Origin of the sequence: Candidatus Rhodoblastus alkanivorans (assembly GCF_022760755.1) — a bacterium.
Classification (GTDB): domain Bacteria; phylum Pseudomonadota; class Alphaproteobacteria; order Rhizobiales; family Beijerinckiaceae; genus Rhodoblastus; species Rhodoblastus alkanivorans.
The window spans coordinates 2921936-3035918 of record NZ_JAIVFP010000001.1 but is presented as its reverse complement, the minus strand read 5'-3'; the positions used below and the strand labels follow the sequence as shown (position 1 = coordinate 3035918).

General features: G+C 64.1%; 106 protein-coding genes (2 of these 106 cut by a window edge). 56 read left to right on the top strand and 50 right to left on the bottom strand.

Annotated features, from left to right (window positions below; translation table 11 throughout):
* The 3 genes from K2U94_RS14000 to K2U94_RS13985 form a co-directional block, all read left to right on the top strand.
* A protein-coding gene (locus K2U94_RS14000) for a DUF1491 family protein (RefSeq protein ID WP_243067793.1) crosses the window boundary here: on the top strand, positions 1–155 show its 3' end. It extends 181 nt beyond the left edge of the window; only the last 155 of its 336 coding nucleotides appear in the window; its start codon lies beyond the left edge, outside the window; its stop codon occupies positions 153–155.
* Positions 156–451: 296 nt separating this feature from the next.
* Positions 452–874: a nucleoside-diphosphate kinase gene (ndk, locus tag K2U94_RS13990; protein WP_243067792.1), complete on the top strand. Its 423-nt coding sequence runs from the start codon at positions 452–454 to the stop codon at positions 872–874.
* Between the two features lie 363 nt (positions 875–1237).
* Positions 1238–1561 (top strand): septal ring lytic transglycosylase RlpA family protein, encoded by a 324-nt coding sequence (locus K2U94_RS13985; RefSeq protein WP_425332553.1) that lies wholly within the window; start codon positions 1238–1240, stop codon positions 1559–1561.
* Between the two features lie 59 nt (positions 1562–1620).
* Here the strand turns inward: K2U94_RS13985 and K2U94_RS13980 are convergent, their stop codons facing one another.
* From K2U94_RS13980 to purM, 3 genes are all read right to left on the bottom strand, one after another.
* Positions 1621–2325 carry a glutathione S-transferase family protein gene (locus K2U94_RS13980; RefSeq protein ID WP_243067791.1) on the bottom strand — a complete coding sequence of 235 codons (705 nt, stop codon included), beginning with the start codon at positions 2323–2325 and terminating at the stop codon, positions 1621–1623.
* Positions 2326–2550: 225 nt separating this feature from the next.
* Positions 2551–3204 (bottom strand): phosphoribosylglycinamide formyltransferase, encoded by a 654-nt coding sequence (gene purN / locus K2U94_RS13975; protein ID WP_336606165.1) that lies wholly within the window; start codon positions 3202–3204, stop codon positions 2551–2553.
* On the bottom strand, positions 3201–4289 hold the full coding sequence (gene purM, locus K2U94_RS13970) for a phosphoribosylformylglycinamidine cyclo-ligase (protein WP_243067790.1): 1089 nt from the start codon (positions 4287–4289) through the stop codon (positions 3201–3203). The genes purN and purM overlap by 4 nt, the downstream gene beginning before the upstream one ends.
* 138 nt (positions 4290–4427) lie before the next feature.
* Here purM and K2U94_RS13965 point away from each other — a divergent pair, with 138 nt between their 5' ends.
* The 5 genes from K2U94_RS13965 (at position 4428) to ppx (ending at position 10560) form a co-directional block, all read left to right on the top strand.
* Positions 4428–4976, top strand: coding sequence for a CDP-alcohol phosphatidyltransferase family protein (locus K2U94_RS13965; RefSeq protein ID WP_243067789.1), 549 nt, complete (start codon positions 4428–4430; stop codon positions 4974–4976).
* A gap of 19 nt (positions 4977–4995) precedes the next feature.
* Positions 4996–6102 (top strand): AI-2E family transporter, encoded by a 1107-nt coding sequence (locus K2U94_RS13960; protein WP_243067788.1) that lies wholly within the window; start codon positions 4996–4998, stop codon positions 6100–6102.
* The gene (locus tag K2U94_RS13955) at positions 6099–6785 is read left to right on the top strand and encodes a P-loop NTPase family protein (protein ID WP_243067787.1); all 687 of its coding nucleotides are present in this window, start codon (positions 6099–6101) and stop codon (positions 6783–6785) included. The genes K2U94_RS13960 and K2U94_RS13955 overlap by 4 nt, the downstream gene beginning before the upstream one ends.
* An 84-nt stretch (positions 6786–6869) precedes the next feature.
* Entirely contained in the window at positions 6870–9065 is a 2196-nt protein-coding gene (locus K2U94_RS13950) for an RNA degradosome polyphosphate kinase (RefSeq protein WP_425332552.1), read from the top strand.
* Entirely contained in the window at positions 9058–10560 is a 1503-nt protein-coding gene (ppx, locus tag K2U94_RS13945; RefSeq protein ID WP_243067786.1) for an exopolyphosphatase, read from the top strand. Before K2U94_RS13950 ends, ppx begins: the two co-directional genes overlap by 8 nt.
* A gap of 4 nt (positions 10561–10564) precedes the next feature.
* On the opposite strand, the gene K2U94_RS13940 is transcribed toward ppx, so the two are convergent.
* On the bottom strand, positions 10565–11434 hold the full coding sequence (locus K2U94_RS13940) for an aldose 1-epimerase family protein (RefSeq protein WP_243067785.1): 870 nt from the start codon (positions 11432–11434) through the stop codon (positions 10565–10567).
* Positions 11435–11617: 183 nt separating this feature from the next.
* Between K2U94_RS13940 and K2U94_RS13935 the strand changes: the two genes are divergently transcribed.
* Positions 11618–13009: a GntP family permease gene (locus K2U94_RS13935; RefSeq protein WP_243067784.1), complete on the top strand. Its 1392-nt coding sequence runs from the start codon at positions 11618–11620 to the stop codon at positions 13007–13009.
* A gap of 25 nt (positions 13010–13034) precedes the next feature.
* On the opposite strand, the gene K2U94_RS13930 is transcribed toward K2U94_RS13935, so the two are convergent.
* The 6 genes from K2U94_RS13930 to pxpB form a co-directional block, all read right to left on the bottom strand.
* Positions 13035–14381, bottom strand: coding sequence for a DUF2252 domain-containing protein (locus K2U94_RS13930; RefSeq protein ID WP_243067783.1), 1347 nt, complete (start codon positions 14379–14381; stop codon positions 13035–13037).
* Between the two features lie 131 nt (positions 14382–14512).
* Complete coding sequence (locus tag K2U94_RS13925; RefSeq protein ID WP_243067782.1) at positions 14513–15283, bottom strand: 5-oxoprolinase subunit PxpA; 771 nt, start codon at positions 15281–15283, stop codon at positions 14513–14515.
* A 22-nt stretch (positions 15284–15305) separates the two neighbouring features.
* Positions 15306–15644, bottom strand: coding sequence for a HepT-like ribonuclease domain-containing protein (locus tag K2U94_RS13920; RefSeq protein WP_243067781.1), 339 nt, complete (start codon positions 15642–15644; stop codon positions 15306–15308).
* Entirely contained in the window at positions 15634–15936 is a 303-nt protein-coding gene (locus K2U94_RS13915; RefSeq protein WP_243067780.1) for a nucleotidyltransferase family protein, read from the bottom strand. The genes K2U94_RS13920 and K2U94_RS13915 overlap by 11 nt, the downstream gene beginning before the upstream one ends.
* A gap of 191 nt (positions 15937–16127) precedes the next feature.
* A complete protein-coding gene (locus K2U94_RS13910; protein WP_243067779.1) occupies positions 16128–17135 on the bottom strand; it encodes a 5-oxoprolinase subunit C family protein in 1008 nt (335 codons plus the stop codon).
* Positions 17132–17881 carry a 5-oxoprolinase subunit PxpB gene (pxpB, locus tag K2U94_RS13905; RefSeq protein WP_243067778.1) on the bottom strand — a complete coding sequence of 250 codons (750 nt, stop codon included), beginning with the start codon at positions 17879–17881 and terminating at the stop codon, positions 17132–17134. Before pxpB ends, K2U94_RS13910 begins: the two co-directional genes overlap by 4 nt.
* A gap of 126 nt (positions 17882–18007) precedes the next feature.
* On the opposite strand from pxpB, the gene K2U94_RS13900 reads away from it, so the two are divergent.
* From K2U94_RS13900 to K2U94_RS13885, 5 genes are all read left to right on the top strand, one after another.
* The gene (locus tag K2U94_RS13900) at positions 18008–18508 is read left to right on the top strand and encodes an SRPBCC family protein (protein WP_243067777.1); all 501 of its coding nucleotides are present in this window, start codon (positions 18008–18010) and stop codon (positions 18506–18508) included.
* A 23-nt stretch (positions 18509–18531) separates the two neighbouring features.
* Complete coding sequence (locus tag K2U94_RS13895) at positions 18532–20016, top strand: sensor histidine kinase (protein ID WP_243067776.1); 1485 nt, start codon at positions 18532–18534, stop codon at positions 20014–20016.
* A complete protein-coding gene (locus K2U94_RS13890; RefSeq protein ID WP_243067775.1) occupies positions 20013–20717 on the top strand; it encodes a response regulator transcription factor in 705 nt (234 codons plus the stop codon). Before K2U94_RS13895 ends, K2U94_RS13890 begins: the two co-directional genes overlap by 4 nt.
* A gap of 119 nt (positions 20718–20836) precedes the next feature.
* Positions 20837–20914, top strand: a complete 78-nt coding sequence (gene pqqA, locus K2U94_RS20810) for a pyrroloquinoline quinone precursor peptide PqqA (protein ID WP_369334833.1) — start codon at positions 20837–20839, stop codon at positions 20912–20914.
* Positions 20915–21040: 126 nt separating this feature from the next.
* Positions 21041–21610 carry a tetratricopeptide repeat protein gene (locus K2U94_RS13885; RefSeq protein WP_243067774.1) on the top strand — a complete coding sequence of 190 codons (570 nt, stop codon included), beginning with the start codon at positions 21041–21043 and terminating at the stop codon, positions 21608–21610.
* 19 nt (positions 21611–21629) lie between these two features.
* Here the strand turns inward: K2U94_RS13885 and K2U94_RS13880 are convergent, their stop codons facing one another.
* Genes K2U94_RS13880 through K2U94_RS13870 form a run of 3 tightly spaced genes read right to left on the bottom strand, consistent with a single transcriptional unit; the run spans position 21630 to position 24917 of the window.
* Positions 21630–23150 carry a malonate--CoA ligase gene (locus tag K2U94_RS13880; RefSeq protein ID WP_243067773.1) on the bottom strand — a complete coding sequence of 507 codons (1521 nt, stop codon included), beginning with the start codon at positions 23148–23150 and terminating at the stop codon, positions 21630–21632.
* 14 nt (positions 23151–23164) lie between these two features.
* Complete coding sequence (locus K2U94_RS13875) at positions 23165–23683, bottom strand: CinA family protein (protein ID WP_243067772.1); 519 nt, start codon at positions 23681–23683, stop codon at positions 23165–23167.
* 16 nt (positions 23684–23699) lie between these two features.
* Positions 23700–24917: a bifunctional 2-C-methyl-D-erythritol 4-phosphate cytidylyltransferase/2-C-methyl-D-erythritol 2,4-cyclodiphosphate synthase gene (locus tag K2U94_RS13870; RefSeq protein WP_243067771.1), complete on the bottom strand. Its 1218-nt coding sequence runs from the start codon at positions 24915–24917 to the stop codon at positions 23700–23702.
* Positions 24918–25048: 131 nt separating this feature from the next.
* On the opposite strand from K2U94_RS13870, the gene dusB reads away from it, so the two are divergent.
* The 3 genes from dusB to ntrC all read left to right on the top strand — a co-directional run bounded on the left by dusB (position 25049) and on the right by ntrC (position 28865).
* On the top strand, positions 25049–26143 hold the full coding sequence (gene dusB, locus K2U94_RS13865; protein ID WP_272884867.1) for a tRNA dihydrouridine synthase DusB: 1095 nt from the start codon (positions 25049–25051) through the stop codon (positions 26141–26143).
* A gap of 68 nt (positions 26144–26211) precedes the next feature.
* Positions 26212–27297 carry a two-component system sensor histidine kinase NtrB gene (locus K2U94_RS13860; RefSeq protein ID WP_243068880.1) on the top strand — a complete coding sequence of 362 codons (1086 nt, stop codon included), beginning with the start codon at positions 26212–26214 and terminating at the stop codon, positions 27295–27297.
* A 74-nt stretch (positions 27298–27371) separates the two neighbouring features.
* A complete protein-coding gene (gene ntrC, locus K2U94_RS13855) occupies positions 27372–28865 on the top strand; it encodes a nitrogen regulation protein NR(I) (protein WP_243067770.1) in 1494 nt (497 codons plus the stop codon).
* A 47-nt stretch (positions 28866–28912) separates the two neighbouring features.
* Here ntrC and K2U94_RS13850 read toward each other — a convergent pair whose 3' ends face one another.
* On the bottom strand, positions 28913–29164 hold the full coding sequence (locus K2U94_RS13850; RefSeq protein ID WP_243067769.1) for a hypothetical protein: 252 nt from the start codon (positions 29162–29164) through the stop codon (positions 28913–28915).
* A 243-nt stretch (positions 29165–29407) separates the two neighbouring features.
* Between K2U94_RS13850 and K2U94_RS13845 the strand changes: the two genes are divergently transcribed.
* The 3 genes from K2U94_RS13845 to K2U94_RS13835 are packed head-to-tail and all read left to right on the top strand — an operon-like array spanning position 29408 to position 31927.
* Positions 29408–30283, top strand: coding sequence for a metal ABC transporter solute-binding protein, Zn/Mn family (locus K2U94_RS13845; protein ID WP_243067768.1), 876 nt, complete (start codon positions 29408–29410; stop codon positions 30281–30283).
* Positions 30280–31119, top strand: a complete 840-nt coding sequence (locus K2U94_RS13840) for a metal ABC transporter ATP-binding protein (protein ID WP_243067767.1) — start codon at positions 30280–30282, stop codon at positions 31117–31119. The genes K2U94_RS13845 and K2U94_RS13840 overlap by 4 nt, the downstream gene beginning before the upstream one ends.
* Complete coding sequence (locus K2U94_RS13835) at positions 31049–31927, top strand: metal ABC transporter permease (protein WP_243067766.1); 879 nt, start codon at positions 31049–31051, stop codon at positions 31925–31927. Before K2U94_RS13840 ends, K2U94_RS13835 begins: the two co-directional genes overlap by 71 nt.
* A gap of 4 nt (positions 31928–31931) precedes the next feature.
* Here the strand turns inward: K2U94_RS13835 and K2U94_RS13830 are convergent, their stop codons facing one another.
* A complete protein-coding gene (locus K2U94_RS13830) occupies positions 31932–33377 on the bottom strand; it encodes a short-chain fatty acid transporter (protein ID WP_243067765.1) in 1446 nt (481 codons plus the stop codon).
* Positions 33378–33614: 237 nt separating this feature from the next.
* Between K2U94_RS13830 and coaD the strand changes: the two genes are divergently transcribed.
* The 4 genes from coaD to K2U94_RS13810 all read left to right on the top strand — a co-directional run bounded on the left by coaD (position 33615) and on the right by K2U94_RS13810 (position 35997).
* Entirely contained in the window at positions 33615–34112 is a 498-nt protein-coding gene (gene coaD, locus K2U94_RS13825) for a pantetheine-phosphate adenylyltransferase (protein WP_243067764.1), read from the top strand.
* A gap of 9 nt (positions 34113–34121) precedes the next feature.
* The gene (locus tag K2U94_RS13820) at positions 34122–34721 is read left to right on the top strand and encodes a peptidylprolyl isomerase (protein ID WP_243067763.1); all 600 of its coding nucleotides are present in this window, start codon (positions 34122–34124) and stop codon (positions 34719–34721) included.
* A gap of 142 nt (positions 34722–34863) precedes the next feature.
* Entirely contained in the window at positions 34864–35319 is a 456-nt protein-coding gene (locus tag K2U94_RS13815; protein WP_243067762.1) for a peptidylprolyl isomerase, read from the top strand.
* 195 nt (positions 35320–35514) lie between these two features.
* Positions 35515–35997, top strand: coding sequence for a hypothetical protein (locus K2U94_RS13810; RefSeq protein WP_243067761.1), 483 nt, complete (start codon positions 35515–35517; stop codon positions 35995–35997).
* 40 nt (positions 35998–36037) lie between these two features.
* On the opposite strand, the gene K2U94_RS13805 is transcribed toward K2U94_RS13810, so the two are convergent.
* Positions 36038–37792 carry a B12-binding domain-containing radical SAM protein gene (locus tag K2U94_RS13805; protein WP_243067760.1) on the bottom strand — a complete coding sequence of 585 codons (1755 nt, stop codon included), beginning with the start codon at positions 37790–37792 and terminating at the stop codon, positions 36038–36040.
* Between the two features lie 198 nt (positions 37793–37990).
* Here K2U94_RS13805 and K2U94_RS13800 point away from each other — a divergent pair, with 198 nt between their 5' ends.
* The 5 genes from K2U94_RS13800 to K2U94_RS13780 all read left to right on the top strand — a co-directional run bounded on the left by K2U94_RS13800 (position 37991) and on the right by K2U94_RS13780 (position 45730).
* Positions 37991–38674 carry a protein-L-isoaspartate O-methyltransferase family protein gene (locus K2U94_RS13800; protein WP_243067759.1) on the top strand — a complete coding sequence of 228 codons (684 nt, stop codon included), beginning with the start codon at positions 37991–37993 and terminating at the stop codon, positions 38672–38674.
* A 235-nt stretch (positions 38675–38909) separates the two neighbouring features.
* Positions 38910–40292, top strand: a complete 1383-nt coding sequence (locus K2U94_RS13795) for a TolC family outer membrane protein (protein WP_243067758.1) — start codon at positions 38910–38912, stop codon at positions 40290–40292.
* A 282-nt stretch (positions 40293–40574) separates the two neighbouring features.
* Positions 40575–41609 carry a PopZ family protein gene (locus tag K2U94_RS20560; protein WP_272884865.1) on the top strand — a complete coding sequence of 345 codons (1035 nt, stop codon included), beginning with the start codon at positions 40575–40577 and terminating at the stop codon, positions 41607–41609.
* A gap of 188 nt (positions 41610–41797) precedes the next feature.
* On the top strand, positions 41798–44572 hold the full coding sequence (locus K2U94_RS13785; protein WP_243067757.1) for a valine--tRNA ligase: 2775 nt from the start codon (positions 41798–41800) through the stop codon (positions 44570–44572).
* A gap of 336 nt (positions 44573–44908) precedes the next feature.
* Positions 44909–45730, top strand: a complete 822-nt coding sequence (locus tag K2U94_RS13780; protein ID WP_243068878.1) for a tetratricopeptide repeat protein — start codon at positions 44909–44911, stop codon at positions 45728–45730.
* 81 nt (positions 45731–45811) lie between these two features.
* Here the strand turns inward: K2U94_RS13780 and K2U94_RS13775 are convergent, their stop codons facing one another.
* Complete coding sequence (locus K2U94_RS13775; RefSeq protein WP_243067756.1) at positions 45812–46693, bottom strand: MipA/OmpV family protein; 882 nt, start codon at positions 46691–46693, stop codon at positions 45812–45814.
* Between the two features lie 138 nt (positions 46694–46831).
* On the opposite strand from K2U94_RS13775, the gene yidD reads away from it, so the two are divergent.
* A complete protein-coding gene (gene yidD, locus K2U94_RS13770) occupies positions 46832–47185 on the top strand; it encodes a membrane protein insertion efficiency factor YidD (RefSeq protein ID WP_243067755.1) in 354 nt (117 codons plus the stop codon).
* 9 nt (positions 47186–47194) lie between these two features.
* Here yidD and K2U94_RS13765 read toward each other — a convergent pair whose 3' ends face one another.
* Positions 47195–48313 carry a two-component system sensor histidine kinase NtrB gene (locus tag K2U94_RS13765; protein WP_243067754.1) on the bottom strand — a complete coding sequence of 373 codons (1119 nt, stop codon included), beginning with the start codon at positions 48311–48313 and terminating at the stop codon, positions 47195–47197.
* Between K2U94_RS13765 and K2U94_RS13760 the strand changes: the two genes are divergently transcribed.
* A complete protein-coding gene (locus K2U94_RS13760; RefSeq protein WP_243067753.1) occupies positions 48263–48601 on the top strand; it encodes a hypothetical protein in 339 nt (112 codons plus the stop codon). The genes K2U94_RS13765 and K2U94_RS13760 overlap by 51 nt on opposite strands.
* 295 nt (positions 48602–48896) lie before the next feature.
* On the opposite strand, the gene K2U94_RS13755 is transcribed toward K2U94_RS13760, so the two are convergent.
* Positions 48897–50432 carry a two-component system sensor histidine kinase NtrB gene (locus K2U94_RS13755; protein WP_243067752.1) on the bottom strand — a complete coding sequence of 512 codons (1536 nt, stop codon included), beginning with the start codon at positions 50430–50432 and terminating at the stop codon, positions 48897–48899.
* A 192-nt stretch (positions 50433–50624) separates the two neighbouring features.
* Positions 50625–51494 carry a hypothetical protein gene (locus tag K2U94_RS13750; RefSeq protein ID WP_243067751.1) on the bottom strand — a complete coding sequence of 290 codons (870 nt, stop codon included), beginning with the start codon at positions 51492–51494 and terminating at the stop codon, positions 50625–50627.
* 347 nt (positions 51495–51841) lie between these two features.
* Between K2U94_RS13750 and thrS the strand changes: the two genes are divergently transcribed.
* Positions 51842–53776, top strand: coding sequence for a threonine--tRNA ligase (thrS, locus tag K2U94_RS13745; RefSeq protein WP_243067750.1), 1935 nt, complete (start codon positions 51842–51844; stop codon positions 53774–53776).
* A 152-nt stretch (positions 53777–53928) separates the two neighbouring features.
* Here the strand turns inward: thrS and K2U94_RS13740 are convergent, their stop codons facing one another.
* Positions 53929–54207: a hypothetical protein gene (locus tag K2U94_RS13740; RefSeq protein WP_243067749.1), complete on the bottom strand. Its 279-nt coding sequence runs from the start codon at positions 54205–54207 to the stop codon at positions 53929–53931.
* A gap of 365 nt (positions 54208–54572) precedes the next feature.
* Between K2U94_RS13740 and K2U94_RS13735 the strand changes: the two genes are divergently transcribed.
* The 3 genes from K2U94_RS13735 (at position 54573) to K2U94_RS13725 (ending at position 57152) form a co-directional block, all read left to right on the top strand.
* Entirely contained in the window at positions 54573–55133 is a 561-nt protein-coding gene (locus tag K2U94_RS13735) for a nucleoside 2-deoxyribosyltransferase (protein ID WP_243067748.1), read from the top strand.
* 97 nt (positions 55134–55230) lie between these two features.
* Positions 55231–56274: an aldo/keto reductase gene (locus K2U94_RS13730; RefSeq protein WP_243067747.1), complete on the top strand. Its 1044-nt coding sequence runs from the start codon at positions 55231–55233 to the stop codon at positions 56272–56274.
* 50 nt (positions 56275–56324) lie between these two features.
* Complete coding sequence (locus tag K2U94_RS13725) at positions 56325–57152, top strand: alpha/beta hydrolase (protein ID WP_243067746.1); 828 nt, start codon at positions 56325–56327, stop codon at positions 57150–57152.
* A 25-nt stretch (positions 57153–57177) separates the two neighbouring features.
* Here K2U94_RS13725 and K2U94_RS13720 read toward each other — a convergent pair whose 3' ends face one another.
* Positions 57178–57501: a c-type cytochrome gene (locus tag K2U94_RS13720; RefSeq protein WP_243067745.1), complete on the bottom strand. Its 324-nt coding sequence runs from the start codon at positions 57499–57501 to the stop codon at positions 57178–57180.
* Between the two features lie 273 nt (positions 57502–57774).
* A complete protein-coding gene (locus K2U94_RS13715) occupies positions 57775–58716 on the bottom strand; it encodes a hypothetical protein (protein WP_243067744.1) in 942 nt (313 codons plus the stop codon).
* A 137-nt stretch (positions 58717–58853) separates the two neighbouring features.
* Here K2U94_RS13715 and K2U94_RS13710 point away from each other — a divergent pair, with 137 nt between their 5' ends.
* The gene (locus K2U94_RS13710) at positions 58854–59420 is read left to right on the top strand and encodes a nitroreductase family protein (protein WP_243067743.1); all 567 of its coding nucleotides are present in this window, start codon (positions 58854–58856) and stop codon (positions 59418–59420) included.
* On the opposite strand, the gene K2U94_RS13705 is transcribed toward K2U94_RS13710, so the two are convergent.
* A complete protein-coding gene (locus tag K2U94_RS13705; RefSeq protein ID WP_243067742.1) occupies positions 59407–60114 on the bottom strand; it encodes an aldolase/citrate lyase family protein in 708 nt (235 codons plus the stop codon). The two genes, K2U94_RS13710 and K2U94_RS13705, sit on opposite strands and share 14 nt — an antisense overlap.
* Before the next feature lie 124 nt (positions 60115–60238).
* Between K2U94_RS13705 and K2U94_RS13700 the strand changes: the two genes are divergently transcribed.
* Entirely contained in the window at positions 60239–61546 is a 1308-nt protein-coding gene (locus K2U94_RS13700) for a DUF2336 domain-containing protein (protein ID WP_243067741.1), read from the top strand.
* Here the strand turns inward: K2U94_RS13700 and K2U94_RS13695 are convergent.
* Together K2U94_RS13695 and K2U94_RS13690 are read right to left on the bottom strand one after the other, a co-directional pair.
* The gene (locus tag K2U94_RS13695; RefSeq protein ID WP_243067740.1) at positions 61543–62136 is read right to left on the bottom strand and encodes an NUDIX domain-containing protein; all 594 of its coding nucleotides are present in this window, start codon (positions 62134–62136) and stop codon (positions 61543–61545) included. The genes K2U94_RS13700 and K2U94_RS13695 overlap by 4 nt on opposite strands.
* An 18-nt stretch (positions 62137–62154) precedes the next feature.
* Positions 62155–62946, bottom strand: coding sequence for an NAD kinase (locus tag K2U94_RS13690; protein ID WP_243067739.1), 792 nt, complete (start codon positions 62944–62946; stop codon positions 62155–62157).
* A gap of 257 nt (positions 62947–63203) precedes the next feature.
* Here K2U94_RS13690 and K2U94_RS13685 point away from each other — a divergent pair, with 257 nt between their 5' ends.
* From K2U94_RS13685 to K2U94_RS13675, 3 genes are read left to right on the top strand one after another with little or no spacing between them, the layout of a single operon-like run.
* Positions 63204–63986, top strand: a complete 783-nt coding sequence (locus K2U94_RS13685; protein WP_243067738.1) for a Crp/Fnr family transcriptional regulator — start codon at positions 63204–63206, stop codon at positions 63984–63986.
* An 11-nt stretch (positions 63987–63997) separates the two neighbouring features.
* Positions 63998–64708, top strand: coding sequence for an AzlC family ABC transporter permease (locus K2U94_RS13680; protein WP_243068877.1), 711 nt, complete (start codon positions 63998–64000; stop codon positions 64706–64708).
* Positions 64705–65058, top strand: a complete 354-nt coding sequence (locus K2U94_RS13675; RefSeq protein WP_243067737.1) for an AzlD domain-containing protein — start codon at positions 64705–64707, stop codon at positions 65056–65058. The genes K2U94_RS13680 and K2U94_RS13675 overlap by 4 nt, the downstream gene beginning before the upstream one ends.
* A 3-nt stretch (positions 65059–65061) precedes the next feature.
* Here the strand turns inward: K2U94_RS13675 and K2U94_RS13670 are convergent, their stop codons facing one another.
* Positions 65062–65496, bottom strand: a complete 435-nt coding sequence (locus K2U94_RS13670) for an HIT family protein (protein ID WP_243067736.1) — start codon at positions 65494–65496, stop codon at positions 65062–65064.
* 68 nt (positions 65497–65564) lie between these two features.
* Positions 65565–66743 carry a GNAT family N-acetyltransferase gene (locus K2U94_RS13665; RefSeq protein WP_243067735.1) on the bottom strand — a complete coding sequence of 393 codons (1179 nt, stop codon included), beginning with the start codon at positions 66741–66743 and terminating at the stop codon, positions 65565–65567.
* Positions 66744–67619: 876 nt separating this feature from the next.
* Between K2U94_RS13665 and K2U94_RS13660 the strand changes: the two genes are divergently transcribed.
* The 3 genes from K2U94_RS13660 to K2U94_RS13650 are packed head-to-tail and all read left to right on the top strand — an operon-like array spanning position 67620 to position 71348.
* The gene (locus K2U94_RS13660; RefSeq protein ID WP_243067734.1) at positions 67620–70196 is read left to right on the top strand and encodes a glycosyltransferase; all 2577 of its coding nucleotides are present in this window, start codon (positions 67620–67622) and stop codon (positions 70194–70196) included.
* Positions 70197–70205: 9 nt separating this feature from the next.
* The gene (locus K2U94_RS13655) at positions 70206–70991 is read left to right on the top strand and encodes a glycosyltransferase family A protein (RefSeq protein WP_243067733.1); all 786 of its coding nucleotides are present in this window, start codon (positions 70206–70208) and stop codon (positions 70989–70991) included.
* 18 nt (positions 70992–71009) lie between these two features.
* Positions 71010–71348, top strand: a complete 339-nt coding sequence (locus K2U94_RS13650; RefSeq protein ID WP_272884864.1) for a LysR substrate-binding domain-containing protein — start codon at positions 71010–71012, stop codon at positions 71346–71348.
* Positions 71349–71416: 68 nt separating this feature from the next.
* Here the strand turns inward: K2U94_RS13650 and K2U94_RS13645 are convergent, their stop codons facing one another.
* From K2U94_RS13645 to K2U94_RS13630, 4 genes are all read right to left on the bottom strand, one after another.
* Positions 71417–73045 (bottom strand): NAD-dependent malic enzyme, encoded by a 1629-nt coding sequence (locus K2U94_RS13645; RefSeq protein ID WP_243067732.1) that lies wholly within the window; start codon positions 73043–73045, stop codon positions 71417–71419.
* 50 nt (positions 73046–73095) lie between these two features.
* Positions 73096–74499, bottom strand: coding sequence for a class II fumarate hydratase (gene fumC, locus K2U94_RS13640; protein ID WP_243067731.1), 1404 nt, complete (start codon positions 74497–74499; stop codon positions 73096–73098).
* A gap of 541 nt (positions 74500–75040) precedes the next feature.
* Entirely contained in the window at positions 75041–76117 is a 1077-nt protein-coding gene (locus K2U94_RS13635; RefSeq protein ID WP_243067730.1) for an aromatic ring-hydroxylating oxygenase subunit alpha, read from the bottom strand.
* A gap of 100 nt (positions 76118–76217) precedes the next feature.
* The gene (locus tag K2U94_RS13630) at positions 76218–77198 is read right to left on the bottom strand and encodes a PDR/VanB family oxidoreductase (protein WP_243067729.1); all 981 of its coding nucleotides are present in this window, start codon (positions 77196–77198) and stop codon (positions 76218–76220) included.
* Between the two features lie 289 nt (positions 77199–77487).
* Between K2U94_RS13630 and K2U94_RS13625 the strand changes: the two genes are divergently transcribed.
* Entirely contained in the window at positions 77488–79179 is a 1692-nt protein-coding gene (locus K2U94_RS13625; RefSeq protein ID WP_243067728.1) for a sigma-54-dependent Fis family transcriptional regulator, read from the top strand.
* Positions 79180–79213: 34 nt separating this feature from the next.
* Here the strand turns inward: K2U94_RS13625 and K2U94_RS13620 are convergent, their stop codons facing one another.
* Both K2U94_RS13620 and K2U94_RS13615 read right to left on the bottom strand, forming a co-directional pair.
* Entirely contained in the window at positions 79214–80581 is a 1368-nt protein-coding gene (locus K2U94_RS13620) for a PleD family two-component system response regulator (protein WP_243067727.1), read from the bottom strand.
* Positions 80582–80619: 38 nt separating this feature from the next.
* Complete coding sequence (locus K2U94_RS13615; RefSeq protein ID WP_243067726.1) at positions 80620–80991, bottom strand: response regulator; 372 nt, start codon at positions 80989–80991, stop codon at positions 80620–80622.
* 129 nt (positions 80992–81120) lie between these two features.
* Here K2U94_RS13615 and K2U94_RS13610 point away from each other — a divergent pair, with 129 nt between their 5' ends.
* Together K2U94_RS13610 and K2U94_RS13605 are read left to right on the top strand one after the other, a co-directional pair.
* Positions 81121–81429, top strand: a complete 309-nt coding sequence (locus K2U94_RS13610) for a DUF3572 domain-containing protein (protein ID WP_243067725.1) — start codon at positions 81121–81123, stop codon at positions 81427–81429.
* Between the two features lie 88 nt (positions 81430–81517).
* A complete protein-coding gene (locus K2U94_RS13605) occupies positions 81518–81838 on the top strand; it encodes a 2Fe-2S iron-sulfur cluster-binding protein (protein ID WP_243067724.1) in 321 nt (106 codons plus the stop codon).
* An 83-nt stretch (positions 81839–81921) separates the two neighbouring features.
* Here the strand turns inward: K2U94_RS13605 and K2U94_RS13600 are convergent, their stop codons facing one another.
* The 3 genes from K2U94_RS13600 to K2U94_RS13590 all read right to left on the bottom strand — a co-directional run bounded on the left by K2U94_RS13600 (position 81922) and on the right by K2U94_RS13590 (position 85212).
* Positions 81922–82971 carry a YcjF family protein gene (locus K2U94_RS13600; protein ID WP_243067723.1) on the bottom strand — a complete coding sequence of 350 codons (1050 nt, stop codon included), beginning with the start codon at positions 82969–82971 and terminating at the stop codon, positions 81922–81924.
* Positions 82968–84455, bottom strand: coding sequence for a YcjX family GTP-binding protein (locus K2U94_RS13595; RefSeq protein ID WP_425332525.1), 1488 nt, complete (start codon positions 84453–84455; stop codon positions 82968–82970). Before K2U94_RS13595 ends, K2U94_RS13600 begins: the two co-directional genes overlap by 4 nt.
* Positions 84456–84714: 259 nt before the next feature.
* A complete protein-coding gene (locus tag K2U94_RS13590; protein ID WP_243067722.1) occupies positions 84715–85212 on the bottom strand; it encodes a SixA phosphatase family protein in 498 nt (165 codons plus the stop codon).
* 149 nt (positions 85213–85361) lie between these two features.
* Between K2U94_RS13590 and K2U94_RS13585 the strand changes: the two genes are divergently transcribed.
* On the top strand, positions 85362–86576 hold the full coding sequence (locus tag K2U94_RS13585) for a tetratricopeptide repeat protein (protein ID WP_243067721.1): 1215 nt from the start codon (positions 85362–85364) through the stop codon (positions 86574–86576).
* 13 nt (positions 86577–86589) lie between these two features.
* Here the strand turns inward: K2U94_RS13585 and K2U94_RS13580 are convergent, their stop codons facing one another.
* Together K2U94_RS13580 and K2U94_RS13575 are read right to left on the bottom strand one after the other, a co-directional pair.
* The gene (locus K2U94_RS13580; protein ID WP_243067720.1) at positions 86590–87765 is read right to left on the bottom strand and encodes a vWA domain-containing protein; all 1176 of its coding nucleotides are present in this window, start codon (positions 87763–87765) and stop codon (positions 86590–86592) included.
* A gap of 176 nt (positions 87766–87941) precedes the next feature.
* Positions 87942–88889, bottom strand: a complete 948-nt coding sequence (locus tag K2U94_RS13575) for a transporter (protein ID WP_243067719.1) — start codon at positions 88887–88889, stop codon at positions 87942–87944.
* Positions 88890–89313: 424 nt separating this feature from the next.
* Between K2U94_RS13575 and K2U94_RS13570 the strand changes: the two genes are divergently transcribed.
* Positions 89314–90165, top strand: coding sequence for an AAA family ATPase (locus K2U94_RS13570; RefSeq protein ID WP_243067718.1), 852 nt, complete (start codon positions 89314–89316; stop codon positions 90163–90165).
* Positions 90166–90183: 18 nt separating this feature from the next.
* On the opposite strand, the gene alaS is transcribed toward K2U94_RS13570, so the two are convergent.
* From alaS to K2U94_RS13555, 3 genes are all read right to left on the bottom strand, one after another.
* Positions 90184–92838 carry an alanine--tRNA ligase gene (alaS, locus tag K2U94_RS13565; protein ID WP_243067717.1) on the bottom strand — a complete coding sequence of 885 codons (2655 nt, stop codon included), beginning with the start codon at positions 92836–92838 and terminating at the stop codon, positions 90184–90186.
* Positions 92839–92996: 158 nt separating this feature from the next.
* Positions 92997–94073, bottom strand: coding sequence for a recombinase RecA (recA, locus tag K2U94_RS13560; protein ID WP_243067716.1), 1077 nt, complete (start codon positions 94071–94073; stop codon positions 92997–92999).
* Positions 94074–94404: 331 nt separating this feature from the next.
* Positions 94405–96888 (bottom strand): glycosyltransferase, encoded by a 2484-nt coding sequence (locus K2U94_RS13555; protein WP_243067715.1) that lies wholly within the window; start codon positions 96886–96888, stop codon positions 94405–94407.
* Positions 96889–97282: 394 nt separating this feature from the next.
* On the opposite strand from K2U94_RS13555, the gene K2U94_RS13550 reads away from it, so the two are divergent.
* Positions 97283–98158, top strand: a complete 876-nt coding sequence (locus K2U94_RS13550; RefSeq protein WP_243067714.1) for a dienelactone hydrolase family protein — start codon at positions 97283–97285, stop codon at positions 98156–98158.
* Positions 98159–98162: 4 nt separating this feature from the next.
* On the opposite strand, the gene K2U94_RS13545 is transcribed toward K2U94_RS13550, so the two are convergent.
* The 3 genes from K2U94_RS13545 to ahpC form a co-directional block, all read right to left on the bottom strand.
* On the bottom strand, positions 98163–98981 hold the full coding sequence (locus K2U94_RS13545) for a dimethylarginine dimethylaminohydrolase family protein (protein ID WP_243067713.1): 819 nt from the start codon (positions 98979–98981) through the stop codon (positions 98163–98165).
* A gap of 206 nt (positions 98982–99187) precedes the next feature.
* Positions 99188–100768: an alkyl hydroperoxide reductase subunit F gene (ahpF, locus tag K2U94_RS13540; protein ID WP_243067712.1), complete on the bottom strand. Its 1581-nt coding sequence runs from the start codon at positions 100766–100768 to the stop codon at positions 99188–99190.
* Between the two features lie 128 nt (positions 100769–100896).
* Positions 100897–101460 carry an alkyl hydroperoxide reductase subunit C gene (gene ahpC / locus K2U94_RS13535; RefSeq protein WP_243067711.1) on the bottom strand — a complete coding sequence of 188 codons (564 nt, stop codon included), beginning with the start codon at positions 101458–101460 and terminating at the stop codon, positions 100897–100899.
* Between the two features lie 126 nt (positions 101461–101586).
* Between ahpC and K2U94_RS13530 the strand changes: the two genes are divergently transcribed.
* From K2U94_RS13530 to K2U94_RS13520, 3 genes are all read left to right on the top strand, one after another.
* Positions 101587–102582 carry a hydrogen peroxide-inducible genes activator gene (locus K2U94_RS13530; RefSeq protein WP_243067710.1) on the top strand — a complete coding sequence of 332 codons (996 nt, stop codon included), beginning with the start codon at positions 101587–101589 and terminating at the stop codon, positions 102580–102582.
* A 277-nt stretch (positions 102583–102859) separates the two neighbouring features.
* Positions 102860–104266, top strand: coding sequence for a selenium-binding family protein (locus K2U94_RS13525; RefSeq protein ID WP_243067709.1), 1407 nt, complete (start codon positions 102860–102862; stop codon positions 104264–104266).
* Between the two features lie 4 nt (positions 104267–104270).
* Positions 104271–104930 carry a hypothetical protein gene (locus K2U94_RS13520; protein ID WP_243067708.1) on the top strand — a complete coding sequence of 220 codons (660 nt, stop codon included), beginning with the start codon at positions 104271–104273 and terminating at the stop codon, positions 104928–104930.
* Between the two features lie 120 nt (positions 104931–105050).
* Here the strand turns inward: K2U94_RS13520 and cckA are convergent, their stop codons facing one another.
* Positions 105051–107561, bottom strand: coding sequence for a cell cycle histidine kinase CckA (cckA, locus tag K2U94_RS13515; protein ID WP_243067707.1), 2511 nt, complete (start codon positions 107559–107561; stop codon positions 105051–105053).
* Between the two features lie 275 nt (positions 107562–107836).
* Between cckA and K2U94_RS20555 the strand changes: the two genes are divergently transcribed.
* Complete coding sequence (locus K2U94_RS20555) at positions 107837–108967, top strand: hypothetical protein (protein ID WP_272884862.1); 1131 nt, start codon at positions 107837–107839, stop codon at positions 108965–108967.
* Between the two features lie 101 nt (positions 108968–109068).
* On the opposite strand, the gene dksA is transcribed toward K2U94_RS20555, so the two are convergent.
* Complete coding sequence (dksA, locus tag K2U94_RS13505; protein ID WP_243067706.1) at positions 109069–109488, bottom strand: RNA polymerase-binding protein DksA; 420 nt, start codon at positions 109486–109488, stop codon at positions 109069–109071.
* A 142-nt stretch (positions 109489–109630) separates the two neighbouring features.
* Positions 109631–109927 (bottom strand): hypothetical protein, encoded by a 297-nt coding sequence (locus K2U94_RS13500; protein WP_243067705.1) that lies wholly within the window; start codon positions 109925–109927, stop codon positions 109631–109633.
* A gap of 204 nt (positions 109928–110131) precedes the next feature.
* Here K2U94_RS13500 and K2U94_RS13495 point away from each other — a divergent pair, with 204 nt between their 5' ends.
* Positions 110132–110599 (top strand): hypothetical protein, encoded by a 468-nt coding sequence (locus K2U94_RS13495; protein ID WP_243067704.1) that lies wholly within the window; start codon positions 110132–110134, stop codon positions 110597–110599.
* A 110-nt stretch (positions 110600–110709) separates the two neighbouring features.
* Here K2U94_RS13495 and K2U94_RS13490 read toward each other — a convergent pair whose 3' ends face one another.
* A complete protein-coding gene (locus tag K2U94_RS13490; protein WP_243067703.1) occupies positions 110710–111924 on the bottom strand; it encodes an NADP-dependent isocitrate dehydrogenase in 1215 nt (404 codons plus the stop codon).
* A 170-nt stretch (positions 111925–112094) separates the two neighbouring features.
* Positions 112095–113222 carry a sensor histidine kinase gene (locus K2U94_RS13485; protein WP_243067702.1) on the bottom strand — a complete coding sequence of 376 codons (1128 nt, stop codon included), beginning with the start codon at positions 113220–113222 and terminating at the stop codon, positions 112095–112097.
* 206 nt (positions 113223–113428) lie between these two features.
* On the opposite strand from K2U94_RS13485, the gene K2U94_RS13480 reads away from it, so the two are divergent.
* Both K2U94_RS13480 and K2U94_RS13475 read left to right on the top strand, forming a co-directional pair.
* Positions 113429–113878, top strand: coding sequence for a response regulator (locus K2U94_RS13480; RefSeq protein ID WP_243067701.1), 450 nt, complete (start codon positions 113429–113431; stop codon positions 113876–113878).
* A 57-nt stretch (positions 113879–113935) separates the two neighbouring features.
* Positions 113936–113983, top strand: the 5' end (the start) of a protein-coding gene (locus K2U94_RS13475) for an RNA methyltransferase (RefSeq protein WP_243067700.1). 801 nt of this gene lie beyond the right edge of the window; the window shows 48 of its 849 coding nt (coding positions 1–48); the start codon lies at positions 113936–113938; its stop codon lies beyond the right edge, outside the window.

Sequence of the window (113983 nt, the reverse complement as noted above, 5' to 3'; positions counted from 1 at the left end):
ACGTCGCCCGACTTTTCGCGCGCGCCCATGGCGAGGAATGGATCGAAAGCGCAGCGATAGAGGCGCGCCTCGCCAAGGAAATGACCTTCGATCCCGACCTGTGGATCGTCGAGGTCGAAGACCGCGCCGGCCGCAATTTCCTCGACCTCGCCTAGAGCTTCTTCCTCGGACCGTAGTCGGACGGCGCGTCGAACCAACGCCTGTCTGGCTTCAACGCGTGGATGGCGCCGCTGGTCGCGCGCCGATCATCGACCCGCGGCTTGCGGCGCGTGTCCGTCGGCAGTGTGGTTCGATATCGGCCTTTCCTTTCGGGAGCCGGGAACCCTAACCCGCTGCTCGCGCAAATGCTTTCTTGGGCCGGGCGCCAAGGAGGAGGAAGCGCCACGCCCTTGCTCCGGTCAGGCGCCGCGTCTATAAGCGCGGCGCCTCTTCATGAAACGGAATTCCCACAATGGCGATCGAACGCACTTTCTCCATCCTCAAGCCCGACGTGACCCGCCGCAACCTCACCGGCGCGATCAATGCGAAGATCGAGGCCGCCGGCCTGCGCATCGTCGCCCAGAAGCGCGTGCACATGACCCGCGGCCAGGCTGAGACCTTTTACGCCGTGCACAAGGAGCGGCCGTTCTTCGGCGAGCTGGTCGAGCAGATGTCGGCGGCGCCGGTCGTGGTTCAGGTTCTGGAAGGCGAGGACGCCATCAAGCGCTACCGCGAGGTGATGGGCGCGACCAACCCGGAGAAGGCTGAGCCCGGCACGATCCGCAAGGAATTCGCGCTGAACATGGGCGAAAATTCGGTTCATGGCTCCGACGCGCCGGAGACCGCGGCGCAGGAAATCGCGCAATGGTTTGCGGGCAACGAAATCGTCGGCTGATAGCGGCTGCAAGATTTCATTTCTGTGACGCCGGGCTGACGCCCGGCGTTTTTGTTTGCGTCGACTTCACATTCCCGTGATCACTAGAAATGCAAAACGCGAACGTTGCTTTAGGGGAAAGCCCTGACTCTCTCAAACTGCATGCGTATAGTGATAAAACATGCCAGCAAATAAAAAATTATATCGCCATAAAGCGATAACAAATGTAAAATTAGGTATAAATATAGTAATACAAATTAGCAAAATAAATGAATATTACGCAAAATATTGGCGATTTTGTTTTGTCATTTTTATGCCAGATTTGGCGGAGATGCCTGTCTCATCGTTAACAATACGGAGGTGTGGGCATTGAAGAAATTAGCTATTGTGTGTGCGTGTCTCAGCGTTTCATTCCTTTCTCTCCCTGTTCAAGCGCAATCCTGGTCCGGTAAGGCCTCCTACTATTCCGGCAGCGGACGGACCGCCAGCGGCGGCCATGTCGGGGCCATGACGGCGGCTCACAAGTGGCTGCCCTTTGGCTCCAAGGTGCGCGTCACCAATCTTTCCAATGGCCGGTCGGCCGTAGTGACGATCAACGATCGCGGCCCCTTCGTGCGCGGCCGGATCATCGACGTCTCCAAGGGCGCGGCGGGCGTTCTGGGCATGCGCCATGCAGGCGTCGCCCGCGTTCGCGTTTCGACGCTCTGATCCCTTTCGAACGGGAAAACCAAGGGAATGCGAGGGCCGCCCGCCGGGGCGGCCCTTTTTCACATCTTGGCGGGGAAATAATTTTCCGCGATCCGCCGCCCATAGGCGACGAGATTGGGCGCCTTTTCCATCTCGTCGCGCGCCGTGCTCTTGAAAAGCGGAGAAAGCCCGGTCATCGCGAAGGCGCCGAGGGTCGCGTCGGCGCCGTGCGGTCGATCGCCGAAAAGATAAGGCTTGTCGCCGAGCAGCGCCGCGCAGGCGCCGACGCCGCGCCGCGCGAGTTCGCGCCGTTCTTCGGCATTATGGCGAAACAGGCCCTGGGAATGCGCCGCCTTGCGGATCTTGCCGCGCACCATGTTGCGCAGAAATGGCCGCAGCAGCGCCGGCGCCGTATCGAAGAAATGCGCCGGCCCCTTGGCGAAATTTTCGTCGTCGAGCCAGCGGTCGATCAGAACCAGCCAATAGAGATGGTCTTCGCAGAGTTTTTCCAGCGCCCAGCCCGTCGCCTTCTGCTCCGGGATTAGGCCGGAATCGTAATCGAAGCCGTATTTCTTCTCGATGTGGAAGCGGATGAAAGTGGAATCCGCGATTTTTTCGCCGTCGTCCTCGATATAGGGCAATTTGCCCTTGGGGGCGTTGAACGGGGCGTCCGGTTTCGCCGCATAGTCGAGGCCGGCCATTTGCAGAAGAATCATCGCCTTCATCACGAAGGGGCTGCCGTCGGGAAGGCCCATCGAAGGTCCGAACGCATGGAGCGTGATCATGAACGCCTCCTCTCGCGCCTCAGCTTGAGGCCTGCGATTTCAGGCGTCAATTCATAGAAGTTTTTTGGCGCTCGCTCTGGCGTTGAACGCCGGTCGCTCCGGCATTCGCCGACCGCTCCCGGTACGCGCCAACCGCTCGCTGGTGTTTGGGCGCTCGCTCTGGCGTACGCCAATTGCTCGCTTGCGTTTGGGCGCTCGCTCTGGCGTACGCCAACTGCTCGCTTGTTATTGCGGCCAGAGCAGGGCGTCCGGGGCAGGCGGCTCGCCCTCGACCAGGACCCGCGCGCCCTCGACCCGCGCGGCGCCGCTGGCGACGAGTTTCAGCGCCAGCGGATAGATGCGATGTTCCTGAGCCAGCACGCGCGCGGCAAGCGCCTCGGGCGTGTCGTCGCGCAGCACCGGCACGGCGGCCTGCACGATGATCGGGCCGGCGTCCATTTCCGGCGCGACGAAATGGACGGTGGCGCCGTGGATCTTCACGCCCTCGGCAAGCGCACGCTCATGGGTGTGCAGGCCGCGATAGGACGGCAGCAGGGCGGGGTGGATGTTGAGCATGCGGTCGCGCCATTGGCTGACGAACCAGGGCGTCAGAATGCGCATGAAACCGGCGAGGCAGATGAGTTCGGCGCCATGGCCGATCAGCGTCTCATGCATCGCGCGCTCAAAACTCTCCCGGTCGGGAAACGACTTGTGGGCGACGACGGCGGTCGTGATTCCTTCCGCCCTCGCGAAATCGAGGCCAGCGACGTCGGGTACATTGGACAGGACGACCCCGATTTCGGCAGGGAAATCGGGCGCGCGCGCCGCCTCGACCAGCGCACGCATATTCGAGCCGCGCCCCGAGATCAGAACGCCGACGCGCTTGCGGTTTTTCGTCACAGCGCGAGCTTTCCGTCGAAGGCGACGCGCTCGCCCATGCCAGCGATCCCTTGGGCGGCGATGACATGGCCGAGCCGCGCCGGGGCTTCGCCCGATTCGTGCAAAGCTTCCTCGACTTCCGCCGCGCGCGAAAATTCGGCGACGACGATCATGCCGATCCCGCAGTTGAACGTCCGCAGCATTTCGCGCTCGACCACCCCGCCTTCCGCCGCAAGCCATTTGAACACCGGCAGGACCGGAATCGCGTCGAGATGGACCTGGGCGCCAAGGCCGGCGGGAAGCACGCGCGGAATATTCTCCGGAAAGCCGCCGCCGGTGATATGGGCAAAGGCCTTGATCGCCTGGGTCTTCCGCAGGGCCGTGAGCAGGGGCTTCACATAGATGCGGGTCGGTTCGAGCAGGGCCTCGGCGAGGCTTTTGCCCGGCGCGAAGGGCGCAGGATCGGTCCATTTGAGCTGCGTGCGCTCGACGATCTTGCGCACCAGCGAAAAGCCGTTGGAATGGACGCCGGAGGACGGCAGGCCGAACAGCACGTCACCGGCGGAAATATCGCGGCGCGGCAAAAGGTCACCGCGCTCGGCGGCGCCGACGGCGAAGCCGGCGAGGTCGTAATCGCCGCCCTGATAGACGCCGGGCATTTCGGCGGTCTCGCCGCCGATCAGCGCGGCGCCGGCCTCCAGGCAGCCGGCCGCTATGCCCTTGACGATTTCGGAGCCGGTTTCCGGATTCAGCTTGCCGGTAGCGAAATAGTCGAGGAAGAACAGGGGCTCGGCGCCCTGCACAACGAGATCGTTGACGCACATGGCGACGAGGTCGATCCCGACCGTGCCGTGGATGCCGGTTTCGACGGCGATCTTGACCTTGGTGCCGACGCCGTCATTGGCAGCGACCAGGATCGGATCGGAAAAGCCTGCGGCCTTGAGGTCGAACAGGCCGCCGAAGCCGCCGATCTCGGCGTCGGCTCCCCGCCGCCTCGTGGCGCGCACCAAAGGCTTGATCAGATCGACCATGCGCGCGCCCGCGTCTATGTCCACGCCGGCCTGCGAATAAGTGAGTCCCGCGGTCTTTTCGCCGGGCTTCTTCATGCCAAGTCTCTCTTTCACGTGGTTGCTCTAGCCGCTCGCGTCCGCGCTGGCAAGGCTCGCGGCCGCCGCGGCGCTTGCCGGCCCTTTCGCACGGACTCTATAATCGTCAAACGGGCGCGTGCGAGCGAATCGACCATCATGAACAGAACATGGTTCGCCTTCCTGCCAAATCTCATCAGTCTGGGGCGGCTGATTCTTGTCCCGGTCAGCGTCGACATGATCGCGTCGCGGCGCTGGACCGAGGCCCTGATCATTTTCGTCGTCGCCGGCGCGTCGGACGCCGTTGACGGTTGGGTGGCGCGGCGTTTCGACTTGCGCTCGGAACTCGGCGCCTATCTCGACGCCATCGCCGACAAGGCCCTGCTGATCTGCGATTACGTGGCGCTGGCGATCGTCGGGCAACTGCCGATGGCGCTCGCCCTGCTGGTGGTCTCGCGCGACGTCATGATCATCGGCGCGGTCATCCTGGCGTGGCTTTTGGACAGGCCCATGAAAATCAAGCCCTTGTGGATATCCAAGGCCAATACTTTCGGCCAGATCGGCCTGGTCGCCGCGGTTCTCGCCGCGCTCGCCTTCAACTGGCCGCTCGGCCTGTGGGCGACGGCCGGACAATGGGCCGTCGCGGCATTGACCTTGGCCTCGCTCGCGGCCTATTTCAGGCGATGGGTAACGCATATGAGCGCCTGAGCGGCGAGGGAACGCGGCCATGCGGATGGAGTGGCAGATCGCTTTCTGGCTGGCAGTGCTGCTGCTGTTCGGCTTCGCCTGCTATATGTTCGCCAATGTGCTTGCGCCCTTCATCGCGTCGCTCGCGCTCGGCTATGTGCTCGACCCGGTGGTGTCGCGCCTGCAAAGGCTGGGGCTGAACCGCCTCGCCGCGACCCTCGTTATCCTCGCCATTTTCCTGGTGGTGGTGGTGGTGATGATGTTCGCGTTCGGCCCGATTCTCGGCCGGCAGCTCATCGGCTTCGCGGAATCCCTGCCCGAATACGCCAACAAGCTGCAGAGTCTGATCGTGGGCGAGACCACCCACCTGCTGCATAGTTACGGCGGCGACTGGCTCAAGAAGCTCGGCATCGACGCGCCCGCCACCGCCGACGAAATTCAGAAGTCGCTGGGCGGCTTCCTCTCGCAGGGCACGCAATATCTCGGTAATTTCCTGCGCTCGCTATGGTCGGGCGGTCAGGCTTTGGTCGGGCTCCTCGCCTTGGCTGTGGTCACCCCGGTCGTGACCTTCTATCTCCTTCTGTCCTGGCCGGAGATGGTCTCGACCATCCGCAGCCTGATCCCGCCGCGCTACCGCGCCACCGTCTTCGCAATTTCCGTCGAGATCGACCGGGCGCTTTCCGGATTCCTGCGTGGGCAGTCGCTGGTCTGCCTGTTCCTCGGCGCCTGGTACGGCGTGGGCTTGAGCCTGATCGGGCTGAATTTCGGGTTCTTCATCGGCATTTCGGCGGGATTCTTGAGCTTCATCCCCTATGTCGGCTCGACCATCGCCCTGGTTTTTTCGGTGATCGTCGCCGTCGTTCAGGGCTGGCCGCATCTCGGCCTGCTGGGTCTGGCGCTTCTGGTGGTGGGATCCGGCCAGTTTCTTGAGGGCAACGTGCTTTCGCCGAAACTGGTCGGCGAGTCCGTTGGCCTTCACCCCGTCTGGCTCATTTTCGCTTTGTTCGCCTTCGCCAATCTGATGGGCTTCGCCGGCATGATCATCGCCGTGCCGCTCGCCGCCGCCATGGGCGTGCTGATCCGCTTCGTCATCAAGCGCTACAAGCAGAGCTCCTTGTTCAGCGGCGTGGGCCTCGACGCCGCATGATCCGGCAATTGCCGCTCGATCTGCCGCATCGGCCGAATTACGCCGACGAGGATTTTTTGGCCGCGCCGTCGAACGCAAAGGCGTTGGCGCTGCTGCGGTTGTGGCCGGACTGGCCGCATCGCCTGCTGCTGCTGACCGGGCCGCAGGGCTCGGGAAAAAGCCATCTCGGCGCGATCTGGGCGCGGCGCGCGGGCGCGACCATTCTTCCGGCGCAAAAGCTCGATCTGGCCGCGCTGCCCGGTCTCGCCGGGGCGCCGGCGCTGCTCGTCGAGGACGCCGACGAGCCGCCGCTGCGCGAGACCGAATTGTTCCATCTGATCAATCTGGCGATGGAGCACGGGACCTTTCTGCTCCTCACCGCGCGCAAGGCGCCCGACGCCTGGGAGCTGCGCACGAAAGACCTGCTGTCGCGCCTGCGCCGCGCGCCCATGGTCGCGCTTGAGCAGCCGGACGAGGATTTTTTGCGCGCGATTTTGGTCAAATTGTTCCATGATCGCCAGATCAAGGTCGAGGCCAATCTCATCGATTTTCTCGTCCCGCGTCTGGAGCGGTCTTTCGCTGCGGCACAGGCGATTGTCGCGGCGCTCGACGCGGAAGGCCTCGCGCGCGGGCGGCCGGTCACCCGCGCCCTGGCGGCCGAACTTCTGGCCGCCGCGCCGGTCGCGGATGATGAAGACCATTGACGGATCGCGCCGTCCCGGCAAAATCTGTCACACAACGATCGCAGATCTGGCCGAAACAGGCGACGAGGAAACATGACCGAGGCGATGGAAATGCTGGAAGCCGGGGCGCCGCCGGCAGGCGATAATCTGCTGACGGGGGAGGCTCTGCGCGCGTCGCCCAAAAGATTCATCAATCGCGAACTGTCCTGGCTGGAGTTCAACCGCCGGGTCCTGTTGGAGGCCGCCAACGCCGCCCATCCGCTGCTGGAGCGCGTGCGCTTCGTCTCGATCTCCGCCAATAATCTCGACGAATTCTTCATGGTCCGCGTCGCCGGCATTCGCGGGCAGTTGCGCAGCGGCGTCGAGGCGCCGTCGGACGATGGCCTGATTCCCGCCGAGCAATTGCCGCTCATCAACGCCCGAGTTTCGGAGCTTGCCGATATCCAGGTCAGGCTATGGCGCCAGTTGGAGGAGGATCTGAAGGCGGAAAATGTCTCCTTCGTCGATCCCGCCACGCTCAGCAAGAGCGAGAGGCTCTGGCTCGACGATCATTTCTTCCTGCATATCTTTCCGATTCTGACGCCGCTCGCGGTCGATCCGGCCCATCCCTTCCCCTTCATCCCCAATCTCGGCCTGACGCTGGCCTTCGATCTCGTCCACGGCCCGACCGGGTCGCGGATGAAGGCGCTGGTCCGCATGCCGAGCAAGATCGACCGCTTCATCCGCCTGCCCGATTCGCCCGGCGCGGGCGTGCGGCTGGTATTGCTCGAAGCGGCGATCTTCACCCATGTCCAGAAATTGTTCCCCGGCTATCAGGTGAAGGCGCAGGGCCTCTTCCGGGTGATCCGCGACAGCGATCTCGAAGTCGAGGAAGAGGCCGAAGATCTGGTGCGCCTGTTCGAAACGGCGCTGAAGCGGCGCCGGCGCGGCTCGGTGATCCGGCTCGAAACCGATTCGCACATGCCGCCCGGTCTGCGCGCCTTCGTCGCCGAGGAACTCGACGTCCAGGCGGAAGAAATCATCGCGCTCGACGGCATGCTGGCGATGAAGGACCTGTCCGAGGTCGTCGGCCTGCCACGCCCGGATCTCAAATTCACCTCCTACGCCGCGCGCTTCCCCGAGCGGGTGCGCGACAATGGCGGCGATTGTTTTCTGGCCATCAAGCAGAAGGACCTCGTCGTCCACCACCCTTACGAATCTTTCGACGTGGTGGTTCAGTTCCTGATGCAGGCGGCGCGCGACCCCAATGTCGTCGCCATCAAGCAGACGCTTTACCGCACATCGTCCGACAGCCCCATCGTGCGCGCCCTGGTCGAGGCGGCCGAAGCGGGCAAATCGGTGACGGCGCTGGTGGAGCTGAAGGCGCGCTTCGACGAGGAGGCCAATATCCGCTGGGCGCGCGACCTTGAGCGCGCCGGCGCGCAGGTCGTGTTCGGCTTCATCGAGCTGAAAACCCATGCCAAATTGTCGATGGTCGTGCGCCGCGAGGGGGGCTCGCTCGTCACCTATTGCCATATCGGGACCGGCAATTACCACCCGATCACCGCCAAGATCTATACTGACATTTCGCTGTTCACCGCCGAGCCCGCGATCGGCCGCGACGTGTCGCGCATCTTCAATTTCATCACCGGCTACGCCGAGCCGGCGGGGCTGGAGCGGATGGCGGTCTCTCCCATCTCGCTCAAAAAAAAGCTGCTCGACCATGTCGCGCAGGAAATCGCCCACGCCCAGGCGGGCCGTCCCGCCGCGATCTGGGCCAAATGCAACGCCTTGGTCGATCCCGAAATCATCGACGCCTTTTACCAGGCGAGCCAGGCCGGGGTGGCGATCGAACTCGTCGTGCGCGGCATATGCTGCCTGCGCCCGGGCGTGCCGGGCCTTTCCGAAGACATCCGCGTGAAATCGGTGATCGGCCGTTTCCTGGAACATTCCCGCATCTACGCCTTCGGCGACGGCCACGGCCTGCCGCATCCCAAGGCGGCGGTCTATATTTCCTCGGCCGACCTCATGCAGCGCAATCTCGACCGGCGCGTCGAGGTTTTGATGCCGGTGACCAATCCGACGACCCACGAACAGGTGCTTGAGCAGATTCTGGTCGCCAATCTGATCGACAACCAGCAATCCTATCGCATCCTTTCCGACGGTTCGAGCGTGCGCATCGAATGTGGCCCGAACGAGGAGCCGTTCAACGTGCACAAATATTTCATGACCAATCCCTCGCTGTCCGGGCGCGGCAAATCCCTCAGCGAATCAAGCCCCAAGAGCCTGCTGAAGCGGGCCGGACGGAACAAGAATGATTAAGGGACAGGGCAGGCTGCCGGGCGCGCGCCCGACGGCGATCGTGGACATCGGCTCCAATTCCGTCCGCCTCGTCGCCTATGAGGGGCTGTCGCGCGCGCCGACGCCGCTGTTCAACGAGAAATCCATGTGCGGCCTCGGCCACGGCGTCGCGACGACCGGCGAACTCGATGCGGAAGGGATAGCCCGCGCGCTCGCGGCCCTGCGCCGCTTTCGCAAGCTCTGCGAATTCATGCAGATCGAGGATGTCCGCCCGGTGGCGACGGCGGCCGCCCGCGACGCGCGCAACGGGCCGCAGTTTCTCGCCGCGGCGGGCGAAGCGATCGGTTGCCCGATCGAACTCATCTCAGGAAATCGCGAAGCCGAACTGTCCGGCCTCGGCGTGATCTCGACCACCAACGACGCGGACGGCGTGGTCGGCGACCTCGGCGGCGGATCTTTGGAGCTGATCGACGTCCGCGACGGGCGCGCCGGCCAAGGCGTCTCGCTCAAGCTCGGCTCGCTGGCGCTGATGGACGCCTCCGGCCGCTCGCCGAAGAACGCCATGCGCATCGCCAAGCAGGCGCTGGCCGATGCGGCGCCCCTCGACCATTTGCGTGGACGCACCTTCTATGTCGTCGGCGGCACCTGGCGTTCGCTCGCCAGGCTGCACATGGCCCAGCGCAATTATCCGCTCGACATCATGCACGGCTATGTCATCCCGGCGCGCGACGCCGCCGATTTCGCCTCGCTGGTCGAGCGCGTGGACACCGACGCCCTCGTCGCGGTCGGGGCGATCTCGCAGCAGCGCCGCCCGGCGCTCGCCTATGGCGCGGTGGTGCTGGAAGAGATCATCAAGCGCGGCAAGCCGAGCCGGGTGGTGGTGTCGATCGGCGGCTTGCGCGAGGGCCTGCTTTACGACCAGCTCGACGAGGACCTGAGGGCGCGCGATCCGCTCCTGGAGAGCGCGCGCCAGCACAATCTGCTGCGCTCGCGCTCGCCGCGCCACGGCGAGGACCTGATCCACTGGAGCGACGCCTTCATGGCGTCCAGCCATATTGACGAGAGGGCGGAAGAAAAGCGTCTGCGCCACGCCGCCTGCCTGTTCGGCGACCTCGGCTGGCGCACCTCGCCGGATTATCGCGCCGATTTCGCGTTGAATTTTCTCGCCAATGCGCCTCTCGTCGGCGTCGATCACGCCGGCCGCGTCTATCTGGGCATGGCGGTGGCCTATCGCCATCTCGGCATAGACAAAGAGGTCAATGCGCAAATCCGCAGTCTCGCCACCCCGCGCCTGATGGACCGCGCCCGCATCCTCGGCGTCGTCCAGCGGGTCGCCTATATCGTTTCGGCCTCCGCTCCGGGCGTGCTGCCGCGCACAAGGCTTTTGTGCGGCAAGGGCAAGGTCGTGCTGACCCTGCCGCGCGATCTCGCCGATCTCGCCGGCGAACGCCTGAACGGGCGCATGAAACAGCTCGGCAAGCTGGTAGGCCGCACGCCTTCGATCGTCATCGAATAGAGCGTCACGCGCCGACGTCGATCTCCATCGCGAAGACGCGGCGGGCGCCGGGCGCCAGCGAAACGACGCCGGGGCGCCCAGCGAATTCGCCGTCGAATCCGACCGGCGCGGCAAAGCCCTGCCAGGGTTCGATGCACAGGAAGGGCGCGCCCGGCTTGGTCCACAGACCAAGATGCGGCATGTCCGGGAAGGCGACCGCGAGCGAGGGGCCGCCGGGGGCGCGATAGACCACGCGCCGGCTGGCGAGACGGTCGAAGACAAGCGCCCCGCGCGCGAACAGGTCCGGCTTCAGTCTCAACCGCTTCCCGGCGACCGGATTGGGAACCGCCTCCGGCGCGAGCAGACCGTCATCGAGCAGGCGGATCGGCGCGGTTTCGTCGTGCTCGAAAACCAGTTCATGCGCGCCTTCGCCGCCGGGCAGCGGCCAGCGGAAGGCGGGGTGGAAGCCGAAGGAATAGGGCAGGGGCGCGTCGCCGGTATTGGACACGGTCGCGGCGATGCCAAGCGTCGGGCCGCGCAGTTCAAAAGCGACGTCGAGGCGGAAGCGATAAGGAAAGGCGGCGCGGGTCTCCTCATCGTCTTCGAGCCGCAGCACGCAGGTCGTGGGCGTCGCCAGGACGATCCCGAAACGGCGGCGCCGGGCGAAGCCGTGCTGGGGCAGAGGATAATTCCGGCCGCCGACCTTGATGCGATCCGCCGCCGCGCGGCCGACCATGGGAAAGAGCAAAGGCGCGCGGCCTGACCAGAATTGCGGGTCGCCGTTCCAGAGAAAATCGTGTCCGGCGGCGTCGCGCAGACGGATCAATTCGGCGCCTTGCGCGGCGATTTCGATTTCGAGCCGGTCATTGGCGAGGGCGATCGAATCAGGCGTCAAGGCTTTCTCCTCCAGCAAGTCCAGGGCAGCGACGTTTCGCCGTCACGGGAAACCCCGGCGGAAAAAAATTCGACGGGAACCGCGCTTGCCGGATCGCGGAAGCCGAAAATTCGGCTACCAATTGTTCTGCCAGCACGCCGGCGCGGCCGGCTCCTCGTCGCCTCAAACCGGTACGAACCAGCCATGAGTTTTCTCATCGCCCTCGGCGCCCTGTTCTTCCTGATGTTTGTCGCCTATCGCGGTTTTTCCGTGATCCTTTTCGCACCCGTCGCTGCGATGGGCGCCGTCCTGCTCACCGACCCCTCCGCCGTTCCCGCCGCTTTCAGCGGCGTTTTCATGGAAAAGATGGTGGGTTTCGTCAAAGATTATTTCCCGGTCTTCCTGCTCGGCGCGGTGTTCGGCAAGATGATCGAGATTTCCGGCTTTTCGAAATCCATCGTTTCGGCGGTCATCGGCATGCTCGGCGAGCGCCAGGCGATGCTGTCGATCGTCCTCGTCGGCGCCATCCTGACCTATGGCGGCGTGTCGCTTTTCGTCGTCGTCTTCGCGGTCTATCCCTTCGCCGCGGAAATGTTCCGCCAGAGCCATATTCCCAAACGGCTCATTCCGGGGACGATCGCGCTCGGAGCCTTCTCCTTCACCATGGATTCGCTGCCGGGTACGCCGCAGATCCAGAACATCATCCCGACCACCTATTTCAAGACGACCGCCTTCGCAGCGCCGGTCCTGGGCGTCATCGGCGCCATTTTCATCCTGATCGTCGGCATGACCTATCTCGAATGGCAGCGCAAACGGGCCGTCGCGGCGGGCGAGGGCTATGGCGAGGGCCATAGCAACGAGCCGCCGCCCTTCGAGCATGAATCGCTTGCGCCGGCGTGGCTTGCGATCCTGCCGCTCGTTCTGGTGTTCGGCCTCAACAAGCTGTTCACGACTTTGATCAAGACGGGCTATGGCGCGAGCTACGACCTGAAGCTCCCGGCCATGGCGACGCCCGTCCATGTTTCGGTGGACAAGCTGGCGGCGGTCTGGGCCGTCGAAGGCGCGCTGCTCGCCGGCGTCATCGCGGTTCTCGTTCTCGCCTGGCGCCCGGTGACCGCTCGTTTCTCCGAAGGCGGCAAGGCCGCGGTGGCCGGCGCGCTGCTGGCCTCGATCAATACGGCCTCCGAATATGGTTTCGGCGCCGTCATCGCCACCCTGCCGGGCTTTCTCGTGATTCGCGACGCTTTGGGGGGCATTCCCAATCCCCTGGTTCGCGAGGCCGTCACCGTCACTTCGCTTGCGGGCGTTACCGGCTCGGCCTCGGGCGGCATGTCGATCGCGCTGGCGGCGATGTCGGACGAGTTCATCGCGGCGGCCAAGGCCCACGACATTCCGATGGCGGTGCTGCACCGCGTCGCCTCCATGGCCTCGGGCGGCATGGACACACTGCCGCATAATGGCGCGGTGATCACCCTGCTGATGGTTTGCGGCCTGACTCACGAACAGTCCTACAAGGACATTTTCGCCGTGACCCTCATCAAGACCATGGCGGTTTTCGTCGTCATCGCCGTCTATTACCTGACGGGCTGGGTGTGACGCCGCGAAGGCGCCGTCGCCGGCCTCACGGCGACGGCGGGTGCGTGCGCGCCCAGGCCTCGTAATCGATCACGGTCTGCCGCTCATAGGCGAGGGCGAAGTCGGCGATGGCTTCGTCGAATGCCTCGCTGTCGCCCATATAGCCCGCCATCAGCGCCGGATCGCCGGAGCGGGCGTGGGCGCGAGCCAGCGTGCGGCCGCAGAGCCGGGCGTAATCCGCCAGACCCTCGGCCTCCGCGATTTCGCTCATGCCGCCGAGGTGGCGGTTCTTGAGCAGGCGGACGTAATAGTGCCGGCCGGAGGCTTTGTTCTCCGTCCATCCAAGGAAAATGTCGCTTGCGGCCTGCATCATGCGTTGGCCCTCGACCACCCTCTGGCCCTGGTTGCCGCCATAGGCGAGGCGGTCGTCGAGCGCTTCGAGAACCGAAGGATGGGCCTCCTTCATCTGCAGGAACATCGGCTCGTCGTCGCCGCTCATGTAAAGGCCGACATAGCAATAAGTGCCGACCGAGCCGACGCCGACCGCCTTGAACACGAAGTCGCGCAGGCCATAGCGGTCGAGGAGCGTTCGCACCGCCGGCGTCAGCCGGTCGCGATAGGCGGCCAGATCGACTTTTGGATCAAACCCTTTCGCCGCGTCCGAGTCCGCGGCGAAATGGAAGATGCGCGGCGCCTTGTCGTGGATCACGGGAGCGCCGGATTCGGCGAGGGTCGGAAAATTGTCGTCGCGGTCGAGGCCCTGGCCGCGCGCCCGGGCGATCAGGGTGGCGATCTTGCGGCGCAAAGCGGCGTTGCGGAATTTCCGCGCTTCGCGTTCGAGATCGATTTGGCTGTGCCAGATTTCGAGCGGCGACAAATGGGAGAGGCTCGCCATGCGTTTGCGATAGGCGCGCGCGGCGGCGCCAGCCAGCGCGTGGCGATCCTCCTTCGCCAGCCCCTTGTCGGCCGCCGCGACAGCTACGCTGGCGGCGAGCCTTTTCACGTCCACGGTGAAATCGACGCCGGCGAGGGTCTCGTCGAAATCATTGATGTCGAAGAGGATATTATCCTCAGGCGTGGCGAAGGCGCCGAAATTCATCAGATGGCAATCGCCGCAGGCCTGCGCCTTGGCGCCGACCATCGGCTGCCATTGCAGGTCCTGGGCCATCACCGCCGCCGCGCCGCGCAGGAAGGCAAAGGCGCTTTCGGCCATGAGCTGCGCGCGCAACGGGATCAGCGCCGGCAGGCGGGAGGCGTTCTGCGCCTCAATGATCGCGTTGGAATCGCGGTCCATCGGCCCCACCAATTTGCCATGGGCGCTGCGCGGCGTGAGCTTACGCAGGCTCTCGCCCTTGGCGTGGCGTTCCGCGCGCGCGGGGAGGGAAGGCGTCATCAGGCGCTCCTGTCGGGACTCGCTTCTCGGGCGAGATTTCGCGCGAGCATAATCTTCGCGCACGACGTTGCAAGGCGCTCTCGCCACCAAGAGAGCACGTCGCAGGGATTGAACGCGAACATGTCGCCCTGTCAGGCGAACAGGGTCGGAATCGGCGCTAGAACATATTGTTCCTTCAAGAAATTTTTCAAAGTGTCGGCGATCTCAACCGCGCCGGGCCCGTCGCCGTGAACGCAGATGCTGTGGATCGGTGTCGGCAGGATTTTGCCGCCGCGCGCGACGAGCCCCTTGGCGTCGAGCATGGCGGCGACATGGGCGCGGCAGGCGGCGGCGTCATGCAGCGCCGCGCCCGGCTCGGAGCGCGGGGTCAAGGCGCCGTCGTCCTCATAAGTCCGGTCGGCGAAAATTTCGATCGCCACCCTCAAACCCGCCGCCGCGCCAGCCTCGGCGAGGCGCGAACAAGCCGGGGCGAGAAGGATGAGATTTCGGTCATAGGCCTCGATCGCGCGCGCGATCGTCTCGGCGAGCGCCAGGTCGCGGCTGGAATCGTTGCTGAGCGCGCCATGCGGCTTGACATGGGTGACGCGCGCGCCCTCGGCCTTCGCAAAACCGTCGAGCGCGCCGATCTGGTAGAGGACGAGGGCCTCGACTTCCTCCGCCGAGCAGCGCATCGAGCGCCGCCCGAAACCCAGCAGATCGGGATAGGACGGATGGGCGCCGATGCTGACGCCCGCATCGAGCGCGGCGCGCACCGTGCGCCGCATGGTGACCGGATCGCCGGCATGAAAGCCGCAGGCGAGGCTCGCCGATTGCACGATGCGCAACAGGCTGGCGTCATCGCCCATGCGCCAGGCGCCAAGACTTTCGCCGAGATCGGCGTTGAGGTTGATTTTGTCGGTCATGGCGGGACGGGCCCTTTCAACGTCATTCGTCGAGCGAAATGGATCGCAGCGAAGACAGAAGCGCAGGGATTTCGTCGGCTACGGTCTTCCACAAAATATCGTGGTCAATGTCGAAATAGGCGTGGATCAGCCGGTTTCTCATCGCGACCATCGCTGCCCAGGGGATCGAGGGCAAAGCCGCTCGGGTCTCGACGCCGAGTTTGGCCGCCGCCTCGCCGATGATTTCGACCGCCCTGACCAGCGCGAACCGCAATATCTCGTCCGCGTCGAGGTCGCCGCGCCGTCGGCCGGCGAGGAAACGCTGGACGGCTTCGGCGGCTTCGATCATGTGGCGGATACGGATGGCGTCGTCACGCCGCATATTGGGTTTCCGCCGTGTGGACGACCTCCTCTCGGAAGTGGCGGCTCAGGTCTTCCGCCGTTCGTAGGTCAACCTTTCGCCCGTCCAGGAGGGACGATAGTTCGAGTTCGATCGCCGCCAGGGCGAGCAGGCCGGGTTTCGCCCCGGGCTCGAACTCCACCAGCAGGTCCACATCGCTCTCGGGGCGCGCCGCGCCGCGTTGCATAGAGCCAAACAGCGAGAGGCGCCGGATTCGATGGCGCCGGCAGAGCGACGCCAAGGCGTCGGCGTCGGGGAAAAGAGGCTGCTGCATTTGATCCTCCTTACGAAAGTTTGCCGGCCGGGGGAAGGTCGCTCCTTGCTTCGCGCTTGAAGGCGGGCTCTCTGTGACGGACGGATTATAGGACGATTCACGATCCCGCGCTCGGAGCCAAACAGGTCGCACGATGCGCGGCGCATGGCGACCAAAACCCCGGCTGTTGGGACCGGCGACTGAGAGGCCCGTCAATCTCCGGACGTCGCGCCGCTGATGAGGTTTTCGGTCCATAATTTTCGGTCGTCGCATTCGCCCGCCGGCGCCATCCCGACGCGCCATTGCGCGAACCGCTCGCGCCCTTCCCGGCGCGCGGCGGCGGCTTCGGCGTGATCGACGGGCGCGAAGCGCATGACATCGCCGGGCGCGAGATGGGCGAGGCGGGGCAGGTCGGCGGTGATCGCGCAGCCGATCTTGGCGTAGCCGCCGGAGGTCTGGCAATCGGCGCGCAGCACGATCGGCTGGCCGTCGCCGGGGACCTGGATCGCGCCGGGCGTGGCGCCGTCCGAGACGATATTGGCGCCGAGCCGGCTGTGGGCGAGGCGCGGGCCGGAAAGGCGCAGGCCCATGCGGTCGCTGTCGGCGCCGACGCGCCATGGCGCCGCCGAAAACAGCGCCAGCGTTTCGGGTGGGAAATGGTCGGCCTGAGGGCCGGGAATGAAGCGGATCGGGCCGGTTTCGTGAACGAGCGGCGGGGCGGAAACATCGCCGCCCTCCGCCGCGCCGCAGGGAAGAACGTCCCCGGCCGCGAGCGCGCGGCCGTCGATCCCGCCGAAACCCGCGCGGGAAAAAGTCGAACGGGCGCCCAGAATTTCGGGCAGGTCGAGACCGCCGGAAAAGCCGAGATAGGCCGGGCCGCGCCCGAGTTTCAGCGTCAGCGCGTCGCCCTCGCGCAACACCAGGCCGCGCCATGAGGCAACATTTTCGCGCCTGCCGTCGGCGCGCAGGATCGCGCCCGCAAAATCGCCGGCAAGGCCGATCCGCGCCGCGCCCTCAACCACGCGAAGCTCGGGCGCGGCGAGCAGGATTTCGAGTCCCGCGGCGTCATCCGGCGCGCCGGCCAGCGCATTGGCGGCGGCAAGAAATCTGGCGTCGAGCGCGCCGGAAACCGCCACGCCGAGCGCGCGATAACCTTTGCGGCCAAAGTCCTGAACCGTGACGCCGGCGCCGGGGCGTTCAACGACGACTCGGGCCTTCATGGCGCGGCGCGCAATTCGTCGGCGCGCAAATTTTCCGCACGCCAGCGGCTGTCCAATGCATCAAATTCGGCGCGGGAAACGGCGCGCCAGCGCACGCGGTCGCCCGGCGCCAGCAAGGCGGGACGCGCCGCGTTGCTCACGTCGAACAGGAGCGCGGGCGTGCGCCCGATCAGGCGCCAGCCGCCGGGACTGGCGAAAGGATAAGCGGCGCACATGGAATCGGCGATGGCGAGCGCGCCGGCGGGAACTTTTGGGCGCGGCGTTTGGAGGCGTGGGGCGGAAAGCTGCTCCGGCAGCACGCCGAGATAGGCGAAGCCGGGCTGGAAGCCGAGCATATAGACTTCCAATGCGAGCCCGCCAAAGGCGTCGAGCCAGCCCTGCGCCGTCAACCCCTTGAGCCGCGCGATTTCTTCGAGATCGGGCGCGAAATCGCCTTCCGCGCAAAATGGAATCTCGAACAAGGCGCCGGCCGGCGCGGCAGAGGCGGGCGCCCGCGCCAGCGCGGCGAGCCGCTCCGCCAGCTCCGCGAAAAGGATCGTGTCCGGATCGTACCACACGGTCGCGGAAGCAAAGGCGGGCGCCCATTCCTCGACGCCCTCAATGCGCGCGGCGGCGAGCGCGGCGCAGAACGCGCGCGCCCTTGCATGGACGTCCGGCGCAATGGTCGCGCCAAAAACCACGCTCGCGGCGGCGTCGCCGAGCGCGCGGATGCGGGGCGCGGGCAGGGCGACGGGGTTGTTAGACAAAATTCTTACATCCTCCCCGTTCTTTTTTGCCGTAATTTGTGGCCCATTGGCAAATGGACGCGCAGACCAATGGCGTCGAAGGCTCGCCTTCGCGAAAAGCGCGCCAATCCCCAAGGGAGGAAACAAATGATACGTCTTACGATCGCCGCGGCTGTTCTGGCGCTGGGCGGGCTTGCCGCGCAGGCGGCGCCAATAGTGAAAGTGTCCGAATCGGTGAAGGTCGCGGCCGCGCCGGCCCAGGTCTGGGAAAAGATTGGCCATTTCAGCAACCTGACCTGGCACCCGGCGATCAAGAGCAGCGAGGCGTCGGAAGCCGACAAGCCGGGTTCGCAGCGCCGGCTCGATCTCGGCGGCCCGATCCTGTGGGAGCAACTCGTCGTCTACCGGCCCGCCGCGCACAGCTATACCTACAAGATCCTCGACAATGGAACCAACCAGAAGGTTCTTCCGGTCATGCATTATATTTCGAGCATTGTGGTCAAGCCGGATGGCAAGGGCAGCGAGGTCGTCTGGTCTTCGACCTTCACGCCCGCGCCCGGAACCACGGCGGACGCGGCGCATAAGGCGATCGCCGGCGTCTATCGGGCCGGCCTCGACGCCCTCGCCAAGGATTTCGCCAAGAACTGAGCGGAACAAGAACTGAGCGGAAATTGAAGTCACGCAGCGCGCCATTTCTCACGCGTTCGCCAGGCTCTTGGGCGGCGACCGCGCGGCAGGCCTTGCTTTATGCCCTGCCGCTCGTTTTCGTCGCCCTCATCGCCGCGCAATGGCTCGACGCGGATTATCGCGCCTTGCGCGAGAACGCGCGTCGCCGGGCGCAGGGGGTCGCCGGGACCATGGGGGCGGCGGCGGCCGCGGAGGTCGGCGAACTGGCCGCTTTTGCCCGGGTCAATATCGGCCGCGCGGCGGCGGAGGGACTTGACCCGCCCAATGCGCTCTGGCGGGTGATTTCCGGCTATGATCAGCAATTGCTGGTGCTGATCCGCGAGGGCGACCAAACCGTTTTTCCGCCCGACGACCCGCTCGCCACACCCAAGATGTGGGGGGAAAAAGTGCGCGCCCTGACCGGGGTCGCGAGCCTGTTGCGCGAAGGTGATTTCGTCAACGGCTGGTTCCCCGACGCCTCCGGCGAATATTATTTTGAATGCCTGCGCGCCGGCCAGAACGACGCGCGCAAGGAAACCTGTCTCGCGCTCAATGGCCGTTTCATCTTTGCCGATCTGACCGCTGTGCTCGAAACGCGCGCAAAGGCTTTTCCCGGCTGGGCCTTCCGCCTGCGCGACCCGTTCGGCCGGGTGATCTGGCAAAAGGGCGGCGCGCCGGAAGGCTATGAGAGCTTCCTGCAGAGCGGGGCGCTGCACGGCTGGGCGGTGGACGTCGCGGGGACGCCCGCGCCGCGCCACAGCGCGCTCGGGCGGCTTGCGCTCGCCTTGCCGCTGGCGCTGGTGTGGCTGCTGCTGGTCTATCAGGCGCGCAAGGCGGAACGGGAACGGCTCGCGGAAAGCGCGGCCCGCGCCGAACTCGCCACGCGGCTGTCGCACGACCTGCGCACGCCGCTCGCCAATCTCAAGCTCTACGCCGAACTCATCGCCCGCAGGGCAGGGGGCGCCGCCGGGCTCGACCGCTATTGCGCCGTGCTGACCGAGGAGATCGACCGGCTCGACGCGCTCGCCGGGGAAACCATTTTCGGCGATCAAGGCGCGGCGCCGGCGCCGCGCCTCGCCGCCGCCGACCCCTGCGCCCTGGCGCGTCGCGTCGTCGCCCGTTACGAGAAGCTGCTCGCGGCCTCGAACTGCGCCTGCGAGGCCCATTGCGAGGCGGCCGGGCGGCTGCGCTTCGACGCCAGCGCCTTCGAGCGCATCCTCATCAATCTGCTCGACAACGCCCGCAAATATGCGCCGGGGAAGATCGACGTCTCGATCTCCTGGCGCGACGGTCTGCTCGCGCTCGAAGTGCGCGATTTTGGCGCCGCCCCGCCGCCGGGCGCCGAAGTCAAGCCCTCGCACGGCCTGGGCCTGTCGATCGTCCAGGATCTGGCCCGCGTCAATGGCGGAAGCTTCTCGCTGAGCGGCGCCAATCCGGGCTTGCGGGCGTGCGCTACGATCAGGGCCCTTCCCGAGGGAGAGGCGGCATGAAGATTCTCATCGCCGAGGACGATGCAAATCTGCGCGCCGGGCTGGTCGATCTGCTCGCTCTCGAAGGAATCGACTGCATCGTGGCCGAGGACGGCGAGGCCGCCTGGCGCGCCTTCGTCGAGGAAGCTCCGGCGCTTTGCCTGTTCGACGTGATGATGCCGCGCCTCGACGGCCTCGACCTTTGCCGGCGCATCCGCGCGCGCGATTCCCGCACGCCGATCTTGCTGCTGTCGGCGCGCGGCGCCGAGATCGACCGGGTGATCGGGCTGGAGATCGGCGCCGATGATTATATCGCCAAGCCTTTTTCGGCCCGCGAGCTGGTGGCGCGGATCAAGGCCGGGCTGCGCCGGACCAAAGCCGCCCCGGCCGCAGAGGTCGCGCCCGAAAAAGAGCCGCCGCGCCTGCGCATGGGCGACATCGAAATCGACCCGGAAGCCTTGCGCGCCTGGCGCGACGGGCAGAGCATCGACCTCGCGCCGCGCGAACTCGCAATCCTGCGGGCCCTGCTGGCGCGCGCGGGCAAGGCGGTTTCGCGCGACGAATTGTTCGACCTCGCCTGGGGTCGCGACTATATGCCCAACAGCCGCGCCCTCGACCAATATGTCTCCAGCCTGCGCCGCAAAATCGAGCGCGATCCGGCCCATCCGCAGATCATCAAGACGGTTCATGGCGTGGGCTATCGCTATGACGAGGACGCCTGACAAAATTCTTACAAATTTCTCGCCGGGTTCTGACGCATCTTGCCGGAGGCGCGGCTATAAGAAATCATGCGTCGTGGACGCTTTGAGTTCACAAGCAAGATCGTTCAAGGGAGAAAGCTATGACCTGGACTGCTCCGGAAGTTTGCGAAGTCTGCTGCGGCATGGAAGTCACTTCCTATATGTCCGCCGAAATCTGACAATTTCCCGGCGCGGCGCATCCTCTCCGCCGCGCCGTACCTCCGGCTCCTCCGATCTGGTCGCATCCGTTTTCGCGGGCGCGGCCTCTTTGCGTTTAGTTGCATGTTTGCATTCTGGAGGCGCTGATGAAATTCGCTTTCACTTTTCTCGCCCTGTGTCTTGCCGGCGCGCCGGCGGTTGCGGCTGAAGCGGCGGCGAAGTCCCCCGCGCCGGACGAGCAGACGGGCGAACTGAATCCGCAAAACATGTCGGTGCAATATTGGGCCGCGAAGGCGACGGACGACGATTACGACCCGCATATGTGCATGTATGGCGTCTTCCTCGACAAGACCGGGCAGCATGAGGAAGCGCGCCGCATTTTCAAGCATTGCGCCGAACATGGCAATCTCAACGCCATGCCCTGGATGTCCTACATGGAGGAAAACGGCTTCGACCGGCCGTCAGACCCGGTCAAGGCGGCGGAGTGGGATAAAAAACTCGCGGACGCCGGCTCCTCGCTCGGCCAGTTCAATTATGGCCTCGACCTTTTGCGCGGCCATGGCGTGATGCGGGACCGCGCCGCTGGCAAGGCCTTGATCGACAAGGCGGCGGAGGGCGGCGACACCACCGCGCGCGAATTGGCGCAGCACGATTACGACCCGGATTTGGTGACGCCGACCGCCGATCTCGCCCATTACCGCCAGCCGCAGTTTTGAACGCGGCGCGGCGCCGCCGTCACCCGCCGTAGGTCGTGCGCAAAACGTTCTTCTGCACCTTGCCCATCGTGTTGCGCGGAAGGTCGTCGACGAAGAAGATCTTCTTCGGCCATTTGAATTTGGCGAGCCGGCTTTGCAGCGCGTCGTGAATGGCGGCTTCGTCGATGGGGGCGGCTTTGGCGCGCACCACCACGGCCGCGACCGCCTCGCCGAAATCGTGGTCTGGCAGGCCTATGACAGCGCTCTCGACGACGCCGGGCAGGGAGTCGATCTCGGTCTCGATCTCCTTCGGATAGACGTTCAGACCGCCGGTGATGATCAGATCCTTGCCGCGGCCGACGATCCGCACATAGCCCCTGTCGTCGATCGTCCCCAGGTCGCCGGTGATGAAAAAGCCGTCGGGCCGGAATTCGCTCGCGGTCTTTTCAGGCATCAGCCAATAGCCCTTGAAGACATTGGGCCCCTTCACCTCGATCACGCCGATTTCGCCGGAGGGCAAGGCCGCGCCGGTTTGGGGATCGGCCACGCGCAACGACACGCCGGGCAGGGGGAAGCCGACCGTGCCGGCGATGCGTTCGCCGTCATAGGGATTGGAGGTGTTCATATTGGTTTCGGTCATGCCATAGCGTTCGAGAATGGCGTGGCCGGCGCGGTTCGAGAAGGCGCGGTGGGTTTCAGCGAGCAAGGGCGCCGAGCCGGAAATGAACAGCCGCATATGGGAGCAGGCTTCGCGAGTCAGGCCCGGCTCGTCGAGCAGGCGGGTATAAAAGGTCGGCACGCCCATCAGCACCGTCCCGCGCAGACGGTCGGGTCTTTCGCTCATGGCTTCGAGAATCTGCGGCGCGGAGAATTTGGGCAGGAAAATCATCGAGCCGCCGCACAACAGAATATTGTTGGTCGCCACGAACAGGCCGTGGGTGTGGTAGACAGGCAGGGCATGGATGAGCACGTCGTCGGGCGTGAAACGCCAATAATCCACCAGGGTCAAAGCGTTGGAGGCGAGATTGTCATGGGACAGCATCGCGCCCTTCGAGCGGCCAGTGGTGCCCGAGGTGTAGAGGATCGCGGCGAGGTCGTCGTCGCCGCGCGCGGCATTGGCGAAGTCGGGCGGGCTGATGGCGGCGAGATCGTAAAGCTCGCCCGCCTGTCCCTGGCCGTGCGTCACGATACGGACTTCCGCTTCGCCCGCGGCGTCGCGCAGCGAATCCGCGCGTTCGATGTCGCAGACGATCAGTTTGGGTTTGGCGTCCGAGAGGAAATAGCCGACCTCATGCGGCGTATAGGCGGTGTTGAGCGGCAGAAAAACCGCGCCGGCGCGCAAACAGGCGAGATAGATGAAGAGGAAGGCGGGCGATTTCTCCATCTGCATCGCCACCCGGTCGCCGGGTTCGACGCCGAGCGAAACCAGGGCGTTGGCGTAGCGCGCGCTCGCCGAGAGCATCTGGCGATAGGTAATCGATTCGCCGTCCAGCGACTGGATGAAGATTTTTTCCGGGTCGGGAACGCGCGAGGCGATCAGATCGAGCAGATGGTTGGACAAAATCGCCTCCGGACTCAGGCGTAGAGTTGCGGCGCGGCGGCTTCGAGCAGCATCCGCAGACCAGTCAGCGCCGCCTGGCGGCGGATTTCTTCCCGCGCGAGAGCTTTTCCATGCGGCCCGACAAAATGCTTTTCCGCCAGCAGGGTCGGGCGATCGACGCGGGCGAGGCCGAAATGGACGAGGCCGACCGGCTTTTGCGCCGAGCCGCCGTCCGGGCCGGCGATTCCGGTCACCGACAGCGCCATTTGGGCGCGCGAATGTTCCAGCGCGCCGAGCGCCATGGCTTCGGCGACCTGCGGCGACACCGCGCCATGTGCGGCGATGAGGTCGGCCGGAACGCCGAGTATATCCTGCTTGGCCTCGTTGCTATAGGTGACGAAGCCGCGCTCGAATACGTCCGAAGCGCCGGGAATTTCCGTCAGCGCGGCGGCGATCAGCCCGCCGGTGCAGGATTCCGCGGTTGCGATTTTGAGCTTGCGCGTGAAACAGGCGTCAAGCACCCGCCGCGCCGTGACCAGGATTTCGTCGCGCATGTCGCCTCTCCGAGTTTTACGGCAGCCTCACCGTCGCCATGGCCATCGCCGCAATGCCTTCCTGCCGTCCGGTAAAGCCGAGCCGTTCCGAAGTCGTCGCCTTCACCGCCACCCGGTCGAGCGGCAGATCCATGATTTCGCCGATCCGGGCGCGGATGGCGTCGCGGTGGGGGCCGACCTTGGGACGTTCGCAGATCAAGGTGGCGTCGATATGGGCGATGCGGCCGCCCCGGGCGGCGACGCGCTCGACGGCGTGGCGGAGGAACTGGTCGGACGAGGCGCCGCGCCATTGCGGATCGCTCGGCGGGAAATGGGCGCCGATGTCGCCGTCCGCTATGGCGCCGAGGACGGCGTCGGTGATGGCGTGGAGCAGCACATCGGCGTCGGAATGGCCGACGAGCCCGCGATCGTGCGGCACTTTCACGCCGCCGAGCCAGACATGATCGCCGTTGCCGAAGGCATGGACGTCAAAACCCTGGCCGGTGCGAATATCGGCGAGCTCGTTGAACAATTTGGCCTCCGCGCGCAAAAAATCCTCCGGGGTGGTGAGCTTGACGTTTTCCGCCTCGCCGGGAAAGACGAAGACGCAATGGCCGGCCCATTCGGCCACCGCGGCGTCGTCGGTCATTTCGCGGCAGCCGTCGGCGCGAACCGCACGATGGGCGGCGAGAATGAGAACGAAACGAAAGGCCTGCGGCGTCTGCACCCCGCGCAAGGTCGCGCGCGCGGGCGTAGCGACGATGCGCAAATCCTCCGCGACCTGCTTGATCGTATCGACCACGGCGACGCCCGGAACGCCGGCGCCCTTGTCACGGGCCGCCTCGAGCGCGCGCGCGATCAGCCCGGGGCTGACGAAAGGCCGCGCGGCGTCGTGGATCAGCACGGCGGCGTCGTCGCCGACGCCGAACGCCGCCAGCGCCTCCAGCCCGTTGCATACGCTGTCCTGCCGCGTCGCGCCGCCGAAAGCCGGGGGAAAAAGCCGTGCGCGCACATCGTCCGGCAGCGGCGCGATCGCGGCTTCATAGAGGTCCCGATCGTCGGCATGGATGACAACCAGCGCCTTCGCGCCCGCCGCGCCGTCGAGCAGGGCTCGCAGGGTGCGGGTCAGAACCTGGCGACCGGCGAGCTCGCGATATTGCTTCGGGCCGCCGGCGCCGGCGCGCGCGCCGCGCCCCGCCGCGACCACCAGGAAAAAAGCCCCGCCCGCCTTTTTTGCTCCGTGATCCTCGGCCATTTCCCCGCTCGCTCTTCTTCGGGACATGTCGCCCGAATCTTTGTCCGGGTCAAACTTTCCGTTCAAACCTTCCGCGCGAACGATCCGCGCTTTCAGATTGCGGAGGGAAAAATTTTGTCTAAAATCAAGGCATGAACGATTTTGCTCAACAAGTGGGCGATGGCGCGGGCGCCGCCTCCTTGTTTCACGCGCCTGCTTCGGTCGCCCCTTTGCGCGTCGGCGGTCTGACGATCGACGCGCCGGCTTTTCTCGCGCCCATGGCGGGCGTGACCGACCTCGCCATGCGCCGTCTCGCCCGGCGTTTCGGCGCGGGCCTCGCCTTTTCCGAAATGGTCGCGAGCGATGATTTCGCCCAGGCCGCCGGCGGCAAGGCGGGAAAGTTTGGACGCGAGAGCGTGGTCCGCGCAATGGGGGAGGGCGTGTCGCCCCATGCCGTGCAGATCGCCGGCCGCGAGCCTGAGAGCCTCGCGGAAGCAGCCCGGCTGGTTGCGGACGCCGGGGCCGATCTCATCGACATCAATATGGGCTGTCCGGCCAAGCGGGTGGTCGGCGGCGCGGCCGGCTCGGCCTTGATGCGCGACCTCGACCTCGCGGCGCGGCTGATCGCGGCCGTGACCGGCGCGGTGAAGGTTCCGGTGAGCGTCAAGATGCGTTTGGGCTGGGATGAGGCCTCGCTCAACGCGCCGGAACTCGCCCGCCGCGCCGAGGCCGAGGGCGCCGCCATGGTGATCGTCCACGGCCGCACCCGGAACCAGTTCTATCGCGGCGCGGCGGATTGGGCGGCGATCGGCCCCGTCTGCGAAGCGGTCGAGATACCGGTCGTCGCCAATGGCGATTGCCGTTCGCCGCGGGACGCGTGGGAAATGCTGGCGCAATCGGGCGCAAAAGCCGTGATGATCGGCCGCGCCGCGCTGGGGCGCCCTTGGATTGTCGGCGATATTGCCTATTTACTACGCAATGGCCGAGCGAGGCCGGCGCTGTCGCCACAGGCGCGGCGTGACGCGGCGCGCGAGCATGTCGCGACTTTGATGGACTTGCTCGGATCGCGCCAGGGCTTGCGCCACGCCCGCAAACATCTTGCGGCTTATGCGGATGTGGCGGCGGAAGAGGGCGGCGGGCTGGATGCGGCGGCGCGCCGGCGTCTGGTCGAAACCGAGGACGCGCGGGAGGTCTTTGATCTGCTCTGTCGTCTTTATGAACGAGCGCCCGATCTGGAGGCGGCATGACAAGTAGACTTGCCCAGAAAACAAGCGATGATCGCAACGAGGCGCCTGAAGATTTGGCAGGCGTGGGCATGGCCGATTGCCCGTCGGCGCAATTGCTCAACGCCTTGCCGCACCCGCTGCTCTCGGTGGCCGGCGACGGCTCGATCCGCGACGCCAATCCCGCGGCGGAGCTGTTTTTCGACATATCGCGCAACAACTTGCGCAAGATCAAATTCCCGGACCTGCTGCCGTTCGGCTCGCCGCTGATCTCGGCGATCGACATGGTCCGCCAGCGCCGCGCGCCGATCAATGAATACCGGGTCGATCTCGGCACGCCCAAGATCGGCGTCGAACGCTATGTGGACATACACATCGCGCCCTTGCCGAATATAGCGGACGGCGTGGTGATCATGCTGCAGGAGCGCACGATCGCCGACAAGATGGACCGCCAGCTCACCCATCGCGGCGCGGCGCGCTCGCTTTCGGCCATGGGCGCCATGCTGGCGCATGAGATCAAGAATCCGCTGTCCGGCATTCGCGGCGCGGCGCAATTGCTCGACTCCGCCGTGGGCGACGAGGATCGCGGCCTGTGCCGCCTGATCTGCGACGAGACCGACCGCATCGTGGCGCTGGTCGAGCGGATGGAGGCCTTTTCCGACGGCCGTCCGGTCGAGCGCGGCGCGGTCAATATTCACGAGGTGCTGGAGCATGTCCGGCGCATCGCCCAGGCGGGCTTCGCCCGGCGCGTCCGCTTCGTCGAGACCTACGATCCGTCGCTGCCGCCGGTGCTCGCCAATCGCGACCAACTCGTCCAGGTCTTTCTGAATCTTGTGAAAAACGCAGTGGAAGCGCTCGGCGACGATTCCATGGACGGTGAAATCGAGCTGACCACGGCCTATCGGCCCGGCGTCCGCATCCGCGCGCCCGGCCGGGCGACGCCGGTCAGCCTGCCGCTCGAATTCTGCGTGCGCGACAACGGACCGGGCGTCCCGGAGGATTTGATGCCGCATCTGTTCGATCCCTTCGTCACCACCAAGGCTTCAGGCTCTGGCCTCGGACTTGCATTGGTCGCCAAGATCATAGGCGATCACGGCGGCGTCATCGAATGCGAATCCCTTCCGCGGAAAACGCTCTTCCGGGTTCTCATGCCCGTCTATTCGCCCCGCGACGTCTGATCCCGGGCGCTCTCGCCATCACCCTGGCGCCCATTACATCTCGCGGGATCTTGGAAGGCTTTGGAGGTCATTGAATGCCGAGCGGCAATATTCTCGTCGCGGACGACGACGCGGCCATCCGCACCGTCGTGGGCCAGGCCCTGACGCGCGCGGGATATGAAGTGCGCACCACCGGCGCGGCATCCACGCTCTGGCGCTGGATTCAGGCGGGCGAGGGCGATCTGGTCATTACCGATGTCGTAATGCCGGACGAGAACGCCTTCGAACTGCTGCCCCGGGTGAAAAAGGCGCGGCCGGATCTGCCGGTCATCGTGATGAGCGCGCAGAACACCTTCATGACCGCGATCAAGGCCTCCGAGCGCGGCGCCTATGAATATCTTCCCAAACCCTTCGACCTGAAGGAGCTTCTGGCCATCGTAGGGCGGGCGATGAGCGAGCCGAAGAACCGGCTGCGCACGCCCGAGCCGGACGACATGGAGGGCATGCCGCTGGTCGGCCGCTCGCCGGCCATGCAGGACATCTATCGCGCTTTGGCGCGGCTGATGCAGTCCGACCTCACGGTGATGATCACCGGCGAATCCGGCACCGGCAAGGAGCTGGTCGCCCGCGCCCTGCACGATTACGGCAAACGCAAGAAAGGTCCCTTCGTCGCGATCAATGTCGCCGCCATCCCGCGCGACCTGATCGAATCCGAATTGTTTGGTCACGAGAAGGGCGCCTTCACCGGCGCGAACCAAAGGTCCGTCGGCCGGTTCGAACAGGCCGAGGGCGGCACGCTTTTCCTCGACGAGATCGGCGACATGCCGATGGACGCGCAGACCCGGCTGTTGCGCGTGCTCCAGCAGGGCGAATACACCACGGTCGGCGGCCGCACCCCGATCAAGGCCAATGTCCGCATCGTCGCCGCGACAAACAAGGATTTGCGCGTCCTCATCCAGCAGGGCCTGTTCCGCGAGGACCTGTTCTTCCGCCTCAATGTCGTGCCCTTGCGTCTGCCGCCCCTGCGTGAGCGCGCCGAGGACATCGGCGACCTCGCCCGCCATTTCTTCGCCCAGGCGGTCAACGAGGGGCTGCCGCTGAAATCGCTGGAGCCGGCGGCGCTGGAGCGGATGAAGCGTTATCGCTGGCCCGGCAATATCCGCGAGCTGGAAAATCTGGTCCGCCGTCTCGCGGCGCTCTATCCGCAGGAGCTGATTTCCGAACAGATCATCGTCAGCGAACTGGGCCTCGACGTCTCCCGCGAGTCCGGCTCCTTCCTTGCGCCGCCCGCGGGCCAGGCCGGCGCCGCGACGCCGGCCTCCGCGCTCGCGCGCGACCCGGACGAATCGCTTTCCATGGCGGTCGAGCGTCATCTCACCGAATTGTTCAAGGTCCATGGCGACAAGCTGCCGCCGCCGGGCCTCTACCACCGCATCCTGCGCGAAATCGAATATCCCCTGATTTCGATCGCGCTCGCGGCCACCCGCGGCAACCAGATCAAGGCCGCCGAACTGCTCGGCCTCAACCGCAACACCCTGCGTAAAAAAGTGCGAGACCTCGACGTGCGGCTGATGCGCTCCTCGCGGTGAGGGACGTCGCGCCGCGTCTCGTCGCGCTTGCACTGCGACAGCGCCTCTCAGATGAGCGGCGGAATGTCAGGCGCTATCGGAACCTCGAACACATGCGGGCGCGACCCCTTGAAAGATGCCGCGACCTCGGCCTTCAGCGCCGCTCGCTCGCTGGCGCGGCCTAGACGACGGCGCCGAGCTTCTCCGCCACCGGAACCGCGGCCGGCCAGCCCCTGGCCGCGAACGATCGCCGCGCCGAAGATCAGCGTGGGCGACAAGGCGTTGGAGAGAATTTCTGGCAATGCCGCCAGCCGCTCCAAGTCCGGCGCGATGCGGCGATTGACGGTCCGCACCACGGTGGGGTCGGCGTAGGGCTTGTCCGATTGAACAAGGCGGTTGGCGCGCTCCCCCTTTTCAGGAGTGTTGGGCCGCCGGCGAGGCGCCAAGGCGCCGCGTTTTCGCTTCCGTCGTCATGATCGACAAGTGTGAATATGTTATAATATACCAAGCGGGCGAATCGGCTGGATGCTCCCGGTCGGCGCGTTGCGAGGAGCCCCGCGACCATGAAATCTTTGTCTCTTTTGCCTGCGGCGTGGATTTTTGTCTGCCTGGCGGTCTCGCCGGCGTTGGCTGCGCCTGTTTCCGTCGTCGCCGCGGAAAATTTCTATGGCGATGTCGCCCGGCAGATCGGCGGTCCCGACGCCACGGTCACGAGCATCATGTCCAACCCCGATCAGGACCCCCATCTCTTCGAGGCGAGCCCCTCGACCGCCCGCGAACTGAGCGCCGCGAAGATCGCGATCAGCAGCGGCGCCGATTACGACCCGTGGATGGAAAAGCTCCTGTCCGCAGCGAAGCACCCGGGCCGGAAAGTGATCGTCGTGGCCGAACTGGTCCATAAAAAAGCCGGCGACAATCCGCATATCTGGTATGCGCCCGCGACGATGAAAGCGCTGGCGCAGCGCCTGACCGCCGATTTGTCGGCGGTCGATCCGGCGCATAAAGCCGACTACCAGAAGCGGGAGGGCGCCTTCATCGCCTCGCTCGCCCCGCTCGAAAAGAAGATCGCCGAAATGAAAGAGAAATATAAGGGCGCTGCGGTGACGGCCTCCGAGCCGGTTTTCGGCTATATGGCGCAGGCCTTGGGCTTGAAGATGCGCAATGAGAAATTCCAGATCGCGGTCATGAACAGTACCGAGCCGAGCGTATCCGACGTCGCCGCCTTCGAGAACGACCTGAAAACGCATAAGGTGCGGGTTATGCTATACAACGCTCAGGCGAACGCGCCGGCGGTCCAGCGGCTGGTGAAACTGGCGAAGGATGAAAAGATCCCGGTCGTCGGCATTACCGAAACCGAGCCGTCCAGCATGACCTATCAGTCCTGGATGCTTTCGCAACTCGGCGCCCTCGACAAGGCTTTGGCGGGGCCTGTCCAGTGATCGCCCTTTCCTGTCATCGGGTCACGCTCGCTCTGGGCGAGCGCGTCGTTCTTTCCGACGTCGATCTCGCCATCGAGCAGGGCGAGTTCATCGGCGTCCTTGGCGCCAATGGCTCCGGGAAAACGACCTTGATGCGGGCGATCCTGGGATTGATCCCAATTCAGTCCGGCGCCATCGAGGTGCTGGGGGAGCCGGCGACGCGGGGCAACCCGAATGTCGGCTACATGCCGCAATTGCGCGGCGAACTCGCCAATTTCCGTTTCACCGGCCGCGATTGCGTGGCGCTTGCGGCCGGCGGGAGCCGTTGGGGCCTGCCGGGGCTCAACGCGCAGGAAATGCGCGACGTGGACTGGGCGCTGGACATGGTGGGCGCGAGCGAACTCGCGCGCCGCCCCCTGTCCGAAATGTCAGGCGGCGAGCGCCAGCGCCTGCTGCTGTCGCAGGCGCTGCTCGGCCACCCGCGCCTGCTTCTGCTCGACGAGCCACTGATCAGCCTCGACCCCGCGCATCAGAAAAGCGTCGTCGAAATCGTGCGCAAGCTGCAAAAGGAGCTTGGCCTCACCGTGCTTTTCAGCGCGCACGAGCTCAATGCTTTGCTCAACGCCATCGACCGCGTGCTCTATCTGGGCCGTGGCAAGGCGGTGCTCGGCACGGTTGACGAAGTCGTCACCGGCCCGGTGCTCTCGCGCCTCTATGGATCGGAAATCACGGTGGCCCGGTTCAACGGGCGCATCTTCGTCATGGCCAGCGATATCGAAATGGAGCATGACGCCCATCGTCACGACGACCATGACCACGGCCATGCCGGCGGAGAGAGGCTCCATGTTCGCTTATGATTTCATGCGGACGGCCTTCGCCGCCGCCGCCATCGTCGCGGTGCTGTCGGGAATCGTCGGCTATTTTCTGGTTTTGCGCGGGCAGACCTTCGCCGGTCACGCTTTGGCCCATGTCGGCTTTACCGGCGCGACCGGCGCCGTTCTTATTGGCGTTCCGCCGCTTTGGGGACTTGTGGGCGTCACCCTTCTCGGCGGCTTCGGCATGGGCATGCTCGGCGAAAAGCTCAGCGGACGCGATGTCGCCATCGGCATGATGCTGTCGCTCGCACTCGGTTTCGGCCTGCTGTTCCTGCACTTCTATACCGCTTACGCCAGCCAGGCGACGGCGCTGCTGTTCGGCAATGTGCTCGGCGTGAGCCCCTCGGCCTTGACGACGCTCGCGGGCCTCGCCCTGGTCAGCCTGGGGGCGCTGGCCTTTGTTTCCCGGCCCCTCCTGTTCCTGTCGCTGCAGCCCGAACTCGCGGAGGCGAAAGGCGTGCCGGCGCGCCTCATTGCGACGGCCTTTCTCATGATCGTGGCGATCGCGGTGGCCGAATGCGCGCAGATCGTTGGCGTGCTTCTGGTCTTCACTTTGATGGTCGGTCCGGCCGCCGCCGCGCAAAGGTTTTCCGCCAAATTGGGACGAGGCGTGGCTTTGTCGGTGATCTTCGCGCTGGCCGAGGCCTGGGGCGGGCTGGCCATGGCCTATTACACGGATTGGCCGACGAGCTTCTGGATCACCGCATTGTCCGCCCTGGTCTATTTCGCAAGCCTTGCGGCGGACTCCCTGTCGCGGCGGCGGGCCGTGTTGGCGCAGGCCGCGACGTGAATCCCTATTTCGGCACGACGGGCGGATGGTAGGGGAGCGTATAGGCGAGGGCCCACAACAGGAACAGCACCAGCGGCAGCGTGACCAGCAGCTGCAGGAAGGTGAAGCCGACGATATTGCGCGCCCTAAGTCCGAGAACGCCGAGCAGCGGCAGCATCCAGAACGGATTGATGAGATTGGGCAGCGCCTCCGACGCATTATAGACCTGCACCGCCCAGCCAAGATGCACATGCAGATCGTTTGCGGCCTTCATCAGATAGGGCGCTTCCAGCAGCCATTTGCCGCCGCCCGAGGGAACGAAGAAGCCCAGGATCGCCGAATAGATTCCGATCGCGAGCGGATAGACGTGCTGGGTGGTCAGGCTCACGAAGGCGTGGGCGATCTGATCCGCCACCGAATGGCCGGCGGCGTTCTTGGGCTGGGTCAGGATGGCCGCGATGGCGCCGTAGAAGGGGAACTGAATCAGCACGCCGGAGGTGGCCGGGACCGCCTTGACGACGGCGTTGAGAAAGCGCTTCGGCCGCCAGTGCAGCAGCAGGCCGGCCATGATGAACAGGAAATTATAGGTATTCAGGTTTGAAATCGCGATCATCGGGCTTTGGCGCGAAAATTCGTGAATGATCCACCCCGCCGCGAGCAGGACGAGCAGGATCGTGAGAACCGGGGAATATTCGAGCCATTCGCCCGGCTGGGTCGGGCGCTGTTCTTCGATTTTGTCGCCGCTGGCGACATCGATTCCCATCGCTTCCGCCGTCAGGGCGGTGTCCGGCCCCGGGGCGGACCAGGTCGCGAGCAGGATCGAAACCACGATGACGATCGCCGCGATCGTCATCGATTGCCACAGGAAGATCGTTTCGCTGAAGGGGATGACGCCGGTGATCGGCAGCAGGCTCTTGGGCAGGCTTGCCGCATTGGCCTGCAACTGGGCCGCCGAAGAGGAGAGGCCGAGCGCCCAGACGGAGCCGAGGCCGAGATAGGCGGCCGCGCCGGCGGCGCGATAATCCATGCGCAGCTCGCGGCGCCGCGCGAGGGCGAGCACCAGAAGCCCGCTGAAAATCAGGCTCAAGCCCCAGTTGAGCAGCGACGCCGTGGTGCTGACCGCGGCCACCATGCCGACCGCCTGCACGCCGGTTTTCGGCCATGCCGCGAGGCCGCGGATCAGACGCGCCGCCGGCGCCGAGGCGGCGACGACATAACCGCCGATCGCGACGAAGGCCATCTGCATGGTGAAGGTGATCAGGCTCCAGAATCCGGCGCCGAAGGCGATGCTGACGGCTTCCGGCGACGCGCCATTGACCATCGCGCCCAAGGCGCCGATGACGACGGCGATGGCGACGAAGATGAAGGCGTCGGGAAACCAGCGCTCGGCCCATGCCGTGAAGCCGATCGCCGTTCTGACCAAAGCCCCTTCCTGCACGGCAGGACCAGGGGCGCTCGCGGCGTTGGTCATCGACGTTCCCTCTCCTCGCGCAGCCTCTTCTCCGCCCGGCGGCGGCGGCGACGCGCGCCGGGGCGACAATGGGTCCTTCTTGAGGAAATCTCGCACGGCCGTTTGAAAATGAGAAGACAGCCGGGGGCGAAATCACGGCTTTAGAACAGAAATTCCTCGACTGGTCCGGTCGGGCTGCGCCGATGGACGAGGTCGCCGCGCTTGCGCTGTGGCGTCGCTTTCTGTAGCAATTCCGCCATGCAACGCGTCGCGCTCTACATGGGATCGTTCGATCCCGTCACCAACGGCCATGTCGATGTGATCCGCGCGGCCTCCGGGCTGTGCGACCGGCTGGTCGTCGCCATCGGCCTGCATCCCGGCAAGACGCCTTTGTTCACGGCGCAGGAGCGCGCCTCGATGATCCATCAGGTCTGCGCGGCGGAAGCCGCGGCGCGGAATTGCGACTTGTCGGTCGTCACCTTTTCCGGCCTCGCGGTGGAGGCGGCGCGCGAGGTCGGCGCGGGCGTCATCATTCGCGGGCTGCGCGACGGGACCGATCTCGACTATGAAATGTCGATGGCCGGGATGAACGGGGTGATGGCGCCGGACGTTCAGACGGTTTTCGTTCCCGCCGGCCTCAATGTGCGCCATATCACCGCGACCCTGGTCCGCCAGGTCGCCCTGATGGGCGGCGATGTCTCGGCCTTCGCGCCGCCGCTCGTCGTCGAAGCCCTTCGCCGCAAGGCCGCAAGCTAAGGAGTGTTCATGACCGATATTTCCGCGCGGCCGCTCAGCCGCCGCCAGTTCGCCGCCCTCGTGTCGTTCGGCGCGGGCTTCCTGTCGCTCGGCCCGGGCCTGCTGTCGCCCGGCGCGGCGCGCGCCGAGGAGGACAAGTCCAACCTGCTTTACATGCAACTCAAGGACGGCATGGTGGTGATCCGCATGCGGCCCGATCTCGCGCCGAAAACCGTGGCGCAGATCAAGACCCTGGTGAAGCGCGGCTTCTACGACGGGATCGTCTTCCATCGCGTGATCGAGGGCTTCATGGCCCAGACCGGCGACCCGACGGGCACCGGCATGGGCGGCTCGGATTTGCCGAATATTCCGGCCGAATTCAACAAGACGCCGTTCGTACGCGGCACGGTCGGCATGGCGCGCGCCTCCGACCCCGATTCCGCCAATTCGCAATTCTTTATCTGCCTTGGCCCGGCGCCCTTCCTCGACGGCAAATATACCGCCTGGGGCGAGGTGATCTCCGGCATGCAAAATGTCGACAAGATCAAGAAGGGAGATCCCGCCGAGAACGGCAAGGTCGAAAGCCCCGACAAGATCATCAGCATGAAACTCGGAACGGACGTGAAATAACCGCGTCCAAGCCCTAGAGCCAATTGCGATTCAGTCGAATCGCAATTGGCTCTAGATTCCTTTGTTTTCGCAGCGTTTTTGCGAAAAGCCGGCATCCACTTTTTCGCACGCTGCTCTAACACGCAAACTTTGAGGAAAGCCCATGTCCGACGAAGGCAATCTTATGACGCTGGAAACCACCAAGGGAACGGTGGTGATCCGCATGCGGCCCGATCTCGCGCCGAACCACGTCGACCACATCAAGAAGCTGGTCAACGAAGGCTTTTACGACGGCATCGTGTTCCATCGCGTGATCGAAGGCTTCATGGCCCAGACCGGCTGTCCCCACGGCACCGGCACAGGCGGGTCGAAATATCCCGACCTCAAGGCGGAGTTCAACACCGCCCCCCATGTGCGCGGCACGGCCTCGATGGCCCGCGCCTCCAATCCTAATTCGGCCAATTCGCAGTTCTTCATCTGCTTCAACGACGCCCGCTTCCTCGATCGCCAATATACGGTCTGGGGCGAGGTCATCTCCGGCATGGAGAATGTGGACAAGATCAAGCGCGGCGAGCCGGTCAAGGACCCGGACAAGATCATCTCCGCCAAGATCAGCTGAGCCTGAACCGCCGGGGCCTTGAGGGCCCCGGTTTCGCTTGCGGCGCCGTTCAGCCCCCGTTCAGCCGCTCTGGCCCAGAAAGCCAAGGCTTTCGGAGCCTGTTTCCGCTTTCGCCGATTGACGGAAACTGGAAAATCCGGGAGTTTGGCCTTGCTCCGGCGCGCGACCTGGCCGCCGGCATTCTGGGAGCCGTCCATGTCCATCCGTTCCGCCCTTATGCTTGCCGGCGCCGTCGCCCTGATCGGCGCCGGGTCGGCTCACGCCGAATCGGCGATGAAAGAATGCGCCGCAAAATGGCAGTCGGCCAAGGCCGCGGGCCAAACCGGCGGCCTGACCTATCTGCAATTTTCCTCGAAATGCCGGGCCGAACTGAAGGCGGGCGGCGCCACGCCGGCGGCCGCTCCCGCCGCCGCGCCCGCGGCCCCGGCCACGACCGCCGCGCCGGCCAAGCCTGCCGCGCCGGCCAAGCCTGCCGCGATGCCCGCCCCCGCCGGCGCGGCCGTCTTCCCGACCGCCGTCAGCCCCGCCTACAAGAACCAGACGGCCGGCAAGGCGATCATGCACACCTGCCTCGACCAGTATAAGGCCAACAAGGCGACGGGCGGCAACGCCGGCCTGAAATGGATTCAGAAGGGCGGCGGCTATTACAGCGAGTGCAACAAGAAGCTGAAACAGTAAATATTTGACGGTCTGGCCCTGGCCCTGCGCCGGGGCCCGCTCATTCGGCGGCGATATGCGCCTTGGCGTTCTGGGCCTTGGCTTTGTCGCCGGCTGCGCGCGAGGAGTCGCTGTTGTTGAACATTTCGAGATCGTCGAGGTCGGCCTCGGTCGGTGTCGTCAGCGCCAGATCCATATAGTCGCGGGCCTTTGGGTCGTGGCGCAGTTCGCGCCGCAGCTTCCATAATTTCAGCGCCAATGCGCCGATGCGGACATGGTTGCCGATATGGGTCGCGACCAGGCGTGGATAGAAGATCAGGGGATTTTCCAGCTTCATCCCGGGGCGGCGGTCGCGGCGCACCTTGAGGCGCAGATAGCCGCCCTGAAGCGGATGGACTTTTTCGAGATTCACCGCGGCCCAGAACCACAGCAGCAGGAACAAAGCCTTGCCGGGCGATGTCCCGACCGCCGCCGCCCGACGCATGATCGTCTCCATGTGCCGCGGCGAATAATAAAGCGCCCAGGCCTCGTGATAGATCGCCTCCCATTCCGCCCGGCTCATTTTCGGATGGGCGGTGACCATATGTTCGAGGTCGTATTTGTTCATGTCCGGGTCCATCGGGACGCCGGCCTTGTGGAGGCGCTGGTGATCCTCTGAGCCCGGCAGGGGCGTCAGGAAGAAGAATTCCAGCATATCGAGCGGCAGTTCGCGCTGGATGATCGCAATGTCGCGGCGAATCGATTCCGGCGTGTCTTCGGGAAAGCCGAGGATATAGCCGGCATAAGTGAAGCAGCCCGCGCGCTTCCAGGCGAGCAGCATGACGCGATATTCGGCGATGCGGTTCTGCTTCTTCTTCGCCGCGACGAGATTGGCGGGATTGATGTTCTCCAGCCCGATGAACACCCTTTTCACCCCGGCGCGCGCCGCCTTGGCGATGAAATTGGGGATGCGGTGGCAAAGCGTGTCCACCTGGATGATGAAGCTGAAATTCAGGCCCGAATCGCGCAATTCGATCAGCCGGTCGAAGATCGGCTCCCAATTCTTGTTGCGGGCGAAATTGTCGTCGGTGATGAAGAAGGAATGCACGCCCTGGGCCAGATTGTCGCGGATGATCCGCTCGACGTCGTCGGCCGAGCGGTGGCGCGACTTGCGGCCCTGCACATTGATGATGGTGCAGAACGAGCATTGGAAGGGGCAGCCGCGCCCAGCGTCGAAGCTTGTCACGGCGCCGGTGGTGCGGCTGACGACCTCGGTCGGAAGGAACGGCGTCGGCGCGTCCTCGATCCCCGGCAGGTCGTCCATGAAATTGTAAAGCGGCTTCAGCGCGCCCTCGAAAGCGTCGCGCAGCACGTCGTCGAGCCGGCCTTCCGCCTCGCCGGCGAACAGGCTGATCCCGAGCGCCTGAGCCTCGCGCAGGTCGGCCGGCATGTCGGGCAGCATGGCGAGGCAGCCGGAGACATGGAAGCCGCCGACCGCAGTCGGCGCGCCGCCCTGCCGCAGGCGGCGGGCGATGTCCAGCGCCCGGGGAAACTGATTCGACTGCACGCCGACGAGGCAGGCGAGGCCTTGTCCGGCGCGGGCGATGGATTGGGCGATCTTTTCCGGCCTGATGCGGACATTGGTCTCGTCATAGGCGAAGATTTTGATCTGGACGTCGGGGCCCAGAGCCTGCCGGCGCGCGCAATCGGCGGCGATTCCATTGAGCGCGGCGAGGCTGTTGGAGGGAATCGCGGAGCGCAGCCACTGAATGACGTAACCATCGTCGTCGTAATGCGAGGGCTTGATCAGGTGTAGCTCGAAAATCTTCTCTGCCATGAAACCTCGGCGTGTGGGCGATCCTTGATCTTAATGGGACCTTGCGGTTCTTACCAGCGCCCATATTTCGGCGGCGCGCGCGATCCGACTTTCTATGGCGCAGCGTCATGTGGACAGAAAGGGGGCCTCTGCTTATAAACCGGAAAGCCGATCAGGGCAGGCGCCTTCACGGGCCGCCGGACATTCGACGGACGAAAAATGCAGAACGAGCAATTCGCCTCTTCCGCCGCGCTGCGGGAAACCATGGTCGAACGCCAGATTCGGACCTTCGACGTCACCGACCTTGGCGTTCAAGCCCAGATGAAGGACGTTCCGCGCGAGATCTTCGTCGATCCCGCCTTCGCCGGCCTCGCCTATTCCGACGCGCGCCTCACCCTCTCCGGCAAGAGCCGGCGCGAAATGACCGCGCCCCTGGTTCTCGCCCGCCTGCTAAAGGAGGCGCGGCTGCGCGAAAACGACCGCGTCCTGGTTGTGGCCGGCGCCACCGGCTATGCGGCTGCTCTGGTCGCCGGCCTGGCGGGTTCGGTCGTCAGCCTCGACGACGACGAGACCTTCGCCGCCCGCGCACAGGCCAATTTCGCCGCGCTGGGACTGACCAACGCCAAATCGCTCGCGGGACCTCTGGACGCCGGGGCGTCGGCGGACGCGCCCTTCGACGCGATCATCGTCGATGGCGTGAGCCAGGGCGCCTTCGGCGGCCTGTTTGGCCAGCTCGCGGAGGGAGGCCGCCTGATCGGCATCGTGTCCGCTCAGGCGGGCGCCCAGTTCGGCAAGGCCATATTGTATCTGCGCGTGGCCGGGCAGGCGTCTCCGCGCCCGCTCTTCGACGCATCGGCGGGGGCGCTGGCGGCGTTCGCGAAGCCGGTGGAATTCGTCTTCTGACCGCCTCGCTGCGGCTGACGACCTGTGGCTTTTTGGGCTCACTATCCGAATAATCGTATAGGTGGCCGGCGCGAATCGCCTGAATCCAGGGATCGGCCCCAAGACTTTAGGTTGACGTTCTAGCTGACGGCTTTAAGTTTTCGTTCAATTCTGCCGCCCGTCCGCCTAGACGCGCGGCGAGGCCGGCCGCCGATATTCTTGTCGCGCGGCCGGGCGCCTGGTGAGGACTGTAAATTTGCGGCGTTCATATCTTATCGGCCTGACGCTGGCGGCCTTTGCCTGTGGATCCGGTCCGGCTTCCGCCGAGACCATGTCCGACGCTTTGGCGCGCGCCTATTCGAACAACCCGGACATCAACCAGCAGCGCGCTTCGGTCCGCGCGACCGACGAAACCGTCCCCCAGGCCAAGGCCGGCTGGCTGCCCAAGGTGCAGGCGCAGGGCACGCTGAACTATCAAGTCTCGAATGTTCAAAACGTGTTCGGCCAGACGGGCAGCAATCAGAAGCTTGCCGCCTTGCCGATTACCGGCCAGGCGCAGGTGACCGAGAATGTGTTCGACGGCATGCAGACCGCGAACAGGGTCAACGGCGCGGAATCCTCGGTCCTGGCGGCGCGCGAGCAGTTGCGCCTGACCGAATTGACAACGCTCCAGAACGGGGCAACCGCCTATATGGACGTGTTGCGCGACACGGCGGTGCTTGGCCTGCGCCGCAATAACGTCAAGGTGCTCAAGGTTCAGCTGCAGCAGACGCGCGACCGCTTCCAGGTCGGCGAAGTGACCCGCACCGACGTCGCCCAGGCGGAATCTTCGCTGGCCACGGGCACCGCGGACGTCTCAGCCGCCGAAGCCAGGCTCCAGGCGAGCATCGCGGCCTATCGACAGGTGATCGGGGTCCAGCCGAAACGTCTGCAGCCGGCCCGACCGGTCGAGAAATTGCTTCCCAGGACGCTCGATCTCGCGATCGCGACCGGCCTTTCGCAGCATCCGTCAATTATTGGCGCGCTCCATCAGGTCGACGTCGCCGAGGACGCGGTCAAGGTCGCCGAAGGCGCGCTGTCGCCGCAACTCAGCGTGGTCGGCATGGTGCAGAATTCGACGGACTCCAGTGGTTACCCGGGGTATAACGTCTTTTCCGCCACGGTCGGCGGCCAGCTCACCGTACCGATCTATCAGGGTGGCGCGGAATATGCCGGCATACGCGAGGCCAAAGAAAAGTTGAGCCAGGCGCGGATGGTGGTCGAAAGCGCGCGTAACCAAATTCGCGCCGGCGTGGTGGCCGCTTGGGGCGAGCTGGAGGCGGCCCGCGCCCAGATCGTGTCCTTCGAGGCGGCGGTCAAGGCGGCGGAAATCGCGCTGACCGGCGTGCGCGAGGAAGCCAAGGTCGGCCAGCGCACCACGCTCGACGTGCTCAACGCCGAGCAGACTTTGCTCCAGCAGCGTGTCCAGCTGGTGCAGGCCCAGCATGACCGGGTGGTCGGCTCCTATGCGGTCATGGCCGCCATCGGCGAGCTTTCGGCCCGAAATCTCGGCCTGGGTGTCATCGAGTACAGCCCTCGGCAGCATTATCAGGCGACGAAGAACCGGTTCTTCGGCATCAACACGCCGGACGGCCGCTGACAGGCGCCGGCAAACTTTTGCGCGGGCGAAAGCTCGGCAGGAAACCCGTTCTTGCCCGCGCCTCAAAAAAAAACAGTGCGTGGCGAAGCTGATGGCGCGGTCCAGCCTTGCGCGCTCCGGCGCGCCGGAGCAATTTAAACAGATCGCGACTCTCGCTCCCTCGCCCCGAATTCGAGCGTCCCAAACGCTGTCCGCCTCCGAGCATCCAGACTCATGACCGTACAGAACGGCCCGTCCCAATCCAGCCCTTCAAATGCGGAGCCAGCCGCGCGCGAATCGTCGATGGACGACATTCTGGCCTCGATTCGCCGCATCATCGCCGACGACGACGCCTTGCCCTTGAGCCGTCCGGCCCGCGCCGCGGCCGCCGAGCCGGCGCCTCCCGCGCCGCCTCCGCCTGTTGCGCCTCCCGCGCCGCCTTCGCCGGTGGCGACGGCGGCCGACGCGCTCCTGGGCCTTGGCCAGAGGCTGTTTCGCGGCGGGGAGCCGGCGCCGCCGCCTGGGCCGGTTTCCGCTTTTCGACCTCCCGCGCCGCGCCCGGCGCTCGAATCGCCCAAGGCGCCGTCGCTGAAATTGCGCGATTTCGCGCCGGTGGAGCCTGGTTTGCGGCCGTCGCTCGACCAGCCGGCCCAAAATCCGGAGCCCCCGCGCGCCGCGGAGCCGCCCCGGGTCGTCGAGCCTCCGCCGTCCCCGGAGCCTCCGCCGTCCCCGGAGCCTCCGCCGTCCCCGGAGCCTTCGCCGTCCCCGGAGCGTCCTTCGGCTGAGAAACCTCCCCGGGCCGAGGAGCCGGCGAAAGCCGAGCCGACCGCGACAAAGCCCGCGGAGCCGGTGGCAAATCCCAAGCCGGCTGAAGCCGCCGAACCGGAGAAAGCGCCGGCGCCTGCCACCGAGACGCCGGACCCGGCCCCGGCCGGGCCGGTCTCTCACCTTGCCGAGGCGCGCCTCAAGGCGGCTTCGACACCGCCGCGCACCGCCGCCCCGGCGCCGCCGGCCGAGCCAACGCCGCCGCCCGTCGCGGAAAAGCCGTCGGAGCCTTCCCGCCCGGCGGCCCGGCGCATTCCCGCGCCGCCGCCGGTCCAGCCGCAGCTTCCGGCGGAAGAGCCCGCTTTGCTGTCTCCGGCGAGCGGAGCGCGGATCGGCGCTTCGTTCGAGGCGCTGGCGGAAAGCATTATGTTGCGCGATCCTGAAATGATCGAGCGGGTTGCGCGCGAAATGCTGCGGCCCATGCTCAAGTCCTGGCTCGACGACAATCTCCCTATCGTGGTCGAACGTCTGGTGCGGGCGGAAATCGAGCGCATCGCGCGCGGGCGGGGCTGACCCTCACCCGTCCGCCATTCGGCGGGGCGCTCTCCCCACATGGGGAGGGATGGCGTCCGCGGGCGTCGAGACGGGCCGTCGTCAAAACGGCGTATTGGATTTTCCTCCCGGATCGCCAACTTCATTGACTCGCGGGCCGCGCTCGGATTTGTTGCGCCAAATTCCCGCACGAATCCGGTTTTCAGCACATGATGGAAAAGACGTTCGACCCAGCCGCCGTGGAAAGCCGCATCGCGGCCGAATGGGAGGTCGCGGGCGCCTTTCGCGCCGACCGTCCGGAGCGGATCGGGGCGAAGCCCTTTACCATTGTCATTCCGCCGCCGAACGTCACCGGCTCGCTCCACATGGGCCATGCGCTCAACAATACTTTGCAGGACATTCTCTGCCGCTTCGAGCGCATGCGCGGCAGGAACGTGCTGTGGCAGCCGGGCGTGGACCATGCCGGCATCGCGACCCAGATGGTGGTCGAACGGCGGCTTGCCGCCGCCGGCGAGCCCGGCCGCCGCGACCTCGGCCGCGAGGCGTTCCTGGAAAAGGTCTGGGCCTGGAAGGCGGAGTCGGGCGGCGCCATCGTCAACCAACTCAAACGTCTCGGCGCCTCCTGCGACTGGTCGCGCGAACGCTTCACCATGGACACCGGCTCGTCGAAGGCGGTGCTGAAGGCTTTCGTCGAGCTATATCGCGCGGGGCTGATCTACAAGGACAAGCGCCTCGTCAACTGGGACCCCAAGCTGCTGACGGCGGTTTCCGACATTGAGGTCGTCTCGCAGAACGTCAAGGGTTCGCTCTGGCATTTCAAATATCCGCTCGTCGACGAGAATGGCGCGGCGACCGACGAATTCATCGTCGTGGCGACGACGCGGCCCGAGACCATGCTCGGCGACACGGCGGTGGCGGTCCATCCCGAGGATGAGCGCTATCTCCATCTTCATGGCCGTTTCGTGCGTCTTCCCCTGGTCGGGCGTCTGATCCCGATCGTCGCGGATTCCTATTCCGACCCCGAAAAAGGTTCGGGCGCGGTGAAGATCACCCCGGCCCATGATTTCAACGACTTCGAGGTTGGCGGCCGCCATCAGCTGCCGCTCGTCAATATTCTCGACGCCGAGGCGCGCCTTCTCCTGAAAGAGAACGAGGCCTTCCTGCAGGGCGTGATCGAGAACGACGACCTTTCGGAAACCCTCGAAAGCCTTCACGGCCTGTCGCGCGAGGAGGCCCGCAAGGCGGTGATCGCCGCCATGGACGCGCGCGGGCTGATCGCGACGATCGAGACCCACGAGCATCAGGTCCCGCACGGCGACCGTTCCGGAGTCGTCATCGAGCCCTGGCTGACAGACCAATGGTATGTGGACGCAAAGGCGCTCGCCGGCCCGGCGCTCGCGGCGGTGCGGGCGGGCGAAACCAGCTTCGTCCCCAAGAACTGGGAAAAGACCTTTTTCGACTGGCTGGAGAACATCCAGCCCTGGTGCATCTCGCGCCAGCTGTGGTGGGGGCATCAGATCCCGGCCTGGTATTCGCCCTGGGGCGCGGTCTATGTCTCCGAGAGCGAGGAGGAGGCGCTGGCCGACGCTTTGGCGGACGCCGTCACCCGCGAAATCTACAGCGACGCCGAGGCCGAGGCGATCGCCAGTGATCCCGACAAGGCGGCGTGCCTGCTGACACGCGACGAGGACGTGCTCGACACCTGGTTCTCGTCGGCCCTGTGGCCGATGTCGACGCTCGGCTGGCCGGAGGAGCAGAACGACCTCGCCCCGCGCTATCCGACGGATGTTCTCGTCACCGGCTTCGACATCATCTTTTTCTGGGTCGCCCGGATGATGATGTTCGGGTTGCATTTCCAGCATAAGGTCCCGTTCCGCGACGTCTATCTCCACGCTTTGGTGCGTGACGAGAAGGGCGCGAAAATGTCGAAATCCAAGGGGAACGTCATCGATCCCCTGCATCTCATCGACACTTACGGCGCCGACGCCTTGCGCTTCACGCTCGCCGCGATGGCGGCGCAGGGGCGCGACATCAAGCTCGCGACCTCGCGCGTCGAGGGCTATCGCAATTTCGCGACCAAGCTCTGGAACGCCGCGCGTTTCGCCGAAATGAACCAGTGCCGGGGCCATATTGGCTTCGATCCGATGCGGGTGAAGGAAGTCCTCAACCGCTGGATCGTCGGCGAAACGGCGCGGGCGATGGCCGAGGTGGAGACGGCGCTCGTCCAATATAAGTTCAACGAGGCGGCGCAGGCGGCCTATCGCTTCGTCTGGAACATTTTCTGCGACTGGAATCTGGAGCTGGCCAAGCCGCTGCTGCAGGGGCCGGACGGCCCGGCCAAGGACGAAACACGCGATACGACCGCTTTCGTCCTCGACCAGATCTGCAAATTGCTCCATCCCTTCATGCCCTTCCTTACCGAGGAGATCTGGGCCATACGCGGCCAGGACTTTCCGCGCGAATCCATGCTGGCGCTGGCGCAATGGCCCGATCTGCGCGGACTTGAGGATTCGGAAGCGGAAACGGAAATCGGCTGGCTGGTCGAGGTCGTGTCCGAAGTGCGCTCGGTGCGCGCGGAGATGAACGTCCCGGCGGGCGCCGCGATTCCGCTGGTTCTGGTCGGCGCGTCCGAGGCGGACGCGCGCCGCGCCGAGCGCTGGGCCGAGACGATCAAAAGGCTGGCGCGGCTTTCCGCGATCGAGGCGATGAGCAAGGCGCCGCCGCAATCGGTTCAGGTCGTCGCCCGCGGAACCGTCCTGGCGCTGCCGCTCGAAGGCGTCATCGATTTCGACGTCGAACGCGCGCGGCTCGAAAAAGGCGTCGCCGCGGAGCAAAAGGAAATCGCCAAGATCGACGCCAAGCTCGGCAACGCCGATTTCCTGCGCCGCGCTCCGGAAGAAGTGGTGGAGGAAAACCAGGAGCGCCGCGATCAGGCGATGGCGCGGCTCGAAAAGATGACCGCCGCGCTGAAGCTGCTGGGGTGATTTTCCTTTCCTGGCGGAGAATGGTTCAGCGCGATCCGCGACCGGATCGCGCGCCGGTTTTCGCATTCAATTCTTCGCGACTCCCACGCTTGGCTTTTTGGCGCCATTTTTCGGCGATCCTCATTTTACTTCGTCGAATCAAGATTTTGGCGGCGATGTCGCAACTGTGTCCTTGGCGCATTTTGTGGCTTGGGCGCCACAGCCGGAATTCAACTTCAGAAAGCCCAAAGTTTGAAAACACGCCGCCGCGATTCAGCCATAAAGGAGAAGCTAGTACTTAGGACGTTGGCGCTTGGGACGAAGGCGCTTGGGGCGGGCGTCGGGAGACTGCGAGTGATGGTGGCGTTCGGGCGGATCTTTCTGGCGTGCATGTTTGCCATGTGCAACGGCGCGGCCGCTTTCGCCTTCGACGGCGCCGCGTCTTCTTCGTCCTCGCGCAAGACCCTCGACATATTCAAGAATCCCCACCAGGCGCTGGAAGCGGCGCTTGAGAGCTTCCGCGCCGGCAATGCTGCCTCGTCGGTCGAGGCGCTCAAATATGCGGCCGCCGGCGGCGAGCCGCTGGCGCAATGGAAACTCGGCAAGATGTACGCGGCGGGCGACGGCGTGCCGCACGACGATTTCAAAGCCTATCAATATTTCCTGCAGATTGTCGACAAATATGCCGACGATGACACGAACTGGCGCGAAAAATCAGTCGTCGCCAGCGCCTTCGTCGCCGTCGGCGCGTTCGAGCTCAAGGGCATTCCCGGATCGCATCTCAAGCCGGACCCCGATCGGGCCATGCGCATGTTCCGCTATGCCGCGACCATGTTCGGCGATCCCAACGCGCAATATAATCTCGCGCGGCTTTACATGGATGGCGCCGCCGGCCTCATTAAGGACAATCGTCAGGCGGCGCGCTGGCTCTATCTCGCCGCCGAAAAGGGCCATGTCGAATCCCAGGCCTTGCTCGGCCATCTGCTTTTCTCGGGCGATGGGCTCCCGGTGCAGCGCGCGCGCGGCCTGATGTGGCTGACCCTAGCGCGCGAGGGGGCGAACGGCAAGGGGCAGGGGTGGGTCAAGACCCTTTACGACGAGGACATGAAAGTCGCCAACGACAACGACCGCCAGGTCGCGCTGGTCTATCTCGAAGAACATCTGAAGCGGCGCGACTGATTTCAGCCTCTGAACGCGCAAAAAAAACACGGCCCGGACAAATCCGGGCCGTGTTTTTTGCGGAAAGCTGACGCCGAAATTTTAGAATTTCGGGATCCAGTAGAGATCCTTGGTCAGGAAGCTATAGCGGATCTCGACGCCGGCGGCGAACTGGTTGGACGAGCCGGCCTGGGTGGTGACCGGGCTGTTGGCGACGCTGCCGGTCAGCGCCTGATAGGTGCCATAGGCGCTGATGCGCCAAGCCGGCGACAGGTCGTAGCGCGCGGCCACCGTGAAGCCGGCGTCCACCAGCCCGGCGGTCGCGTTATAGGCCGTCAGCCGGCCACCAGCCCATTGGTTGAGCGCCGCCTGCCAGGGGTCCACCGAAAAGAAGGCGGAGGCATATTGGTCATTGCCGAAATCGAGGCGCGGGCCGATCGACAGGGTCAGCGGACCCCATTTCTGCCAGACGTCGCCGCCGAGCATGGCGACCCAGCCGTCGTAGCCCGACACCGCCTTGCGCACTTCGGCGCGGATGCGGCCCCAGGACACCGGCGTCAATTCCACGAAACCGCCGACTTCGATCGACGCGCTCACGTCATTGAGGCCGAAGAGTTCGGGATAGTTCTTGATACTGCGGTCGCTGACCCAACGCCCGGCCGGGCCGACGGCGATCCAGTCGTTATGCAGGACGGTCAGGCTCAGGCTGTCGTCGGGCGCGCTGAAACGCTCGGGTTGGTCGGCGCGGCGGATCGATATGCCGGGGAGGCCGAAGAAGGAATAGGTCTTGGCGCCGGGAAAGCTCGGCGCGACGCCGCCCATGGCCGAAACCGAGACGATCCAGTCCGCGGTCGTTCCCGGCGGCGGCGTGATCAGGGACGGCAGATTGTACTCGTCCGCGCGAGCGGCCGCGCCCAGGCAGAGACCGGCGGCGCCGGAGAGGAATGCGGCCGCGATGGACAGGCCGCGCGATGAGATTTTCAAAACAATGTCCCCCTAATCTTGCCATTATTTGTAACAGCGGCGAAGACTCGGGAACAGGCGTTTCGGCCTGCCCGAACAAAGTTGTGGTCGGCGTCGTTTTCTTGCAACAGTGCGGCGGCTCATGCTGAGGAACAGGACTTGCCCAAAAACGCCTCCGTCCTGACGAAAACGCCGGCTTTGCTGGCGCGGGGCTTGATTCAGCTCTATCGCGTCACCCTGTCGAGCGTCGCGGGGCGCAATTGCCGCTATCTGCCGACCTGCTCGGCCTATATGGACGATGCGATCGCGCGCCACGGCCTGTGGGGCGGCGGCTGGATGGGGTTCGCGCGCATCTGCCGCTGCCATCCTTTAGGCGATTCCGGTTTCGACCCGGTTCCGCCGAGCCTGCCGCGGGGCGCCGACGCCCTGCATCCATGGCGTTACGGTTCGTGGCGCAAGCGGCCGGTCTGCGAGGCGGTCGAGCAGGAAGATGGAAAGGAAGGCGGCGCCTAGCCCGCGAGGTCAATCGACGCGGGACGTCTCGCCCGTCCTTCGATCGTCATCGTCCTCCCGCGCGAAGATCGGCAAGGTGAAAAAGAAGACGGCGCCGTGCGGATCGGCGGGATGGTAGCCGATCTCGCCGCCGTGGCGTTCGACGATCGACTTGGCCAGGGACAGCCCGAGCCCCATCCCCCTTTTTTTTGTCGACGCGAAAGGTTTGAACAGCTTCGGAGCGGCCTCCGGATCGACGCCCGATCCATTGTCGGAGACGCTCACACGCACATAGCGCGGCTTTTCCAGCGACGTCTCGATGACGATTTTTGGCGTCGACGCATCTTTGGTCGCCTCGGCCGCATTACGCAGCAAATTGACGAGAACCTGTTCGATAAGCACGAGGTCTATATCGACGACGATTTTGTCGTCGATTTCGCGCAATTCGATCCGTTCGTCCCGGTGGCCGTCGCCCAGGCAGGCCAAATCCAACGCGCACTCGATCACGCAATGCAAATTTTCGGGGGCGCGCTCGGGCGAATGCTTTTCGATGAAGCCGCGCAACCGGACGAGAATGTCCGAAGCCCGTTGGGTATGCTGTTCGGCTTTGGCGATCAGGTCATCGATCGCATGGAACTCCGCGGCGCCGGGAAGCCGTCTGGCGGCGGCGAGGAAATTGGCGATCGCCGTGAGCGGCTGAGCGAAGTCATGGGCCAGAGTCTCGACCACCTCGCCCATCTCATTGAGCCGATTGGCGTGAGACAACTCGTTGCGCAATTCGTCCGCCTGGGCCTTCTCGCGTTGGAATGCGCTGAGATCGCGCATCATGCCGACGAAAAGTTGACCTTCGTCGCCAAGGGACGTCTCGGTGACCGTCAACTCCTTGGCGAAGATTTCGCCATTCTTGCGCCGCCCATTGACTGTGCGGCGGCGCCCAATGATCTTTTTTTCGCCGGTGCGCAAATAATTGGCGATATAACCGTCGTGTTGGGCGCTGTCGGGTTCCGGCATCAACATCGCGAGGTTGCGGCCGATCAATTCGCTGGCCTCGTAACCAAACATTTCGCACGCCGCGGCATTGACGTGTTGGATGAACCCTTGCTTGTCGATGGCGATGACCCCTTCCAGGGCGGCGTCGACGATCGCCATCAACCGCGCATTCCCTTTCCGTTCAAAGTCGCGGCTCATTCGATCGGCGAGCGAATCGCGCAGAAGCCAGATCATATAGGCGACGAGGGCGCTTCCGATCAGGAAGAGGATTGGAGCCGATACAGGTTCGTTGAAAGGATTGATCCACAGTTCGACGATAAAGACCGAGAGCAGCGCGGCCAACGCGCCCCCAAACAGTCCGCCCTCGCCGAACGCGAGCGCGACGGCCGGAAAAAAAGTTATGAAGGCGTCTTCGCGTTGGCTTCCGAAAAAGGCGACCCGCAATAAAAATGCAGCGAGAACGATGAACGCGGCAAGGCCAAGGCGCCAGGGCAAAGGCCAGACCTCAGCAGCGCCGGCGAACGCCCGCGAGAGCCTGAGCAACCAGGGCAAATTCGCGCCGCGCCCCTGCGGATCTGTCGACAGCATGGCAAAGGCTCACGAAAATTAAAATCGTACGGCAACGCTGACGAGGCCGCGTCGAAAATTAACAAAATAAATTTTCAACCTCAGGGACTTATAAGTCAATGTTTAAACACGACCGCAATTCCGTGAGGGCCCGGTCGGGCGGCGAGGCGGCTTCTCACGCGCCCTTTAACCGTGGCTGTCCTTCCTGGGCGAGGATCGGCAAAGCAAAAAAGAAGACGGAGCCGCGGGGATTGGCCGGGCGGTAGCCGATCTCGCCGCCATGGCTTTCGATAATCGATTTGCACAAGGACAGGCCAATGCCCATGCCCGACGTTTTTGTGGACACAAAGGGTTCGAACAGTTTTCCGGCGACCTCCGGATCGACCCCGGACCCATTGTCCTCCACGCTCACGCATATTCGGCCGTGATTGTCGATCGAAGTCTCCACGACGATTTTGGGTATAAGCGCGTCCATGGCCGCCTCCGCCGCGTTGCGCAGGAAATTGATGATCACCTGTTGAATTTGAATGCGGTCGACATTGACATCGATGGCCGCGCCGATCTCGCGCAATTCGATTTGCGGCGCTTTTTCCGCGTCGCCAAGATAGGCCAGACCAAGCGCCGCCTCGATCAGACGGTGCAGATCTTCGGGCGCTCGTTCCGGCGAGCGCTTCTCGATAAAGCCGCGTAATCGCCCAAGAATGTCCGACGCGCGTTTGGCCTGATTTTCGGCCTTGACGAGCACGCCGTCGGCGCCGCGGAGATCCGCGGCCCCGGGCATGCGTCTGGCGGCCGCGAGAAAATTCGCAATTGCCGTGAGCGGCTGGGCGACGTCATGCGCCAGCGACTCCACCACCTCGCTCATGTCGTTGAGCCGGCTGGCGTGAAACAATTTGTCGCGCAATGCGTCGGCCCGGGCCTTCTCGCGCTCCAGCGCGCTCAGGTCGCGCATCATGCCGACGAACAGGATTTCCCCGTCGCCGAACGACGCCTCGTTGACCGTCAGTTCGGTCGGGACGATTTCGCCTTGCTTGCGCCGTCCCAAAACCCTGCGGCGGCGCCCGATGATTTTTTTCTCGTCGGCGTCCAGATCGGTGACGATAATGCCCTCCTGCCGGGCGCTTTCGGAGTCCGGCATCAATGATTTGACGTTGAGGCCGACCAATTCGGAAGCCTCGTAGCCATAAATCTCGCACGCCGCGGGATTGGCGTATTGGAGGACGCCCTGCTTGTCGTAGGTGATCATTCCTTCCAGCGCCGTGTCGACGATCGCCTTCAATTGCGCATTCCGTCGCCGCTGAAATTCGCGGCTCAGGTTGATGGTGAGCGCGTAATGCACAAGCCGGAGGGCAAGGGCGATGATGGCGGCGCCAATCATGAAGACGGCGAGAGCCACCCATTCTCCGAGTTGGTCGTAAGGATTGACCCACAGCTCGATCGCCAGGACAGAAAGCGCGACGGCCAGCACCCCGCCGGCCGATCCGCCGACAATGATTGCGATCGCGACCGCCGGGAAAAAGGTCAGGTAAACGTCGCCGCTATGGTCTTTGAACAAGCCGAAGCGCAACAGCAGCGCGATGAGAACGACGAGGGCGGCGGCGCCGAGACGCGAACTCAGAGGCCAGGCTTCGGGTCTGCTCGTGAGCGCCCACAATCGCTTCTTCAGCCACGACCCATCGGCGTGGTAATCCTCCGAATCGAGAGCCGACATAGCCAACGCCTCATCGAACAAACTATTCTTCGGCGCCGACGAGCGCCTGCGACTTCAGGCGACGAGCCGGAATCTTCGGTTTGAACCGTTCAAAAGTCAATGTTCGGTTAACCGCAGGAGCCCTGGAGGCCGCCCTCTATCGGTTGTTTCAGGGCTATCGGATCGCAGATCGCGGCGACGAGCGGCCCAAGCTCACTCATGCGCCATGACTTCCAGCGCCAGGGCGTAGAGGCGCAGGCGCTCCTGGTCGGGCAGGGCTTTCATCGCGTCGAGATAGATGAGGCCGTTCTGGCATTGCAGGGCGTCCGTCATCGGATGGTTGGGCGTCTTGCCGTCGAGCAGAAGGGTCACGCCGGCCTTGTCGACGCCCTTGGACACCATCAGCTTTTCGAGTTCGTCGAAATCCGCGGAGGTGGGCGCCTCGCGGTCTATCCTCTTGTGCGCGCCGTCATCGATCGCTTGGAGGCCGGCGAGCGCCTCCTCCGCCATCAGCGCGCGGTGGGCGCCGGAGAAGGCGGCGAAACGGTCGGCCGGAGCGCCGTTGAGGAAATCGACGCAGAGCGCGGGATCGGTAGCGGCCAGTTGTTTCAGCACTTTCTCGTGGACGTCGAACAGCTTGTCGAGCGCGGCGGCGCCGGCCTTGGCGCCCATGAGGCCGCGATTGCGTCGCAACGTCTGGACGGCGAGGCCCACGAACATGTCGGGGGCGTCGTCACGCGTCTCGACGCCCTGCGCCAGGGCGAGCTTCACCGCACTGTCGTAGTCGGACGGGTAAAGCACGCGAAGCTTGGTCAGAAAAGGCGCAAATTCCGGAGCTTTTTTCAGCTTGTATTCCAGCGCCGCGCGTTTCTGGAAATCTACCGGCGCCTCGGCCGGAGGGCTGGGCACGGATTTCGCGTCGACCACGACCGGCGTCGTCAGCACCGGCTTGGCGGCGAGCGGCGGCTCGGCCGGGGCCGGCGTTTGCCCTCCGGTGGCGAGAAACCAACTGCCGAAGGCCGCCGCCAAAGTCGCCATCGCGGCCAGCAGAGCGATCTTGATGTGATATTTCCAGCTACCCACTTGCGCCAAAATCCCGTTCACAGGGGGCGCACTTTGCCGCAGGCGGCGCGCGCGCGTCAACTTTTGAGGGCTGGCGCCGGCATGCGCCAACCGCTCGCTGGGCAGAGTCGAGCGCTAGCTCTGGCGTACGCCAACCGCTCGCTGAGCTGAGTCGAGCGCTAGCTCTGGCGTACGCCAACCGCTCGCTGAGCTGAGTCGAGCGCTAGCTCTGGCGTACGCCAACCGCTCGCTTGGTAATTTTTTCAAGCGTTACGCCGCATTGCGCTCTTCCGCCAAATCGCGATAGGAAAGCGGTTCCGCAAACAGCTTACGCCGGCTCGTCACGGCGAGTGAGCATGGAGAATGACATGATCAATGTGACTTTCCCCGACGGCGCCTCGCGCGCCTATGACGCAGGCGTTTCCGGCCTCGATATCGCGAAGGCCATTTCCCCCTCGCTGGCGAGGAAGACCGTCGCCATGATGCTCGACGGCAATATGGTGGACGTCGCGACCCCCATTCACGCCGACGCCCAGGTCGAATTCCTGAACCGGGACGATCCCCGCGCGCTCGAACTGATCCGCCACGACGCCGCCCATGTGCTGGCCGACGCCGTCCAGGCGATTTATCCCGGCACGCAGGTCACCATCGGCCCGGTGATCGAGAACGGCTTTTATTACGATTTCTACCGCGCCGAGCCCTTCACCCCCGAGGATTTCGCGGCGATCGAAAGGAAGATGCGGGAGATCGTCGCCGCCGACAAGCCGATCGTGCGCGAGGAATGGACCCGCGACGAGGCCGTGAATTATTTCGAAAAACAGGGCGAGGCCTTCAAGGTCGAACTGGTCGAGACGATCCCGGCCGACCAGAAGATTTCGGTCTATCGCCAGGGCGAATGGCTCGACCTGTGCCGCGGCCCGCACATGCCCTCGACCGGCAAGATCGGCAACGCCTTCAAGCTGATGAAGGTGGCGGGCGCCTATTGGCGCGGCGATTCCACAAAACCGATGCTCCAGCGCATCTACGCCACCGCCTTCGCCAGACAGGAAGACCTCGACGCTTACCTGAAGCAGATCGAGGAGGCCGAGCGCCGCGATCATCGCCGCCTGGGCCGCGAGATGGACCTGTTCCATTTCCAGGAGGAGGGGCCGGGCACGATCTTCTGGCACCCCAAGGGCTGGACCCTGTTCCAGACCCTGATTTCCTTCATGCGCCGCCGCCAGCAGGAAGCGGGCTATATCGAGGTCAATACGCCCCAGGTGCTCGACCGCGCTTTGTGGGAGACTTCAGGCCATTGGCAGACCTATCGCGAGAATATGTTCATCACCAAGACGGAAGATGAACGGGTTTTCGCACTGAAGCCGATGAACTGCCCCGGCCATGTGCAGATCTTTAAGAACGGTCTGAAGTCCTACCGCGATCTCCCTATGAAGATTGCGGAATTCGGCATCGTGCATCGCTACGAACCCTCGGGCGCGATCCACGGCATGATGCGGGTGCGCGCCTTCACCCAGGACGACGCCCATATCTTCTGCACCGAAGATCAGATCATGGCGGAAGCCATGAAGATCAACGACATGGTCATGACCATCTACAAGGATTTCGGTTTTGACGATATTGTCGTGAAACTCTCGACCCGGCCGGAAAAGCGCGTCGGCGGGGACGAAGGCTGGGACAAGGCGGAAGCGGCCTTGCATAAGGTGCTCGACCTGCTGGCCGCGCAGGGCGTGAAAACCGGGATCAATCCGGGCGAGGGCGCCTTTTACGGCCCAAAACTCGAATATACCTTGCGCGACGCCATCGGCCGCGAATGGCAATGCGGCACGACCCAGGTCGATTTCAACCTGCCGGGCCGCTTCGGCGCCTTCTATATCGGTCAGGATTCCGAAAAGCAGACCCCGGTCATGATCCATCGCGCCATTTTCGGCTCGCTGGAGCGTTTTACCGGCATATTGATCGAGCATTTCGCCGGCCACCTGCCGTTGTGGCTGTCGCCGGTCCAGGCGACGATCTGCACCATCACCTCCGACGCCGACGATTTCGCGCTCGAAATCGCCGCGCTCGCCCGCAAGAAGGGCCTGCGCGTCGAGACCGACCTGCGCAACGAGAAGATCAATTACAAGGTGCGCGAATTGTCGCTCGCCAAGATCCCGGTGCTGCTGGTGGTCGGCCGCAAGGAGGCGGCGGACCGCACCGTCTCCATCCGCCGCCTCGGCTCGCAGGCGCAGACCTTTGCGACACTCGACGAGGCTCTGGCTTCGCTGACGCTGGAAGGGACGCCGCCGGATATGCGCGGGGCGTGAAGGGCGCTACCCTCTCCCCGCATCGGGGAGAGGGTAGGGTGAAGGGCCAGGGCATCGGCTTCAACGCCGTCAGTAAAGCCGCGCATTTCCGAAGCGATCCGCGTTGAGGCGACTCCCCCGCCTTACGGCGCTGGATTTACCCTATGAGCCTGTCAGTTGGCGCCTGTCGGGATGGTCGCCAGCGCGACGCGGGTGAAAGTCGTTCCCCGATCCGGCAGGCTCTGCGCCAGTCGGTAGGTATGGGCGTCGGCCGAATTGTCCCACGCGATGACCTGATGCAGCACGCCGAGATTGGCGTTCAAGCTGGCGTCGCTGTGCGCGCCGGGGCCAAATCCGCTGATCTGGCTCGGCATCAGCGGTATCGCGGCGGCCGCCGCGGCGAAAGTCAAACCTGCGGCAAGGGCCAGTATGGAACTTGGTTTGCGGGACATTGCATCCTCCTTCGCATCGGAATCATCGAACCTGCGGTCCCAAGCTCCGTCGGACAGACGCCTCCCGCCGTGGGGAAAGTTCCCCGCGTCATTGGGACGAACGGACAGGCCGATTCTTAACTGTCTATTCTGACGTCGTTTTTCACCCCGGGGACGATCAACTCATCGTGACCGGAGCGGGCGCCCGCTGGCGCTTCGGATCGCCGCTTCATGGACGCCAACGTCAATGCCGCCTTCCAACTGATGCAGCGTCATCCCGAGCTTCACGGCGGAAAACAACGCGTGAGGTTTGGCTTTGCGGCGGCTGGCCAAGTAGACTCGCGCGTGATTCCCCGTCTCGTCGATCGGGAGCGTACGCGCGTTTGATGCCCATCCCCAAAATCTACCTCGCCGGTCCTGAAGTCTTCCTGCCCAACGCCCGCGAGATCGGCCTGCGCAAGAAAATCCTGTGCGAGGAATTCGGCTTCGTCGGGCTCTATCCGCTCGACCAGGATCACGCCGCGCCGGGCGAGACGGCGGATGCGAAAATCTTTGCCGGCAATGTCGCGCTGATGCGCGATGCCGACGCCGGGATTTTCAACCTTTCGCCCTTTCGCGGGGTCAACGCCGATCCGGGAACGGCTTTCGAGCTTGGCTTTTTCGCCGCGCTCGGCAAGCCCGTCTTCGCCTACAGCAATCATGCGGCGCCCCTGTTCGACCGCGTTGCGGCGGCCCATGGCGTCCACGGCGCGCCAGACGGCGACTATTGCGATGCAAGGGGGCTGCTGATCGAGAATTTCGGCAATGCCGACAATCTCATGCTCGACGGCGCCTTGAAGGCGCAAGGCCGCCGCGTCGTGCGCCCCGACGTCTCGCTGCCGGGCTGCGGCGATTTGACCGGCTTCACCGCCTGCCTGCGCCAGGCGCGGCTGCATTTCGGGTTTTAAGGCGCACGCGAGCATGAGCGCAAACCGCGGCTTGCGCGGCAAATCTTTTTTCGCGCCGCAAAAAGCTTATGCTTGGCCGCCCCAAAGGAGTTTGAGAATGCAACAACGTCCGCTTGGCCGCACCGATCTGCGCGTCTCTGAAATATGCCTCGGCACCATGACCTATGGCGAGCAGACCGGCGAGGCCGACGCTTTCGCGCAAATGGATTACGCGGTGGCGAAGGGCGTGAATTTCTTAGACACCGCTGAGCTTTACGCCATCCCGCCGCGCGCGGAAACCTATGGCGCGACCGAGACCATCATTGGCAAATGGCTTCGCGCCAGAGGAAATCGCGAAAAAATCGTGCTCGCCACCAAGATTGTCGGGCGCAGCACGGCGCATTGGTATCGCAATGGCGAAACGGCGCGGCTCGACCGCAAGAACATCTTTTACGCTGTCGAGAACTCGCTGAAGCGGCTGCAAACCGACTATATCGACCTCTACCAGCTTCACTGGCCCGACCGGCCGATGGACCTGTTCCAGGACCTCTCCAACAGCTATCGCGATCATGGCGGCCCGGACGGCGTCAGTTTCGAGGAGACGCTTTCCGCTCTCGGCGAATTGGTGAAACAGGGCAAAATCCGTCATTTCGGCGTGTCGAACGAGACGCCCTGGGGCGTCGGCCAGTTTCTGCGCGGCGCCGAGGCCGGCGCGGGCCCACGTCTCGTCTCCATCCAGAACGCCTATAACCTGCTCAACCGCCAGTTCGAGATCGGCCTCGCGGAATTCGCCTTCCGCGAACAGGTCGGGCTGCTGGCTTATTCGCCGCTCGGCCAGGGGGTTCTCACCGGCAAATATCTGCATGGCGCGCGGCCCGAGGGCGCGCGCTTCACTTTGTTCGCTCGCGCCCAACGCTATCAGAAGCCGGGCGTGGATGAGGCGATCGAGGATTACATGGGGCTGGCGCGGGAGTTCGGCCTGCACCCGGTTCATCTCGCTCTGGCTTTTGTCACCTCGCGGCCCTTTGTCACCGCCAATATTATCGGCGCGACGACGCTCGACCAGCTCAAGCTCATCCTCGACGCCCCGCACAAACTCGATCGCGAAATCGCGCGCCGCATCGACGCCATCCATCAGATTCGCGGCAATCCGTCGCCTTGACCGGGCGGTCGCCTTTCCCGCCTCTGAAGGGCATTTGGTCAGGAGAAAAAATGCGCGCCGCCCCCCGACTCGGCCTTCTGATTGCAGCGGGTTTCGGCCTGTTGGCGCTCGGCGCGGGGGCGTTCGAGATACACGCCCGCGTGACGCCTTCGCTCTATGACCCGCCGGCCCAATATGTTCCGCCCGGCGATGTCGAGGCGGCGCGTGGCATGCGCGAGGTCCGCGCCGTCACGCGGGGCGGGCTTGCCCTTCGCGGCTGGTATGCTCCGGCGACTGCAAAGCCTTACACGCTTCTGTTTTTTCACGGCAGCGGCGATGGCCTGGTGAAAGCGGCGCGGATGACGACGCCTTTCGTCCGATCCGGCTATGGCGTCCTGCTGGTTGAGTTTCGAGGCTATAGCGGCGAACCCGGAACCCCGTCCGAACAGGGGCTTTACCAGGACGGGCGGGCTTTTGTTCGGGCGCTGCAATCCCAGGGTGTCGAGCCGAAGCAGATGGTGCTGTTCGGCTATTCCCTTGGCACTGGCGTCGCCGTGAAGCTCGCGACCGAATATCCCGTGGCCGGGCTCATGCTCCTTGCGCCCTTTCTGTCCATCAACAAGATCACCCAGCACGAACATCCTTGGCTGCCGGTCGAACTGCTCGTCAAGGACAGCTACGATAATGCGTCAAGAATGCCGAACGTCCATTGCCCCCTGCTGATCGGGCACGGAACCGCCGATAAGGTCGTGCCGGTGAGACAGGGCACGGCTTTGTTCGATCTGGCCAACCAGCCGAAGGCGCTCAAGCTTCTCGGCGGGGACGGGCATCTGAACGCTTTCGCCGATTTCGCGAAAGTCGCGATCCCATGGCTCGGAAAGCTGCCGCCGTCGCCTTGAGCTGCGATTTCCCGGACCGCCGCCTTTATTTGTCGCCGTCCCGCGGCGCCAGCGAGCGGATATAGGCGGTCAGGTCGGCGATTTCCTGGCGGGTGAGGCTCATGTCCGGCATTTTCGGATGCGGGTCGGTGAGGAAGGAGCTGACATCGAGGTTGCTCTTGTGCCGGGCGACATAGAAAAAGCTCGGCACGTCGGCGCTGGCCCGCTTCTGGCCGGCCGAGACGACGTGGCAGGCGGCGCACCAGCGCTTGGCGATGATCTTGCCATGTTCCGCGTCGCCGGCCGCAATGGCCGCCGAAGGAACCAGGGTCGCGACAAGGGCGATGGCGGCATATTGATGAAGGCGCATGGATTCCACTCCCGGAGGCCAATGTGAAGCATCGGCCAAGGTGGAGGCAAGCGCCAAATTCCATGTCGAAAGCCGCCGGCCCTCGCGCAGGTTTCCTTTGGCCTTTGCTCCGGCATACGCCGACCCGCTCACGCAGGTTTCCTTTGGCGTTTGCTCCGGCATGCGCCGACCGCTCACTCAAGTTTCTTTTGGCGTTTGCTCCGGCATGCGCCGACCGCTCGCTCAAGTTTCTTTTGGCGCTCGCTCCGGCATGCGCCGACCGCTCGCGCGAGTTTACTGCGCGGGCTGGCTGGTCAGCACGTCCACGTCGCGGTCCTGATTGGCGACGACCCTGAAACTCGCCTGATAGGTCTTGTTTTCGTGGCGGGCGATCGCGACATATTCGCCCTCGGCGAGGACGAGCGAGGGGAAGGCGCCGATCATTTCGCGGATCACGTCGCCGCCCGGCGTCAGCACCGAAAAGCTGGTGTTGGCGAGCGCCTCGCCGCCGTGCGCATTGACCAGTTTCAGCGTCATGGTGGCGGCGCGATGGCGCAGGACGCCGTCGGTCAGCTTGCCGGCCTGCACGCGCAGATCGGCGTTGACGGTCGAATTGGTCGGGACGGTCGAGCCCGGCGCGACGTCCATCAGGCGCGAGACGATGTGATAGGCGCCTTCGGGCAGGCATTCCGGCTCGCCGGCCTTGAGATTGGGAATGATCAGCTTGGCTTCGGGATCGTCGCGGTCTGGCAGATAGACCATGATGTTGAGGTGCGACGCCGGAATCGTCGTATCGCCGAGCTGGCCCTCGATCTTCAGGGCGCCGGCGTGCATGACCAGCCTCTCATCCACCGGCGCTCCATTGACCGCGAACCGCTTGTCGGCGCCGGCGAGGCCGCAGGCGGCGTGGACGATGTAATCGCCGTCGGGCAGCTGAAAGTTCGGCGCCGCGTCGCTCGATTCCGCGATCAGCGCATGCCCGCCATCGGCATCGGGGCGGGCGTCGAACACCCGCCATTTCAGACCCGAGCCGATCGCCTGGATGTCGCCGGGGGCGAAAACCGCGTTGAACGTGACCGCGACGCGGGGCTGCTGGCTGTCCTGCGCTGGCGTCCCTGATCCGCCCGCGATCGCCGCGACGATCCGCGGCGGCGTCTGGATCGGGGAAAGGGCCGGCGCCCGCGCCCAAGACACGGCCGGGAAGGCGACGGTCGGAAAGGCCAGGAAAAACAGCACGCGAAGCGCATGTATCCGACCTTTTGCACTTTTCCCTGAAGCGCGCGGCAACAATCTTCTCCCGTTTACGTTCCTCGCCATCGGTTTACAAAGCGGCGCTTTTAGGGCTTTGTGCGGCAAAATCCCGGGATGTTTCCATGAATGACGCCGCCATAAAGCTCCTCGCCGCACGCCGCTCCGCTCCGCCGATCCAGATGCGCGGCCCCGGCCCCAGCGCCGAAGAACTGCGCACGCTGCTCACCCTCGCCGCGCGGGTGCCGGATCACGGCAAGCTCGCCCCCTGGCGCTTCATCGTTTTCGAAGGCGAGGGCCGCGCCCGCGCCGGCGAAATCCTCGCCGAGGTCTTCGCCGGCCGCGAGCCTTCCGCCGAATCCCAGCGCCTCGAACAGGAGCGCGGCCGATTCGCCCGCGCGCCGCTCGTCATAGCCGTTGTGTCGCGCGCCGCGCCCCATGTCAAAGTCCCGGAATGGGAGCAGGAATTGTCGGCGGGCGCGGTCTGCATGGCTCTGACCGTCGCCGCCAGCGCCATGGGTTTTCGCACCGCCTGGCTCACAGAATGGTATGCCTATGACCGCAATGTTCTGGCGCGCTTCGGCCTTGCCGACCAGGAGCGGATCGCCGGCTTCATCTATATCGGGCGGGTCGATAATGCCCCCGAGGACCGGACCCGGCCCGACCTCGACAGGCTGATCACGACCTTCTGACGCCCGCGAAGGCAGCGTTGATCCGCAGCGCCTGATCGGGCGTCAAAGCGAATTTGCCCGAAAAACCGTCGCGCGCGGCGCGGGCGCAGGCGCGCGCGTAGGCCTCGCCTTCGCCCGGCTCGGCGCTGTCGAAGGCGGGCGCGCCCGCCGCCGCCGCCGCCAGCACGACGAGCCCGCGGGCGACGCGCAGGGGCTCGGGCTCGTCTCCGACCAGCGGCCATGCGAGGCCGAGTCGCTCGCAGAGCCGGCGCTCGTCGCGGCCGATCCCGATGAGCCGGCGGGCGGCGCGGGCGAGCGAGCCAAGTTCGAAAATCGCGGCGGGGGAATCGGCGGCGAGCGCCAAAATCCTGGTCGAGCCGTCGGCGAGGTCGTTCTCGGCCTCGCGCACCGCGAGCTTGGCGCCGAGATGCTGGACGTCTCGCCCTCCTGTCGCGTCGGGCAGGACGATTCCGTCCGGCGCCGCCGTCATGACGGCGTCGAGATCGGCGTCCGCGAGGCCGGTCGCGAGCGGGTGGATCATGGCAAGCCGAATCTTCCCGGCCGCCTTGGCGGCAGCCAGCATTTCCGTCGCGGCCCGGCGCGCCGCCTGCGCGTCGCCGGGGACGGCGAGATCGATTGCGAACGCGTCGGCCTCGCTGGCCAACGCCGCCGCGAAGGACGGACTTGCGGCGGGAACGACGAGAATGGAGCGCATGTCCAGGTTTCCCGGGCGGGACGTCGCGAATCAAGATGACGATTAAGTGAAAGTTTACCTTGTTTGGCGATCCTGCGTTAACCAGGCCGCGAGGGCGGCTGCGCTTAAGCTCCGCGAGACGCGCATGATCGTTCGCAAATTCATCCAATGGTCTGAAAATGCGCCGGCCAGCGCCCGCGCCGAGGGGGTCGGGACCCTGGCGCGGGCGTATCTTTACGGCGAGATAAAGGCGAATGAGCGCGCCGAGGCCGAGCAGATGCTTTATGGCGTGCTCGACGATCCCTCGCCGCTGGTGCGCCGCGCGCTCGCCGAGAGCTTCGCCGGCGCGCTGGACGCGCCGCCGGCCGTGGTTCTCGGCCTTGCGCTCGACCAATCCGACATTGCCTCGCTCGTGCTCGCGCGCTCGCCGCTGCTGAACGACGCCCAGCTCATCGACTGTGCCGCGGTCGGCGATTCGGTCGCGCAGGCGGCTATCGCCCTGCGTCACGAACTTTCTCCCGCCGTCGGCGCGGCTCTGGCCGAGATCGCCACGCGCGAGGCCCTGATCGCCCTTGCCGTGAACGAGGGCGCCAATCTGCCGGAATTCGCGATGCGCCGGATGATCGAGCGTTTCGGCGACGACGCCGAATTGCGCGAGGCTTTGCTCGGTCGGCCCTGGATTCCCGGCGCCGTGCGCGCGGCCATCGCCGACGCCGCCGCGCGACAGCTCGCCCGGCACGCCGTCGCGCGGAACTGGCTCTCGCCGGCGCGCTCCGAGCGGGTGGCCAAGGATTCGCGCGAACGCGCCGCCATGATCATCGCCGCGGGATGCGCCGCCTTTTCGGAGGAAACGGCGGCGCTCGCGGCTTATCTTCGCGTCTCCGGCCAGCTCACCGCCGGGCTCGCCCTGCGCGCCCTGCTGTGCGGCCAGACCGGCCTGTTCGTCGCCACACTCGTCGAGCTGACCGGGCTGATCCCGCGCCGGGTCGAAGGAATCATCCGCGAGCCGGCCTCGACCGCCTTCGACGCGCTTTACGCCAGGGCGGGCCTGCCTCAACCCCTGCTGCTCGCCTTCCGCGCCGCTCTCGCCGCGCTGACCGGATATTCGCGTGGCGCGCCGGGTGAAATCCTGGAAGACGGCGGCCTGCGCCTGCCGGTGATCGAAAAGGTGCTGGCCGAATGCGAGGCGGCGCATGACGACGGGCTCGCCCGGCTGATCGCGCTGCTGCGCCGTTTCGAGGCTGACGCCGCACGCGAGGCCAGCCGTAGGACTCTCGCCCGCCTGCGCGCGGAGCCGGCCGAATGGGCCGCGCCGCCGGTCAGCATCGCCGGACCGGACGCGGCGCCGGCTCTTCAGCCGCAGGGCAAGGTCGAGCCGATGACCGAGCCGCTCGCAGACACCGATATCGTCGTCGATCTCGTCGCGCTGGAAAAGGAATTGATGGCGGCTTAAGCCATCAAGCCGGCGCCTTTGAGCCAATAGAGCAAGGTCAGCGTCTTGCCGTCGCGGATCGCGCCGGCTTCCGCCTCGCGCAAAACTTCGACGAAGGCGGCTTCGACCACTTCGATCTCCTCGCCTTCCTCCTCCATGCCGCCGCCGTCGCCGACGCGCGCCTCGGGGCCATAGGGGGCGGCGAAGAAATAAAGCTTTTCGGTGGAGGCGGCAGGGCTGACGAAAGCCTCGAACAGGAAGCGCAATTCGCCGACTTTCAGGCCCATTTCCTCCATCGCCTCACGCCTCATGCAGGCGTCGGGCGATTCGCCGGGATCGAGCGTGCCGGCGCAGGCTTCGAGCAGTCCGGGCGTCTCGTCGTTCATGAAAGCGCCGAGGCGGAACTGCCGCGTCAACAGCACTTTTCCCCGCGCGCAATCATAGGGCAGGAGGACGCAGGCGTCGGGGCGACGGAACAGATTGCGCTCATGCTTCTCCCAGCGCCCGTCGGCGCGGCGAATCTCGTAGGTCAGCCGGGAGAAGGAATATTTTTCGTCCGCGAGGATTTTTTCGTCGAGCCCGCGCGGGGCGGGGATCTTGTCGTGCGACATGGACATTTCCTCACCACTTCAGGGCCGGAACTGTTCGCGAAGGATGCGCTCTTCCATCGAATGACCGGGATCGTGCAGCAGCTCCAGCCCCACCGAATGATCAGTGGTGACCCGCACCCACACCACGTCGCGGAATTCGTAATGATCCGCCACCGCCGCGACCGGGCGTTTCGCGGCTTCCAGAACCTCGATCAGCACTTCCACCTTGTCGGAAAGCAGGGCGCCGCGCCAGCGCCTGGGCCGGAAAGCGGAAATCGGCGTCAGCGCCATCAGCGGCGCGCCGAGCGGCAGGATCGGGCCGTTGGCCGAAAGGTTGTAAGCGGTCGAGCCGGCGGGCGTCGAAACCAGCACGCCGTCCGCCACCAGCTCCTCCAGCCGCACATGGCCATCGACGAAAACCCGCAGCTTGGCCGCCTGGGCGCTCTGGCGCAGCAAAGAAACCTCATTGATGGCGTGGGCGGTCGCCTTTTTGCCGGCCTGGCTTTCCGCGACCATGATGAGGGGATGGATGATCGAGCTTTGCGCCGCGGCGAGCCTCTTGCGCAGGCCGGTCTCACGATATTCGTTCATCAAAAAGCCGACCGAGCCGCGATTCATGCCGTAGATCGGAACGTTGCGGCCCATGAAGCGGTGCAGCGTCTGAAGCATCAGGCCGTCGCCGCCGAGCGCCACGACCACGTCGGCCTCGTCGGAATGGACGTCGCCGTAGCGTCCCACGAGCCTCGCGCGTGCGTGCGCGGCCTCCGGCGTGTCCGCCGCGAGGAAATTGATCCGCTCGAAACGGCGCCCGTGCATTGAGGATTCGCTCATCTTCCGTTCTAACATTCGGCTATCTGAGACCGGGATTCGCGGGCGGGGTGGCGGCAAGCCAAGCAATAGGCGATGCGGCGGGCGAGGGCAAGGCGCGCCGGCGGCGCCCGGACTTTGGCGTGAAACCTCTGCGAAGCAACGCATTTTCGCTTGTCCTTGATGAAGATCAAAGCCTTTGTCCTGCCCGGCGGGCGTGCTATGTTTTGCGCCGGAGTGCGGGGTGAATTGCGTCAGTCCGGGCCGAAAGGGAGTTGATTTTGGAAACCTTGGCCGAAAAGGTTCTTTTCGATACGGTCTTCGGGCGCGCGGAAACCAGTCCCAGAAATTTCGCATGTGCGCCGAAGGCGGCGCCGGGTTTTGGCCTCGAATGTTCCGATTGTGAGATCAAGGGCCTGAGCGTCTGCGAGTCGCTTGAGCCGGACGAATTCGAGCTGCTGGAGCGCATCGGCCGCACACTGTCCTTTCCGGCGAAGGCGACCTTGTTCGAACAGGGCCGCGAGGCGCCCTTCGTCTCCAACATCACCTCGGGCGCGCTGCGCCTGTCGAAACTTTTGCCCGACGGCCGCCGGCAAGTCGTCGGATTCGCTCTGCCCGGCGATTTTCTCGGCCTGGCCATGCAGCCGACCCAATTATTCACCGCCGACGCGCTGACGCCGGTCAAGATCTGCCAGTTTTCACGGGTGGGTTTTTCCGACCTGCTCGACGAGAAGCCGCGTCTGACGCGCGCCATGATGAACATGGCGGCGCATGAGCTGACTTTGGCGCAGGACCAGATGGTCGTGCTCGGACGCCGCACGGCCGAAGAGAAGATCGCCTCCTTCCTGATCGGGATGCGCAATCGCTATGCGCGCATCCATGGCGCCTCGGTCCATGTGCCGCTGCCGATGACCCGTCTCGACATCGGCGATTATCTCGGCCTGACGGTCGAGACGGTCAGCCGCATGATCACCCGCATGGCGCGGGAGAAGTTGATCGTTATCGTGCCCGACGGCGTCCGTCTGCTCGACGTGCCGCGTCTGGAGCAAATGGCGGAAATGTGAGCTTGTCCGGAATGCCCGCCGCGCGCGGCGCCTTTTTCGCGGGCGTACGTCTGGCGCTGAGCGGTCCCGCCTTTTATGTCGCGCTCTCGCTGATGGGCGTCGGCTCGCTGGCGCGGGCGGCGGGCTTTCCCGTCGGCGCGGCGGCGCTCTCCACAATTCTGCTCTGGGCTGGGCCGGCGCAACTGCTCTTTTTCGGCGCGGCCGCCGCCAAGACCGCGCCGCCGGCGATCGCTCTCGCCGTGAGCCTTTCTTCCGTGCGCCTGCTGCCGATGTGCCTTTCCGTCCTGCCGATGCTGCGGGAAAAGAAGACGCGGCTGCCGACCATGTTCGCCGCCGCCCATTTCGTTGCGGTCACGGTCTGGGCGGAGTCCTTGCGCCGGCTGCCCGATATGGAGCGCCCGGCGCGCAAGCCGTTTTTCTTCGGACTGGCGCTGACCTGCATGGGGCTGACGGCGTTTTCGACGGCGCTGGGCTTCTGGCTGATGGGCTCGCTGCCGAAGCCCCTGGGGGCAGGGCTGATGATGCTGTCGCCGATCTATTTTCTGGCGACCACGGCGCGCGCGGCGCGTTCCGGCGCCGACTGGCTCGCCATTCTGTTCGGCGCGCTTCTCGCGCCCCTCACCATGGCCTATGTCGGCGGCGGCTTCGACCTTCTGGTTCTGGCGCTGGTCGGCGGAGGCGCGGCCTGGTTCGCGGGCTTCAAGGCGCGGCGGGCGGCATGACCCTATTTTCCGGCGAGCCCGCTTCGGCGCCTTATCTGGCGCTGGTGGTGATCGGATTCCTGCCGAGCGAAATCTGGCGGGCGCTGGCGGTCTTGATCGCGCGGCGGATCGACGAGGAATCCGAAGTCTTTCTGTTCGTGCGCAGCGTGGCGACGGCGCTGCTGGTCGGCGTGGTGGCCAAGATCGTCTTTGCGCCGAATCCGGAGCTGTCGGTCGCGCCCGCTTGGGTCCGCCTCGGCGCCATCGGGGCCGGGGCGGCCGCCTTTTTCGCCGCGCGCCGCTCGGTCTTCGCAATGATCGTCGCCGGCGAGGCGACGCTCATCCTCGCCGTGTGGCTGTTGGGAAAGTGAAAATCAGGAATCGGCGGCAAGCGCGGCGCGGATCTTGTCGGCATGGGCCTTGAGAAGAGCGGGATCGGCCATTCCGCCGCCGGCGTGCGGGCGCAGGCCGATGCCTTCCCAGCGCGGAATCACATGGAAATGGATGTGAAAGACGCTTTGACCGCTGGCCGACTCGTTGAACTGCGTCACGGTGACTCCGTCGGCGCCCATGCCGTCCTTGGCGGCGCGGGCGAGTTTCTGGACCCGGAGAATGAGGGTGGAGAGAACCTCGGGCGGAACGTCGAGAATATTGCGGGCGCCGAGCTTGGGGATCACCAGGACATGGCCGGCGGATTGCGGCATGACATCCATGAAGGCGAGAGTGTCCTCGTCCTCATAGACATTTTCGCAGGGAATTTCGCCGCGCAGGATTTTCGCGAAAATATTGTTGGGGTCATAGGCGGTCATGAGCGGCTCCTGCGGGAGTTGTTCCCGCCGGAAACTGCCCAAGCGCGGGCTTGGGGTCAAGCGCCGCGTCATTCCTTTTTGAATGGCCCGTTCTCGCCATATTCGGCGATCAGGGCGTCCACGGCGCGGGCCTCGCGGGCGAAATAATCTTGCGCCGCGGCGGCGAGGCGGGGATCGGCGAATTCGTGGGCGGAAAAAGTCGGAATCGCCTCATAGCCGCGCGCGAATTTATGCTCGCCCTGCGCCCCGGCTTCCACCCGCTTCAATCCGCGCTCTATGGCGAATTCGATCGCCTGATAATAGCACAGCTCGAAATGCAGGCAGGGGTGATGCTCGATCGCGCCCCAGTTGCGGCCGTAAAGCGCGTCGTCGCCGATGAGATTGAGCGCGCCGGCGATCAGCCGGCCTTCGCGCCGGGCGATCACGAGCAGGATGCGGTCGGCGAGCGCCGCGCTGATTTTCGAGAAGAAGGCGCGAGTGAGATAGGGGCGGCCCCATTTGCGCGCGCTGGTGTCGGTGTAGAAGTCGAAAAAAGCGTCCCAATGCGCCTCGGTCAGGTCTTTTCCCGTGACCTTTTCGATTTCGACGCCGTGAGCGATCGCCTCGGCGCGCTCCTTGCGGATCGCCTTGCGTTTGCGCGACGACAAAGCGGCGAGAAAATCGTCGAAATTCTGGTAGCCGCGATTGAAGAAATGAAACTGCTGACCCTTGCGCTGGATCATCCCCGCTTCGGCGAAAAAAGCCTGGTCGGCGGCGTCGGGGAAAGTGACATGCAGCGAGGAGACGCCCGCCGCTTCGGGCAGGGCGCGCAGGCCGGTGAGCAAAGCCTCGCGCGCGCCGGGCGGGGCGTCGGCGGCGACCAGCAGCCGACGCCCCTGCACCGGCGTGAAGGGCGTCGCGACCTGCGCCTTGGGATAATAGCTCCCGCCGGCGCGCTGGTAGGCGTCGGCGAGGCCCTGGTCGAAGACATATTCGCCGAGCGAATGGGTCTTGAAATAGACAGGCGCGCAGGCGGCGATTTTTCCGTCCGGCGCTTCGGCCATGATATGGGCGGGATACCAGCCCGTGCCTTTTCCCACGCAGCCGGTCTCTTCCAGCGCGGCGAGAAAGGCGTGGGCTAGAAAGGGATTGAAGCGCTCGCCGGCGCCCTCGCCGGGCTCGGCCGGATTGGCGCAGGCGTCCCAGGCCGAGGCCGGAATGGCGTCGATGCCCTCGACCTGCCGGATGCGATACGGAATGGATTTCATTGCGCCGCATCATGACGCGGAAATGCGGCCCAATCCAGCCCGGATGTGTAGGGCGGAACCGGAAAACCCGGAATGAGACGCGAAAAATTGTCGGACCCGGCCCTGCCGGCGGCGCCGCAAGGGATAAGGTTGCGACGAACATAACCCGCGAACGTCCCGCTGGCGCTGGACCGAGCCAAACATATCGAGCGGATTAAGCATGGATTCAGCGCGTTGGTTCTCGCAATCACGGCTGAATTCGGAATTTGTTGCCTGAGTCGGGGCGTACGGAACGCTCGTCGCTGCGAATTTCGTTTTGGACCGGGTTTGGAAGGGAACTGGACAGTTTAATAATGAATGCAATATTGAACGTGGTGGCGAGAGGGAAGGTTCAATATCGACAGGCGTTTGATGAAAAAATTCCGTTTCGTGTTTTCTGCCCGGAGACTCATTCTCAAATCCGGGCTATTCGACCGGGACTGGTATTTGCAAAAGTATCCCGACGCGGTCGGGGGCGGGCTCGATCCGCTCAGCCATTTTCTTCGGAAAGGGGCGTCGCTGTTGCGCGATCCGTCCCCTTATTTTTGCGCCGGCTGCTACGCCAAAAAACATGCCGGCGACTCCGACGCCGCTGCAAATCCCCTGTTTCATTACATCAAGAACGGCGGATCGCGCGACGCTCGCCTCCGGGAAATTCGAGACATGATCGCGCAGTCGCAGCTTTTCGATCCCGTCTGGTATCTCGAAAGGTATCCCGATGTCGCCGAAGGGCCGCTGGAGCCGCTGGAGCATTTCGTTCTTTATGGCGCGAAGGATTTTCGCGATCCTTCGCCCTTCTTCCATGCCAGGGACTATGCCGCGAAACATGCCGGGGAGCCGGGCGCCGCTGCAAGTCCTTTGCTGCATTACATCGAAAACGGCGGGTCGCGCGACGCCCGCCTTCGGGAAATCCGAGATACGATCGAAAATTCGAGGCTTTTCGATCCCGCCTGGTATCTTGAAAGATATCCCGATGTCGCCGAAGGGCCGCTGGAGCCGCTGGAGCATTTCGTTCTTCATGGCGCGAAGGATTTTCGCGATCCTTCGCCGTTGTTCCATTCCCGATGCTATGCCGCGAAACATGCCGGAGACGCGGACGCAGCCGCAAATCCTTTGCTGCATTACATCGAAAACGGCGGGTCGCGCGACGCCCGCCTTCGGGAAATTCGAGATACGATCGAAAAGTCGAGGCTTTTCGATCCCGCCTGGTATCTTGAAAGATATCCCGATGTCGCCGAAGGGCCGCTGGAGCCGCTGGAGCATTTTGTTCTTCATGGCGCGAAGGATTTTCGCGATCCTTCGCCGTTGTTCCATTCCCGATGCTATGCCGCGAAACATGCCGGAGACGCGGACGCAGCCGCAAATCCTTTGCTGCATTACATCGAAGGCGGCGGGTCGCGTGACGCCTGTCTCCAGGAAATTCGAGCCACGATCGAAAAGTCGGAGCTTTTCGATCCCATCTGGTATCTGGAAAGATATCCCGACGTCGCCGGCGGGCGTATGGATCCGCTGGAGCATTTCGTTCTTCATGGCGGGAAGGGATTGCGCGATCCATCCCTCTTGTTCCATGCCCGCGACTATGCCGCGAAACATGCCGGGGAGCCGGAGGCCGTTGCAAATCCCCTGTTGCATTACATCGAAAACGGCGGATCCCGTAACGCCCGTCTTCGGGAAATTCGGGATACGATCGAAAAGTCGGAGCTTTTCGATCCCAACTGGTACCTGGAAAGATATCCCGACGTCGCCGGCGGGCATATGGATCCGCTGGAACATTTCGTTCTTCATGGCGGGAAGGAACTGCGCGATCCGTCCCTCTGGTTCCATGCCCGCGACTACGCCGCGAAACATGCGGGGGAGCCGGAGGCCGCTGCAAATCCCTTGTTGCATTACATCGAAAACGGTGGATCGCGCGACGCCCGTCTTCGGGAAATTCGAAACACGATCGAACAGTCGCAGCTTTTCGATCCCGTCTGGTATCTTGAAAACTATCCGGATGCGGCTTCAGAGGATCTCGATCCGCTTGGGCATTACATTCGGGTTGGCGCAGGGGAATTACGTGATCCTAACCGTCGATTCAGCGCAAGGCGATATGCCGCGAGCAACGTCGCCGACCCGTACGCGCGCGCCAATCCGCTCCTGCATTTCATCGAAAGAGGCGGGCCATCGCCGAATAACGCGGTTGCGATCAAATTTTTGTCGGGCGTCGCTCACCTCGACCCTGACCTTGCCAACCTTGAGCGTTCCGTTCTGACATTGCCCTTCAGCAATCGTTTGCCGCGCAATGACAGTGTATCGGAAGCCTGGAAACGCCTCTTTGCGACGCTCGATCGCCCCTTTGATCGAATCATTTTCGTTCCGTCGCCGCGACTTGGCGAGGCCGATCGCGCCGCGGCGCATGCCGCCAACGCGCTGGTCGCGTTGTACGGAGCGGATTCATTTCTTGTCGTCGTGACGGACGGTTCAGGGGCAGGCGCCGCTGACGGGTTTGTGGACGGGAGCCAGATAAGGGACCTTTCCGAATGCGATCGGAATTTGAGCTTGAGTGATCGTGTCGAACTCATTTCCTGGCTTATACGCGCTCTCAAGCCGAAGAGCGTGCTGAACGTCAATTCGGAAGCGTGTTGGGAGCTGTTTAAGTATAAGGGGGCAGCGATTTCGACTTTTTGTGAGCTTTACGCGGCTGTTTCCTTCGGTGATTGTGACAAGGGCTATGGAGGAATCGGTTTCGTAAACGGTTATCTTCGCAATGCGTTGAGGCACTTAAAACAAGTGTATGCAGACAATGAGCATATTGTCGGAGAGTTGCGTTCAAAATTTGCAATACCGCCAACGCTCCTCGATCGTTTCAAAGTCATAAATCCAACCTGTCCTGAAACAACAGCATTGGCCTATGAGGAGCCTCCCGTAGGGCGGCGCTTTCCGGTTCTGACCGTCGGGCGACTTTGTGAGCGGGCCAATGTCGAATTTCTCGTTGAACTGGCAAAGCTCGATCAAAATTTGTATTATGAATTTTATGGTTTAGGTAAGCCTGCATATCTGAAAACGCTGACGGAAGCAGCTTGCTCGAACGAAAATTTCGCTGTGAAGGGAAGTTGCGCAAACAATAACGATCTCCCGGCAGGAAAGTTCGGGGCATTCCTGTATGTGGCGTCCTGCTGCGGATCGCCGGATGCGCTCTTCGCCGCGGCGAAGGCGGGGCTTCCCATCATCGCCTCGGATGTTGGTGGGATCGGAGAACTCGTCGACGAGGACACGGGCTGGCTCATCGAGGACGCCCGCAACCCGGCCGCCTATCTTGAGGCGCTCAGAGAAATCAGAAACAATCCCGAAAAGGTGAGAAAGCGTTTGCTGAAAATGCGCGAGCGCCTCGACCTGCGCCATACATGGACATTCTATCTCAATGAATGTTCAGTCAAACCGTCATTTTTGAGCTGACGGCGCGCCATGGATATTTCCGTGATATTGAACGCTCACCATGAAGGATTGTTGGCCAATCCTTCCTGCGGCAGCTTGGAACTCGCAAAAGCCGCTGCCGAGAAGGAGGGAATTTCCGTCGAAGTCCTGGTCGTTCTCGACCGCGCCAATGCGGAGACGGTCGAGTTCTTCCAAAATCGTGTTCCCAGCGATTGGGCTTTGATTCCTGTCGGTTATGGCGACCTCGGCCATTCCAGGAACGAAGGCGTTCGTCGCGCCCGTGGACGATGGATCTCTTTTCTCGACGCGGATGATTTGTTTTCAAACAATTGGCTCGCGGCGGCTTTCGTCGCTGCAGAGAATGATAAAAGGTCGATCGCGTGGCATCCCGAATATGACGTGTTGTTCGGTCGGGAGGAGCATTTAATAAAAAACATGGATATGGACAAGGATCATCTTAACTTAGAGTTGCTTCTTGAGAGAAACTTATGGTCGGCGTTATGTTTTGCGCGGCGGGAATTTCTTTTGGCGTGTCCTTACGCCGAAACGCAACATGTGCAACAAATTGGCTATGAAGACTGGAGCTGGAACATGGCCGCTCTTGGCATGGGCGCCATTCACAAGACCGTTCCCGACGCATGCCATTTCATCAGGCTCAAGGAATTCGGATCGTTGAACCTTGTAACGGATGCGGCAAATTGCATTCCTTGGCCCTCCGACTATCTGAAAAAGATACTTGTCGAACGGCAGAAAGCTGTCGCCGCCGCTGGTGAAGAAAGCGCCTTGACGCCAGGCCTCATTGATCAACACCGATAAGCCCAATCGCGGTAGCCGATGGACGTGATCGGCAAGGGGCGCTGGCGGCTGGAGGAATGGCTCGTCGGCGCAGCGATCGCGCCGGAGCGCATTCTCGAATTCGGCTCCTATCACGCCATCGCGGCTTGCGTCGCCGCCGGCGCCGGCGTCGCGATGATGCCGCTTTCGGTGCTGGAAAGCCTGGCGGCGAAGGATCAGGTCACGCGCCACATCCTTCCGCGGGACGTGGCGCGCAGCCGAACGCATCTGGTCTGGCGCGCGCCCGCCTCGCCGGCGCTCGACGCTCTCTTGGCCATCGTCGGCGCGGACAGCGATCGCGAGGCGGACGGACGAGGAACGCGCCCGCCGCCGCCGTGAGCCTGTCGCGGTCGCCGCATTCGACGCCCGCGAGAACCAGGTTTCGCGCTTGGCGGCTCTGCACCCCCTCAAGCCAGGTTTTTATATTCCGGCTTGTAGACATGGGAGCGGATGAACGCCTCCATGTCGGCGGGGCGGTCGACCCGGGCGAGGCCGCTGTCGAACACCAGCTTGGCGACGCGCGCGGCGGTCTTGATCTCGGTTTCGAGAATGTTCGACTGCAGCGGGTAGAGAAGTCCCTGTTTCAGCAGATCGCCCGGCACCTGATCCGCGACCGCCGCCGCCGCCTCGATGAACATTTCGTCGGTGACGCGTTTGGCCTCTGTGGCGTAGATCGCCATGCCGACCGCCGGGAAGATGTAGAAATTGTTCGCCTGGCCGGGCAGGAGCGTCTGGCCGTTCGAATGGACCGGCATGAACTGGACGCCGGCGGCGTAGATTGCCTTGCCCTTGGACCATGTGTAGGCCTGCTCGGCGGTGCATTCGGCATGCTCGGTCGGGTTCGACAACGCGAGGATCACCGGGCGCTCGTTGACCGAACTGACCGCCTCGACGACAGCCTGATTGAACGCGCCGCCGATCGTGCTCACGCCGATGATCGTCGTCGGCTTCAAGTCCTTGATGCAGGAGACGAAATTCTTGTCCGGCGCATGGGGATGCGCATAGGGCTTCTGGAAATCGTAGAGGTCCGTGCGGCTCGACTCGAGCAGGCCGTTGACGTCGAACATATGCACGCGGGCCTGCGCGTCCTTGAGGCTCATGCCCTGCTGGACGAGCGCCGAACAGAGGAGATTGGCAAGGCCGATTCCGGCCGATCCCGCGCCGAGGAAAAGGTAGGTCTCGTCCTTGAGTTGCGTCCCCTTGAGGCGCGCGGCGTTGATCATGCCGGCGAGCACAATGCCGGCCGTGCCCTGCACGTCGTCGTTATAGACGCAATATTTGTCCCGATAGCGTTCGAGCAGATGCACGGCGTCGCGGCCGGTCCAGTCCTCGAAATGGATGCAGCATTTGGGAAAGACTTCTTGAACCGCCTCGACGAATTCATCGACGAAGGAAAAGAGCTCCTCCGTCGACGGCCGCGGCCGGCGCAGGCCGAGGTAGAGCGGGTCTTGCAGATATTGCTCGTTATTGGTTCCCGCATCGAGATACATCGGCAGCAGCCCCTGAGGCGGGACGCCGGCGCAAGCGGTATAGAGCTGGAGCTTGCCGATCGGAATGCCCATGCCGTTGGCGCCGAGGTCGCCGAGGCCCAGGATGCGCCCGCCATCGGTGACGCAGATGAAGCGCACGTCCTTGACCGGCCAGTTGCGCAGCACCTCTTTGACATGGCCGCGCCGCGTGATCGACAGATACATGCCGCGCGGGCCGCGGAAGATGTGGCCGAACTTGAGGCAGGCTTCGCCGATCGTGGGGTCATAGACGATCGGCAGGAAACGCGCCGGATCGGACATGACCGTGCGGTAGAAAAGGGTCTCGTCGTGGTCGAGGAGATTGGTCAGATAGATATAGCGATCGAGATCGGTCGTCTTGTGCCCGAGGTGCTGCATGACCCGCTGGAGCTGGAGGTCTTCCGATTCCGTGACGTCCGGGACGAGTCCGACGAGTCCGAGCGCCTGCCGCTCGGCTTCCGTATAGGCCGTGGTTTTGTTGAGCGTTGGATCGTGGAGCAACTCGACGCCCCGTTTGTTCATGCTCATGACGCTATCCTTCCCCTATCGGAACCGCTTCGACAAAGAGGCCCTTCTGGTCATTCGGTCGCCACATAGGGCGTGATCATTTTCGCGGGATCGACGACGCGGTCGAACTCGGCCTCGCTCACATAGCCGAGTTGCAGGGCCGCGGCCTTCAGCGTGAGATCATGGTCCAGCGCGAAGTGCGCGATTTTGGAGGCCTTGTCGTAGCCGACGACCGGCGACAAAGCGGTGACCAGCATCAGCGAGCGCTCGACATATTCCTCGATTTTCTTGAGATTGGGCTGGGCGCCTTCGACCAGATATTTCCCGAAATTGACGCAGCCGTCGGTCATGATTGCGATGGAATGCATGACGTTGAAAATCATCAACGGCTTGTACACATTCATTTCGAGATAGCCGCTGGCGCCGCCGAAGCCGACCGCGACGTCGTTCGCCATCACCTGGACGGCGATCATGGCCAAGGCCTCGCATTGCGTCGGATTGACCTTGCCCGGCATGATCGACGAGCCGGGTTCGTTGGCGGGGATTTCGAGTTCGGCGAAACCGGCGCGCGGCCCGCAGGACATCAGACGAATGTCGTTGGCGATCTTGTAGAGCGACACGGCAAGCGTGCGCATTGCGCCGGAGAGTTGCACCAGCGCGTCATGCGCGCCCTGCACGGTGAATTTGTTCGGCGCCGTGACGAAAGGCAGTCCCGTGAGCGCGGCGATTTCGGCCGCGGACGCTTCGGCGAAGCCGGGGAACGAATTGAGGCCGGTGCCGACCGCCGTGCCGCCGAGCGCCAGGCGATAGACGCCGGGAAGAGCCGCGTCGATGCGCTCGATGTCGTCGGCCAGCATGCCCACATAGCCCGACCATTCCTGGCCAAGGGTGAGGGGCGTCGCGTCCTGCATATGGGTGCGGCCGATCTTGACGATATCCTTCCACGCCTCCGCCTTGGCCGCGATGGCGTCGTGCAGCGTCTGAACGGCGGGGAGAAGGCGCTGCTTCACCCCGATCGCCGCCGCGATATACATTGCCGAAGGGAAGGAATCGTTGGACGATTGCGCCATATTGACGTGATCGTTCGGGTGGACCGGCGTCTTGCCCCCCAGAGGCAAGCCGGCGAGCTGGCAGCACCGGTTGGAGATCACCTCGTTGACGTTCATGTTGAACTGGGTGCCGCTGCCCGTCATCCAGACATGCAGCGGGAACATATCGTGGTGCTGTCCGGCGAGGATTTCGTCGCAGGTCTGGACGATGAGCTTGTGCTGGACGTCGCCGAGCCGCTTCTCGTTGTGATTCACGATCGCGACGGCTTTTTTCAGGATAGCGTAAGAGGCGATCATCTCCCGCGGGATCAGATCCTGGCCGATGCTGAAATGTTCAAGAGAACGCTGGGTTTGCGCGCCCCAGAGCTTGTCCGCCGGAACGCGGACCTCGCCCAGACTGTCGCTTTCGGTTCGGAACTCCGCCATCGCCGCCTCGTCCAATTGATGAATGATTTCAGTTTTCCACGACAATGAGCCGCGAGGCCTGTCTCGCCCGTTTTGCGAGTGTTTTCCTTGCGATGAACGATGACCCGTTCTCCGTGGAAATTCGTTCCATGGCCGGTTGCATTCAATGTTCCTTGTGCAGGGAAGCGCGAGCGACCCATAGAGAATGGCCGGCGCATTCATGGCTGGTGGCGGAGATCCGTCAAAAGCCAGGCATGACGTAGATAGCGACCAGGCTGGCTGCGCGCCGGGCTCCGGCGGGGTCGGTGAGAAATACACCTGGAATGGTAAAAATTTTTATCACATCGCCTGTTCGTTTCCGTCGAGGCGCGGGAAAGCAGGGGCGGCGCCCTTGGGCCTCAGCTGACGCGCGGCGTCAAATCTGGAGGCATGACGAAAACCTGTGTGACGCATTCCCAGCGTCGCCGCCGAGGCGGAAATTTCAATTCCATCCAAACCGTTCGTGAAAAAGGGCGCCGCCCCCTGGGAGCCAGGGCGGCGCCCCGACCGGGCGGGACGCGGTTCAGGCGCCGCGTTCCGCCTCGATCAGCTTGTGCAACAGCCGGCGCACCTTGACCGGCGCGACGTCGTTGCTCATCAGAACGGGATTGAGCGAGAAGAAGTCGGACGTGCCCATTTCCTTCTGGGTCTCCTCGATGATCGGCCCATCCTCGGTGACGAAGGCCTCGTGCATCGCCTTGATCTTGAAGGCGTTGAACTCGCCGTCTTCCACGATGTGGTTCCGCCGGGTCGAAAACCAGTAATGGGTCGTGGTCTCGGTTTCGGGCGTGGTGGTGTGGAGGTCGTACTGGCCGACGCAATCCTTCAAATCGAGATTTCCCGTCCCCTGGATGGCGCCGACGGAAAGCTGGATATTGGCGGGCTGGCGCCAGGTGATGTCGAAGAACTGCCGCGCCTCGGCCTCGGTGTCGGGCATGAATTTTGAGAAGATGTGCATGGCCGGCGTCTGCTTCCATTCCCACCGGGCATTGATCGAGCGCTCGCCTTCGATGACCTTGGGCACGACCGGCGACAGTTGGCCCCGCGTGGTGATGATCTCGCCATGAACATGGTCGATATGGCTGAGGTCCATCACATTGTCGATGATCAGCTCGTAATTGGCGTTCATATACATGTAAGTATGGGCGACGCCGTTGGGATGGCCCTCCTCCAGCGGAGTATAGTCAGGCAGAAGCGAAGGATCGGGGTCCTCGTCGGCCATCCAGATCCAGATATAGCCATATTTCTCGATGAGCGGATAAGCGCGGATCTTGGCCGCTTTGGGAATCGCGCCCGAGCCGTGCGGATTATGCACGCATTGGCCTTCGCTGTTGAAGCGCAGGGCGTGATAGAGGCAGGACACCTCGTCGCCCTGGCGCTTGCCGAGATGCATCGGCGCGAAACGGTGCGGGCAGCGGTCGCGCATCGCGACCGGCGTCCCGTCCTGCTTGCGGTAGATCAGCACGTTCACATTCAGCAATTTGCGGTGGAACAATTCGGTCGGGCCGACTTCGCTCGACAGCGCCGCCGCATACCAGGCGCGCTGGAGGAAGGGGCTCGCCGGCCTGGCTTCGTCCTTCACACTTACATGGCTGTTCATGGGCTTTCCTCTCCTTGATGATTTCGCCCTGGCTCCGACAAGGCGATTAGTTGCGGTGCGGCCGCCGGCCGCGCTTCGGGCTTCGGGCGGCCCGAACCGGTCAGAAATCGAGCACCAGGCGCGGCGTGACCGCGCGCGAGCAGCAGGCCGCGAAATGGGTGTTGGCGGCGCGTTCGGCGGGATTCTGGAAATGGTCGCGATGATCGGGCTGCCCCTCGATCACCGGCAGCAGGCAGGTCCCGCACACGCCCTGTTCACAGGAGAGCGGCGGCTCGACGCCGGCCTCGGCCATGGCCTGGGCGGCGGTGACGCCGGCCGGCACGTCGATGGTTCGGCCGCTGCGCGCGAGCACGATCCGGAACGGCCGGTCGCCTTCCGCCGGCGACGGCGCGGCGGCGAAATATTCGTAATGCAGTCTGTCTTCCGGCCAGCCGCGGGCGCGGGCGGCGCCCAGCACATGATCCATGAAGCCCTGGGGGCCGCAGACATAAAGTCGCGCGTCTTCGGGCGCTCCGGCGAGAACCGCGCCGATGTCGAATTTCTGGTCCGGCGCGCCATCGTCGAAATGCCAGCGGACGCTGGCGGCGAAAGGCGCGGCGGCGAGCCGGGCGCGGAACGCGGCGCGGCGCTCGCTGCGGGCGCAGGCGTGCAGCTCTACGCCGCGACCCGCGTCGGCCAGCGTTTCCGCCATGGCGAGCAGCGGCGTGATTCCAATGCCGCCGGCGATCAAAAGACTGTAGCCGTCCGGCGCCAGAGGAAAGAAATTGCGCGGGGGACGCACGGGCAGGGCCTGCCCCTCGACGAGGCCGTGGGCGGCGAGCGATCCGCCGCGCCCCTCGCGCTCCAGCAAGACGGCGATTTCATATCGTCCCGCCTCATGCGCCGCGTTACACAGGGAATAAGGGCGGATCAGGCCGTTGGGCAGGGCGATTTCGATATGGGCGCCCGCCTCGAATGGGGGCAGGGCGACGCCGCCCTCCGGGCGCAGCGACAGACGGACGATATCCTCGGCCTCGGTCGTTTTCCGGGCGACAATCGCCTGAAGCCAGCCGTCGGCGACGGCCAAGCCTGAATGTGACATCGGCGTTCTCCCTGACCCGGTTCGGGCCGTGTTGGCGCGGCTGTTTTTTTGAATTCGTGAAAGCCGCCGCTTTGCCCGTCCTTAACGGCGAGAAACGTGCCATGAATTAAAAATAACGATAAATCAATTTGTTGAACGAAGGTGTGGCGCCGAGCCCCTTATCGCGCGGAGCAATTTTCGAGATTTCAGAGAATATCGTCTTTTCGTGTTCCGGATTTCATGAAACGCTGGCGGAAAATCCGGGCGGACCCGAAAAATCCGGGCGGACCCAAGAAAACCGGGAGGACGCATGTCCAAGACGAACGGCCCTGGCGCCTCGCGGACGCCGAGTGAAACGGGCGGCGATCTTGATCGCGCGCTTCGCGAGCATCTGCATTTTTCGCCGGACGCCGGCCATATCCTGCTCTATGGCCAGCGCATGCTGCTGTTCCACGCGGCCGCCTTCGCCGATTTGCGGCGGGAATTGATCGAACGGCTGGGACTCGGGCAGGCGCGCGAGATCATGATGCGCCTCGGCTATCAGCAGGGCTTCGACGACGGCGTCCGCATTCGCGAGGACAATTGCCGGCGCAAGGTCGACGAAATGCTCTCCATGGGGCCGCGGCTGCGCGAAATGGAGGGATTCGTCCGCAACCATCCGATCGACGCCATGGTGTGCGACGGCGAGCGCGGCGCCTTCTGGGGCAATTATTTCTGGAGCGCCTCCTTCGAGGCTCAGGCGCATCTCGATCATTGCGGCCCGAGCGGCGAGCCCGCCTGCTGGATGATGGTGGGCTACGCCAATGGCTATTGCACGGCGGTGACCGGCATGCCGATCCTGTGGCGGGAGCTGGAATGCGTCGCCATGGGCCATAGCCGCTGCCGGGTCGTCGGCCGCGCGCTCGCGGACTGGCGCAATCTCGACGAGGACGAGGCCGGCCTGTTGCAATTGACGCCGCTGGCCGCGCCCGGCGCCGGGGCGGGGCCGATCGGCGAGGCTTTCGACAATTTCGTCGGCTCCTCGGCCGGCTTCAAGGCGGCGGCCGACATGGTCCGGCGGGCGGCGCGCGCCGACGCCACCGTCCTGTTCCTGGGCGAGAGCGGCGTCGGCAAGGAGCGTTTCGCGCGGGCGCTTCATGCGATGAGCCGGCGCGCCGACAAGCCCTTCGTCGCGGTGAATTGCGCGGCCATTCCGCAGGAGCTGGTCGAATCCGAATTGTTCGGCGTCGAGCGCGGCGCCTATACCGGCGCGGACAGAGCGCGTCCGGGGCGTTTCGAGCGCGCCGACGGCGGCATGCTGTTTCTCGACGAGATCGCCAGCCTGCCGCTGCCGGCCCAGGGCAAATTGCTGCGCGCGCTCCAGGAGCGGGAGATCGAGCGCGTGGGCGACACCCGCGTCCGCAAGGTGGACGTCCGCATCGTCGCGGCCGCCAATCAGGACCTGCGCAAGGAAGTGGCCGAAGGCCGCTTTCGCGCCGATCTGTTCTATCGCATCAATGTCTATCCGGTCTCGATCCCGCCGCTGCGCCATCGGCGCGACGACATTCCGCTGCTCGTCTCATTTTTCATCCAGCGTATTTCCAGCCAATATGACAAACGCATCGCCGGATTCACCCGTCGCGCCCATCGCGCGCTTTGGGATTATGACTGGCCCGGCAATGTGCGGGAGCTGGAAAATATCATCGAGCGCGCGGTGATCCTGTGCGACGACCACGAGGCGATCGACATCCGCCATTTGTTCACGGGAGGCGAGGAGTTCCGCGCCGCCAGTTTCGAGGTGGGCCTCGACGGCGCCCCGCGCGACGGCGCCGAAGAGGCGCCCGCGCCGCTCGTTGAAGCGATCCTGGCCGATTTTTATTCCTTCGAGGCGCTGGAGCGCGATCTGCTCCGGGCGGCGTTGCAACAGGCGAACGGCAATCTCTCCGCCGCCGCGCGCCTCCTGAAAATGCGGCGCGGGCAATTCGAATATCGGTTGAAAAAACATGCGCAGGAGATGATCTGACGCCAATTCCTGGTCCGACGCATCGGCGTCGGGCTTACGCCGCCGTCGCGGTGACGCGGTTGCGGCCGGCGTTCTTGGAGAGATAGAGCGCCTGGTCCGCGCGCCGCAGCAGGGCGTCGATCGGTTCGCCGCCAAGCGAATCGGCGACGCCGATCGAGACGGTGATCGGGATCGCGCGGTCGCCGCTTTTGACCGGGAAAGGGGTTCCGGCTACCGCCGCGCGGATGCGCTCGCCGACGCATTGCGCCGTGGTCAATCTGGTGTCGGGCATGACGACGACGAATTCCTCGCCGCCCAGACGGCACATGAGGTCGGCGCTGCGGACCTTGCGCCTGATCCGGTCGGCGAAGGTTTTCAGCACTTCGTCGCCGGCTTCGTGGCCATAGGTGTCGTTCACTCGCTTGAAGTGATCGACATCGAGCATCATGATCGCGACCGGCCGGCCGCGCTCAGCTGCCTGGTCCAGGAGCCCGCCGAGATGGGTTTCGAGATAGCGCCGGTTGTTGAGGCCGGTGAGCGGATCGAGCACCGCCAGCTCCATCGCCTCCCGAACATTCGAGCGCAAGGCGTCGGCATAGCGCTTGCGGCGGATTTGAGTGCGCACGCGCGCGATGATCTCATTGGGATCGACGGGGCGGACGATGTAATCGTTCACCCCGAGATCGAGGCCGCGCAATATGCGTTGACGGTCTTCGAGATCGACGATGATCAGGAGCGGCGTGTTGCGGGTGCGGTCGAGCGAGAGCAACTGGCTGCACAGGCGAAGGCCGTCGAAATCCGCCAGGCCGAGGCTGACGATGACCAGCTGATAGTCTTGCTCGGCGGCGGTGAACAGGGCCTGATGGGCCTCGGTTTCGACATCGACCTGATAGCGGCCGCGCAAGGCGGACAGGATGCGCTGGGCCGAATGGGGGCGGTCCTCGACCAGCAGCACGCTGCCGCCCTGGCCGTCGTCCAGCGCGTGGCGCACGGCGCCCGAGACGCCGAGGCTGGCCGAGGTTTCGGCGCGGTTGCGCAATTCGTCCGTCACGAGTTTCAGCCGCGCCAGCGAACGGACGCGGGCGATCAGTGCGATTTCGTCTATCGGCTTGGTCAGAAAGTCGTCGGCGCCGGCTTCGAGACCGCGCACGCGGTCGGCGGTCTCATCGAGCGCGGTCACGATGACGACCGGCAGGTGGAGGGTTGCGGGGTTGTTCTTGAGCCTGCGGCAGACCTCGAAGCCGTCCATGCCCGGCATCATCACGTCGAGCAGGACGATGTCGCATTCGCCCCTCTCGCAGATTTTCAGCGCCTCATAGCCGTTGGTGGCGGTGACAACGTCGAAATATTCCGCCGTCAGCCGCGCTTCGAGGAGCTTGAGATTGGGAATGACGTCGTCGACAACCAGCACGCGGGCCGTCATGGGCCGGTCCTTTCAAATCGCCCCGGAAAACGCTCGGGTCATTGATCGCCAATATAATTCCGGACTGTTTCCAAAAATTTCACGACCGAAATCGGTTTCGACAAATAAGCCTCGCAGCCGCCCTGGCGGATCTTTTCCTCATCGCCCTTCATGGCGAAGGCGGTGATGGCGACCACGGGAATATGGGCGAGTTCGGGATCGTCCTTCAGCCATTGGGTGACCTGGAGGCCGGAGACCTCGGGGAGCTGAATGTCCATCAAAATCAGGTTGGGCCGGTGCTGGCGGGCGAGGCCGACCGCTTCGACTCCGCTCTTGGTCTGGACAGTCGCATAGCCATGCGCCTCCAACAGATCGTTGAAGAGCTTCATGTTCAGCTCATTGTCCTCGACGATGAGAACGGTCTTTTTCATTGCCCCTCGCGCAAGCCGCCGCGGCGCGAGTTCGCGCCGCCGTTCTGCCGGAATCTATGCGACAGAAATTGACGAAACAAAAATTCGGATTGATTCTGGCGCAATAAGTTAACAGGAATCGTCGCCGCCTTGATCCTTCGCTCCGCAGCTCCCCGCCCGGTCGCCCGCGACGAGGCCGAATCCATCGCCATCGAGGCCCTTGGCTTTCTGGCCGGCGATCCCGAGCTGCTGACGCGTTTTCTCGGCCTGACCGGGCTCGAAGTCGCTTCCTTGCGCGCGGCGGCGGCGGAACCGGGCTTTCTGGCCGGGGTCCTCGCCTTTGTCGCCGGCCATGAAAAGACCCTGACGGATTTCGCCGCGGCCGCCGGCAAAGCGCCGGAAATGGTGGCCGCCGCCCATCGCGCCCTCAATCCCGAATCGTTTTCCGGCGAGATTTGAAGCTGCGGCGATTTTTCTCAAGCGCGACAGTGGCGAAGCGCAAAAAACCCCTTTAGAAAAGCCCGACGCCAGATTCGGGAAATTCTGCATGGTCAAGGTCGTTTATGTCAGTTCCGCCGGCGAGCGGCGCGAGATCGAAGCCGAACCCGGCATGACGGTGATGGAGACGGCGGTCAAGCATGGGATCGACGAAATCGTCGGGGAATGCGGCGGAGCCTGCGCCTGCGCCACCTGCCATGTCTATGTCGCGCCGGAATGGTTCGAAAAACTGCCGGCCGTGAGCCCGATGGAATCCGACATGCTCGATTTCGCGGTCGATCCGCGCCCGAATTCCCGCCTGTCCTGCCAGATCAGCCTGACCGCCGAACTGGATGGGATCGTGGTCGAGACGCCCGAGCGTCAGGGCTAGAGCCAAAGCGCAATCGACGCCGGATTCCTTCGTTTCCGCAGCGTTTTCTTCAAAAGCCGCGATCCGCTCTTTCGCACGCTGCTTCAGCGCTTCACGCCCTCGTCTTTTGCGGGATCGCTGAACAGAAACGGCGCCACATCGCGCAAGGACGGCGATTTTTCGGCGAAGAAGGGCATGGGCCGGCAGACCGAGATCGCGGAAAGGCCGATTCGCGCCGTCAGGGTTCCATTGACCACGCCTTCGCCCAGCCGCGCCGAAATCCTGGCGGCGAGGCCGTGGCCGATGATCTGCTGGGCCAGCCCGTCGGTGAAGGCCATGCCGCCGGTGATGGCGAGATGGGAGCCGACCGCCCGCGCCAGCCGCCAGGCGCCGAGCATTCCGGGGCGCCCGCCATAGATTTCGGAAATCCGCCGGATCAGGCGCAGAGCCTGGCCGGCGACGAAAATCATGTCGATCGTGGCGCGCGGGCTGATCGCCGAGACCAGCGACACCCGTTTGGCCGCGCCCGCGATCTCCTGGCGCGCGGCGGCGTCGAGCGAGGGCATCAACCGCCGTTCGGCAATGTCGATCAGGTCGCGCCCGTCCACGATCTCGCCGCGCAAATCGGCAAGATGGGCGCGGGCCGCCGCGAGCGCGGGCCGGCCGTCGTAAAGCGCGGCAAGTTCGCCGACTTTCGCCCGCGCCATCTCGCGGTCGTCGGTTTCATGGGCGAGCGCCAGGGCCTTGTGCAGCAGCGCGACCTTGCGCTGGCGAAAAATGGCCCGCGCCTCGCGCCCGACGAGGGCGGCGAGCGCCAGCAGCGCGAGCCCGGCGAGACCGAGGCCGATGAAGCCCAGAGCGGCGGAGCGCGTGAACAGCGATTCGACCAGCTGATCGAGCCAAAGGCCGAAGGCAAAGGCGATGAGGCCCCCGATCGAGGACAGCAGCAGCCCGCCCCAGCCGAACGAGGCGCCGCGCAGAAAGCCGCGCGCCTGCGCCTCTTCCGTCGCCCGCTCGCCGGGATCGCCGATCAGTAAAGCGGCCTCGGCTTCATAGGCGTCCGGGCGCTCCTCCAGCACGAAATCGCGCGTTTCCCCTGGCGCAAGCTCGTCGAGGCGGAAAGCGCGCGGGCGCGATTTGGGCGCATCAGTCATGACAGCCGGTCTCCGAACAGGAACTGGCAGGCGCGGTCGAGTCTGATATGGGGCGCCGGCAACGGCTCGCCATCCGCCCCGAAGGTTGGGACCGGCGGGCGGAAGCGCAGGAAGCGGACATCGGCCTCGGCCTCCGGCACGGCGATGCCGTCGCCGCGAAAAGCCTCGCGCGGGTCGGCCGGCAATTGGCCGGGGAAGATCGCCGCCTCGGTCTGGCCGTCGAAGACTTCCCCGTCGATTTTTTCGCCGGCCATCGGCGTGCCGACGATGGCGTCGAGGGTTTCCCTTCCGCGCCGCACGGCGGCCTCGCGCGTGGCGCGCATGGCGGCGAGGGCGATGACGTCCACTTTGGCGCCAGAGAAATCGGCGCGGGCAATGGCGCGGGCGGTCACTTGCCGCAAAATCGCTTCCAGCCGGTCGTGGCTGAGATGATGGAGATGGTCCGCCTTGGTCGCCGCGACCAGGATTTTGTCGATTTTCGGCCGGAACAGGCGGGTCAGCGTATTGCGGCGCCCGACGCGAAAGGCGGCGAGCACCTCGTCGAGCGCATGCTGGAGGTCGCGCAGGGCGGCCGGGCCGGAATTGAGCGCCGCGAGCGCGTCCACCAGCACGATCTGGCGGTCGAGCCGCGCGAAATGATCGCGGAAGAACGGCTTTACGATATGGCTCTTATAGGCCTCGTAGCGCCGCTCCATCATCGCCGCGAGCGTGCCCGAGGCGATGGAATGGTCCTCGGGCAGAGGCAGGGGGGCGAAAGTGAGGGCGGGCGAGCCTTCGAGGTCGCCCGGCATGAGAAAACGGCCCGGCGGCAGGGTGGAGAGAGCATAAGTCTCGGCGCGCGCCGCCTTCAGATAGGCCGTGAAAAGTTCGGTCGCGCGCCGCGCGACGGCCTCGTCGGCCGGGGCGGCGGGGTCGAGCCCCACGCAAAAGCCGCGCCATTCGGCGGCGAGCGGCGCCCGCGCCGCCCCGGCGCTGGCTTGATAAGTCTCGCGCGACCATTCCGCATAGGATTTTTCGAGCAAAGGCAGGTCGAGCAGCCATTCTCCGGGATAATCGACAATGTCGATGACGAAGGACGACGGGCCGTGGCGAAAGCCGGTCCGCTGCTCGAAATCGAGCCGCAGCCGGAGTTCCGAGATTTGCCGGGTCGATTGCGGCCAATGGCGGTCCGGCCCGGTCAAGGCGGCGACATGATCCTCGAAGGCGAAGCGCGCCACATTGTCGTCCGGCTGCGGCTCCAGCCGGCCGGAGATGAGCCGGCCCTCGGCGGCGAGGCGGAACACGGGCAGGGGGTTCTTGCGGCCTTCGGCGGCGACATTCGCCAAAGTGGTGAGCTGCTGGGCGAGGGCGGTGATGAAGACGGTCTTGCCGGCGCGCGACAGGCCGGTGACGCCGAGCCTCAAGCCCCGGCCGCGCGACATCAGCTCCGCGACATTGGCGGCGCTGTTGCGGGCTTCGCTGAAAAACGTGGTCAGGGCGGACAAGGCGGGCTCCGAAGGGTTCAGGCTGAACCTTTGCCGAATTTAGGGACGAATGGTCGAAAGAATAGGCGGTCGGCGCCGAATTCGTCGCGAGAAAAGGGGAGAATTGGAAAAAACATCAAGAAAACAGGAGCTGTCACGATATCGTTCAACTTTCGCGTCGCACACCTAATCCTTGTATCGAATTATTAATCACAAATGTATGATTTATCGTAAAAAATATCATGAAGTGAGTGTTTAGCTTTGGCGTTTTGGCTGAAGCTCAGGCCCAGAAATGGACGAGGTCGCCGTCGCCCCAGCGCAATTTGCGCCATTCGACGCCATCCAGCTCGAAGACGGCGATCGCGCTGGTGGGAAAACCCTTGCCCAGCCGTTTGAGCGCCTCGCGCTCGCCGCGCCCGGCGAAATGGACGCCGAATTCCGCGATGGACGGATTATGGCCGACAAGGATTAAAGTCTTTACCGAATCCGGCTGTTCGCGCGCCAGATTCATCAGGTCGCGGCGTTCGGCCTCGTAAAGCTTCTTTTCGAGCCGGGCCTCCGGCGCCTCTTTCAGCGCGGCTCCGGCGAGGTCCCAGGTCTCGCGGGTCCGCTGCGAATCGGAAACCAGGACGAGGTCGATGGACAAGGCGGAGTCCGCCAGCCGCGCCCCGGCGCGGGCGGCGTCCTTGCGGCCGGCGTCGGTCAACGGCCTTTCGTGGTCGCGATAGCGGGAGGAATGGACGGCTTCGGCATGGCGGAAGAGAATGAGGCGGCGCATAGGCCATAATTAGCACCGCTTTTTGACAGGCTGGCAATAGCTCGGCGGGCGCTGCCTTCGCCCAAAATTTGGCTTTTTCGCCGGCCAACGATGCGTTAACGCTGATCAACTCGGACGAATCGAGGCATTCAGGCGCCGCGGGGGGAAGGATGAAATTTCCGGTTTGGCTTCTGGCCATTGTGGGGGCGATCGGTTCGTGCGGCGTCGCGTTCGCGCAAAATGCGCCGTCAGGCGAGATCGGGGGCCCTCAGCACGATCCCCTGCTGAATCTGATGGTTCCGCGCATCCTTCCCGAAACGCAAACCAAAAGGCAATCGGCGGCGGCCGAGGCTTGCGCCGACGCCGGCGGCAAGAGCGACGCCCAGACGCGCGCCAAAGCTTGCGGCGTACTGATCCGGTCCGGCCATTGGAAGGGCGAGGAGATCGCCTGGGCCTATTCCAACCGCTGTTTCGCCTTGTTCCGGCTCGGCCAGCGCGACAACGCGCTGCTGGACTGCGACAAGGCGATCGCGCTCGACGGCAAGAATGCGGTCGCCTTTCAGGCGCGAGGCATGATCGAGCAGGACGGCGGCGCCAGCGACAAGGCCCTGGCCGATTTCGACAAGGCGGTGGAGCTTGGCGCCAAGAACGCGGCGATCTTCTCCGATCGCGGCAATCTCCTGCTCGCCAAAGGTGAGACCGACAAGGCGCTGGCCGATTACGACCGGGCGGTCGCACTCAATGGCGGCAGCGCGAACGCCTATGTTGAACGCGCCGGCGCATGGCTCGCCAAGGGCGAGCCGGACAAGGCGATCGCGGATTACGATAAGGCGACCGCGCTCGCGCCCAAGGACGCCTTCACCGTCTTCAATCGCGGCGTCGCCTTCTATCTCAAGGGCGACAAGGCCAAGGCGGGCGAGACGTGGCGGCAGGCGCTCAAGCTCGATCCGAGCAACGCCTATCCCGCGCTGTGGCTTTTCCTCGCTGGTGAAGGGGCGGCAGAGAAGGCTGCGCTCAAGAAACATGCGGCGAACTTTTCGCACGGCGCCTGGCCCTGGCCGGTCGTGCAATATGATCTCGGGGCGATTGACGCCGAAAAGCTCCTCGCCGTCGCCAGGACGCCGGGGAACCGTTGCGAGGCGCAATTCTATCTCGGCGCCGGGCTGTTGGCGAAAAAGGCGCGTGACGAGGCGGCAGCCCATTGGCGTCAGGCGACGGACATTTGCCCCAAAAATTTCGTCGAATATTTTGGCGCGGTTGCCGGACTGAAGGCGCTCGGCGTGGAGACGCCGAAGGCCGAGAAGGCGCCGCAGCCGACGCCAACGCCTGCGGCGGAGCCGCCGTCGAAGGCTGTTAACGCGCCGGCGGCCGAAGGCAACAAATGAACGAGCTCCCGATTTAGCGGGCCAATTCCTTCATCGCCGCGTCAATGCCTTCCAGCGTCAGGGGAAACATGCGGTTTTCGATGATGCGCTGGACCATGCCGATCGATTGGGTATAGGCCCAATGGGATTCCGGCGTCGGGTTGAGCCAGACCGCGTGCGGCCAGCACGCTAACGCCCGTTCGAGCCAGACGTTGCCCGCTTCGGCGTTGTGATGTTCGACCGAGCCGCCCGCCATGACGATCTCATAGGGGCTCATCGCGGCGTCGCCGACAAAGATGAGCTTGTAATCATGGGGAAAAGTGTGGAGCAGGTCCCAGGTCGCGACCCGTTCCGAATGGCGGCGCCGATTGTCCTTCCACACGCTTTCATAGAGGCAATTGTGGAAATAGAAATGTTCGAGATGCTTGAATTCGCTGCGCGCCGCAGCGAACAGCTCCTCGACCTGCTGGATGTGCCAGTCCATCGATCCGCCGATGTCCAGCAATAGCAGAACCTTGACGGCGTTGCGGCGCTCGGGGCGCATCTTGACGTCGAGATAGCCCTGCCGGGCGGTGGCCCCGATGGTGCTCTCCAGGTCCAACTCGTCGGCGGCGCCGGTGCGCGCGAGCTTCCGCAAGCGACGCAGCGCCAGTTTGACGTTGCGCGGCCCCAGCTCCTCGGCCCCGTCGAGATCCTTGAACTCGCGCTTGTCCCACACTTTGACCGCGCGAAAATTCCTGTTGCCGTCCTGGCCGATGCGGACGCCTTCCGGATTATAGCCATAGGCGCCGAAGGGCGAGGTTCCGGCGGTCCCGATCCATTTATTGCCGCCCTGGTGGCGTCCATTCTGTTCTTCGAGGCGCTTTTTCAGGGTCTCCATCAGCTTGTCCCAGCCGAGCGCCGCAATCTCTTTCTTTTCCTCCTCGGTGAGGAATTTTTCCGCCAACTGCTTCAGCCATTCCGCAGGAATTTCCGCTTTCTCGACCATATCGGCGCCCGATTCGAGGCCATTGAAAACCTGGCCGAACACGCGGTCGAACTTGTCGAGATTGCGTTCGTCCTTCACCAGGCAAGAGCGGGCGAGGAAATAGAATTCCTCGACCGATTTGTCGGCTAGATCTCGCGACAGGGCCTCGCACAGGGTGAGATATTCGCGCAGCGAGACCGGGATTTGCGCCTCGCGCAGTGAAGTGAAGAAATTGATCAGCATGCGATGGAGCCCGGAGCGCGTCGGCTTTCGTTGCCAGGTTAATGGATCGGTCCGGCGAGGAAAAGGGCGGGACCTGACGCGCTGTCGTACCAATGCGCAAAAAGGAAAAGCCGACGATGGCGGGCCATCGTCGGCGTAATTTGCAGATCCGAGGATCGGCCAGACTGATCAGGATATCAGTACTTGGCGGTCACGACCTTCGGGGTTTCCGGGTTCCAGATCGGGATGATCACGTGAGCCAGGAACTGGGTCTGCTTGTTGTTGTAGTTCGAGGTGGCGACGTCGGTCGACACGATGAACTGGGTGATGACCGGGCCGAAGTTGTAGCCCATCAGACCACCGAGGGCGAACTGGGACTGCTCCGCGTAAGCAGCATGATAAATGCCGGACGCGTTCCAGCCGGCGCCGTAGCCGCCGAAATCGGTCGAACCAAAGGCGACCATACCGAATTCCCACTTGCCGAAGGTGTGGGTCAGGGCGAGGTCATAGTTGAAATAGTCGTTGTTTTGGCAGCTCGGGACGGGGCCGAAGGCATAGCATGAGCCCTGGTTGCCGAGGATGCCGAGCATCAAGTTGGCGGTCGCGTTCCAGCCGCCGCCATGATAGGCGAGAGCCAGTTGCTGGTGGAAGGTGGTGCGGTCGAAAGCGTTGTTGAAGTTGCCGGCGTCGGAAATACCGATATAGGCGCCCGCCAAATACGAAACGCTGAAGCCGTTGCCGAAATTCCAGGCCAACTGACCGGCGACGAAGGGATTGTAAATCGCCTGGGCGAAGAAGCTGTTGCGGAAGCCGGGCGCGAGCGGGTCAGCATAGTTTTCGCCGGCCATCAGTTCAGGCGCGGCGACGAGCAACTGGACGTGGCCGCCGAGGATGTTCCAGGGCGTCGACCAGGCGACGATCGGAACGTTGTACGAGAAGTTCGAATCGGCGCCCGTGACCGCGTCGCGCCAGTTGCCCACGCCCGTGATGTTCACGAAGTAGACGCCTTCCGGCAGCGGGGTCGCGAGGTCGAGGCCGGCGCGCTCGCCCGGCGGGTTGGTGGAGCCGGCGAGCGCCGCGGTGCTCACGCCGCAGAGCCCGAGAGCGCCCATGGCGGCGCCAATGAGTTTAGCCTTGAAGTTCATTCGAATACCCCTCCCGAGGGCTTCTGCTACTAAGAAAACGCATTTTACTTCGTTCCCGTGCCGCGTATTCGGTGGAGACCGCAATATCGTTCGCACGGGTGATCCGAGGGCTACAGGTTAAGCAAACCGAGTCCCGTTCGGATAGGACCCGAGCGACACACCGGCCACGTTTCCGCCATTTTGGGTTATTCAATCGCCCTGAGTTGTAGAAATGTCACATTTTTTTGCATGAGTGTGGCGTCGCAACATGTGCAACTCACGATATGTCGTTCGAAAGTAGGGGGCTTTGTCGCCGCCGGATCGTCGATCGCGGTTTGAGCGCGCCGCGAATCGGCTTGCGCCGGATCGTCCGCTTGCCCAGCGCTTGTTGCGGCGCCAAAGTGGCCCTCCGGTCCGGCTGCGGGCGCATGGCGAAGGGTGGTCAATGGACAAGCGTTTTGCGGGATCGAGCACCTATGTGGCGACCAGGGACTTGCAGGTTGCGGTCAATGCGGCGCTGACGCTCGAGCGGCCGCTGCTGGTGAAGGGGGAGCCGGGCACGGGCAAGACGGTGCTCGCGGAGGAGGTGGCCCGTGCGCTATCGGCGCGTCTGCTGTCGTGGCACATCAAATCGACCACGCGGGCGCAGCAGGGTCTCTACGAATATGACGCCGTTTCTCGCTTGCGGGATTCGCAGCTCGGCGATCCGCGCGTCGCAGACATCGCCCATTACATCAAGCGCGGCAAATTGTGGGAGGCCTTCGCCGCCGACGAGCGGCTGGTGCTGCTGATCGATGAGATCGACAAGGCCGATATCGAATTTCCCAACGACCTTCTACTCGAACTCGACCGCATGGAGTTCCACGTTTACGAGACGGGCGAAACGGTGCGCGCCACGCGGCGCCCGCTCGTCATCATCACTTCGAACAATGAGAAGGAACTCCCCGACGCCTTCCTGCGGCGGTGTTTCTTCCATTACATAAAATTTCCCGACAAGCCGACGATGGAGGCCATTGTCGCCGCGCATTTCCCAGGCCTGAAGAAAAATCTCGTCGAAGAGGCGTTGCGTCTGTTCTTCCAGATGCGCGAGGTTCCCGGCCTCAAGAAGAAGCCCTCAACCTCGGAATTGCTCGATTGGCTGAAGCTGCTGCTGAGCGAGGACATCACGCCCGAGCAATTGCGCGAGAGCGATACGTCCAAGCTCATTCCGCCGCTGCATGGCGCCCTGCTCAAGAACGAGCAGGACGTGCATCTGTTCGAGCGGCTCGCCTTCCTGCATCGTCGCGAGCATCGCTGATCCGGCGGCGAGACCTCGTCAGGAGGCGGCGCGCTGCTCCAGCATTTCGGCGATGGCCGCGAGCGCCTGGTCCGCCGCGGCGCCGTCTGGGCCGCCGGCCTGCGCCATGTCTGGCCGTCCGCCGCCGCCCTTGCCGCCGAGCTTCTCCGACGCAAGGCGCACGAAGTCGACGGCGTTGAATTTCTTGGTCAGGTCGGGGGTGACGCCGACGACGACGCCAGCGCGGCCGTCTTCGGCGACGCCGATGATGGCGACAACGCCCGAGCCGATCGACTGCTTCGCCTCATCGGCCAGCGACTTGAGATCTTTCATCTCGACGCCCGAAATCGCCCGCGAGAAAAGCTTCACGCCCGCGATTTCTTGAATGGGCTGTTCGCTCGCGGCGCCGCCGCCCATAGCAAGCTTCTTGCGGGCCTCGGCCAGTTCGCGCTCAAGCTTCTTGCGCTCTTCCAGAAGCGCCGACAGCCGGTCGGCGGCGTCCTCCACGGGCGCTCGCAGCAGGCCGGACAGATCGTGCAGGACCCGCGCCTCGGCGTTGAGATGGCGGCGCGCCGCCTCTCCCGTCTTGGCCTCGATGCGTTGCACGCCGGCCGCGACCGCGCTGCGGCCGACGATCGACACCAGACCGATGTCTCCGGTGCGCGAAACATGGACACCGCCGCACAATTCGATCGAGAAGGGGTGGCGGGCGCCGGCTCCCATGGAAACGACGCGAACCTCGTCGCCGTATTTTTCCCCGAACAATGCGCGCGCGCCGGACGTGATCGCCTCATCCACCGCCATAAGGCGGGTCGCGACGGGGGCGTTTTCAAGAATTACGCGATTGGCGATGTCCTCGACCTCCGCCAGCTCCTGGTCGGTGACCGGCTTGGGATGGGCGAAGTCGAAGCGCAGCCGGTCCGGCGCCACCAGCGAGCCTTTTTGCGCCACATGGTCGCCGAGAACTTCGCGCAGCGCCTCATGCAGCAGGTGGGTCGCGGAATGGTTGGCGCGGATCGCCGTGCGGCGCTCGTGATCGACTTCGAGTTCGAGCGCCATGCCGTTTTTGACCTCGCCCTGTTCGACGACGACGTCGTGGACAAAAAGATCGCCGACCTTTTTCACGGTGTTCTCGACGCGAATCCGGGTCGCCCCTGCGCGAAGAATTCCCGTGTCGCCGACCTGACCTCCCGATTCCGCATAAAACGGCGTCTGGTTGAGGACGAGAAAACCCTTCTCGCCGGCTCTCAGCGTGTCCTGTTCGACGCCGTCGCGCAGCAAAGCGACGACAATGCCTTCGGCGCTTTCGGCCTCGTAGCCGAGAAATTCCGTCGCGCCGACCTTGTCCTTAATCGCGAACCAGACGGATTCGGTGGCGGCTTCGCCGGAGCCGGTCCAGGCCTTGCGGGCCTCGGCGCGCTGGCGCGCCATGGCGGTGTCGAAACGATCCTTGTCCACGCCGATTTTTCGCGCGCGAAGTGCCTCCTGGGTGAGGTCGAGCGGGAAGCCATAGGTGTCGTAAAGCTTGAACGCGACGTCGCCGGAGAGGTTCTGGCCTTCATGGAGGTTCCGGGATTCCTCGTCCAGGATGGCGAGGCCGCGCGTGAGCGTCACCCGGAAGCGGGTCTCTTCGAGTTTCAGCGTTTCCTCGATCAGCGCCTGGGCGCGCCCGAGTTCGGGAAAGGCGGCGCCCATTTCGCGCACGAGAGCGGGAACGAGGCGCCACATCAGCGGATCGCGGGCGCCGAGCATCTGGGCGTGGCGCATGGCGCGGCGCATGATGCGGCGCAAAACATAGCCGCGGCCCTCGTTCGCCGGCAGGACGCCGTCCGCGACCAGGAAAGCCGAGGCGCGGAGATGGTCGGCGATGATGCGATGGCTGGCCTGCATCGGCCCGTCGGGATCGACGCCTGTGGCGTCGGCGACGGCGCGGATCAAGGCGCGGAACAGGTCGATATCGAAATTGGAATGGACGCCCTGCATCAGCGCGGCGATGCGTTCGAGGCCCATGCCGGTGTCGATCGAAGGGCGCGGCAGGGGAATGCGCTCGCCCGGCGCGACCTGCTCATATTGCATGAAGACGAGATTCCAGAATTCCAGGAAACGGTCGCCGTCCTCGTCCGGGCTGCCGGGCGGACCGCCGCGCAGGGCCTCGCCCTGGTCATAGAAGATTTCGGAGCAGGGGCCGCAGGGGCCGGTCTCGCCCATCGACCAGAAATTGTCGCTCGACGCGATACGAATGATCCGGTCGTCCGAAAAGCCCGCGATCTTTTTCCATAGGCCGAAGGCTTCGTTGTCGTCGTGATAGACCGTGACCAGCAACCGGTCCCTGGGCAGGCCGAATTCCTTGATGATCAGGTCCCAGGCGAGCAGGATCGCCTGCTCTTTGAAATAATCTCCGAAGGAGAAGTTTCCGAGCATTTCGAAGAAAGTATGGTGCCGGGCGGTATAGCCGACATTGTCGAGATCGTTGTGCTTGCCGCCCGCGCGCACGCATTTCTGCGACGAGGTGGCGCGGACGTAATCACGCTTTTCCGCGCCGGTAAAGACATTCTTGAACGGAACCATCCCGGCGTTGGTGAACATCAGCGTCGGGTCGTTGCGCGGCACCAGCGACGAGGACTGGACAACCGAATGGCCGTTTCTGACGAAATAATCGAGAAAAGTGGACCGGATTTCGTTGACGCCGCTCATGGAATACTCTCGATCTACCGCCTCGTTCCGCGCTCGCCCCTCATTGCCACGACAAATCCAGGGCGGAGCGGGCGAAAATATCTATAGGCAGGCCAAGGGTCTGTCGAGAGCGGCGGCCGATTTATCTTCGCTCCGGCGATTTCGCGCAGAGCGACTCGTCAGGAATCGTGATCGTCGGCGCCGGGCTCGACATTGTCGAGAATGCGCTCCGCGATCAGGCCCGCGTTCTCGCGGATGGTCTGCTCGATCCGGGCGGCGGCCTCCGGATTCGCTTTCAAAAAAGTCTTGGCGTTTTCGCGGCCCTGGCCAAGACGCTGGCTGTCGAAGGAGAACCACGCGCCGGATTTCTCGACCACGCCCGCCTTGACGCCCAGGTCGACCAATTCGCCGTATTTCGAGACGCCTTCGCCATACATGATGTCGAATTCGACCTGTTTAAAGGGCGGCGCGACCTTGTTCTTGACGACCTTGACGCGGGTCTGGTTGCCGATCACCTCCTCGCGGTCCTTGATCGCGCCGATACGGCGAATGTCGAGGCGCACCGAGGCATAGAACTTCAGGGCGTTGCCGCCGGTGGTGGTTTCCGGCGAGCCATACATCACGCCGATCTTCATGCGGATCTGGTTGATGAAGATCACCATGGTCCGCGACTTGGAGATCGAGGCGGTGAGCTTGCGCAGGGCCTGGCTCATGAGACGAGCTTGAAGGCCAGGTTGCACCTCGCCCATTTCGCCGTCGATCTCCGCGCGGGGCACGAGGGCGGCGACAGAATCCACCACGAGCACGTCGACGGCGCCGGAGCGGACCAAAGTGTCGGTGATTTCGAGAGCCTGTTCGCCGGTGTCGGGCTGCGAGATCAGCAGATCGTCGAGATGGACGCCGAGCTTGCGGGCGTAGACCGGGTCGAGCGCATGTTCGGCGTCCACGAAGGCGCAGACGCCGCCTTTCTTCTGCGCTTCGGCGATGGTGTGCAAAGCGAGCGTGGTCTTGCCGGAGGATTCCGGCCCAAAAATTTCGACGATGCGGCCGCGCGGCAGGCCGCCGACGCCGAGCGCGATGTCGAGCCCGAGCGAACCAGTGGGAATGGTTTCGATTTCCGTGACGGCCTGGTTCTTGCCCAGCCGCATGATCGACCCTTTGCCGAAGGCGCGTTCGATCTGAGCCAAAGCGGCGTCGAGAGCCTTGGTCTTGTCCACGGAGGTTCCTTCCACGAGGCGGAGATTCGCTTGCGACATCAGCTTCATCCTTTTGGCATGCCGGCGGCCCGCCGCGCAATCAGCTTGTAGGTTGCAAATGTACATGATTTGTTCTGCGGCGCAAGCGATTTTGCTCAAGATCGCAGAGCAATCTCTTCTTGCGGAGGATCGAATGTGCGGGGGCCTAGGATCAATCGGGTCAGGTATGGTGGCGCGCCATCCCTCATCCAGAATTCCATCGCGGAAACCTGACCTTCTCGCCCCTATTTCACTATAGCATGCTGTTCCCACGGCAGTTGCGCGCGCGGTGGAAAGGCCAAAGCGAAATCGCCTCCGCCGTGTGTCAGATTAGGGTTGTAGAACATTCAGATTAGTCGGATGAGAGCGGTCTGGGTCGAATAGCGCCAAAAAGCGCGTTGATCACAATGTCGAGCTTGGACGGATTGCAATACGCTTCCATGTAAGCAATTGCCTCGGCCCGTTTCTCCTTCCAGAGATTTTCGTCCTGCAATATCTGGAGGCAGGCCTGCGCGAATTCGCTGCCATCGTCCGTTACGGTCGCCGCGAGAGAACCGCCGAACGAGCCGTCGATTGCGACCTGCTCGCCAATGAGCCGGGAGGTTACCACAGGCAGTCCAAAGCTGAACGCCTCGTGAACCTTGAAGGGTACGCCAGCTGCGAAACGGGTCGGCGCGATGAAAACGCGAGCGCGCGCATATTCGTCGGTAAGGTCCTCGACATGGCCAACGAGCGTAACCCCGTCGCGAAGGAGCGGCTCAAGCGGCGTCTCTTCGCGCGTGTAGCCCGCAATGCGGAGCGATTCTGCCGGCCGAGCGGCGAGGATTTTCGGCCAAACATGGTCCAGAAACCAAACAAGGCTATCGTAATTCGGTGATTGCGCGTCCGCCAGCGATCCTACGAACAAGAGCCCGGATCGATCCTTGGCCGCCGTCGCCGTGGGACGATTTGCCATATAGTGACCGATGGTGTGGACTGTCTGAGTGAGGTTTTGCCTTAGGATGGCTGTTTCGTGCGCATTGACGGCAATGACGACGTCAGCAATCTTCGCTGGCTCCAACTCAGTAGCAAGCAGTTCGGCGAATTTCGGGCTGCTCGCGATTTCAACGTAACTTTCGAGTCGTTGCTCACGGGAAACATCGCGAACAGTATAAACAGCCTCCGTATCGTAAATAATAGTACCGCCCCCGCGCCTCCAGTTACGTAACACATCCTCATAGCGTGATATATTGTGTGGGCGCCCTATGTAAACCACGTCGTAGTGGCGGCGTTGTAGGATGTCATCAAGTTTGGAGTGTGCTGGGCCGTACCAAATATTAAGATACTTAAACCCGATTGGTAAAATGTCGTCTTCTATTTGGTGGCAAGCAAAAATATCGACGTCGAATCTTTTGAGCAATTCACGCACGACAAGTTCTGCGCGTCCGTAGCCCGACCCCAGTCGCTGCGAGGGAATGCGATCTTCAATGAATAAGACGCTGAGGCGATTGGTGTCATACCGAACGGGGCAGGCGGGCGCGTGCGCGATCTCTGGTCTTTTGTCCAGGAAATCCTTGTGCCTCTGCGCGAAGATTGGCTGGTTTCGCTCCATCAATTCGACCGAGGCGCGAGGTCTTTCCGCTGAGAACGCGCCATATTCGAGATGATAGACTCGAACGTCAGGATACACCCTCGAGCGTCTTCCAGCCCGCCACAACCGGAGCGATAAATCAGTTTCCTCATAGTAGCCGGGTGAAAAGCACTCGTCGAATCCGTTAAATTCACGGAATTCCGCAGCCGATATGCAAAAGAAACATCCTGCGACATAATCAACGTCGCGTGGATAAGCATAAGCATAACGCGTCGGCGGTTCGTCGCGGAAATATCCTTGAGCTACCCCGTCTCGCCAAACACCCGATCCCAGGTCCTGAAAGGCGCCGTCGAACTGGAGGATCGCCGCTCCGAAGCAAGCCACCTCGGATTTGTCCCGTTGAACGGCCTCGTACAAGCGCACAAACACATCCGCTTCAAGTTCCATGTCGTTATTGAGGAAAATGAGATATTCGCCTCCGGCGACCGAAGCGCCAAGATTGCACGCGCGAGGAAAGCCTATGTTTGGCGTCACTCTTTTAAGGACGATGCCCTTTACATAGTCCTCGATGTGCGCTGTTTCGTCGCTGGAGCCATTGTCGACAACGACGACCTCGATCTCCAGGGCCTTCTTTTCTTTCGAGTATCGAGCGGCATATTCGAGCAGCTCAAGAACTCTTATCGTATATCTAAAATTATTAAAGGCAGAAATAACAACAGAAAAGAACGGTTTCTCGACAGATGGAAATTCAATCGCGCCTTCCGTAAGTGCGCGAAAGACCGCAAGCTCACAGCGTTTCAGGTATAGAGCCTTGCCGTACTGCACGGGAATGGTCAGCGCGTCCAGCTTTTGGCCGGGCGACGCGCCTTGCGCGTTTCGGTCGGATGGATCGCCCTCGCTGGCGGGAGCATACGACGTTTGGTCGGGCGACGCGCCTTGCTCATTTAGGTCGGATGGATCGCCCTCGCTGGCGGGTGCAAACGACGTTTGGTCGTGATGGGCGGCGAGTGAGGCCACGCAATTGGCTCTGTATTGATGGCGCTTATCCCGATCGAGCGGATGGCGCCATACGGCCGCGAGGCGGATCGGCAACGGACTCCTGCCCCACGCGGCGCCCGTGACCGGTGTCTGGACCTGGGCCTCGAGGATTTCGAGATGTTGGCGGCGATGCTGACGACGCTTTTCACGGTTGAACGGATGACGGTATATGGATGCCAACCGGATCGCCAAGGCGCGCAGCTTCCAAGCTGTTGAGGTTTCTTGCATGTGATTTAATTCGTGTGCGAATTCTGCAACATAACGCCCTTCAGGCTAAACAATCGTCGAACGATCCTTTTCAAATGAGCTCGGGGCTGAAATGGTTTCCCAATGGGCGCCGACCTCAATAGTTTACCTCCACGTTGCGATTCAAGGCGGGCGAGACCGTATAGATTGTTTCCGGTTTTACAAGGGATAAATTTGCTTTATCATCCTGTCGATCGTGGAGCGTGATCTTAAGCTGCAGTTCCGCCAGGCATCCACAGGGCGTCGGGGACCCAGGTCGTAACGGTCGCTACAGGCCGCCAGATTATCGCACTCCACAATCTCCGCGATTGCTTCTTGCTTGGCTGCGGGACAAAATACTCCATTTATTCAGGAGTCCGCTCGCGGAGATGTCATTATGAGTCCTTCCGAATTTGCACAGAACTGCGCAACCGCGAAGCCCCTGTCGCGCCGCGCTTTCGTGGCCGCATCGGCTGCGGGGGGCTATGCGCTTGCGGCGGGACCATTGCGGGCGGCGCCCATTGCGACCGATACGCAGGGCCTCGTCGTCGGCGGCGCGACCATCGCGACAACCGGCGGGGAAATGCCCGGCTATTTCGCGCGGCCTCAAGGCGTCGCTCGTCCTCCGGTCGTGCTGGTCGCGATGGAGATTTTCGGCCTTCACGAATATATCCGCGACGTCGCGCGGCGGTTGGCGAAACTTGGCGCCTTCGCGGTCGCGCCGGATTATTATTTCCGTTCCGGCGTCGATCTGACGAAAATGACCGACGTCTCGGCGATCATGCCGATCGTGAACGCCAAGCCGGACGCCGAACTCATCTCCGACCTCGACGCCGCGGTCGCCTGGGCCAAGGCGCAGGGTGGCGACACCGACCGACTGGGCATCATCGGCTTTTGCCGCGGCGGCCGCACAGTGTGGATTTATTGTTCGGAAAGCGCCGCGCCCAAGGCGGGCGTTGCCTTTTACGGGACGCTCGCCGATCCGCCCGAGCGCAAGCCCTTGTGGCCGAAAAGCCCGCTGGACCTCGCGCCGGAGCTGAAGGCGCCGGTGCTGGGCCTTTATGGCGGGGAGGACAAGAGCATTCCCGTCGCCAAGGTCGAGGAAATGCAAGCGCGGCTCGCCGCGGCCGGCAAGACCGCCGAATTCCATATTTATCCTGACGCGCCGCACGGTTTTCACGCGGATTACCGCCAAAGCTATCGCAAGCAGGACGCCGAGGACGCCTGGCGCCGGATGGCGGAATGGCTGCGCCGCTACGGTGTATTGAGCTGAAATTTCATAATTCCAGCGTCAGGCATTTCGCCGCGCCGCCGGCTTTCATGAATTGCGTGAGCGGCGTCGCCTCCACCGTCAGACCGGCCTGGGCGAGGCGCTCGCGCAGGCCGGGGGAGGCGGCGTTGAGGATGATTTTGTCGCCGAGCGCCACCGCGTTGCAGCAGAAAGTCTCGGCCTCGGCGCTGTCCACGCCGATGCGTTGTTCCTCCGGGACAAGCGCTTCGATCGCCGCGCGCGAGGCCGGATCGAAAGCGCCAGGGAAATAGAGCAGGAAGTCGCCGGGCAGGGGGCACAGGCAGGTGTCGAGGTGATAGAAGCGCGGGTCGATCAGGCCGAGCGAAACCGCGCGGGTTCCGAGAGCTTTTTCGAGAAAGGGCGCGGCGTCCTTATGCGAGCGGAAGCCGTGGCCGACCCAATAGAGGTCGCGCGCTTCGTCATAGAGGGCGTCGCCGGCGCCTTCGAAGGACAGGCCTTCCGGTGGATCGATCACCTCAAAACCCTGCCTTTGGAACCAGTCGCGAAAAACCTCCTCCTCGCCGCGCCGTTCGAGGCAGCGGAAGCGGCTGATGACCACTTTGCCGTTCCTGGGCAGTCCGGCGTTGGCGGTGAAGACGAGGTCGGGGAGGCCGGGGCGGGGCGCGATCAGGCGGATGTCCGCGCGCTGCTCCAGCAGCGCCTTCAAGTCCAACCATTGGCGCCGGGCCTCCGCCGCGTCGGTGCGGGCAAATTGGCCTTCCATCCACGGATTGATGACATAGGCCACGCCGAAAAAATCCGGCGCGCACATCAGGATTTGTTTCCGGCAGGGATTTTGCGGCAAGGCGGAGTTCCGAGGGCGTCACGGCACTATAGCGGGGAACGGCCGATTCGGGGAAGGGGCCGCGCGGCGGGCTGCCCGAGGGACGGCGGATTGCTTTGCTGGGCCGAGCGACGCGGCGGCTTGCGCGAAACGGCGACTTGCCGCTCATGACGTCCTGAAACAAGCGTTGATGAACCCCGGCGGGCTTGCTTCCGCCGGGGGGTCTTTCATGCGGCTTCCGACGCAGCCGTCGGGGCCTGGCGGATCAGGCAGTCGAAGGCGGAGAGCGCGGCGGTGGCGCCGCCGCCCATGGCGATGACGATCTGCTTGTAGGGCGTCGTCGTCGCGTCGCCGGCGGCGAACACGCCGTAAGCGGATGTCTCGCCGCGGGCGTCGATTTTGATTTCGCCGCGCGGGCTCAAGGAAATCGCGCCCTTCAGCCATTCGGTGTTGGGCAGGAGGCCGATCTGGACGAAGACGCCTTCGAGTTCGACGAGATTCGTCGCGCCGGTCGCGCGGTCCTTGTAGGTCAGGCCGGTCACCTTGTCGCCGTCGCCATGGACTTCGGTAGTCTGGGCCGAGACGACGATTCGGACATTCGGCAATGAGCGCAGCTTGTCCTGGAGCACCGCGTCGGCGCGCAACTGGCCGTCGAACTCGATCAAGGTGACATGGGCCACGATCCCCGCGAGGTCGATCGCCGCCTCGACGCCGGAATTGCCGCCGCCGATCACCGCCACGCGCTTGCCCTTGAAGAGCGGCCCGTCGCAATGCGGGCAATAAGCCACGCCCTTGTTGCGATATTCCTCTTCCCCCGGCACGTTCATCTGGCGCCAGCGGGCGCCGGGCGAGAGCACGACGGTGCGCGCGGAAAGCGTCACGCCGCTCGCGAGCCGCACGTGGGTGAGACCGCCGGCGTCCTTTGCCGGAATCAGCTCGACCGCCTTCTGCAGGTTCATGATGTCCACGCCATATTCCTTGACGTGCTGCTCCAGCGCGGTCGCGAGCTTGGGGCCTTCGGTGTGCTGGACGGAGATGAAATTCTCGATCGCCATGGTGTCGAGCACCTGGCCGCCGAAACGCTCGGCCACGACCCCGGTATTGATGCCCTTGCGCGCCGCATAGATCGCGGCCGCCGCCCCGGCCGGGCCGCCGCCGACGACCAGAACGTCGAAGGGCGGCTTGTCCTTCAGCTTTTCGGCGGCGCGCGCCGAAGCGCCGGTGTCGATCTTGGTGAGAAGCTGCTCGAGGCCCATGCGGCCCTGAGCGAACAGCGCACCGTTCATGAAGACGCAGGGCACGGCCATGATCTTGCGCGCCTGGACCTCGTCCTGGAACAGGCCGCCATCGATGGCGACATGGCGGATGCGCGGATTGATCACGCTCATCAGATTGAGCGCCTGGACCACGTCCGGACAGTTCTGGCAGGAGAGCGAGAAATAGGTCTCGAACAGATAATCGCCCTCGATCGCCTCGATCTGCTTGATGATTTCGGCGGATTCCTTCGGCGGATGGCCGCCGACCTGGAGCAAGGCGAGGATCAGCGAATTGAATTCATGGCCCATCGGCAGGCCGGCGAAGCTCACGCCGACTTTCGTGCCCAGGCGCGTGATGGCGAAGGACGGCTTGCGCGCGTCGGTTCCGTTGCGCGACAAAGTGATCTTGGCCGACTGGGCCGCGACGTCCTCCAGCAGGGCCGACATCTCGCGCGACTTTTCGCTGTCGTCGAGCGAGGCGACCAGTTCGATCGGGTGGACGATGCGTTCGAAATAGGAATGCAACTGGTTCTTGATCGCGGCGTCCAACATGGCGGATGGCCTCCGAAGAGAAAAATTTCAGAATGCGGCCGACGATGGGCCGCATTCTCAGGGGCCCCGGGCCGGAGCCCGGAGCCAATGGCTTTTCGGCTTCGCCGCGGCGGGCGAAAACCTGACGGTTAGATCTTGCCGACGAGGTCGAGCGAGGGGGCGAGGGTCTTTTCGCCTTCGTGCCACTTGGCCGGGCAGACCTCGCCGGGATGGGCGGCGACATATTGCGCGGCTTTGATCTTGCGCAGCAATTCCTTCGCGTCGCGGCCGACGCCGCCGGCGTTGACCTCGACGATCTGGATGATGCCGTCGGAATCGACGACGAAGGTGCCGCGGTCGGCGAGGCCGGCGTCCTCGATCAGGACTTCGAAGTTACGGCAAATGGCATGGGTCGGGTCGCCGATCATGACATAATCGATCTTCTTGATCGCCGGCGACACGTCATGCCAGGCCTTGTGCGAGAAATGGGTGTCGGTCGAAACCGCATAGATCTCGACGCCGAGCTTCTGGAATTCGGCGTAATTGTCGGCGAGGTCCTCGAGCTCGGTCGGGCAGACGAAGGTGAAGTCGGCCGGATAGAAGAACACCACGGACCACTTGTCCATCAGGTCGGCTTCGGTCACGTCGATGAACTTGCCCTGCTTGAAAGCTTTGGCCTGGAAGGGCTTAACCGCGGTATTGATGAGAGACATGCGCTACTCCGGTGTTGCGATGCGACACAAACTTGTGCGTCGCAAGGATACCTAAACTGGGCGGTTTATCGAGTGAAATTTAAAATTCAGATTTCATTGATCTATTTTTTCGATTAGTGTGGCTTCATGACGCCGCTTCCCACCCTTCGCCAATTGCGTTTTCTCGTCGCCGTGGTCGAGCGCCGACATTTCGGCGCCGCGGCGGAGGAATGCCTCGTCAGCCAGTCGGCGCTCAGCGCCGCGATTCAGGAGCTGGAGGACCATCTCGGGGTGAAGCTCCTGGAGCGCACCAAGCGCGTGGTCATTCCGACGGCGGTCGGGCTGGACCTGGCGGAGCGGGCGAGGGCTCTGCTGCGCGGCGCCGAGGAACTGGTCGAGGCGGCGCAGGCCGCGCGCGATCCTTTATCCGGCGCGCTTCAGCTTGGCGTGATCCCCACCATCGGGCCGTTCCTCATTCCCCACATCATGCCGGTCCTGCGGGAAAAGTTCCCCAATCTGAAAGTCTATCTGCGCGAGGAACAGTCCGCGCCCATTCTGGCGCGGCTCGAAAGCGGACAGGCCGACGCCGCGATCATCGCGCTGCCTTATCCCTGCGACGGGCTGGAGACGATGGAGCTGGCGCGCGACCGCTTCTATGTGGTCTGCCGGCCGGATCATCGTCTGGCCTCGCGCGCGAAAATCCGCGCCCAGGACATGGCGGGGGATGACCTGCTGCTGCTCGAAGACGGCCATTGCCTGCGCGAACATGCGCTCGCCGCCTGCTCGCTGGAAGGCGCGCGGCGCAATAGCGGTTTTCAGGGCACCAGCCTGCACACTCTGGTACAGATGGCGGCCAACGGCCTCGGCGTGACGCTCGTGCCCGAAATGGCGATCCGCGCCGGCATTCTGCGCGGCATGGATCTCGTCGCCCGTCCGCTCGAAGACGACAGTCCGCCGCGCGTCGTCGCCCTCGTCTGGCGCCCGTCGTCAAGTCGCAAAATCATGTTCCGCCAACTGGGCCAGGTGTTGCGGGAGGCCTCGGGGGCGGGGAACGACGAGAAGCCCGACGCCTCGAAATTCGCTGTCCCAGGCGCGGCAGGCGCAAAAGCGGACGCGGTAATTTCACGAAAACGCCGCGCGTAACCTGGAACCTTCCGCCTCGTCGGAGAGTTGCCATCGCGCTGCGGCCGACTTTTCCGGCTCCCGATTCGGCCTGATCCATCCGTCAGCCAGTGAGCTTTCACTGCAGCCGCCGGGTCTGATCGCGCCGTCGCGTTTGCGCGAAAGCTCGCAATTCGAAGGTCGGACAAGACGGGAAGAGTCGATTTTCAACGCCGCCGCTCACGGCAACGCTTCGAAGCCTCCAGAAAGAGCGGCTGAAGAAATAAACCAAGAACATCTTTCAGGGGAGGAGCTTAAAATGACCATAAGACCCGATCCTACATTCCACGCCTCGCCCGTGCTCGCGATGGACGCCGCGCCGGAGACCTTGGCCTATACGCTTATGCTGAGCCCTGACGCCACCAAGCCCGACGGGCTAGCGGTCGTGGACGTCAATCCCGCCTCGCCCAATTACGGCAAGATCGTCCATACGTTGTTCATGCCCTATAGGGGCGACGAGTTCCACCATTTCGGCTGGAACGCCTGTTCGTCATCGCTGTCGCCTCTGAACGGCCATCCGTTCCGGGAGCGCCGCTATCTCATCATCCCGGGCATAAGGTCGTCGCGGATTTATATCGTGGACGTCAAGGGCGGGCCCACGGCGGCGAAGATTCACAAGATCATCGAGCCTGAGGAAGTCTTCGCCAAGACCGGCTACTCGCGGCCCCACACCATCCATTGCGGGCCGGAAGGCATTTACGTCTCCACCCTGGGAGGCGGGGGCAAGGACGGCGTTTCCGGTCCGCCCGGCATTTTCATCATGGACTGCGAGACCTTCGACATCGAAGGCCGCTACGAGATGGACCGGGGCGAGCAGGACAAGCATTACGACTTCTGGTGGAACCTGCCGCGCGACTATATGGTGAGTTCCGAATGGGGCCTGCCGCCGCAATTCGAGAACGGCCTCGTGCCGCAAGATCTGCTGAGCAACAAATATGGCCACAAGCTCCATTTCTGGGATCTTCACGGGCGCAAGAATGTCCAGACCATCGACCTTGGCGCCAACCACCAGATGGCGCTGGAGGTGCGGCCCGCGCATGATCCGGTGAAGGAATACGGCTTTTGCGGCGTCGTCGTCGACACGACCAATCTCGAAGGCTCGATCTGGACCTGGTGGAGAGACAAGGACGGCAAGTTCCAGGCGAAGAAAACCGCCGTCATCCCGCCTGAGCCCGCCGACGCCGCCAATCTGCCCGATCTGCTCAAAGGCTTCGGCGCCGTGCCGCCGCTCGTCACCGATATCGACCTGAGCCTCGACGACAAATTTCTTTATGTCGCATGCTGGGGAACCGGCGAACTTCGCCAATATGACGTGAGCGACCCGATGAATCCGAAGCTTTCGGGCTCTGTTCACATCGGCGGCGTCACGCGCCGGACAAATCATCCGAGCGGCAAGCCGTTCAAGGGCGGGCCGCAGATGATCGAGATCAGCCGCGACGGCAAGCGCGTCTATTGGACGAATTCGCTCTATTCGAGCTGGGACGACCAGTTCTATCCGGAGGGCGTGCCGGCGGCGATGGTCAAGGCCGATGTCGGGCCGAATGGCGAGTTGACGCTTGACAAGGATTTTTACGTGGAGTTCCCGGAAGGCTACCGCTCGCACCAGATCCGGCTCGAAGGGGGCGACTGCTCGACCGACAGCTTCTGCTACCCGTCGGCGCGATAAGCCTATGTTCGAATGGCGTTCGACGGCGGCCCTCTGGGTGGCCGTCGTTCTCTCGGGCCTCTACCACGGGGCCAATCCCGGCATGGGCTGGCCGCTTGCGGTCTCGGCCGCCCTGATGGAGCGGCGGCGCGACGCCCTGCCCAAGGCGGTCGCGGCCCTCGGCGCGGGGCATTTCCTCGCCATGCTGGTGATCCTGATTCCATTCTCGATGTTGACGGCGCTCCTGCTATGGGAGCGGCAGATCCGCATCGCCGCCGGCATGCTGGTGATCGGCTTGGGAATTTTCCTGCTGCTTTATCGCCGCCATCCGCGCTTCTTGTCACGCGTGCCGCCGCATCGGCTGGTTCTGTGGTCATTTCTCATCGCCACCGCCCATGGCGCCGCGCTGATGCTGGCGCCGATCTATCTGGGGCTCTGCACCGCCGCTGAACCCGGCGCCGGCCACGCGGCGGCGGCGGAACTCATGCGCGCCAACGCGCTCCAGGCCGTGCTGGTGGCCGCGCTGCACACGCTCGCCATGGTGACGGCAGGCGGACTCGCCGCGGCAGCCGTCTATTACTGGTTCGGCCTCAAGGCGCTCTCGACCGGCTGGTTCAACCTCGACAGGGTCTGGGCCTTGAGCCTGATCTTCGTTGGCGCCCTGGCGATCGCGTTCGCCGCATGAGCGGCTGCGGCCACGGGGAGACGCGACGGCCCGATCCTTTTGTGGCCCATTCGGGCGGCGCCGGAAAACCGGTCGGATATTTAACCATGTTGATGACGCTTGCCCGAACCGTTCAGCCCCTCACGCCCGCATATTCTCCTTCACCGTCTCGATCAGCTGCTTCAGCGTGAACGGTTTGGGCAGGAAGCCGAATTCCTCGCCTTCGGGCAGGTTTTTCGCAAAGGCGTCCTCGGCATAGCCGGAGACGAAGACCACCCGGCATTTTATGCCGCGCTTGCGCAATTCGCCGAACATGGTCGGCCCGTCCATTTCCGGCATGACCACGTCCGACACGACGAGATCGATGCGTTCCGTGGATTCTTCCACGACGCGCAGGGCGTCGACGCCGGATTCCGCCTCCAGCACCGTATAGCCGCGCGAGGTCAGCGCGCGGGCGCCGAAGGCGCGCACGGCTTCCTCGTCCTCGACCAGCAGCACGACGCCGCGCCCGGTATGGTCGGCGGCGGCCTTCTTGTTTTCGACTTTCGGCGCCTCCACCGGCTCATCGACCGGGATGTAGCGGGTGAGGAAAATGCGGAAGGTCGTGCCGCGCCCGACCTGGGAGTCGCAGAAGATGAAGCCGCCGGTCTGCTTGACGATGCCATAGACCATGGACAGGCCGAGGCCGGTGCCCTTGCCGAATTCCTTGGTCGTGAAGAAGGGGTCGAAAATCTTGTCGCGTATATCCGCCGGAATGCCTGTGCCGGTATCCTCGACCTCGACCAGGACGTAATCGGCGGGCGGCAGCAACTTCTCCCCATAGGCCGCGCATTCGGCGGCCGGGACGTCCTTCGTCCGCAGATAGATCTTGCCGCCGTCCGGCATGGCGTCGCGGGCGTTGACGATGAGATTGACGATTACCTGCTCGAACTGGTTGAGGTCGGCCTTGACCAGCCAGAGGTCGCGGCCCAGGCGCAGATCGACCTCGATCTTTTCGCCGACCAGGCGCCGGGTGAGCATCTGCAATTCGGACAGGACGTCGCCGAGCTGCAGCACCTGCGGGCGAAGAGTCTGGCGGCGCGAAAAAGCCAGAAGCTGGCGCACGAGCCCCGCCGCGCGATTGGCGTTCTGCTTGATCTGCATGATGTCCTGGAAGGACGGATCGGTCGGCCGGTGATTGGCGAGCAGCAGTTCGGAATAGCCGATGATCGCGGTCAGGACATTGTTGAAGTCATGGGCGATGCCGCCCGCGAGTTGCCCCACGGCCTGCATCTTCTGTGACTGGTGGAGCTGCTCCTCGCGGTTGCGTTCTTCCGTGGTGTCGAGGGCGAAGACCAGAGCGCCGCGCTGGTCGCCTTCCTCGTTGGGGGTCACGAACAGCCGGGCCGAGCGCGCGGAGCCTTGCAAGGTCGCGTCGATCGCGTCGTTGCTCTCGCTCCCCGACGCCGCCGCCGCAATGGCGGCGCGCAGGGCGTCGCGATGCGGCTCGGCGACGCCATTGGCGACGAGCCGCCGGCCGCCTGCGACATCGAGCAGGGCACCGGGCAGCAGTTTGGCGAAAGCGGCGTTGGAGCGCAGGATCGCGCCGTCGCGGTCCACGCTGGCGATCGCCATGGGCGTGGAGTTGAAGAAGCGCGCGAAACGCACTTCCGCCGCGCGGGCCTCTTCCGCGGGCTCCTCGCCGGGCGCGCGGTTGAGCGCGAGCGTGCGCGAGGCCCCCGGCGCGCCGTCGTGGCCATAGGCGACGCGGTGGAGCAGGCGCACCGGCAGGCGCAGGCCGTCGCGGCGGCGCAGGTCGAGGTCGATCTGCTCGGTGCGGACCGAATTGGCAGGGCCGAAACCCGAGGACAGCAAGGCGGCGGCGTCGCCGGCGACAATGTCGCGCAGCGCCAGGCCGCCCGAGCCGACCTGGGCGAGGTCGAAATCGAGCCAGCCGGCCAAAGTCGCGTTCATGTAAGAGATATTGCCGCTGGGCTCGGTCGAGAAGAAGCCGGCCGGGGCGTGATCGAGGAAGTCGATCGCGTGCTGCAATTCCTGAAAGATGTTTTCGTGGCGCTCGCGCTCGCGGGTGACGTCGGAAATGGTCCAGAGCGCGGCCGGCGCGCCTGAGGGCCGGTCGATCGGCCGGACGCGGATGCGGTACCAGCCGAATTCGCCTTCGCCGAGGAGCGGCGGGGTGAGGCGCAATTCCTCGGCGCCGCGCTTGCCCTCGCGCGCGGCCTGGGCGAGGCGGTAGAGCGGTTCGGCCACTTCGGGCGCGCCGGAGAACAGGCGGTCCACGGTGCGCAGGCCGGCGGCGTCATTGGCGCCGCACAGAGCCAGATAGGTCTCGTTGGCGTAGATGATGCGCGATTCGCCCTCGGTCGCGATCATGCCCTCCGGGCTGCCGTCGGCGATCGCCTTGGTGACGTCGTTGCGCGCTTGGGCGCCGGCGAACTGGATGAAACCGACGGCATAGGCGAGCAGGGCGGATACGCCGACGAAGGCCAGAAAAGCAAGCAGGACGAGGATGAAGCGCGCCGCCTGTTCGTGCTGGAGAAAGGAGAAAAAGGCCATGACCGCGACCAGCGCGGCGGCCAGCAGCAGCACAAGGCCGGGACTGCCGGCGCGCTCGGAGCGATCGACGCTGGAATGGGAGGTGGTATGGCTCATGAAAACCTTGTGCAGAATGGCCGCGGCGGCCGATTCTAGACGTTTCCGCGATTCGGAGGAACGTCTACCTTGCGCTCCGCGCCCATTTTTGCGCGGGGGATTTTAAGGATTCGTCGCCGTCTCGACAATGGAAGGTCGCCGGGCGGCGGCGTCATTAACCAAATTTTAACCTTTAGAGTACACGCACGCCGCCATTGCGCTATAGATTACGGTGAGTTGGTCCGAGTTTCAGGAGATGGGCGGCGGCCATGCCGACATTTTTGCAAGATAATAGAATGCTGGCGTGGATTCTCGCTGGCGTAGCTTTTCTCGTCGCCTTCGTGTTGATCCTGAAAATCGTGGAGATCGCGGTCGATCTGCGCCGCCGCCTCCCGCGTGGATCGCGGTCGCGGCAATTGCGGCTCGGTTTTGTCGAGAGCTTCGACCTCGACGGCGAGCGCCAGCTTATGCTGGTGCGCCGAGACAATATCGAACATCTGCTGATGATCGGCGGCCCCAACGACGTGCTGGTCGAATCGGGCATCGTGCGGGTCGAGCCGCGCGAGGCGCGCCCGCCGCGTCCAGTCGAAGGGCTTGGCGGCCTGACGCCGCCGCCGGCGCCTGCGCCGCATCACGCGCCGCCCGCCATCGAGCCGTATCATGCGCCGCCGGCCGTCGAACCGCACCCCGCGCCGTCGGCGGCCATGGAGCCGCATCCCGCGCCCGTCCAGCCGCCGCCCGCCCCGCATCCTTTGTCGCCTGCCGCCGCGCCGCCGCCCGCCCCGCAGTCCGTCGCCGCGCCGCCGCCCGCTCCGCATCCCCTGGCGCCGGTCGCGCCCCCGGCGCCGCAAGTTCCGCTGCGCTCGGCGGCGCCCGAACCTGCGCCGCCTCGTCCGCCCGTCGCGCCGGAGCCGGCCCCCCAGGCCGTTCAGCCGCCGCCGCCGCCACCGTCGCGCTTCCCGCTTCCGCCGCGCGTCGGGCCGTCGAGACCGCCTTTCACGCCGCCGCCGCGCTTCACGCCGTCGGGCGCCGCGCCTGCCGGCGACCAGCCGCAGCGGCCCCGCTTCGTGGCGCCGACCTTCGCGCGGCGCGTGACGCCGCCAGCCGAGCCGCCGGCCGCCGAGCCGCCCGCTCCGCCGCCCGCGGACTCCGTTCCGGACGCCTCGCCGCCGCCGGCTCCGCTTCCGCCGCCATTCCCGGCGCTGGAGCCTGCGCCTCCCCTTGAGCTGGAGCCTGCGCCTCCGCCTCAGCCCGAGCCGGCGCCCGCGCCTCCCCCTGCACCCGAGCCTGCGCCCACGCCCGACGAGGCCTCGCCGGCGCCCGCGCCCGAACGCACAGCCGAAAACAAGTCCGACATCGACTTCGAACCGCTGGAATCGCTCGAGGAGGAAATGGCCAAGCTGCTCGGGCGGCCCGTGAACAAATAGGCCGGGCCCAGAAACAAATGGGCGCGAAGGGCGGAGGCCTTTCGCGCCAAACATGTTTCAGAACAAAAAACGGCCGTCCGGCAGCGAACGGGGTTGCGGGCTCAGTCGTCGCGATAGACGCGCTCGCGGCGCTCGTGCCGCTCCTGGGCCTCGATCGAGAGGGTCGCGATCGGGCGGGCGTCGAGGCGCTTCAGGGAAATGGGATCGCCAGTCTCCTCGCAATAGCCGTAAGTTCCGTCGTCGATCCGGCCGATGGCCGCCTCGATCTTGGAGATCAGCTTGCGCTGGCGGTCGCGGGCGCGCAATTCAATGGCGCGGTCGGTTTCCGAGGAGGCGCGGTCGGCGATATCGGCGTGGTTTTCGCTTTCGGCTTGCAGGGCGGCGAGCGTCTCGCGTGCTTCCTGCAATATTTCATCCTTCCATTTCAACAATTTGCGGCGGAAATATTCCCGCTGCCGTTCATTCATGAACGGTTCGTCCTCGGATGGGCGGTAGGTGTCCGTGTCATTGGCCGCGGCCATGCTTCCCGATCTCCCCAACGAATTGCGCGGCCTATATATATCGGGGCGCTGATCTCCACAATCGGAAGCGGAGGCCTACCCGTAATTTCGCGGGTATTGCTGAGACTTTGGCGCCGATTATGGCTTCGTCGGCGTTTTTTTTTCAGAGGTCGGGGCGGGCGGCGCCGGTTTTGTGGCGGGAAAGCTCCAGCCGTACGGCGGAAGGCGAATCGGAAGCGGCGAGAATGGAGAGACGGCAGGGCGGCAGGTCGTCGCCGCGATGGAGAGACGCGGTCCAGCAGGCGTCGGCAGCCGGGTCGGCTGACGGCTTTCTTTCCGATCGAACCGGCGCCGGGCGGGCTACGGTTCGGGAGCGGGCCACAAGCCGGAGGAAAGATTGAAACAGGAAATCTCCGCCGCTCGCCGCGCCGCTGGCGTCGAACCATTGTTTTCTTTTCATTTTTCAGCCCTCCACTTTGGTGTTGACAGAACGTGTAAAGGTTTCAATAAGAAGAGTTAATTTACAGTTGCTAGTGTTAATCATCGCAAACGAAATGTAAAGTTTTCATTCGCACATTTGCCTCGCTTTCGCTAAAATTTGTCGCGCCTGTGGATGTTTACTGTATGTTCTAGTTTGTTGGGCGTGTAGATGGTGGAGGCCCCAGTGAGTGCGGGATTTGAGCAGAATGCGGAATTCCTGGCGCTGGCGGCGCGCGAGGCGCGCGACGAGACGCGCCGTCTCCTGGCCCGCCTCGAGATCGTGATCGCCGGGCTCGCCGCCAAGGACCCCGCGGCCGGCCTCGATCTGAGGCGCTCGGCGGTGGAGTTTCTCGCCTCCGCCGGCGATGGCGTCGCGCGGCGGGGAGACGCGTTCTTGTCGGTCGTCGGGCGGCCACAGAGCGAACGCGCGAGCGAAATCGAGCCGATGATCGTGGAAATGCTCGAAAGCGAGGCTGGCGGCATGCATGTCGACGCCGTTTTCGAGATGCTGACCGAAATGGGCTTTGAAATTACGAAAGGCAATCTTTCTGTAAAATTACACCGCATGCTCAAAGCTGGGCGGCTGATTTCGACCGCGCGCGGCTTCTACGCCCTTTCAACGATGGAGCGCGCCCGCCGTCAGGCGGGGTAGGGCGCAAAAAAAAAGCGGGCCGCACGGGCCCGCTCGCCATTGGAGAGTGTGATCAAAGCTTGAAGATGCGTCTCGCCCGGAGCGAAAACGTCATCCTGAGCTTTGTCGGCTTAAGCCGACATGGCCTTCTGCAAATTCTCGTCGATCTTGTCGAGGAAGCCGGTGGTGGTGAGCCATTTCTGATCGGGGCCGACCAGCAAGGCAAGGTCCTTGGTCATGAAGCCCGACTCGACCGTGTCCACGCAAACCTTCTCCAGCGTCGCCGCGAATTTCGCCAGTTCGGCGTTGTTGTCCAGTTTCGCGCGATGGGCGAGGCCGCGGGTCCAGGCGAAGATCGAGGCGATCGAATTGGTCGAGGTCGCCTTGCCCTTCTGGTGCTCGCGGTAATGGCGGGTGACGGTGCCATGCGCCGCTTCCGCCTCGACCGTCTTGCCGTCGGGGCTCATCAGCACGGAGGTCATCAGGCCCAGCGAGCCGAAGCCCTGCGCCGCCGTGTCGGACTGGACGTCGCCGTCGTAGTTCTTGCAGGCCCAGACATAGCCGCCCGACCATTTCAGGCAGGACGCGACCATGTCGTCGATCAGACGGTGCTCGTAATGGATGCCCGCCGCCTTGAACTTGTCGGCGAATTCGGCGTCGTAAATTTCCTGGAACAGATCCTTGAAGCGGCCGTCATAGGCTTTCAGGATGGTGTTCTTGGTCGAGAGATAGACCGGATATTTGCGCGCAAGGCCATAGTTGAGGGAGGCGCGGGCGAAATCGCGGATCGAGTCATCGAGATTGTACATCGACATGGCGACGCCGGCGCCGGGGAATTTGAAGACTTCCTTCTCGATGACCGTGCCGTCCTCGCCCTCGAACTTGACGGTCAGGCGACCCTTGCCCGGCACCTTGAAATCGGTGGCGCGATATTGGTCGCCGAAGGCGTGGCGGCCGATGACGAAGGGCTGGGTCCAGCCGGGAACGAGGCGCGGCACGTTCTTGCAGATGATCGGTTCGCGGAAGATCACGCCGCCGAGAATGTTGCGGATGGTGCCGTTCGGCGACTTCCACATTTCCTTGAGGTTGAATTCCTTCACGCGGGCTTCGTCGGGCGTGATGGTCGCGCATTTCACCGCGACGCCGTATTTCTTGGTGGCTTCCGCCGAATCGATCGTCACCTGGTCGTTGGTGGCGTCGCGGTGTTCGACCGAAAGATCGTAATATTTCAGGTCGATGTCGAGATAGGGATGGATCAGCTTGTCCTTGATCAATTTCCAGATGATCCGGGTCATCTCGTCGCCGTCCATCTCGACGACCGGATTGGCGACCTTGATCTTGTTCATGCGCTGACCTTTCGCTCGGCTTGCCTGAGCCGCGCCCCCACCGGCGCGAGCCTTGCCGCGCCTATAGCATCGGTCAGCCTCATCGCCTAGTACGGCTTTGGACGAGGCTCTGCGCGAAATTTCGGCGCCGCAAACCGGCGGTCAGTCCGGGGGCCAGCTCTTGTTGCTCCTTACAGCTCCGCGCCCTTTCCGATATCGGCGTCGATCGGAAACACGATATCGAATGTGGCGCCGACCGTCGGCGTGGATGTTGCGGACAGCCGCCAGCCGTGCCTTTTGGCGACGGTCTTGCAAATTGCGAGTCCGATGCCGGTTCCCGGATATTCGGCGCGGCCGTGGAGCCGCCGGAAGGGCTCGAAAATTTGGTCGGCGTCGGTGGCGGAAAATCCGATGCCGCGATCCACGATCGCGAGCCGCCCCTCCGATCCGGTCGCGGCGCGCTGGATCGTCACATGCGGCGGCTCGTTCAGCTTGTGATATTTCAGGGCGTTCGACAATATGTTCTGCAGCATCTGATGGAGTTGCAGCCGGTCGGCCTCGACGGAAAAATCCTCTCCCTCCCACACGATTTCCGCCTTTTCTTCGGCAACGCTCTGCGAGAGGTTGTCCAGCGCGCGTTCCAGCGCCGCGGTGATTGAAATCGGCTCGATCGCATAGGACTGGTTCGCCGCGCGCGCATAGGTCAGGAGATCGGCCACCAGTCGCCGCGCATGGAGCGCCGAGGAGGCCATGACGTCGGCCGCGTAGCAGGCCTCGTCGCGATCCTCTTGCGCCATTGCGGCGCGGAGAATATCGGCGAAGGCGGAGATCTTGCGCAGAGGCTCCTGGATGTCGTGCGAGGCGACATAGGCGAAGCGCGCCAGGTTCTCGTTGGCCATTTCCAATTCGTGCATGGCGCGGCGCAGCGCATATTCGGAATCGCGGCGCGCGGTGATGTCGATAGCGAAGGCCACCACCCGCGAGCCGACGGCGGTCTCGATCGGCGTCAGGCCGACCTCGATGAAGAATTCCGAACCGTCGCGGCGCAAGGCGACCAGATCGCGGCCCATTCCCATCTGGCGTTTCTCCGCCGCGGCGGAGAAGCCGGCGCGATGGCCGCGATGGGCGTCCCGCACCTTCGCCGGCATGAGTTCTTCGACGCGCCGGCCCGCGAGGGCGCCGTGCTCATAGCCGAACATGCGCTCGCATTCCTCATTGGCGAGTTCGATGCGGCCGTCGCCGTCCACCAGCAGCATTCCGGCGGGACAGGCCTCGAAGGCCCGCCGCAGCATTTCATTTTCGTCGCGCGCTTGTTTCATCTGCGCCTCGTGACACCGTCGCGCGGATCAATTTTCGCGTTATCCGCTCGCAGCTTGGATTGCAAGGTTAACACAAGCGTCCTATCATTTGCTTCCGTCCGTTCAGATTGCGTTGCACGAAAATTACTCAAAAGGATACTTGAGTGCGATTGTTCTTCTTCTTAGCTTCGTGAAAATTATTATCTTCCAACGCGAAAGGTTTTCGAATGGCGGTTAGCGACGAGACCGCAGGGCGTAAGGTTGACGTCTTGATCATCGAGGACGATCATGACGACGCTTACTTGTTGACCCGGGCGTTGAAGCAGGTTTCACGCGAGCGCGGTCTCAGGCTCGACATTCGGCACAGCGTCAACGGACTTGACGCAATGGGCGAGGTCGCGCGCAAGGATATGCTGAACCACCTGCCGAATGTGGTGGTGGTCGATCTCAACATGCCGGTGATGGACGGCGGCCGCTTCCTGAAGCTGCTGCGCTCCGAAATGCGGCTTCCGGGCCTGCGCGCCGTGGTGCTGACGACATCGACCGAAAAGCCGGTGCATGACGAGGCGCGGGCCAACGGCGCCGATATGGTCTTCGCCAAGCCGAGCGAACAAAAGGAGCTGATCGTCATCGCGCGGCAGATCCTCGATTTCGACGCGGACGTCGCCGCCGTCTGACGCCCTTGCCTCAAATTCCTGTCGTGATTAGGTTGCGCACCTTTTGGAGGACGCGCATTGGTCGGGGCCGGGACGGACAGGACGAAGCCGCTTTTCGAGGGCGGC

Coding starts and splice junctions, on each gene's coding strand:
- purM (WP_243067790.1), bottom strand. CDS start 4,289: ATGAAGAAGCCCGGCGAAAAGACCGCGGGACTCACTTATTCGCAGGCC.
- K2U94_RS13925 (WP_243067782.1), bottom strand. CDS start 15,283: ATGACCGACAAAATCAACCTCAACGCCGATCTCGGCGAAAGTCTTGGC.
- K2U94_RS13665 (WP_243067735.1), bottom strand. CDS start 66,743: ATGAAATCCATTCCGTATCGCATCCGGCAGGTCGAGGGCATCGACGCC.
- K2U94_RS13555 (WP_243067715.1), bottom strand. CDS start 96,888: ATGCAAGAAACCTCAACAGCTTGGAAGCTGCGCGCCTTGGCGATCCGG.
- dusB (WP_272884867.1), top strand. CDS start 25,049: ATGAACGATTTTGCTCAACAAGTGGGCGATGGCGCGGGCGCCGCCTCC.
- thrS (WP_243067750.1), top strand. CDS start 51,842: ATGATCAATGTGACTTTCCCCGACGGCGCCTCGCGCGCCTATGACGCA.
- K2U94_RS20555 (WP_272884862.1), top strand. CDS start 107,837: ATGCTGGCGTGGATTCTCGCTGGCGTAGCTTTTCTCGTCGCCTTCGTG.
- K2U94_RS13820 (WP_243067763.1), top strand. CDS start 34,122: ATGACCGATATTTCCGCGCGGCCGCTCAGCCGCCGCCAGTTCGCCGCC.
- recA (WP_243067716.1), bottom strand. CDS start 94,073: ATGTCGCAAGCGAATCTCCGCCTCGTGGAAGGAACCTCCGTGGACAAG.
- K2U94_RS13500 (WP_243067705.1), bottom strand. CDS start 109,927: ATGAAAAGAAAACAATGGTTCGACGCCAGCGGCGCGGCGAGCGGCGGA.
- K2U94_RS13830 (WP_243067765.1), bottom strand. CDS start 33,377: ATGACCAACGCCGCGAGCGCCCCTGGTCCTGCCGTGCAGGAAGGGGCT.
- K2U94_RS13705 (WP_243067742.1), bottom strand. CDS start 60,114: ATGCGCTCCATTCTCGTCGTTCCCGCCGCAAGTCCGTCCTTCGCGGCG.
- K2U94_RS13585 (WP_243067721.1), top strand. CDS start 85,362: ATGAAATTTCCGGTTTGGCTTCTGGCCATTGTGGGGGCGATCGGTTCG.
- ndk (WP_243067792.1), top strand. CDS start 452: ATGGCGATCGAACGCACTTTCTCCATCCTCAAGCCCGACGTGACCCGC.
- ahpC (WP_243067711.1), bottom strand. CDS start 101,460: ATGTCTCTCATCAATACCGCGGTTAAGCCCTTCCAGGCCAAAGCTTTC.
- K2U94_RS13860 (WP_243068880.1), top strand. CDS start 26,212: ATGGCCGATTGCCCGTCGGCGCAATTGCTCAACGCCTTGCCGCACCCG.
- K2U94_RS13710 (WP_243067743.1), top strand. CDS start 58,854: ATGAATGACGCCGCCATAAAGCTCCTCGCCGCACGCCGCTCCGCTCCG.
- K2U94_RS13650 (WP_272884864.1), top strand. CDS start 71,010: ATGGACGTGATCGGCAAGGGGCGCTGGCGGCTGGAGGAATGGCTCGTC.
- K2U94_RS13920 (WP_243067781.1), bottom strand. CDS start 15,644: ATGCGGCGTGACGACGCCATCCGTATCCGCCACATGATCGAAGCCGCC.
- K2U94_RS13645 (WP_243067732.1), bottom strand. CDS start 73,045: ATGAGCATGAACAAACGGGGCGTCGAGTTGCTCCACGATCCAACGCTC.
- K2U94_RS13960 (WP_243067788.1), top strand. CDS start 4,996: ATGCGGATGGAGTGGCAGATCGCTTTCTGGCTGGCAGTGCTGCTGCTG.
- K2U94_RS13590 (WP_243067722.1), bottom strand. CDS start 85,212: ATGCGCCGCCTCATTCTCTTCCGCCATGCCGAAGCCGTCCATTCCTCC.
- K2U94_RS13550 (WP_243067714.1), top strand. CDS start 97,283: ATGAGTCCTTCCGAATTTGCACAGAACTGCGCAACCGCGAAGCCCCTG.
- K2U94_RS13950 (WP_425332552.1), top strand. CDS start 6,870: ATGGAAATGCTGGAAGCCGGGGCGCCGCCGGCAGGCGATAATCTGCTG.
- K2U94_RS13835 (WP_243067766.1), top strand. CDS start 31,049: ATGACGCCCATCGTCACGACGACCATGACCACGGCCATGCCGGCGGAG.
- coaD (WP_243067764.1), top strand. CDS start 33,615: ATGCAACGCGTCGCGCTCTACATGGGATCGTTCGATCCCGTCACCAAC.
- K2U94_RS13605 (WP_243067724.1), top strand. CDS start 81,518: ATGGTCAAGGTCGTTTATGTCAGTTCCGCCGGCGAGCGGCGCGAGATC.
- K2U94_RS13785 (WP_243067757.1), top strand. CDS start 41,798: ATGATGGAAAAGACGTTCGACCCAGCCGCCGTGGAAAGCCGCATCGCG.
- ntrC (WP_243067770.1), top strand. CDS start 27,372: ATGCCGAGCGGCAATATTCTCGTCGCGGACGACGACGCGGCCATCCGC.
- K2U94_RS13845 (WP_243067768.1), top strand. CDS start 29,408: ATGAAATCTTTGTCTCTTTTGCCTGCGGCGTGGATTTTTGTCTGCCTG.
- K2U94_RS13615 (WP_243067726.1), bottom strand. CDS start 80,991: ATGAAAAAGACCGTTCTCATCGTCGAGGACAATGAGCTGAACATGAAG.
- K2U94_RS13980 (WP_243067791.1), bottom strand. CDS start 2,325: ATGATCACGCTCCATGCGTTCGGACCTTCGATGGGCCTTCCCGACGGC.
- K2U94_RS13520 (WP_243067708.1), top strand. CDS start 104,271: ATGTTCGAATGGCGTTCGACGGCGGCCCTCTGGGTGGCCGTCGTTCTC.
- K2U94_RS13700 (WP_243067741.1), top strand. CDS start 60,239: ATGATCGTTCGCAAATTCATCCAATGGTCTGAAAATGCGCCGGCCAGC.
- K2U94_RS13485 (WP_243067702.1), bottom strand. CDS start 113,222: ATGAAACAAGCGCGCGACGAAAATGAAATGCTGCGGCGGGCCTTCGAG.
- K2U94_RS13670 (WP_243067736.1), bottom strand. CDS start 65,496: ATGACCGCCTATGACCCCAACAATATTTTCGCGAAAATCCTGCGCGGC.
- K2U94_RS13735 (WP_243067748.1), top strand. CDS start 54,573: ATGCCCATCCCCAAAATCTACCTCGCCGGTCCTGAAGTCTTCCTGCCC.
- K2U94_RS13580 (WP_243067720.1), bottom strand. CDS start 87,765: ATGCTGATCAATTTCTTCACTTCACTGCGCGAGGCGCAAATCCCGGTC.
- K2U94_RS13680 (WP_243068877.1), top strand. CDS start 63,998: ATGCCCGCCGCGCGCGGCGCCTTTTTCGCGGGCGTACGTCTGGCGCTG.
- K2U94_RS13910 (WP_243067779.1), bottom strand. CDS start 17,135: ATGAAGGCCCGAGTCGTCGTTGAACGCCCCGGCGCCGGCGTCACGGTT.
- K2U94_RS13480 (WP_243067701.1), top strand. CDS start 113,429: ATGGCGGTTAGCGACGAGACCGCAGGGCGTAAGGTTGACGTCTTGATC.
- K2U94_RS13955 (WP_243067787.1), top strand. CDS start 6,099: ATGATCCGGCAATTGCCGCTCGATCTGCCGCATCGGCCGAATTACGCC.
- K2U94_RS13695 (WP_243067740.1), bottom strand. CDS start 62,136: ATGTCGCACGACAAGATCCCCGCCCCGCGCGGGCTCGACGAAAAAATC.
- K2U94_RS13730 (WP_243067747.1), top strand. CDS start 55,231: ATGCAACAACGTCCGCTTGGCCGCACCGATCTGCGCGTCTCTGAAATA.
- K2U94_RS13740 (WP_243067749.1), bottom strand. CDS start 54,207: ATGTCCCGCAAACCAAGTTCCATACTGGCCCTTGCCGCAGGTTTGACT.
- K2U94_RS13530 (WP_243067710.1), top strand. CDS start 101,587: ATGACGCCGCTTCCCACCCTTCGCCAATTGCGTTTTCTCGTCGCCGTG.
- dksA (WP_243067706.1), bottom strand. CDS start 109,488: ATGGCCGCGGCCAATGACACGGACACCTACCGCCCATCCGAGGACGAA.
- K2U94_RS13720 (WP_243067745.1), bottom strand. CDS start 57,501: ATGCGCCTTCATCAATATGCCGCCATCGCCCTTGTCGCGACCCTGGTT.
- K2U94_RS13890 (WP_243067775.1), top strand. CDS start 20,013: ATGAAGATTCTCATCGCCGAGGACGATGCAAATCTGCGCGCCGGGCTG.
- alaS (WP_243067717.1), bottom strand. CDS start 92,838: ATGAGCGGCGTCAACGAAATCCGGTCCACTTTTCTCGATTATTTCGTC.
- K2U94_RS13810 (WP_243067761.1), top strand. CDS start 35,515: ATGTCCATCCGTTCCGCCCTTATGCTTGCCGGCGCCGTCGCCCTGATC.
- K2U94_RS13635 (WP_243067730.1), bottom strand. CDS start 76,117: ATGAACAGCCATGTAAGTGTGAAGGACGAAGCCAGGCCGGCGAGCCCC.
- K2U94_RS13870 (WP_243067771.1), bottom strand. CDS start 24,917: ATGGCCGAGGATCACGGAGCAAAAAAGGCGGGCGGGGCTTTTTTCCTG.
- K2U94_RS13815 (WP_243067762.1), top strand. CDS start 34,864: ATGTCCGACGAAGGCAATCTTATGACGCTGGAAACCACCAAGGGAACG.
- K2U94_RS13655 (WP_243067733.1), top strand. CDS start 70,206: ATGGATATTTCCGTGATATTGAACGCTCACCATGAAGGATTGTTGGCC.
- K2U94_RS13800 (WP_243067759.1), top strand. CDS start 37,991: ATGCAGAACGAGCAATTCGCCTCTTCCGCCGCGCTGCGGGAAACCATG.
- K2U94_RS13765 (WP_243067754.1), bottom strand. CDS start 48,313: ATGGCGATCGTCGACGCCGCCCTGGAAGGGGTCATCGCCATCGACAAG.
- K2U94_RS13620 (WP_243067727.1), bottom strand. CDS start 80,581: ATGACGGCCCGCGTGCTGGTTGTCGACGACGTCATTCCCAATCTCAAG.
- K2U94_RS13885 (WP_243067774.1), top strand. CDS start 21,041: ATGAAATTCGCTTTCACTTTTCTCGCCCTGTGTCTTGCCGGCGCGCCG.
- K2U94_RS13675 (WP_243067737.1), top strand. CDS start 64,705: ATGACCCTATTTTCCGGCGAGCCCGCTTCGGCGCCTTATCTGGCGCTG.
- K2U94_RS13525 (WP_243067709.1), top strand. CDS start 102,860: ATGACCATAAGACCCGATCCTACATTCCACGCCTCGCCCGTGCTCGCG.
- pqqA (WP_369334833.1), top strand. CDS start 20,837: ATGACCTGGACTGCTCCGGAAGTTTGCGAAGTCTGCTGCGGCATGGAA.
- K2U94_RS13875 (WP_243067772.1), bottom strand. CDS start 23,683: ATGCGCGACGAAATCCTGGTCACGGCGCGGCGGGTGCTTGACGCCTGT.
- K2U94_RS13630 (WP_243067729.1), bottom strand. CDS start 77,198: ATGTCACATTCAGGCTTGGCCGTCGCCGACGGCTGGCTTCAGGCGATT.
- K2U94_RS13965 (WP_243067789.1), top strand. CDS start 4,428: ATGAACAGAACATGGTTCGCCTTCCTGCCAAATCTCATCAGTCTGGGG.
- K2U94_RS13725 (WP_243067746.1), top strand. CDS start 56,325: ATGCGCGCCGCCCCCCGACTCGGCCTTCTGATTGCAGCGGGTTTCGGC.
- K2U94_RS13780 (WP_243068878.1), top strand. CDS start 44,909: ATGGTGGCGTTCGGGCGGATCTTTCTGGCGTGCATGTTTGCCATGTGC.
- K2U94_RS13930 (WP_243067783.1), bottom strand. CDS start 14,381: ATGACGCCTTCCCTCCCCGCGCGCGCGGAACGCCACGCCAAGGGCGAG.
- ppx (WP_243067786.1), top strand. CDS start 9,058: ATGATTAAGGGACAGGGCAGGCTGCCGGGCGCGCGCCCGACGGCGATC.
- K2U94_RS13575 (WP_243067719.1), bottom strand. CDS start 88,889: ATGAACTTCAAGGCTAAACTCATTGGCGCCGCCATGGGCGCTCTCGGG.
- fumC (WP_243067731.1), bottom strand. CDS start 74,499: ATGGCGGAGTTCCGAACCGAAAGCGACAGTCTGGGCGAGGTCCGCGTT.
- K2U94_RS13490 (WP_243067703.1), bottom strand. CDS start 111,924: ATGAACAAGATCAAGGTCGCCAATCCGGTCGTCGAGATGGACGGCGAC.
- K2U94_RS13690 (WP_243067739.1), bottom strand. CDS start 62,946: ATGAGCGAATCCTCAATGCACGGGCGCCGTTTCGAGCGGATCAATTTC.
- K2U94_RS20560 (WP_272884865.1), top strand. CDS start 40,575: ATGGACGACATTCTGGCCTCGATTCGCCGCATCATCGCCGACGACGAC.
- K2U94_RS13625 (WP_243067728.1), top strand. CDS start 77,488: ATGTCCAAGACGAACGGCCCTGGCGCCTCGCGGACGCCGAGTGAAACG.
- K2U94_RS13935 (WP_243067784.1), top strand. CDS start 11,618: ATGAGTTTTCTCATCGCCCTCGGCGCCCTGTTCTTCCTGATGTTTGTC.
- K2U94_RS13805 (WP_243067760.1), bottom strand. CDS start 37,792: ATGGCAGAGAAGATTTTCGAGCTACACCTGATCAAGCCCTCGCATTAC.
- K2U94_RS13570 (WP_243067718.1), top strand. CDS start 89,314: ATGGACAAGCGTTTTGCGGGATCGAGCACCTATGTGGCGACCAGGGAC.
- K2U94_RS13755 (WP_243067752.1), bottom strand. CDS start 50,432: ATGTCGGCTCTCGATTCGGAGGATTACCACGCCGATGGGTCGTGGCTG.
- K2U94_RS13900 (WP_243067777.1), top strand. CDS start 18,008: ATGATACGTCTTACGATCGCCGCGGCTGTTCTGGCGCTGGGCGGGCTT.
- K2U94_RS13915 (WP_243067780.1), bottom strand. CDS start 15,936: ATGCAGCAGCCTCTTTTCCCCGACGCCGACGCCTTGGCGTCGCTCTGC.
- ahpF (WP_243067712.1), bottom strand. CDS start 100,768: ATGTTGGACGCCGCGATCAAGAACCAGTTGCATTCCTATTTCGAACGC.
- K2U94_RS13600 (WP_243067723.1), bottom strand. CDS start 82,971: ATGACTGATGCGCCCAAATCGCGCCCGCGCGCTTTCCGCCTCGACGAG.
- cckA (WP_243067707.1), bottom strand. CDS start 107,561: ATGAGCCATACCACCTCCCATTCCAGCGTCGATCGCTCCGAGCGCGCC.